The organism is Bacillus sp. V3-13 (genome assembly GCF_002860165.1).
In the GTDB taxonomy this organism is placed as follows: Bacteria; Bacillota; Bacilli; order Bacillales; family Cytobacillaceae; genus Bacillus_BJ.
The window spans coordinates 1-115,343 of the sequence record NZ_PGUZ01000044.1; the positions used below are offsets into that span (position 1 = coordinate 1).

Annotated in this window: 102 protein-coding genes, 8 pseudogenes and 1 riboswitch (1 of these 111 running past the window's edge); of the genes and pseudogenes, 43 read left to right on the forward strand and 67 right to left on the reverse strand. The window is 39.9% G+C overall.

The window, feature by feature from the left end; all coding sequences use genetic code 11:
- Positions 1 to 256: 256 nt before the first annotated feature.
- Entirely contained in the window at positions 257 to 826 is a 570-nt protein-coding gene (locus CU633_RS16195) for a GNAT family N-acetyltransferase (protein WP_101661633.1), read from the forward strand.
- A 172-nt stretch (positions 827 to 998) separates the two neighbouring features.
- Here the strand turns inward: CU633_RS16195 and CU633_RS16200 are convergent.
- Positions 999 to 1,280, reverse strand: a pseudogene (locus tag CU633_RS16200) (CorA family divalent cation transporter); the annotation flags it as partial.
- 191 nt (positions 1,281 to 1,471) lie between these two features.
- Positions 1,472 to 2,728, reverse strand: a complete 1,257-nt coding sequence (locus CU633_RS16205; protein WP_142383425.1) for a transposase — start codon at positions 2,726 to 2,728, stop codon at positions 1,472 to 1,474.
- 1,061 nt (positions 2,729 to 3,789) lie between these two features.
- Here CU633_RS16205 and CU633_RS16210 point away from each other — a divergent pair.
- Together CU633_RS16210 and CU633_RS16215 are read left to right on the forward strand one after the other, a co-directional pair.
- Positions 3,790 to 4,422: a hypothetical protein gene (locus tag CU633_RS16210; RefSeq protein ID WP_101661635.1), complete on the forward strand. Its 633-nt coding sequence runs from the start codon at positions 3,790 to 3,792 to the stop codon at positions 4,420 to 4,422.
- A gap of 246 nt (positions 4,423 to 4,668) precedes the next feature.
- Positions 4,669 to 4,872: pseudogene (locus CU633_RS16215) on the forward strand (GNAT family N-acetyltransferase); the annotation flags it as partial.
- Between the two features lie 329 nt (positions 4,873 to 5,201).
- Here the strand turns inward: CU633_RS16215 and corA are convergent.
- Both corA and CU633_RS16225 read right to left on the reverse strand, forming a co-directional pair.
- The gene (gene corA / locus CU633_RS16220) at positions 5,202 to 6,152 is read right to left on the reverse strand and encodes a magnesium/cobalt transporter CorA (RefSeq protein ID WP_101661636.1); all 951 of its coding nucleotides are present in this window, start codon (positions 6,150 to 6,152) and stop codon (positions 5,202 to 5,204) included.
- 53 nt (positions 6,153 to 6,205) lie between these two features.
- On the reverse strand, positions 6,206 to 6,820 hold the full coding sequence (locus tag CU633_RS16225) for a DedA family protein (RefSeq protein WP_101661637.1): 615 nt from the start codon (positions 6,818 to 6,820) through the stop codon (positions 6,206 to 6,208).
- Positions 6,821 to 7,619: 799 nt separating this feature from the next.
- Here CU633_RS16225 and qoxA point away from each other — a divergent pair.
- From qoxA to qoxD, 4 genes are read left to right on the forward strand one after another with little or no spacing between them, the layout of a single operon-like run.
- On the forward strand, positions 7,620 to 8,672 hold the full coding sequence (gene qoxA / locus CU633_RS16230; protein ID WP_180955000.1) for a cytochrome aa3 quinol oxidase subunit II: 1,053 nt from the start codon (positions 7,620 to 7,622) through the stop codon (positions 8,670 to 8,672).
- Positions 8,662 to 10,638, forward strand: coding sequence for a cytochrome aa3 quinol oxidase subunit I (gene qoxB, locus CU633_RS16235; protein ID WP_101661638.1), 1,977 nt, complete (start codon positions 8,662 to 8,664; stop codon positions 10,636 to 10,638). Before qoxA ends, qoxB begins: the two co-directional genes overlap by 11 nt.
- On the forward strand, positions 10,628 to 11,233 hold the full coding sequence (qoxC, locus tag CU633_RS16240) for a cytochrome aa3 quinol oxidase subunit III (RefSeq protein WP_101661639.1): 606 nt from the start codon (positions 10,628 to 10,630) through the stop codon (positions 11,231 to 11,233). Before qoxB ends, qoxC begins: the two co-directional genes overlap by 11 nt.
- Complete coding sequence (gene qoxD, locus CU633_RS16245) at positions 11,234 to 11,536, forward strand: cytochrome aa3 quinol oxidase subunit IV (protein WP_101661640.1); 303 nt, start codon at positions 11,234 to 11,236, stop codon at positions 11,534 to 11,536.
- Positions 11,537 to 11,598: 62 nt separating this feature from the next.
- On the opposite strand, the gene CU633_RS16250 is transcribed toward qoxD, so the two are convergent.
- The 13 genes from CU633_RS16250 to CU633_RS16310 all read right to left on the reverse strand — a co-directional run bounded on the left by CU633_RS16250 (position 11,599) and on the right by CU633_RS16310 (position 25,732).
- The gene (locus CU633_RS16250; RefSeq protein ID WP_101661641.1) at positions 11,599 to 12,594 is read right to left on the reverse strand and encodes a branched-chain amino acid ABC transporter permease; all 996 of its coding nucleotides are present in this window, start codon (positions 12,592 to 12,594) and stop codon (positions 11,599 to 11,601) included.
- On the reverse strand, positions 12,591 to 13,463 hold the full coding sequence (locus CU633_RS16255; protein WP_101661642.1) for a branched-chain amino acid ABC transporter permease: 873 nt from the start codon (positions 13,461 to 13,463) through the stop codon (positions 12,591 to 12,593). Before CU633_RS16255 ends, CU633_RS16250 begins: the two co-directional genes overlap by 4 nt.
- A 25-nt stretch (positions 13,464 to 13,488) precedes the next feature.
- Positions 13,489 to 14,193: a branched-chain amino acid ABC transporter ATP-binding protein gene (locus tag CU633_RS16260; RefSeq protein WP_101661643.1), complete on the reverse strand. Its 705-nt coding sequence runs from the start codon at positions 14,191 to 14,193 to the stop codon at positions 13,489 to 13,491.
- Positions 14,171 to 14,944: an ABC transporter ATP-binding protein gene (locus tag CU633_RS16265; protein WP_101661644.1), complete on the reverse strand. Its 774-nt coding sequence runs from the start codon at positions 14,942 to 14,944 to the stop codon at positions 14,171 to 14,173. Before CU633_RS16265 ends, CU633_RS16260 begins: the two co-directional genes overlap by 23 nt.
- A gap of 96 nt (positions 14,945 to 15,040) precedes the next feature.
- Positions 15,041 to 16,264, reverse strand: a complete 1,224-nt coding sequence (locus tag CU633_RS16270) for a substrate-binding domain-containing protein (protein ID WP_101661645.1) — start codon at positions 16,262 to 16,264, stop codon at positions 15,041 to 15,043.
- A gap of 15 nt (positions 16,265 to 16,279) precedes the next feature.
- Positions 16,280 to 18,082 carry a 6-bladed beta-propeller gene (locus CU633_RS16275; protein WP_374703382.1) on the reverse strand — a complete coding sequence of 601 codons (1,803 nt, stop codon included), beginning with the start codon at positions 18,080 to 18,082 and terminating at the stop codon, positions 16,280 to 16,282.
- Between the two features lie 38 nt (positions 18,083 to 18,120).
- Positions 18,121 to 19,131 (reverse strand): 3-oxoacyl-ACP synthase, encoded by a 1,011-nt coding sequence (locus tag CU633_RS16280; RefSeq protein ID WP_101661646.1) that lies wholly within the window; start codon positions 19,129 to 19,131, stop codon positions 18,121 to 18,123.
- Entirely contained in the window at positions 19,128 to 19,547 is a 420-nt protein-coding gene (locus CU633_RS16285) for a MaoC family dehydratase (RefSeq protein WP_101661647.1), read from the reverse strand. Before CU633_RS16285 ends, CU633_RS16280 begins: the two co-directional genes overlap by 4 nt.
- 18 nt (positions 19,548 to 19,565) lie before the next feature.
- Positions 19,566 to 21,044 carry an o-succinylbenzoate--CoA ligase gene (locus CU633_RS16290; protein ID WP_101661648.1) on the reverse strand — a complete coding sequence of 493 codons (1,479 nt, stop codon included), beginning with the start codon at positions 21,042 to 21,044 and terminating at the stop codon, positions 19,566 to 19,568.
- A 14-nt stretch (positions 21,045 to 21,058) separates the two neighbouring features.
- Positions 21,059 to 21,664, reverse strand: coding sequence for a TetR/AcrR family transcriptional regulator (locus tag CU633_RS16295; protein ID WP_142383427.1), 606 nt, complete (start codon positions 21,662 to 21,664; stop codon positions 21,059 to 21,061).
- A 162-nt stretch (positions 21,665 to 21,826) separates the two neighbouring features.
- A complete protein-coding gene (locus tag CU633_RS16300) occupies positions 21,827 to 22,111 on the reverse strand; it encodes a hypothetical protein (RefSeq protein ID WP_101661649.1) in 285 nt (94 codons plus the stop codon).
- 458 nt (positions 22,112 to 22,569) lie between these two features.
- On the reverse strand, positions 22,570 to 25,056 hold the full coding sequence (locus CU633_RS16305; protein WP_101661650.1) for an FtsX-like permease family protein: 2,487 nt from the start codon (positions 25,054 to 25,056) through the stop codon (positions 22,570 to 22,572).
- Positions 25,049 to 25,732 (reverse strand): ABC transporter ATP-binding protein, encoded by a 684-nt coding sequence (locus CU633_RS16310; protein ID WP_180955001.1) that lies wholly within the window; start codon positions 25,730 to 25,732, stop codon positions 25,049 to 25,051. Before CU633_RS16310 ends, CU633_RS16305 begins: the two co-directional genes overlap by 8 nt.
- A gap of 155 nt (positions 25,733 to 25,887) precedes the next feature.
- Here CU633_RS16310 and CU633_RS16315 point away from each other — a divergent pair, with 155 nt between their 5' ends.
- A complete protein-coding gene (locus CU633_RS16315) occupies positions 25,888 to 26,292 on the forward strand; it encodes a hypothetical protein (RefSeq protein WP_101661652.1) in 405 nt (134 codons plus the stop codon).
- Between the two features lie 84 nt (positions 26,293 to 26,376).
- Positions 26,377 to 26,922 carry a VanZ family protein gene (locus CU633_RS16320; RefSeq protein ID WP_101661653.1) on the forward strand — a complete coding sequence of 182 codons (546 nt, stop codon included), beginning with the start codon at positions 26,377 to 26,379 and terminating at the stop codon, positions 26,920 to 26,922.
- Positions 26,923 to 27,694: 772 nt separating this feature from the next.
- Here CU633_RS16320 and CU633_RS16325 read toward each other — a convergent pair.
- Positions 27,695 to 29,002, reverse strand: coding sequence for an APC family permease (locus CU633_RS16325; RefSeq protein WP_101661654.1), 1,308 nt, complete (start codon positions 29,000 to 29,002; stop codon positions 27,695 to 27,697).
- Between the two features lie 157 nt (positions 29,003 to 29,159).
- Between CU633_RS16325 and pdxR the strand changes: the two genes are divergently transcribed.
- Positions 29,160 to 30,557 (forward strand): MocR-like pyridoxine biosynthesis transcription factor PdxR, encoded by a 1,398-nt coding sequence (gene pdxR, locus CU633_RS16330; protein ID WP_101661655.1) that lies wholly within the window; start codon positions 29,160 to 29,162, stop codon positions 30,555 to 30,557.
- 196 nt (positions 30,558 to 30,753) lie between these two features.
- Here the strand turns inward: pdxR and CU633_RS23560 are convergent, their stop codons facing one another.
- The 3 genes from CU633_RS23560 to CU633_RS16345 form a co-directional block, all read right to left on the reverse strand.
- A complete protein-coding gene (locus CU633_RS23560) occupies positions 30,754 to 31,479 on the reverse strand; it encodes a D-Ala-D-Ala carboxypeptidase family metallohydrolase (protein WP_101661656.1) in 726 nt (241 codons plus the stop codon).
- Positions 31,480 to 31,948: 469 nt separating this feature from the next.
- Complete coding sequence (locus CU633_RS16340; protein ID WP_101661657.1) at positions 31,949 to 32,821, reverse strand: esterase/lipase family protein; 873 nt, start codon at positions 32,819 to 32,821, stop codon at positions 31,949 to 31,951.
- Between the two features lie 246 nt (positions 32,822 to 33,067).
- Positions 33,068 to 33,703, reverse strand: a complete 636-nt coding sequence (locus CU633_RS16345; protein WP_101661658.1) for a superoxide dismutase family protein — start codon at positions 33,701 to 33,703, stop codon at positions 33,068 to 33,070.
- A 191-nt stretch (positions 33,704 to 33,894) separates the two neighbouring features.
- On the opposite strand from CU633_RS16345, the gene CU633_RS16350 reads away from it, so the two are divergent.
- Together CU633_RS16350 and psiE are read left to right on the forward strand one after the other, a co-directional pair.
- Complete coding sequence (locus CU633_RS16350; RefSeq protein ID WP_101661659.1) at positions 33,895 to 35,751, forward strand: PhoX family protein; 1,857 nt, start codon at positions 33,895 to 33,897, stop codon at positions 35,749 to 35,751.
- Positions 35,752 to 35,967: 216 nt separating this feature from the next.
- Positions 35,968 to 36,390, forward strand: coding sequence for a phosphate-starvation-inducible protein PsiE (psiE, locus tag CU633_RS16355; RefSeq protein WP_101661660.1), 423 nt, complete (start codon positions 35,968 to 35,970; stop codon positions 36,388 to 36,390).
- 45 nt (positions 36,391 to 36,435) lie between these two features.
- Here the strand turns inward: psiE and CU633_RS22940 are convergent, their stop codons facing one another.
- Positions 36,436 to 36,585 (reverse strand): hypothetical protein, encoded by a 150-nt coding sequence (locus tag CU633_RS22940; RefSeq protein ID WP_180955002.1) that lies wholly within the window; start codon positions 36,583 to 36,585, stop codon positions 36,436 to 36,438.
- 616 nt (positions 36,586 to 37,201) lie between these two features.
- On the opposite strand from CU633_RS22940, the gene CU633_RS16360 reads away from it, so the two are divergent.
- From CU633_RS16360 to CU633_RS16385, 5 genes are all read left to right on the forward strand, one after another.
- On the forward strand, positions 37,202 to 37,948 hold the full coding sequence (locus CU633_RS16360) for a MerR family transcriptional regulator (protein WP_101661661.1): 747 nt from the start codon (positions 37,202 to 37,204) through the stop codon (positions 37,946 to 37,948).
- Positions 37,949 to 38,095: 147 nt separating this feature from the next.
- Entirely contained in the window at positions 38,096 to 38,941 is an 846-nt protein-coding gene (locus tag CU633_RS16365) for an MBL fold metallo-hydrolase (protein WP_101661662.1), read from the forward strand.
- A 1,289-nt stretch (positions 38,942 to 40,230) separates the two neighbouring features.
- On the forward strand, positions 40,231 to 41,436 hold the full coding sequence (locus tag CU633_RS16375) for a quaternary amine ABC transporter ATP-binding protein (protein WP_101661664.1): 1,206 nt from the start codon (positions 40,231 to 40,233) through the stop codon (positions 41,434 to 41,436).
- Positions 41,437 to 43,167, forward strand: coding sequence for a glycine betaine ABC transporter substrate-binding protein (locus tag CU633_RS23565; protein WP_101661665.1), 1,731 nt, complete (start codon positions 41,437 to 41,439; stop codon positions 43,165 to 43,167).
- Positions 43,168 to 43,523: 356 nt separating this feature from the next.
- Complete coding sequence (locus CU633_RS16385; RefSeq protein ID WP_180955003.1) at positions 43,524 to 45,785, forward strand: YhgE/Pip domain-containing protein; 2,262 nt, start codon at positions 43,524 to 43,526, stop codon at positions 45,783 to 45,785.
- A gap of 194 nt (positions 45,786 to 45,979) precedes the next feature.
- Here the strand turns inward: CU633_RS16385 and CU633_RS16390 are convergent, their stop codons facing one another.
- From CU633_RS16390 to CU633_RS16415, 6 genes are all read right to left on the reverse strand, one after another.
- Positions 45,980 to 46,435 carry a DUF986 family protein gene (locus CU633_RS16390; protein ID WP_101661667.1) on the reverse strand — a complete coding sequence of 152 codons (456 nt, stop codon included), beginning with the start codon at positions 46,433 to 46,435 and terminating at the stop codon, positions 45,980 to 45,982.
- A gap of 110 nt (positions 46,436 to 46,545) precedes the next feature.
- Positions 46,546 to 47,412: a PTS mannose transporter subunit IID gene (manZ, locus tag CU633_RS16395; protein WP_101661668.1), complete on the reverse strand. Its 867-nt coding sequence runs from the start codon at positions 47,410 to 47,412 to the stop codon at positions 46,546 to 46,548.
- An 18-nt stretch (positions 47,413 to 47,430) separates the two neighbouring features.
- A complete protein-coding gene (locus CU633_RS16400) occupies positions 47,431 to 48,240 on the reverse strand; it encodes a PTS mannose/fructose/sorbose transporter subunit IIC (RefSeq protein ID WP_101661669.1) in 810 nt (269 codons plus the stop codon).
- A 267-nt stretch (positions 48,241 to 48,507) separates the two neighbouring features.
- Positions 48,508 to 49,002 carry a mannose/fructose/sorbose PTS transporter subunit IIB gene (locus tag CU633_RS23120; RefSeq protein WP_219620968.1) on the reverse strand — a complete coding sequence of 165 codons (495 nt, stop codon included), beginning with the start codon at positions 49,000 to 49,002 and terminating at the stop codon, positions 48,508 to 48,510.
- Complete coding sequence (locus tag CU633_RS23125) at positions 49,003 to 49,431, reverse strand: mannose/fructose/sorbose PTS transporter subunit IIA (protein WP_219620969.1); 429 nt, start codon at positions 49,429 to 49,431, stop codon at positions 49,003 to 49,005.
- A 379-nt stretch (positions 49,432 to 49,810) separates the two neighbouring features.
- Positions 49,811 to 52,654 carry a sigma-54-dependent transcriptional regulator gene (locus CU633_RS16415; protein ID WP_101661671.1) on the reverse strand — a complete coding sequence of 948 codons (2,844 nt, stop codon included), beginning with the start codon at positions 52,652 to 52,654 and terminating at the stop codon, positions 49,811 to 49,813.
- Between the two features lie 365 nt (positions 52,655 to 53,019).
- Between CU633_RS16415 and CU633_RS16420 the strand changes: the two genes are divergently transcribed.
- Positions 53,020 to 53,241, forward strand: coding sequence for a hypothetical protein (locus tag CU633_RS16420; RefSeq protein ID WP_101661672.1), 222 nt, complete (start codon positions 53,020 to 53,022; stop codon positions 53,239 to 53,241).
- Between the two features lie 236 nt (positions 53,242 to 53,477).
- Positions 53,478 to 54,386 carry an SDR family oxidoreductase gene (locus CU633_RS16425; RefSeq protein ID WP_101661673.1) on the forward strand — a complete coding sequence of 303 codons (909 nt, stop codon included), beginning with the start codon at positions 53,478 to 53,480 and terminating at the stop codon, positions 54,384 to 54,386.
- Positions 54,387 to 54,547: 161 nt separating this feature from the next.
- On the opposite strand, the gene CU633_RS16430 is transcribed toward CU633_RS16425, so the two are convergent.
- From CU633_RS16430 to CU633_RS16465, 8 genes are all read right to left on the reverse strand, one after another.
- A complete protein-coding gene (locus CU633_RS16430; RefSeq protein ID WP_101661674.1) occupies positions 54,548 to 57,196 on the reverse strand; it encodes a polysaccharide lyase 8 family protein in 2,649 nt (882 codons plus the stop codon).
- A 64-nt stretch (positions 57,197 to 57,260) separates the two neighbouring features.
- A complete protein-coding gene (gene kduD, locus CU633_RS16435) occupies positions 57,261 to 58,043 on the reverse strand; it encodes a 2-dehydro-3-deoxy-D-gluconate 5-dehydrogenase KduD (RefSeq protein ID WP_101661675.1) in 783 nt (260 codons plus the stop codon).
- Positions 58,044 to 58,102: 59 nt separating this feature from the next.
- Complete coding sequence (kduI, locus tag CU633_RS16440; RefSeq protein WP_101661676.1) at positions 58,103 to 58,933, reverse strand: 5-dehydro-4-deoxy-D-glucuronate isomerase; 831 nt, start codon at positions 58,931 to 58,933, stop codon at positions 58,103 to 58,105.
- Between the two features lie 59 nt (positions 58,934 to 58,992).
- Complete coding sequence (locus tag CU633_RS16445; RefSeq protein ID WP_101661677.1) at positions 58,993 to 59,646, reverse strand: YesL family protein; 654 nt, start codon at positions 59,644 to 59,646, stop codon at positions 58,993 to 58,995.
- Positions 59,647 to 59,729: 83 nt separating this feature from the next.
- Positions 59,730 to 60,929 carry a glycoside hydrolase family 88 protein gene (locus CU633_RS16450; protein WP_101661678.1) on the reverse strand — a complete coding sequence of 400 codons (1,200 nt, stop codon included), beginning with the start codon at positions 60,927 to 60,929 and terminating at the stop codon, positions 59,730 to 59,732.
- 198 nt (positions 60,930 to 61,127) lie between these two features.
- The gene (locus CU633_RS16455) at positions 61,128 to 61,997 is read right to left on the reverse strand and encodes a carbohydrate ABC transporter permease (protein ID WP_101661679.1); all 870 of its coding nucleotides are present in this window, start codon (positions 61,995 to 61,997) and stop codon (positions 61,128 to 61,130) included.
- A 48-nt stretch (positions 61,998 to 62,045) separates the two neighbouring features.
- Positions 62,046 to 62,945 carry a carbohydrate ABC transporter permease gene (locus tag CU633_RS16460; RefSeq protein WP_101661680.1) on the reverse strand — a complete coding sequence of 300 codons (900 nt, stop codon included), beginning with the start codon at positions 62,943 to 62,945 and terminating at the stop codon, positions 62,046 to 62,048.
- 73 nt (positions 62,946 to 63,018) lie between these two features.
- Complete coding sequence (locus CU633_RS16465) at positions 63,019 to 64,326, reverse strand: ABC transporter substrate-binding protein (protein ID WP_101661681.1); 1,308 nt, start codon at positions 64,324 to 64,326, stop codon at positions 63,019 to 63,021.
- 118 nt (positions 64,327 to 64,444) lie between these two features.
- Here CU633_RS16465 and CU633_RS16470 point away from each other — a divergent pair, with 118 nt between their 5' ends.
- Positions 64,445 to 65,941, forward strand: a complete 1,497-nt coding sequence (locus CU633_RS16470; protein ID WP_101661682.1) for a sensor histidine kinase — start codon at positions 64,445 to 64,447, stop codon at positions 65,939 to 65,941.
- Positions 65,942 to 65,983: 42 nt separating this feature from the next.
- On the forward strand, positions 65,984 to 66,667 hold the full coding sequence (locus CU633_RS16475) for a response regulator transcription factor (protein ID WP_101661683.1): 684 nt from the start codon (positions 65,984 to 65,986) through the stop codon (positions 66,665 to 66,667).
- A gap of 221 nt (positions 66,668 to 66,888) precedes the next feature.
- Here CU633_RS16475 and CU633_RS16480 read toward each other — a convergent pair.
- From CU633_RS16480 to CU633_RS16490, 3 genes and pseudogenes are all read right to left on the reverse strand, one after another.
- Positions 66,889 to 66,999, reverse strand: a pseudogene (locus CU633_RS16480) (DsrE/DsrF/DrsH-like family protein); the annotation flags it as partial.
- Between the two features lie 133 nt (positions 67,000 to 67,132).
- Positions 67,133 to 67,393: a metal-sensitive transcriptional regulator gene (locus CU633_RS16485; RefSeq protein WP_101661684.1), complete on the reverse strand. Its 261-nt coding sequence runs from the start codon at positions 67,391 to 67,393 to the stop codon at positions 67,133 to 67,135.
- A gap of 17 nt (positions 67,394 to 67,410) precedes the next feature.
- Positions 67,411 to 67,764 (reverse strand): sulfurtransferase, encoded by a 354-nt coding sequence (locus CU633_RS16490; RefSeq protein WP_101661685.1) that lies wholly within the window; start codon positions 67,762 to 67,764, stop codon positions 67,411 to 67,413.
- A gap of 192 nt (positions 67,765 to 67,956) precedes the next feature.
- Between CU633_RS16490 and CU633_RS16495 the strand changes: the two genes are divergently transcribed.
- From CU633_RS16495 to CU633_RS16530, 8 genes are all read left to right on the forward strand, one after another.
- Positions 67,957 to 68,145 carry a hypothetical protein gene (locus CU633_RS16495; RefSeq protein WP_101661686.1) on the forward strand — a complete coding sequence of 63 codons (189 nt, stop codon included), beginning with the start codon at positions 67,957 to 67,959 and terminating at the stop codon, positions 68,143 to 68,145.
- Positions 68,146 to 68,161: 16 nt separating this feature from the next.
- The gene (locus tag CU633_RS16500; RefSeq protein WP_101661687.1) at positions 68,162 to 68,446 is read left to right on the forward strand and encodes a spore coat protein; all 285 of its coding nucleotides are present in this window, start codon (positions 68,162 to 68,164) and stop codon (positions 68,444 to 68,446) included.
- Between the two features lie 66 nt (positions 68,447 to 68,512).
- Positions 68,513 to 68,707, forward strand: coding sequence for a hypothetical protein (locus CU633_RS16505; protein ID WP_101661728.1), 195 nt, complete (start codon positions 68,513 to 68,515; stop codon positions 68,705 to 68,707).
- On the forward strand, positions 68,704 to 69,009 hold the full coding sequence (locus tag CU633_RS16510; protein ID WP_101661688.1) for a spore coat protein: 306 nt from the start codon (positions 68,704 to 68,706) through the stop codon (positions 69,007 to 69,009). The genes CU633_RS16505 and CU633_RS16510 overlap by 4 nt, the downstream gene beginning before the upstream one ends.
- A 299-nt stretch (positions 69,010 to 69,308) precedes the next feature.
- Positions 69,309 to 70,229: a phosphatidylinositol-specific phospholipase C/glycerophosphodiester phosphodiesterase family protein gene (locus tag CU633_RS16515; protein WP_219620970.1), complete on the forward strand. Its 921-nt coding sequence runs from the start codon at positions 69,309 to 69,311 to the stop codon at positions 70,227 to 70,229.
- A 321-nt stretch (positions 70,230 to 70,550) separates the two neighbouring features.
- The gene (locus tag CU633_RS16520; protein ID WP_101661689.1) at positions 70,551 to 71,282 is read left to right on the forward strand and encodes an MBL fold metallo-hydrolase; all 732 of its coding nucleotides are present in this window, start codon (positions 70,551 to 70,553) and stop codon (positions 71,280 to 71,282) included.
- Position 71,283: 1 nt separating this feature from the next.
- A complete protein-coding gene (locus tag CU633_RS16525) occupies positions 71,284 to 71,868 on the forward strand; it encodes a TetR/AcrR family transcriptional regulator (RefSeq protein WP_101661690.1) in 585 nt (194 codons plus the stop codon).
- Positions 71,869 to 71,985: 117 nt separating this feature from the next.
- A complete protein-coding gene (locus tag CU633_RS16530; RefSeq protein ID WP_101661691.1) occupies positions 71,986 to 72,558 on the forward strand; it encodes a permease in 573 nt (190 codons plus the stop codon).
- 70 nt (positions 72,559 to 72,628) lie between these two features.
- Here the strand turns inward: CU633_RS16530 and CU633_RS16535 are convergent, their stop codons facing one another.
- Positions 72,629 to 73,090 carry a hypothetical protein gene (locus CU633_RS16535; protein ID WP_101661692.1) on the reverse strand — a complete coding sequence of 154 codons (462 nt, stop codon included), beginning with the start codon at positions 73,088 to 73,090 and terminating at the stop codon, positions 72,629 to 72,631.
- Positions 73,091 to 73,292: 202 nt separating this feature from the next.
- On the opposite strand from CU633_RS16535, the gene CU633_RS16540 reads away from it, so the two are divergent.
- A complete protein-coding gene (locus CU633_RS16540) occupies positions 73,293 to 74,630 on the forward strand; it encodes a S8 family serine peptidase (protein ID WP_101661693.1) in 1,338 nt (445 codons plus the stop codon).
- Between the two features lie 212 nt (positions 74,631 to 74,842).
- Complete coding sequence (locus tag CU633_RS16545) at positions 74,843 to 75,133, forward strand: hypothetical protein (protein WP_101661694.1); 291 nt, start codon at positions 74,843 to 74,845, stop codon at positions 75,131 to 75,133.
- Between the two features lie 62 nt (positions 75,134 to 75,195).
- Here CU633_RS16545 and CU633_RS22945 read toward each other — a convergent pair whose 3' ends face one another.
- Entirely contained in the window at positions 75,196 to 75,363 is a 168-nt protein-coding gene (locus CU633_RS22945) for a hypothetical protein (protein ID WP_180955004.1), read from the reverse strand.
- 221 nt (positions 75,364 to 75,584) lie between these two features.
- Between CU633_RS22945 and CU633_RS23405 the strand changes: the two genes are divergently transcribed.
- Positions 75,585 to 75,710, forward strand: coding sequence for a hypothetical protein (locus CU633_RS23405; protein ID WP_257958905.1), 126 nt, complete (start codon positions 75,585 to 75,587; stop codon positions 75,708 to 75,710).
- Between the two features lie 109 nt (positions 75,711 to 75,819).
- On the opposite strand, the gene CU633_RS16550 is transcribed toward CU633_RS23405, so the two are convergent.
- The 8 genes and pseudogenes from CU633_RS16550 to CU633_RS23410 form a co-directional block, all read right to left on the reverse strand.
- Positions 75,820 to 76,788 carry a bile acid:sodium symporter family protein gene (locus tag CU633_RS16550; protein ID WP_101661695.1) on the reverse strand — a complete coding sequence of 323 codons (969 nt, stop codon included), beginning with the start codon at positions 76,786 to 76,788 and terminating at the stop codon, positions 75,820 to 75,822.
- 150 nt (positions 76,789 to 76,938) lie between these two features.
- Positions 76,939 to 77,865, reverse strand: a complete 927-nt coding sequence (locus tag CU633_RS16555; protein ID WP_101661696.1) for a manganese-dependent inorganic pyrophosphatase — start codon at positions 77,863 to 77,865, stop codon at positions 76,939 to 76,941.
- A gap of 94 nt (positions 77,866 to 77,959) precedes the next feature.
- On the reverse strand, positions 77,960 to 78,115 hold the full coding sequence (locus CU633_RS22950) for a hypothetical protein (protein ID WP_180955005.1): 156 nt from the start codon (positions 78,113 to 78,115) through the stop codon (positions 77,960 to 77,962).
- Positions 78,116 to 78,446: 331 nt separating this feature from the next.
- Complete coding sequence (locus CU633_RS16560; protein ID WP_101661697.1) at positions 78,447 to 78,914, reverse strand: chemotaxis protein CheW; 468 nt, start codon at positions 78,912 to 78,914, stop codon at positions 78,447 to 78,449.
- Between the two features lie 84 nt (positions 78,915 to 78,998).
- The gene (locus CU633_RS16565) at positions 78,999 to 80,972 is read right to left on the reverse strand and encodes a methyl-accepting chemotaxis protein (protein ID WP_101661698.1); all 1,974 of its coding nucleotides are present in this window, start codon (positions 80,970 to 80,972) and stop codon (positions 78,999 to 79,001) included.
- Between the two features lie 150 nt (positions 80,973 to 81,122).
- Entirely contained in the window at positions 81,123 to 82,967 is a 1,845-nt protein-coding gene (locus tag CU633_RS16570; RefSeq protein ID WP_257958906.1) for a nitrilase-related carbon-nitrogen hydrolase, read from the reverse strand.
- Positions 82,968 to 83,231: 264 nt separating this feature from the next.
- A riboswitch (cyclic di-GMP riboswitch) is annotated at positions 83,232 to 83,321 on the reverse strand.
- Between the two features lie 225 nt (positions 83,322 to 83,546).
- Positions 83,547 to 83,801 (reverse strand): annotated as a pseudogene (locus CU633_RS16575) (VOC family protein); the annotation flags it as partial.
- Positions 83,801 to 84,063: pseudogene (locus CU633_RS23410) on the reverse strand (FusB/FusC family EF-G-binding protein); the annotation flags it as partial. The pseudogenes CU633_RS23410 and CU633_RS16575, both read right to left, overlap by 1 nt.
- Before the next feature lie 180 nt (positions 84,064 to 84,243).
- On the opposite strand from CU633_RS23410, the gene CU633_RS16580 reads away from it, so the two are divergent.
- The 3 genes from CU633_RS16580 to CU633_RS16590 all read left to right on the forward strand — a co-directional run bounded on the left by CU633_RS16580 (position 84,244) and on the right by CU633_RS16590 (position 86,448).
- Positions 84,244 to 84,639, forward strand: coding sequence for a hypothetical protein (locus CU633_RS16580; RefSeq protein ID WP_101661699.1), 396 nt, complete (start codon positions 84,244 to 84,246; stop codon positions 84,637 to 84,639).
- Positions 84,623 to 85,000, forward strand: a complete 378-nt coding sequence (locus tag CU633_RS16585) for a hypothetical protein (protein ID WP_101661700.1) — start codon at positions 84,623 to 84,625, stop codon at positions 84,998 to 85,000. The genes CU633_RS16580 and CU633_RS16585 overlap by 17 nt, the downstream gene beginning before the upstream one ends.
- A gap of 248 nt (positions 85,001 to 85,248) precedes the next feature.
- Positions 85,249 to 86,448 carry a right-handed parallel beta-helix repeat-containing protein gene (locus CU633_RS16590; protein ID WP_101661701.1) on the forward strand — a complete coding sequence of 400 codons (1,200 nt, stop codon included), beginning with the start codon at positions 85,249 to 85,251 and terminating at the stop codon, positions 86,446 to 86,448.
- Positions 86,449 to 86,501: 53 nt separating this feature from the next.
- Here the strand turns inward: CU633_RS16590 and CU633_RS16595 are convergent, their stop codons facing one another.
- Both CU633_RS16595 and CU633_RS16600 read right to left on the reverse strand, forming a co-directional pair.
- Positions 86,502 to 87,071 carry a DUF6944 family repetitive protein gene (locus CU633_RS16595; protein ID WP_101661702.1) on the reverse strand — a complete coding sequence of 190 codons (570 nt, stop codon included), beginning with the start codon at positions 87,069 to 87,071 and terminating at the stop codon, positions 86,502 to 86,504.
- Positions 87,072 to 87,293: 222 nt separating this feature from the next.
- Positions 87,294 to 88,013 (reverse strand): YebC/PmpR family DNA-binding transcriptional regulator, encoded by a 720-nt coding sequence (locus tag CU633_RS16600; protein ID WP_101661703.1) that lies wholly within the window; start codon positions 88,011 to 88,013, stop codon positions 87,294 to 87,296.
- A 405-nt stretch (positions 88,014 to 88,418) separates the two neighbouring features.
- Between CU633_RS16600 and CU633_RS16605 the strand changes: the two genes are divergently transcribed.
- The gene (locus CU633_RS16605; protein ID WP_101661704.1) at positions 88,419 to 88,697 is read left to right on the forward strand and encodes a DUF2188 domain-containing protein; all 279 of its coding nucleotides are present in this window, start codon (positions 88,419 to 88,421) and stop codon (positions 88,695 to 88,697) included.
- 173 nt (positions 88,698 to 88,870) lie between these two features.
- Here CU633_RS16605 and CU633_RS16610 read toward each other — a convergent pair.
- The 8 genes and pseudogenes from CU633_RS16610 to nikA form a co-directional block, all read right to left on the reverse strand.
- Positions 88,871 to 89,494: pseudogene (locus tag CU633_RS16610) on the reverse strand (GMC family oxidoreductase); the annotation flags it as partial.
- 239 nt (positions 89,495 to 89,733) lie between these two features.
- On the reverse strand, positions 89,734 to 90,555 hold the full coding sequence (locus CU633_RS16620) for a nicotianamine synthase family protein (protein WP_101661705.1): 822 nt from the start codon (positions 90,553 to 90,555) through the stop codon (positions 89,734 to 89,736).
- Between the two features lies 1 nt (position 90,556).
- Positions 90,557 to 91,870: an MATE family efflux transporter gene (locus tag CU633_RS16625; protein ID WP_101661706.1), complete on the reverse strand. Its 1,314-nt coding sequence runs from the start codon at positions 91,868 to 91,870 to the stop codon at positions 90,557 to 90,559.
- 12 nt (positions 91,871 to 91,882) lie between these two features.
- Positions 91,883 to 92,683, reverse strand: coding sequence for an ABC transporter ATP-binding protein (locus CU633_RS16630; RefSeq protein ID WP_257958909.1), 801 nt, complete (start codon positions 92,681 to 92,683; stop codon positions 91,883 to 91,885).
- Positions 92,683 to 93,504 carry an ABC transporter ATP-binding protein gene (locus CU633_RS16635; RefSeq protein ID WP_101661707.1) on the reverse strand — a complete coding sequence of 274 codons (822 nt, stop codon included), beginning with the start codon at positions 93,502 to 93,504 and terminating at the stop codon, positions 92,683 to 92,685. The genes CU633_RS16630 and CU633_RS16635 overlap by 1 nt, the downstream gene beginning before the upstream one ends.
- Positions 93,501 to 94,292, reverse strand: coding sequence for a nickel transporter permease (gene nikC, locus CU633_RS16640; protein ID WP_101661731.1), 792 nt, complete (start codon positions 94,290 to 94,292; stop codon positions 93,501 to 93,503). The genes CU633_RS16635 and nikC overlap by 4 nt, the downstream gene beginning before the upstream one ends.
- Before the next feature lie 41 nt (positions 94,293 to 94,333).
- The gene (gene nikB / locus CU633_RS16645) at positions 94,334 to 95,275 is read right to left on the reverse strand and encodes a nickel ABC transporter permease (protein WP_101661708.1); all 942 of its coding nucleotides are present in this window, start codon (positions 95,273 to 95,275) and stop codon (positions 94,334 to 94,336) included.
- Positions 95,272 to 96,810, reverse strand: coding sequence for a nickel ABC transporter substrate-binding protein (gene nikA / locus CU633_RS16650; RefSeq protein WP_101661709.1), 1,539 nt, complete (start codon positions 96,808 to 96,810; stop codon positions 95,272 to 95,274). Before nikA ends, nikB begins: the two co-directional genes overlap by 4 nt.
- A gap of 423 nt (positions 96,811 to 97,233) precedes the next feature.
- Here nikA and CU633_RS16655 point away from each other — a divergent pair, with 423 nt between their 5' ends.
- Entirely contained in the window at positions 97,234 to 97,443 is a 210-nt protein-coding gene (locus CU633_RS16655; RefSeq protein ID WP_101661710.1) for a hypothetical protein, read from the forward strand.
- Between the two features lie 85 nt (positions 97,444 to 97,528).
- Here CU633_RS16655 and CU633_RS16660 read toward each other — a convergent pair whose 3' ends face one another.
- The 4 genes from CU633_RS16660 to CU633_RS16675 all read right to left on the reverse strand — a co-directional run bounded on the left by CU633_RS16660 (position 97,529) and on the right by CU633_RS16675 (position 102,045).
- Positions 97,529 to 98,647 (reverse strand): mandelate racemase/muconate lactonizing enzyme family protein, encoded by a 1,119-nt coding sequence (locus CU633_RS16660; protein WP_101661711.1) that lies wholly within the window; start codon positions 98,645 to 98,647, stop codon positions 97,529 to 97,531.
- Positions 98,648 to 99,040: 393 nt separating this feature from the next.
- Positions 99,041 to 99,664 carry an AmiS/UreI family transporter gene (locus CU633_RS16665; protein ID WP_101661712.1) on the reverse strand — a complete coding sequence of 208 codons (624 nt, stop codon included), beginning with the start codon at positions 99,662 to 99,664 and terminating at the stop codon, positions 99,041 to 99,043.
- 150 nt (positions 99,665 to 99,814) lie between these two features.
- Entirely contained in the window at positions 99,815 to 100,921 is a 1,107-nt protein-coding gene (locus tag CU633_RS16670) for an AAA family ATPase (RefSeq protein ID WP_101661713.1), read from the reverse strand.
- A gap of 74 nt (positions 100,922 to 100,995) precedes the next feature.
- On the reverse strand, positions 100,996 to 102,045 hold the full coding sequence (locus CU633_RS16675; protein WP_101661714.1) for an aliphatic amidase: 1,050 nt from the start codon (positions 102,043 to 102,045) through the stop codon (positions 100,996 to 100,998).
- A 380-nt stretch (positions 102,046 to 102,425) separates the two neighbouring features.
- On the opposite strand from CU633_RS16675, the pseudogene CU633_RS23740 reads away from it, so the two are divergent.
- Together CU633_RS23740 and CU633_RS23745 are read left to right on the forward strand one after the other, a co-directional pair.
- Positions 102,426 to 103,361: pseudogene (locus CU633_RS23740) on the forward strand (transporter substrate-binding protein); the annotation flags it as partial.
- A gap of 315 nt (positions 103,362 to 103,676) precedes the next feature.
- Positions 103,677 to 104,624 carry a sigma-54 interaction domain-containing protein gene (locus CU633_RS23745; RefSeq protein ID WP_441296857.1) on the forward strand — a complete coding sequence of 316 codons (948 nt, stop codon included), beginning with the start codon at positions 103,677 to 103,679 and terminating at the stop codon, positions 104,622 to 104,624.
- A 597-nt stretch (positions 104,625 to 105,221) separates the two neighbouring features.
- Here CU633_RS23745 and CU633_RS16685 read toward each other — a convergent pair.
- From CU633_RS16685 to CU633_RS16695, 3 genes are read right to left on the reverse strand one after another with little or no spacing between them, the layout of a single operon-like run.
- Complete coding sequence (locus tag CU633_RS16685) at positions 105,222 to 105,848, reverse strand: hypothetical protein (protein WP_101661716.1); 627 nt, start codon at positions 105,846 to 105,848, stop codon at positions 105,222 to 105,224.
- Positions 105,841 to 106,707, reverse strand: a complete 867-nt coding sequence (locus CU633_RS16690; RefSeq protein ID WP_101661717.1) for an ATP-binding cassette domain-containing protein — start codon at positions 106,705 to 106,707, stop codon at positions 105,841 to 105,843. Before CU633_RS16690 ends, CU633_RS16685 begins: the two co-directional genes overlap by 8 nt.
- Before the next feature lies 1 nt (position 106,708).
- Positions 106,709 to 108,688 carry an ABC transporter permease gene (locus CU633_RS16695; protein ID WP_101661718.1) on the reverse strand — a complete coding sequence of 660 codons (1,980 nt, stop codon included), beginning with the start codon at positions 108,686 to 108,688 and terminating at the stop codon, positions 106,709 to 106,711.
- A 371-nt stretch (positions 108,689 to 109,059) separates the two neighbouring features.
- Between CU633_RS16695 and CU633_RS16700 the strand changes: the two are divergent.
- From CU633_RS16700 to CU633_RS16720, 4 genes and pseudogenes are all read left to right on the forward strand, one after another.
- Positions 109,060 to 110,401: pseudogene (locus CU633_RS16700) on the forward strand (IS4 family transposase).
- 169 nt (positions 110,402 to 110,570) lie between these two features.
- Positions 110,571 to 111,917, forward strand: coding sequence for a polysaccharide deacetylase family protein (locus tag CU633_RS16705; RefSeq protein WP_101661719.1), 1,347 nt, complete (start codon positions 110,571 to 110,573; stop codon positions 111,915 to 111,917).
- 1,312 nt (positions 111,918 to 113,229) lie between these two features.
- A complete protein-coding gene (locus tag CU633_RS16715) occupies positions 113,230 to 113,973 on the forward strand; it encodes a hypothetical protein (RefSeq protein ID WP_101661721.1) in 744 nt (247 codons plus the stop codon).
- A 319-nt stretch (positions 113,974 to 114,292) separates the two neighbouring features.
- Positions 114,293 to 114,862 carry an ATP-binding cassette domain-containing protein gene (locus CU633_RS16720; protein ID WP_257958913.1) on the forward strand — a complete coding sequence of 190 codons (570 nt, stop codon included), beginning with the start codon at positions 114,293 to 114,295 and terminating at the stop codon, positions 114,860 to 114,862.
- A gap of 304 nt (positions 114,863 to 115,166) precedes the next feature.
- On the opposite strand, the gene CU633_RS16725 is transcribed toward CU633_RS16720, so the two are convergent.
- Positions 115,167 to 115,343: the 3' end of a DUF1801 domain-containing protein gene (locus CU633_RS16725; RefSeq protein WP_101661723.1), read on the reverse strand. It continues 246 nt past the right edge of the window; only the last 177 of its 423 coding nucleotides appear in the window; the start codon falls outside the window, past its right edge; the stop codon is at positions 115,167 to 115,169.

Consider the following 115,343-nt stretch of genomic DNA (forward strand, 5'->3'; position numbering starts at 1 on the left):
AGTAATTTTTGAAGATTGTTAGTATTTCAAATCATCTGATTTAATTAGTGCAACGCTAGTGAATAAAAATAAAAAAATAATTAGCGGATAAACAATATTAAGAACCAATTTTTTCACCTCCAGATAATTTTATTCTAGCAGGAGAAAAGTGTCTTCATATAGTAATATTTTTTCTAATAATTTTTCTATAAAAGCCTGTCTTAAAAAAATGATTTCATATATAATGGAAATTACTAACATATACTGGGGTGATTTTATGGAGATTGAAGATATTTATGGGGATTTGCCTGTTCTGGAGACAGAACGACTTGTCTTAAGAAAATTAACCTTGGAAGATTTAGAAGATATTCATTCTTATGGATCAGATGAAGAAGTTTCAAAATATGTAACCTGGGATACTCATCGTTCTCTCGCAGATACTAGAGAATTCCTCGACTTTGTTTTACAACAATATGAAAACAAGAAAGTTGCTCCTTGGGGAATAGAATATAAAGAAAACAAGAGATTGATCGGAACCATTGATTTTGTGTGGTGGAAGCCTGCGCATAACAGCGCTGAAATTGGTTATGTCCTGGCTCCGCAGTACTGGGGTAAAGGCATTGCGACTGAAGCAGCAATAACAATTATTCAATTTGGATTTACTAACATGGATTTAGTTCGAATACAAGCACGATGCTTTGTTGAAAACAAAGCATCAGCAAGGGTGATGGAAAAGGCAGGAATGTCGTTTGAAGGCGTGTTGAGGAAATCAATGTTAGTAAAAGGCAGGCATCAGGATATAATGATGTATTCAGTTTTAAAAGAAGAGTTTTCGGCGCGGTATTAATGACAAGTGTCTTGAAATGATTGCTCCCAAAAGAGAATGTGCGACCATTATATTCAAATAACAAACATAAATCTCATGTCATCATAAAATATATTTCTTTAATATACAAGCGGAGCAAAGCCAGCTCCAGCCCAACTCAAAAAGAAATCTGTTCTTTCCAAGTTGGGCCTTATTATTTAAACCAGCCTTTCTTTTTAAACCATATCGCCATCCCAATCCCGACAACAAACATGACAAATAACGTGGCAAAGTACCCATATTTCCAGGTTAGTTCCGGCATGTTTTCAAAGTTCATTCCGTAAACCCCTGCAATAAACGTCAGCGGCATAAAAATGGTGGTGATAACCGTTAAAACCTTCATGACCCGGTTTGTTTGATTCGCATTTAAAGAAAGGTAGCTATCGCGGATATCCATTGTAATTTCTCTATTGGTGTCAATCATTTCCGATAATTTTCAGAGATCTCGGATCGATTTTCCATTTTCAGCTGGTTAGTATTAACCATACACGATTCGGCAAAGTCTTTTCATTTTCGACTTGTATCAACCTTGAAAAGCCCATAAAAGGCTAGGGGAGTAGCATGTTTCGACATTCTCTCCCCCTTTAACGATCATTCTAACTCGAATGACGGTGGTGAGTCATTTATTTATCCAGATAATAATGGAGGGATCATCGAATCGATTTCACATTCTATCCTCATTCTTTCAGCTACCGCCACTTGAGGGTGCTTTTTTTGGTCATACTGCCGCAAATAACGAAAAAGATATAACTGCCATAAATTAAAGGCGACCATTTGCAGGTAAATGCATGCAGTAATCGCGTGAAGTCCATCCACAAAACGATGATCCATGTGGCAGTGGGTTTTTAATTGGTGAAATAAGCAGTTTTCAATGTCCCATCGTTTATGGATCATTTTCCATATTGATTCTGCTTTCACTTCTTCCTGACAGGTTGTGACCAACAAGATCTCTTTCGTCTCCGTCTTTATCACTTTTCCGCGGCGTAAAATCTGGGTATGCTCGACAAAGCGTACAAATCTGATGCCTACCAGCACATTGGCCATCTCCATATCATAGGCTTCCCAGGCTTCCACTCGGATCACTTGATTTTTTTCCTTTGTTGTCCACACACGGTCTGGTTTTCTCTTCGAGAATAGACCGAGTGCATCCTTGACGATATCAAGGCGCATATCCTTCATTCGGATGATCAAATCGATATTGAAACTGGTGACTAGATTAATAAATGGAGCTTTCGCATACAGTGCATCACAAACGAGAATATCTGTAAAATGATGAAACCTTTCGTATAACTGTTTGACAAGCCGTTTGGCGGCAGTAATTTCGCCCTCATCCTTTTGGCAGCTATCGCCTTCCCTGACTTTTAAAGGTTCCATTCCCCATACGATTCGCGGCTCCATCCCGATTGTCATACAGCCGACAAAACGATAGTAATAATGTGTGACCCCATCTATTACGCGAGTGAGGGCCTCCTGACTGCTTTTTTTCACACTCTCAAACAGCTCGACTCCATCAATGGCTGATACAACCCATCCATCAATCGTGCCCCCGCGGAGGACTTTATTGCGACGCGCTTTTTTAATAATTTGTTCGTTCATGAGCTGAAGCTGGCTCAAATCCGCCCCGCGCAGTGACTCCCGAATCGTGTCCACAGTAGGCAGTTGTTGTCCTTTCGCCAATCTCCGGAACACCCCACAACGGATCCAGTATTCAAGCCTTTCAAGGCTTGGCATTCGAAACAGATAGCCAAATAGCATGCACAATCCAATGACCTCTGGTTTAATCCGGGGATAGATTCTTGAATCCTCATACAACTTGATCAATTGCTTCAAATCGTATATTTTAGAAGTACAACTGATCAGTTGCCTGAGCCACTGTCTAGCCACAGTGAGCTCACCTCTTAAGTTTTTCGTCTTACTTAGGAGGTTTCTTTTTTTTGACAAAAATTCCTTCCAAGTCACATCAATTTCCAGCAAAAATGGGAAAATCCTCACAAAGGCTAGATTCCTGAAACCCTTTGTTATTCCAAGGTTTATGACCGGTTATTTATTTGAATTCCGAGATTTCTGTGTAAACATGTGACGGTTTACCTGTATAAAAAAACAAAAAACAAGCTGTAAAGATGAATAGCTTGTTTCGTTGCTGTAACAAAAGATATTCAATTTCGGTTGTTTCTCATATTCTGAATCAGTTTAAAAACAAAAATGCCACAAACTATAATACTAAAATACTAATGCCGGGAATCATAATGTTAAGAAGCAATTTTTTTCACCCCCAAGGATCATTTTACTATCGAACCATAGAGTACCTTATGCGTAAAATACGTTCCATTACACTTCTAAAAATATTATCTTCATGTCAATACTAGCATGTGCATTTCATTTTTCCACCAAACGTATAAGTGTCATTACAACAATTTAATGAACAATATCGAGAGCTCCCTACTCCACATCACAATAATCAAGACAACTCCGATAATCATCTGTAACCCTGGAAATAAGGTATTTTAGTAAAAACCTCAAAGTGATGAACGCAATTGGTACCTGCACACGGATCACAGTGATATAATTTGGCACGAGATTAGAAAGGGCTGCTGTAACTTCACAAGAATTAGTGACTATAGACACAATTTTAGTATTTCAAGTTCAATTATGAGTGCTTGTATTAGATTCATCAATAATTCATCAATAACTGACAAGACAGGAAATTAGATTTCCTCTGATGAATTCTATACAATTTTTATAATGCTATTGAAAAAATTCTGAGAAATGTTAGATTTATATATATTGGTAATTAACCTAATATAAAACAAATATGAATATAAGGAGTGGTAAAGTGAAAGGTATTAACTTGTTCATGATTCCTATAATTCTATTGTCATTGTTATTTCCAAATGGATTTACTGCGGAAGCTACTGGCCCCTATTTCAGAAAAAGAATTCTTGAAAATGATCAAAAAAACAGATTCCTTTAAGGAATATAAGAAATTATTAGATGAACCATTATTACATGAAACTGTGCAAGAAGCAGTTCCTATAGGTAGAGTTGCAAGGTTTGAGTTTGATTTTAAAAATGATGAAGATGAAATAGTAAAAGTAAATTCCTATTTAACATATGTAATTGATTATGAAAAGGGAACTCTAGAAGAGTATATTGTTGATTATAGTGAACTATATACTAGCAAACGCATAGCACTACATAACCTCATTGAAGAAACGGTTGAGTACCATGATGTTTCTCAAGTCGAAGGTTTTCAAGAATATATTTCTGAAATAGAGAATAACTTAGAACAAGAACTAAATGAGGCAAAAGAGGAAGAAGCATTGCAGGCTTCTGATGGTTCTGGAGCAGCTATTCAAGCTGCTGGTACTGTATGTTGGCAATGCTCAAAGTATGAAACGTCTAAAAGCAATAGAAGTTCTTGGTGCGATTACTTCTTTTCAGTTGGTTGTGGAGCTATAGGAATGAAGACGACTATAGCAGGATGGTTATTATGTTCAGGAGTTCAAGGAGTTGCTTGTTGGATACCTTCTTATAGAATATGTGTTCAAGGAAAATGGACATCAATATGTCCAATGTAGATATCAATTAAATAATAAAAAAAGGTTTGGATAATATCCAAACCTTTTTTAAACAATAAAATGACAATTATGCGGAGGGGAAAATGAATAAAAAATTAATAACTTTTATCCTTCAAATCCTAGGAATAATGATTATATTATTATCCATTATTTACCCATTAGGATTGGGATTAACACGACAAGCTTTCTACAGTATGTTAATTATCGGATCAGTACTAATATTAGCTGGAAAAATTATACGAGCTAAAAGCGATTATTGAATTTGGATTTAAAAATATGGAATTAATTCGGATTCAAGCAAGATGCTTTGTTGAAAACAAAGCATCAGCAAGGGTGATGGAAAAGGCAGGAATGTCGTTTGAAGGTGTTTTAAGGAAAGGCATATTTGTAAAAGGCAGCCATTGGGATTTAAAGATGTATTCAGTTTTAAAAGAAGAGTTTTCATCTTAAGTTATCTTTGAGAGAAAATATACCGATGTAATGTCTAGCTCAAGAGTAGTCTAATAAAATTAATCAATCGTTTGATTAAGATAATAGCGTACATGAAATGTTGGATTTTATGATAAAAATAGTAATTCGAATTTGATTAATATAAATCAGCGGAGCTTCAACAGCAGCTCCGCTGATCTTTTACTATTAACTAATTCAAATGCTTTTAATCTTATCCGCGAAAACCTGAATTTATCTGCGAATCGGGAATAATTGGCGCCGATTTTTCATTACAATAAAAAATTAAGCCCAACTCAAAAAGAAATCTGTTCTTTCCAAGTTGGGCCTTATTATTTAAACCAGCCTTTCTTTTTAAACCATATCGCCATCCCAATCCCGACAACAAACATGACAAATAACGTGGCAAAGTACCCATATTTCCAGGTTAGTTCCGGCATGTTTTCAAAGTTCATTCCGTAAACCCCTGCAATAAACGTCAGCGGCATAAAAATGGTGGTGATAACCGTTAAGACCTTCATGACCCGGTTTGTTTGATTCGCATTTAAAGAAAGGTAGCTATCGCGAATATCCATTGTAATTTCTCTATTGGTGTCAATCATTTCCGACAATTTCAGTAAATGATCATGAATGTCAGTGAAGTATTCTTTTCTGTGTTGAAGATTTGTAAGCCGATGTGAATTTAACATTCGATATAGCAAATCCTTCATCGGAGAAACGGTATGCCTAAATGCCAGCAGATCATGCCTTGTTTCAAATAATCCTTCGAGCAGCTCTTCTATACTCTTATCAGCAGAATTGTCTTCAATTTCATTAAGAGTATCTTCTATTTTATAAATAATTGGGAAATAATTATCGACTAACTTGTCGATTACATGATATAAAACAAGATTTTGATCCCATTGCTCCAGTTTACTTGATTCGTGAAGCCGGTTCCATACCTCTTCAATTTCATTTGATTTATGCTGATGAAACGTAACGATATAATGTTCACCGAGAAACATATTTACTTCTTCTTTCTCGAACGTGTCAGGATTTACACTATGAGTTACAAAAAAAACTTGTTCCTCATAATAGTCCAGCTTCGGCCGTTGCAGCCTGACCGTACAATCTTCAATCGCAAGCGGATGGAAATGAAGAGGATCATGTAATGAATGAATTTCTTCAGCTGTCGGTTCTGAATAATCAATCCAGTACCACAGATAGTTATTTGAAATAAGCTCCTCAATAGTTATGTCACTTACCAATTTGTGCGAATGAGTAATGGCACATGTTTTGATCATTTCAGCCTCTCCTAATAGGAACAAAAAATATTTCCTTTTACAATATAATGAACTTATTTCTTATTAAGTAAGCGATTTTTTATAAAGAGAGCGGCGAATAAAATAAGTAGAACTGCCAAAATAGCGTAGACCACATTTGAATAAATATCCATATAACCGACAATGGTTTCCCAGGAAGATCCAACCGCAGCTCCGATATTGACGAGGATAATATTCCAGATGAGTGTCCCGGCTGTTGTAAAAATGAGGAAAAACCCAAAGTTCATCCGGGCCATACCCGCCGGCACAGAAATAAGGCTTCTGATCAAAGGGATCAGCCGGCAGAAGAAAACCGTCCAAACCCCGTACTTGTCAAACCATTCATTTGCTTTATGGACATCCTTTTTTGTCAGACGAAGGATATGGCCCCATCTATCGACGATCTTTTCGATTCGTTCCATATTAATCAGCAAGCCAACCCAATAAAGAACGCCTGCCCCGGCAACGGACCCAAGTGTAGAAACGGCGACAACTCCCGCTATGCTCATAGTTGATGTCGTTGTCATAAAACCGCCAAATGTTAAAATGACCTCTGACGGGATTGGCGGAAAAATATTTTCCAGCGCAATAAGCAAAAATATCCCCAAATATCCGTAATCATTCATAATTTCTGTGATCCAGTTTTCCATTTTGATATTCTCCCTAAAATAGTTATTTTATTTCTCGAATCATTATCTTCTTATTCTATACTTCCCTCTCGTAACATCGCTCCTGAATGTTAAGGTCGAGGATAATATCATAATTATCATTATAACAAGAGGATAAACGTGAATGAAACACATACCTTAAAACTGGCCGAATTAACAGATTCCGTACCAGTTCAATCTTCATGGTTAGTTGATATTTTAACTTCACCTGGACACACCATCCTGTCCACTATATTTTATTCGAAAGTATGAAACTAATTTCCATTCTAACAAATTTTGCTGATACAAAAATAACATACTCTTTATCGTGAATTTAAAAATAAGCTTTTCGCCAATCCATGTGGACGCATGTACACACAAAAGCCTCGATAGCCTCTTCCATATGCGTACTTTATACTAAAGTCAATTTATTAGACATTATCGTAATAAAATATTATTCTACCTTTGAGGCAGTCTTTTTTTAAAACGCCATTTTAAAGGCCTCCAGCTTCCGGTTGCCTCCTTAATACCTTTTAATAGTATGGAGATTCATATACTTGGAAACTATCATTTGAGTCTATTTCCATATTCGGGTAACTATCAACCTCTATAGCGATAAAGCTTTATAATGCAACAAAAATGCTCGAGCAAAATAAAATTGTAAGTTAATTCCTTCCCGTTTTTGTCACAATTTTTTTAGTATAATTATGTTAACATCATATGTATAGTGTTAATGAAAAATACTTTGGTCAGCCGTTTATGCTTATGATTGTGTGAACAGTTGAGCATTTTTTGTGATGTAATGAACAATAATTTTTTCCTAAAAGGAGTGAACATAGTGAAGCCAATCAAAAAACTGGTTTCTCTTCTTGCCATCATTCCAGTCATTTTATTAAGTGGCTGTGCACCTGACATGGTTGTATTTGAACCGCAGGGTCCTGCAGCGAGATCCATTATGGAATTAATCAATTGGTCCTTATGGTGGATGCTGCTCGTAGTGGTGGTTGTATTTGCATTATTTGGTTATATCGTCTGGAAATACAGAGAAAGAAAAGAAAACATGGATTACGAGCCACCAGAAGAACACGGGAGTACTCTTCTTGAAATTATTTGGACCGGCATTCCGATTCTTATTGTGCTTGCCTTGACAATTCCAACAGTTAAAACGCTTTACGCATTGGAAGATGTGCCTAAAGGCTATGAGGATAAGGAACCGATTACGATTCATGTAACCTCTGCCGATTGGAAGTGGATCTTCAGCTATCCAGAACAAGGAATTGAAACTGTAAACTATGTGAACATTCCTGAGGATACTCCAGTCAGATTTAAGCTTACTTCCGCCAGTACGATGCAATCTTTCTGGGTTCCTGCTTTGGGCGGCCAGAAGTACACAATGGGTAAAATGGAAACGCAAATGTATCTTGTTGCCGACAATCCGGGATCGTATGAAGGCAGAAACACAAACTTTAACGGAAAAGGTTATGCGGAAATGCAGTTTGAAGTTCTTGCCCAGACCCAGGATGAATTTGACAAGTGGGTGGATGAGGTTCAAGCAACAGCTCCAAAGCTAACCGAAAAAGAGTATGAGAAAATGCTCGAACCAACGCACTTGGGCCGGATGACTTTTTCAAACACGCATTTAGCATGGGTTGACCACGCTGACATGGATTCGAAGACGTATACAAACCCGGATCTTTATAAGACTCATGGTTACCGGGGCAGAACGTTTGAGGAAGAAGACAACTATAAAAACAAAAATGATAATAAACAAGAAGATCATCATGAAGAACATGAGCATCATGAAAATCATGTAGATACTGAACAAGCCGATGGAGGTGACCATCATGGGCATTAAATGGGATGAGATTTTATTAACTGGAGACCCATTATTACTAGGTTCACAGATTGCCATTCTTTTAACGATGATTGGTATCGTTGCTGGACTTACTTATTTGAAGAAGTGGAAATGGCTGTGGACGGAATGGCTGACCACTGTAGATCACAAACGAATTGGAATTATGTATATTATTTCAGCAGTGTTGATGTTTTTCCGTGGCGGCATGGATGGATTGTTGATGAAAGCACAGACATCCCGTCCTGAAATGCAGCTTTTGGACGCACAGCATTACAATGAAATTTTTACAACGCACGGAGTTATTATGATTTTGTTCATGGCGATGCCTTTCCTGATCGGTTTAATGAACGTCGTAATTCCGCTGCAAATCGGTGCAAGAGACGTGGCTTTCCCGCAACTGAATGCCTTAAGCTTCTGGCTGTTCTTCAGCGGGGCGATGCTATTCAATATTTCGTTTGTCGTCGGTGGCTCACCTGATGCAGGCTGGACATCCTATTTTCCTCTCGCAGGAAAAGAATTCAGTCCGGGAATCGGCAATAACTATTATGCGATTGCCCTTCAGATTGCCGGGATAGGTACATTGATGACAGGGATTAACTTCATTGTTACGATTCTCAAAATGCGGACTAAAGGCATGACATTGATGAAAATGCCAATGTTCACATGGACGACATTAGTAACGTCTGTCATTATCGTAGCCGCTTTCCCAATTTTCACAGTCGCGCTTGCGTTAATGACATTTGACCGCCTCTATGGAACTCATTTCTTTACACTTTCCGGCGGCGGGATGGATATGCTCTGGGCCAACCTTTTCTGGTTATGGGCCCATCCGGAAGTATATATTGTCGCTTTACCTGCTTTCGGTATTTTTTCAGAGATTATTGCAACATTTTCGCGTAAATCTCTATTCGGCTATAAATCAATGGTCGGCTCGATTGTCGGTATTGCCGTGTTAAGTATGGTTGTTTGGGTCCACCACTTCTATACGATGGGTGCAGGACCTGGTGTAAACTCATTTTTCTCGATTACAACAATGGCAATTGCCGTGCCGACTGGTGTGAAAGTCTTCAACTGGCTGTTCACAATGCGAAAGGGCCGGATTAAAATGGCTACCCCAATGCTTTGGGCGCTCGCCTTCGTTCCATGTTTTGTTATTGGAGGCGTAACAGGTGTCATGCTTGGGATGGGTGCAGCTGACTACCAGTACCATAACACACTGTTCCTGGTCGCTCACTTCCATTACGTGCTTATTCCTGGTGTTGTATTTGCCGTATTTGGCGCACTTTACTACTGGTGGCCAAAAATGTTTGGCCATATGCTGAACGAAAGACTTGGAAAGTGGCATTTCTGGCTGTTTGTCATTGGTTTCAACGTTACATTCATGCCGATGTTCTTCCTTGGCTTAAACGGGGCCGTTCGCCGTGCCTACACATATTCAGCTGAATCAGGATTTGCCCCATTGTTTGGCTTATCGGCTATCGGTTCAGTCATACTGGCGGCAGGCTTCGCCGTCTTCTGCTATAACATCTATTGGAGCATCCGCTATGCCGACCGCAATATTTCGAGCGATCCTTGGGATGCAAGAACATTGGAATGGGCTACAGCATCACCTGTTCAGCACTACAATTTTGCAAAATTGCATGCAGTAGAAACTCAGGATGCTTTCTGGCACATGAAGAAAACGAAAAAAGGTTTAACACTTTCAGATAAAGAAATCGAAGAAATTCACATGCCAAGCAACTCCGGCCTGCCTTTCATTATGTGCGTTGCATTCGGTATTGCAGGATTCTTCCTCGTATTTGAATGGCATATTGCTGCAGCCATTGCCGGTCTTGGTATTATTGCAGGATTAATTGTTCGTTCATTTGATTATAACGATGGATACCACATTCCAGTGGACGAAATCAAAGAAACAGAACACGCTTGGAGAAACGTTGAAGGAGAGGTGAATAATCATGTCAGCTAATGTCAATACGTCATTGCCTTTGGAATACCAAACAGAACAAAGCCGCCTGAACATTCTCGGGTTCTGGATTTTCCTTGGCGCTGAAATTGTTTTATTTGCCACGCTTTTCGGTGTTTATGCAGTACTTTATCAACGTTATGCAGGCGGTCCAACCCATCAGGATATTATTATGATCAAAGAAGTCATGATCCAGACGATCCTGCTTTTAACAAGCAGCTTTACGATGGGACTCGCAATCTTTGAAATGCGGCGCAGCAACCTGAAGGGACTGCTAACCTGGCTCGTCATTACCTTATTGCTCGGTGCAGGGTTCCTTTTCATGGAAATAAATGAATTCACGCATTACGTCCATAACGGCGCAACGATGCAAACCAGCGCCTTCCTGTCAAGCTTTTTCGTATTGCTTGGAACGCACGGGGCACACGTGACGCTCGGGATTGGCTGGGCGATTATGATTATCATCCAGCTTGTTAAACGGGGATTAACACCGGTAACAGCGCGTAAAACGTTCATTATCGGTTTGTACTGGCACTTCCTTGATGTTGTCTGGATTTTCATTTTCACATTTGTTTATTTAAAAGGGATGGTGGCCTAGATGGATAAGAAAACAAAAGCTTTTCCAATCTGCCATGTCGCAGGATTTGTTATATCATTGGTGCTAACCTTTGCCGCTGCTGGCATAGCACTGAAAACCAGTTTATCCTTCAAAATGATCATGATGATCATCGGCACATTAGCTGTGCTGCAGGCTGCCCTTCAGCTGACGATGTTCATGCACATGAATGAAGGCGAAGATGGCAAAACACAAACGATCAACGTGATTTATGGCATCTTCACTGCTATTATCATTGTGGCAGGTTCTGTATGGGTGATGTCATTTGGGATGCACTCCCATTAATTTGATAGTTTTATAGAAAAAATTCCGGCTTGAGTCAAGCCGGAATTTTTTTATTACACGATTTATGCTGCTTGTTTGAGCTTTCCTGCTTTCTCTTTCTTCCTTTTTCCCGCAGTTATTCTCTTTACCCCTCCCGCCAGGCCAGATGGAAACGCCAATAAAACAATGATGTATAAGAGCCCAAGGAAGATCGTCCACCTTTCAAATATCGGGTAGTCTGCCGCAAGCTCTGATAGGAAATGCTGGATAAATTCCACCACTCCGGCGCCGGCAATCGCCCCCACTAATGTTCCCAGTCCGCCAATCATCGTCATCAATAATGCATCCAAAGTGGTTTCAATCGAAAATACTGACGTATTGACAAACCGGAGAGTTACCACATATAATGCCCCGCTAAAGGCTGCCACCGTTCCGGCTACAATACTGGCAATTACTTTATAATGCAGGATTTTAAAACCGAGCGCTTCGGCACGCTGCTCATTTTGGGAAATCGCTTTTAATACTTTTCCTAAAGATGATGCCGTAAAAAGCCGCAGCAATACGAAAAGGACAACAAGACTAATTAACGAGATATAGTAAAATGAGAACCGGTCCCGAAAAATATCGGGTACACGGAAAGTGAAGCCGTCGCTTCCATGGGTCAACGTCCGCCATTTTTCCGCAAGCACAAGAAATAGCTGGGAAACAGCAAGTGTGAGCATCGCATAAAAATGGCTTTTTAATCGCAGTGACAGCATGCCAATGATATAACTAACCAGCGCCGCCAGAGCAACCGCAACACATACACCAATGAAAAAGTTCATTAACGTTGCCTCATAACGATCGAGCATGAGCGCAATGCTATACGAACCTATCCCAAAAAACATACAATGCCCAAATGAAACAATTCCCGTATAACCCAGGAGGATATCAAAACTCATCGCAAAAATGGCGAAAATAAATATTTGCGTAAACAAAATCAGCATGCTCCGGGAGTCATTTATGACCGGAAACAGCATTAAAAAGAAAAGAACGGCTATCCCCCACGGTAGTTGAATCCGTTTCGACAATTCGGTCATGACGAACTCACCCCTTTTTCACCAAAAAGTCCTGTCGGCTTGACCAATAAGACGAACAAAAGCAGCAACATATTCATGGCAAGTGATAAATCAGGAAGATAATACGCCATAAAGGCTCCTGCTATCCCGACGATAAGGGAAGCAACAGCAGAACCCTGGACGCTCCCCATCCCGCCAATAATGACGACGATAAAAGCCAAAACAGCATACTGCATGCCCATTTCTGCAAAAACAACACCGGAATACGGCGCGAGCAATGAACCGCCCAATGCAGCCATCCCGGCTCCCATTAAAAATACAAAGGAGAAAATGGCTTTGATGTTTATGCCCAGTGCCTGGACCATCTCCTTGTCAATGACGCCGGCACGGATCATCAGCCCTATTTTTGTTTTCTTCAACAGCAGCAATAAGCCGGCGTAGAGAACCAGGCCAATCACAATGACAAACAACCGGTATTTAATCAGGATAATTCCGTCCAACACCAGGCTTCCTTGCAGCCAGGCCGGCAATGAAGCGCGAATCGGGTTGGGTCCCCAAAACACTTTTAAGCATTCAGATAATACAAGCATGCCGCCAAGTGTAACAAGAAGCTGAAGGACATGGTTTCCATATACAGGGCTGATCAAAAATTTCTCCAATATCCAGCCGAGGATCATTCCGATCGCAACGGCACCGGTTATCGCCAAAATAAAGCTTCCGGTTTCATTAAATATCCATACACCCATATAAGCTCCCCAGGCGAACAAGCCGCCATGAGCAAAATTCAGGACACTCATGAGCCCAAAAATGAGCGTAAGCCCTGATGCCAATAAAAAAATCAGCATTCCCGTTGAAACACCGTTTACAAATAAATTCACCACCACTTCCACTTCCGCCTGCACCTCCCTTTAACGGTCAAGCAATCCCCAAATATTTTCGGCATGTTTCTTTATCATCTTTCAGTTCACTCATCAAGCCATTGTGGACAATCTTGCCGTCATCCATAATGTAAAAATACTCGCCGATTTGGCTTGCCATCAAAAAATTTTGCTCGACAAGCAGCACGGTTGTTTTTTCTTTCATTTTTAAAATCGATTCCTTGAGCTTTTCAACCATAATCGGTGACAATCCTTTACTCGGCTCGTCAATTAACATTAGCCCGTCACTGTTTATATAAGCCCGCGAAATGGCAAGCATCTGTTTTTGCCCTCCGCTTAACAGGCCGCTTTTTTTATGCCAAAATTTTTTTAAGTCTGGAAACAACTCCAGCATCCAGTCAACTTTTTCTTCCGTATCGGCACTTTTTTTCGTTTGGGCGAGGGCAAATGTTTCTTCCACCGTTAAGTCGTGGAATATTCCCTGGTTTTCCGGCACATAGCCGATTCCTTTTTGTGAAATCAAATGGGTCGGCAATCCGCTCACTTTCTCTTCGCCATAATAAACAGCTCCATTGGCAATCGTATGAAAGCCCATAATCGAACGGAGCGTTGTTGTTTTCCCGGCACCATTTCTGCCAAATAAAACAGTTATCGCCCCCCGGTCGACACTAAACGAGACCCCTTGTAAAATATGGAACTGATCCAAATAAGTTTCTATATTAACCACCTTTAAAAGCGTCATTATACAAGCCCCCTAAATAAGCAGATTGCACACGTTCATCTTTAATAATCTCGTCCGGTAAGCCTTCTGCCAGTAATTCCCCGTGAAACAGCACCACAAGATGGTCTGACAGATGAAGGATCATTTCCATTTTGTGCTCGATTAGCACAATGGTTTTGTCGCTTTCTTTTTTAATATTCTCGATTACTTGTAAAATGGCCGGAACCTCTTCTATCGATATGCCGGCTGTTGGTTCATCAAGCAGCAATAAATCTGTCTTAAGTGCCAACAGCATCGCCAGTTCCAGTTTCCGCTTCTCTCCATGCGCCAGGTCTTTTGCAAGGACTTCTTCTTTTCCCTCAAGCAAGACCATTTCAAGAAGATGCTTTGCTTGTTTTTGCTGTTGCCGGAACCCGGATGGTTTCGGAAATAGGCGATAGTAATCCTTGGCAAATGACTGCACGCCAAGCCGGACATTTTCAAGCACTGTCAAGTCAGGAAAAATATTCATAAGCTGAAAAGAACGCCCGATGCCGAGCCGGGTCCTGTTAGCAATCGATAACCGGGTAATATTCCGCTCCTTAAAGTAAATCTCTCCTTTTGTCGGGGAAAGCTGGCCGCTTAACAGATTAAACAAAGTCGTTTTACCTGCACCGTTCGGCCCAATAATCGACGTCAGCTTTCCTTTTGGAATATTTAGATGAACGTCTTTAATGACTTGATGGTCTCCAAAAGACACAGAGAGATTGCGGGCTTCCAATAAATTCTCCAAGCCTTAAGCCTCCTTTTCTGTTTAAGCTTTGCAAGCAAGAAGGAGATGCGTGATCCATCCCCTTCTGTTTGATTATTCTGAAATTAATTTCTGCAGTTATTTATTCCGGATAGGCGGCTCTGTTTCTTCCATGCTTAATTCTTTCACCAGGACAGGAACGGGATGGTCGACACCGTCTTGTTTTTCCAGTGTGATCGCATAAAGCGCCTGCAGTGCTTGGTGGTCTTCAGCCCGGAATTTCATCGGTCCCTTCGGTGTCTCAAATTCCATGCCTTCCATCGTCTCAATGAGAGTATCAACATCGGTATCTCCCTCAGTCTGTTTTAATGCTTCGACGATCGAAATGGCCGCTGACATGCCACCAGCAGTGAACAAGTCCGGAATTGCCCCATTATTCCGTTTTTTATGTTCCTCCACCAGCCAATCATTCACTTTATTGTCTGGAAGTGTATGATAATAAATCGAGAAGCCTTCCATTCCAACAAGGGCGTCCATCGTTTTTAGTGATGCGATATCCTGTGCAGCCGTTGAAATTTTGATTCCCTGGTCTTCAAGCTTCATGTCCTTTAATTGCTTCCACGGAGCGTTCGAACCAGCCCAAACGATGAACAAATAATCGGGCTTTGAGCTAATAATATTTTGAATGTTCGCCGTAAAATCGGTTGAGGCTGCATCGGCATATTGTTCATTGATAATCTCTGCACCCAGTTTTTCTGCTCCCTCTTTAAATGCAGCGACTCCCTCCCGGCCGTATGCATTATCTTGAGCGAATGTAGCGATTTTAACCCCTTTTTTAGCGATTGCTGCCGCACCGGCAACTGCATCCTGGGAAGAATTTCGCCCCGTTCTGAAAATGTATCGGTTCCAGTTCTCCCCTGTGATACTGTCAGCAACGGCCGGCTCAACAACCATCACTTTTTCATATTCCTCCGCAAGCGGCAATACTGCCAATGTGTCACTTGAACTTGACGATCCAACCAGGAAGTCAACTTCGTCTTCCTCCAGCAATTTCGTCGCTTTTTTAACAGCAACATCCGGTTTTGTCTCCGTGTCTTCTACGATAAATTCAATCTTTTTGCCGGCTACTTCACGTTTTCCTTCTGTTGCATAGTCGAGACCGAGCTCAAATCCCTCTACTGTTTGTTTCCCATACGATTCAAGGGCGCCTGTTAACGAAGCGAGAACACCTACCTTAATGGTGCCTTTACTTGCTTCACTTGAACTTGCTTTTCCTCCGGAGCACGCAGACGTTATGAATAGTAAACCAATTATCGATACCGAAATCAGCGTTTTAAGCCAATGACGCTTTTTTTCTTTCATCATAGATTCCCCCATTTAGTTTGCTTTCTTAAAGAATTGAATGCGTTGAAGCAGGCCATCCGCAATGATGATATTTCCGTTCTTATCAATATCAAGCCCCTGTGGTGAAAAGAAATTTCCCGCGGTTCCACTGAAGCTGCCAAACTGTTCGATAAATCTGCCGTTTTCATCGTAAATATTCATGCGATTGTTCGATGTGTCCGTCACGTAAACACGGTCATTGCTATCAATGGAAATGCCTGTTGGCAAAAAGAGATCGCCCGGGCCTTCACGCCAATTTTCCAATGGATCAAGGTTTCCTGCTCCGTTGTTCGTACCCCATTTCGCAAGAAAGTTTCCATTGTTATCAAATTTTTGGATTCTGTTATTAATTCGGTCAACAACGTATACGTTATCCTTTGAGTCAATCGCCAGCTGCATCGGTTGGGAAAATTGTCCTTCCCCGCTCCCCTTTGTTCCCCATTCCTTCACGTAATAGAAAAATGAGTTGAATTTCTGAATTCGGTTGTTTTCGGAATCAGCAACAAAAATATTGCCTTTACTGTCTACAGCCACTCCACACGGGAATTGAAAATATCCGCTTAACGTACCGAGAGAACCGTAAGATGCGAGGAACACTCCGGAATTCGAAAATTTCTGAATCCGGTGGTTAACAGAGTCGGCAACATAAACATTGTCATATCGATCGGTCGCAATCTGTCTTGGGACAAAAAATTGGCCGGCATAGCTTCCATAGCCTAATGGTCCTCCGTACCCGTACATGCTTCCCCATTTGCCAACAATTTCGCCGCTGGCATTATATTTTAAGATGCGGTGGTTAAAGGAATCGGACACGAATATATTTCCGTATGAATCACTTTCGACATCGAAAGGGCCGGCATACTGTTTATCCCCGTTCCGTGCATTGCCAACTGACATGTGATACGAAGCTGACAAGCCATATTCCTTGTAAACAAGCAGGCGGTTATTACCGGTGTCTGTAATATATAAATTCCCGAGGCCATCAGGCAAAATTTGATTCGGATAAACAAATTGCGGAAAGCTGCCTGTTGTATATAAAAATTGGTCCTGGGCATTGAACTTCATAATCCGGTTGTTATACGTATCGGCTACATATAAAGCTCCCGTTTGCCGGTCAAAATTGATACCCCGCGGATGGTAAAATTGGTATGGACCAGTTCCATTGCCAAGGCTGCCAATTTTTCGTTTATAACTCCCGGTTGCGCTAAAAACCTGAATGCGATTATTGTACGTATCAGCAATATAAATCTCGTTTTGCGCGTTTATCGCAATTCCCTGGGGCAGGGCCAATTGGCCGTTGCCTTTACCATAGCTCCCAATTGTTAGTAAATATTGACCGTCCGGGCTGTATTTCTGGATGCGATGATTGAATTCATCGGTAATGTAATAATTGTTATTCCCGTCAACAGCGATCTCTCTCGGGAAACCAAACTGGCCATTTGCTGTTCCTTTCGTTCCCCAGCTTTTAATAAATTGAAATTGTGAATTAAACTTTTGAATCCGGTAATTCCCTGTGTCCGCGACCAATATATTTCCAACCTTGTCAATGGCGATTCCAAACGGCATGTTAAACTGTCCAGGACCACTCCCCAACCGGCCAAATGTATTGATAACCTTTCCGGCAGAATCCAGCTTGACAATCCGGTGATTGCCCATATCGACCATATAAATATACCCACTGGCATCCCGTGCCATCGCGACAGGTGTCCGGAACAGATTGGCGCTGTCTGGCTCATTGCCCCACGATTTTTCATATGTAACAGTCGAGGCACTTACACCTGTCACAAACAGGCCCATCATCATGACAATCATGATCGAAAATCGCGCAATATGTTTCATACCGTTTCCCCTTTCCATTCAATTACAGTCGCGGCCCACGTATATCCCGTACCAGCGCTGACTGTGACAGCAATATCGCCGGGATTTAACTTTCCCTGTTCACTGGCAAAATGGAGGCCTATACAAGGATCAAGTGCTGACATATGCCCATGGTGATCCAAGTACATTGCTTTGTCTTCGGGTAAGTTTAAGGATTGCAACAATTCCCTGAACATGGAACGTTTTGTATGCAGCGGCAGAAGTATTTTTATATCCTCTGGCGTTAACCCGCTCTTTTTTAGTGATTGGCGAATGACTTGTGTGAAATACGGAATCGATAGCGGATCGAGCCGCGCTTTCATGCTGGCAGGATCGACGACATCGATATAATGCTGACGTTTTTCAACGGTCTCAAAACTGGCAAAATGTTTTGACCCGCCTGCTGGAATTCGGACATCGTCATGAAAAGAACCATCGGTTATGATAGCGCTTTCCAAAATACCGCTCATTGTTGCTCCCCGTTTAACTAAAGCAGCAGTCCCGCCATCAGCGAAATTAAACATAAATCGCGAGCGCGGATTATCGTAATCAACGATTTGCGATTCCTTGCATCCACCGACTAGTAAAATGTTGTGAATCGAGTGATCGGATTTCAGCATGTCCTTGGCGACTTTTAAGGCGATTGGAAAACAGGAGCTGACATTCATCATTTCAAAGGCATAGGCATTTTTCGTTCCAAGCTCATATTGAATTTTCGGGGCACTCGACCAAACATGGTAGTCTTTATGCGGGCTGCCAAAATAGATGACCACATCTATTGACAGCGGATCTGCTTTTGCCAAAATCGGCCGGGCCGCTGCAATCGCCAGATCGGAAGCATGCATCGTATCATCGGCTACATGCTTTTCGTACAAGCCAAACTTTTCAATAATGATATTTTCGGGTATCCCTGTCTTTTCGGCCAGGACGGCTGCTGTTTCGATCCCTTTTGGAAAATACGTGCTTGTCGCTTCAATCCCGATGTTCACGATATTACCTCATCCTCCTTCGGAACCATCATTACAGCTGACCCTGTCAGTACAAGCTCCTCCTTTTGATTATGGCATTCGGTTAACAGCTTTAAGATGTTCTTTTCTTTGATGAATTCTTCGACAGTGGCTGTTGCGGTGATCGTATCACCGATAAAAACGGGGGCTTTGAAACGGATCGTTTGTTCCATATACACGGAGCCTTTTCCCGGCAAATGCATACCGAGAAGCTGTGACAATAAACTTGAAGTTAGTAAACCATGCGCAATCCGCTGATTGAACCTTGTTTTCTTCGCATATTCACGATCGATATGGATCGGGTTAAAATCGCCGCTTATACCGGCAAATAAAACAAAATCGGTTTCTGTGATTGTTTTGCTGCACGACGCCTGCTGTCCTACTGTAAATCGGGCCATTTTCTTTTCACCTGCTTCTTAATTAGTTACGAGACGGTTTTTTTGGATTTTCCCGGTTGAATTTTTCGGCAGTTCATCTAAAAAGACCACTTCTTTTGGAACTTTATATTTGGCCAATAATCTGCGGCAATGGTCGATGATATCATCCTCTGTTAACCGGCTTCCCTCACTTTTCACGACATAAGCGGCCGGTACTTCTCCCCAGATCGAATCAGCAACTCCAACTACCGCTACTTCGTCTATGTCCGGAAGCTGGCTGATTGCTTGTTCTACTTCAAGCGGATAAATATTTTCCCCGCCCGAAATAATCATTTCTTTTCTTCTTCCGACAATGTACAGGAATCCTTCATCATCGACTCTTGCTAAATCCCCTGTATAAAGCCAGCCATCCCGGATCGCGTCGCTTGTTGCTTCCGGCCTTTTCCAGTATTCTTTCATCACATTCGGTCCCCGTACGATTAACTCACCCACCTCTCCCGTTCCAACTTCATTTCCTTGTCGGTCGACAAGCATGTAGTCACAAAAAAGAACAGGCTTGCCAATTGACCCTATTTTCCGGCTTGCATCTTCCTTTGATAGCATGAAGACAGTCGGCGATGTTTCCGTCATCCCAAACCCTTGCCCGAAAAGAAAGCCTTTATCGACAAACGCTTTAATCAGTTCGTGCGGACAGGGGGCGCCGCCATTATAAAACCAGCGGACAGAGTGCAACTTTGTCGTCTGGAATGACGGGCATTTTAACAGGGCTTGATGGATGGCAGGTACGCCCATCACGACCGTCGCCTGATGTTCTTCGACCATCGACAGCGCTTTAGCCGGCTCAAACTTGCCTGGTATAATAATCGTTCCTCCGGTAAATAAAGTCGGAAGTGCGAATAAACCAATTCCTCCGATATGGAAGAGCGGAAGCAAGACAATCGAACGATCTTTTGAGGTTAAATCGATTGCGAGTATATTATTAATCGCATTCCAGAACATATTTTTTTGTGTTAAAACCGCACCCTTTGGCTTACCGGTCGTACCGGATGTGTAACAAATAATAAAGGAAGCGTTTTCATTTATTTCACCGAAAGCATGCTGCGGCAGCTCTTCAAGATCTCTTAAAGTCTCTAACGCCACTACTTGTTCAATCCCCGCTTCTTTTTTCAATGATTGTGCCATCTGTTGAAATGCTTCTTCGACAAATAAAACAGCCGTTTCACTGTCGTTTAGCTGAAAGACAAGCTCGTTGACAGTTAAGCGAATATTAAGAGGCACTGCAATGCACTCAATTTTCGCAATGGCAAAAAGCAAGACGACATATTCCAAACGGTTTTGTGACAAAATCGCAATCCGATCCCCCCTTTTTACACCAAGTCCCCGCTTCAGGTAAGATGCGGCCCTGCTTATTTTCGCGTCCAATTCTTTGTAGGTGATCTTTTCTTGTTCGGTGATGATGGCAATGCGATCTGGATGTATGCTTGCGTGTTTTTCAATCCAATAGGCAATACCTTCCATAAACTCCACCTCACTTATTGTTTTTTCAACCCCTCAAAAATTAAAGTCATCGCTGCATCAAATGCTTCCCCGGGTACATCTTGCTTTTCCCAGTACACCCAGCGCATTCCGAGAAACTGGCCAATCGACATTAAGCAGTACGCCACCGTTTCCCGGTCAATCTCTTTAAACTCCCCTGCATTGATCCCAGCTGACAGGCTTTTTAAAAAACCAGCGGCAAGCTTGTCGTAATACCAGCGATACAGCTCTTCATCGACAACTACCGCCTGCTGGACAATACTGTATAAATTGCGGCGATTTTTTACCCAGTTAAAAAACGCCTGGAAACCCTTTCGCTGTGCATCTTCATAATTCACAGCTTTAGACATGCCTTCTTTAATCGTTAAACGCAAATCGCGGCTAAACTGGCGGATTAGTTCATCAAAAATATCTTTTTTCGATGGAAAGTAGTTATAAAAAGTTCCCTGGGCCACTTTTGCTTCCTGGCAAATATTAACGATCGAAGCTTCATAGTAGCCTTTTTTCCCAAACACCTCTTCCGCCGCAGCCAAAAGCTTTTCTCTCGTTTCCATTCCTTTTTGCGTCAAAATCCTCTCATCATAAACAGCTTTTTCTGACACCTGAATCACCTCTCAGTTTTTATTATATAGACTTTTCTGAATTTTACAACATGTTTTTTAATAAAATGTATTAAATCTACGACCAACAAAAAGACTTGAGAATAGTCCGGCCATTGCCCGGGATTCTCAAGTCTTTTTTGAAGATAAAAAGTTACGTAGAAATTAATATAATTGCGGTGATTTTTTATAGACAAAGGTTGAAGCTTGTCTCTGCTGAAATTGGGCAGCCCGCCTTTTTTGGCTTGCTTCTTCCATGATCTTAATGAATATGCAAAAACCAAAGGTCAATATAGATGACACCATAATACTTAAACTAATCGAAAAAAGATAGCCTTGTTTGATACCGCTTACAAATAAACTAAATAAAAACAGCGAAAAACCTGATAACCAAAACATAGTCGTTACATTCTTAATCATCTTCAACGATTTGACCTGCTGTTCACTCATGATTTTCATCTCCTTTTACAGAATATTTTATATTTGTTCACAAATTTGTCAAACTTTTTTCGCGAACAATATTTCTTTCTCATTCTCTTTCTGCTTATAGATTTATAAACCAGGCATTAGCCCAAAGCCATTTTCCTTGGCTAAACATACTAAAATTCGTGATAGAATACGGTATAACTAGCCAGGAAGGACAGTGATTTTATAATGCTGGATTCATTCAAATATAATTGGCAGGTACGGGAAGAATGGTTTGTTCATAGTAATCCAATTAAGTACAGTTAAGATAATAGACGACAAAGACTTGAATGAATACCTCATTCAAGTCTTGCGATGAAGTCTATACCGCTAACTAAATTTTGCAACTCCCATTCATTTTCATCTTCAACAACAATCTTTAACAGAGTCTTTGTTTTAAATTTAATTTCCTGCAGACAAGTTTATTTTGTATCAAAGTTAAATTAATCGGCCACACGTAATAAATCTAATATCGTTTTCTTATCGATATTTTTCTTAAGGACTAACCCATTTAACAATATCGTCATTAAAATAATTGTGACTGCCAGGAAAAAGTGCGCTAGATAATAGCTAATAGGGTGAACAAAGCCAAAGAACACTACCGACACAGAAATAACTAAAGTACTTATCAGCAGGGCAACACTAAAATAAACTATTCCCTCATAGTTTAAGAAATATAGAACCTTCTTTTTACTCATTCCAAGTGAAAGATAAACTCCCCATTGCCATTTTTGAATTAAAAACTTCCCAAAAATAATTAGAAAGATACTAATAGAAGAAAATAGTATGGAAATAAGAAAGGTTAACTTACCTAATACACCTACAAGAGAAGAAATTTTTGTATCATCTTTCTTAAATTCAGATATATTTTGATAAAGGCTGCCAGGGATTGGAGCAACCAGCTCTTTCGTTAATAAATCGACTTTTTCTAAATCTTGATTGGATATAGATTCATCTAAATAGACAATGATATCTTTATACCCTGTTAACATGTTATTTTTTATTGCGGTTCTTTCATCAAGAAGGATTGTAATTTCTCCATTGTTCTCCAAGGTTAAACTATCATCAATATACCTCCTATATGGTTCTGTGATGATATTATCAATTTCGAATTGCCATTCCTTTACAGTAAGACTTTTAACACTTTGGGATAATTTGATAAATGTTAGATTGTCATTAACGAGCTCATTAAACTGTTTATCATTTATTTCATTGGGAATAAACATTAATACTTTATTTTCAAAGTTGTTATAATCTGCTCTATCTTTAAAGTAGGAATTTACAATACTATCATATTCCTCTTTATTAACTAATACATACTTAACGTTTGGTAGGGGCTTAGCACCAGGTTTAGCTTTTTCAAAAGATAAAGGTCTTTTTTCCGTTTCAATAGGTTGGAACTCTTCTATCCAAGAATTAAAAAATGGAGTGAGTTGTTCAGGGTTTAATACGGGATGCACGTCATCCATAAATGGTACTTTCTCTATATACTTGACTCCTGGTGCAGCTGCTAACCCAGCAACCTCCTTTGGCGAAAAAGCTAACTCTTTTTCTTTTAATACATTAAAATTGTTAATGGTTTTATATGCATAAGCTTTTTGAGAGACAAGATGATAATCATTCTGAGCATCCCAAATTCCAACCGATTCCTTCTCTAAAAAGTTTGAGAAAAAAATGGTTAAAATTGCAAGGCATAAAGAAAGTATACTCCGCAGCATTCCAGCAGGTGACTTAAATAATTGAATTAAGAGTTGTTTTACATAAAAAGAACGACTGTTAGATATTAATTTATCATACTGTGGTTGCGAGAACTTGAAGCCTCGAACCAGACCTATTACAGAATTTCCTCTATTTCTCAGTATAGGGCGACAAGCCTCAATATAAACAAGTATAAATAATGCCAATAACCAAACCATGCAAATAATGAAAAAAGGTAGCATATCTGAATAGTTTAGTAAGCCTTGATCATATGTAAATTCAATAATCAAAAAATGTGAACCTATAATCATGGGAAGGGATAATATTATGCCACAAATGAAAGTGAGAAAACATTGTATGAAGGCCATTTTTAACAAAGCTACATTGGTAAATCCAATAGCTTTATATATACCAACTTTTTTCTGCTGGTCAATATAAAAATACGAAAATAGACTATTTATACAAATAAAGGACAGGGCGAAAATGATTATTTGAAAAATGGTTGAGACAACAGATATAGTATCATAATCAATTAAACCTATATAAAATAGCCTGTCGTTTATGAATCCTCTATAGTTATTTTCATAAACTAGGTCATTCATTTTCTCTTCGGCTTTTTCAATATTACCTGATAACTTAACTAAGTAATTATTGCTTGTTTGATTATTCTGCTGTCTTACAAAAATGTTTGGAAAGTCATTTATCCCCTTTTTTACACCAATAGGAGCACTCCATTGGGCTGAATAATCATGAATTATGCCTACTAAGGTATACTCCATCGGTTTATCAAGGATAGTTAAAGTTCTTTTTTCTCCAATTTCCCATTCTTTATCTATTTTTGATAGATAATATGCTTCTATGGCAAGTTCATTGTTTTTAGCTGGCAATCTTCCTTTTATCAAATCTAAATGTCCTAGCTTTAAAGCTGTTTCATCCATCCAACCAACAGTTGCTATTTGATTATTTCCTTCGAGCGGTAAAGAAGCAGTAATGGCAAATTCCCCAACTAGAGCAGAACCAGTTTTTAGTTGATCTTTAGCTTTATCTACTTCTAATAATACTCCTGAATGTTCACCATACTTTTGATATGATTCAAACAGTAAACTACTTTTTATTGAATGAGTGGCTGAAAAAATAGAAATGATGGCCGTAAGAGATAGTGCAATTACTAGCACTATTATAAAGAACCATTTCTTTCTATGTATGAGAGTGTCAATAGTTAATTTAATCATTCTTTTTGTCCGCCTTTAGTAAACCATCGGCCATAGTATAAAGGTTATGAGGCTGTTTTATGAGCTGCTTTTCATGAGTAACGATGACGAGCGCAGTATTATTTAGATAGCTATAATTTATTAATAGGTTGACTATTTGTTGACTAGTATCTTCATCTAGGTTTCCAGTAGGTTCGTCTGCAAAAAGAATAGAAGGTTTAGAAACGAGTGCTCTTGCTATTGCAACTCTTTGTTGCTCACCTCCTGATAAATAAGAAGGTTTTTTGCTAAGATGGGGCACAATGCCTACCTGTTCAGCTAATTCTTCAACCACAACATCTTTATTTTTCTGCTTCGAAAAATGAAGAGGAAGGCCAATATTCTCACGAATTGTAAGCTCAGGTATTAAGTGGAACGACTGAAATACAAAACCGAAATACTGGCCTCTAATCATAGCTTGCTCTGAATCAGCTAAATCATATATTGAGCGATTCTCAAAAAAGACCTTGCCGGAACTGGGAAATTCCATACCACCCAATATACTTAGCAAGGTCGATTTTCCAGAACCACTTTTTCCTTCAATGACATGAATACTTCCTTTATTAATAGATATTGAAGTTGGTTTTAAAACGCTTTTATTTCCATTCCCTTCATAAACTTTATGAACACTTTCTGCTCTTAATATCTTGCTATTCAAAAATTGCACCTTCTTTTATATTATTTTAGTATAATCCAATTATATTTAAAAAATTTTTGTTATTCAATAAATTTAGAAAAATACTTGAAATTATTTACCAGAGATGGTAGTATATGGATTGGTAATATATTTACAAAAAGAGAGGAAGATGATGGATGAAAAAATCTATTAAAAACACAACAATAGCTGCAGCTGTTTTAATTCCAACTTTAACTGTAGCTATTAGTGCAAGTGCTTACAGCAAGGGATACACTTTTGATATGGCAGCTGCAGTCTATGGATCTACTAATTTTGCTTTAGAGAATAAGACTACTAAAACAACAGCTAACGCAAATACATATTGGGCCAGCGGGGATGTAAAATCTACTAAGTCCCAGTATCAGGTTCATCTTGCTAGGCCATTAAAAACTTATGTAGCTCCGAAAATGACTGCTAATGGATTCACCTACACAGAATCATTTGGCACAGTAACTAAAAACGATTATAATGTAAATGTTTATAAGTCTTCTGCAGGCGATCAAGGCGATAGAGTAAAGGGTAGTGGAACAATTAATCAATAATTCATAAAAAACAAGTCCAATTAGGACTTGTTTTTTTGAGAAATCTAAAAGTATGATAATTTAATTTCTTCTGGGAGGCTCTTAATGAAGTTTATTTTCGATATTTCGCTTTTTCTTGTACTTCCTTCTATAGTGGTTTACTGTTTCCTTCGAGTCATATTTCTTAAGAAGTATCCATTAGATTTTTTTAAAGAAATAATTAGAGTATTGTTCATTTCTTATATTATATTTTTAGTATATTTCGTTTGGCTTATGCCTACTGCAATCTTTGAAACAATACGATATAATTTTGTTCCATTTTCAACCATATTGATGTATGTTAACGAAATATTGAATGGAAATATAGGGATTGGAGCTAGAAATTTATTTGGTAACATACTATTAACCTTCCCTTTTGGAGTATTTATTTATTTAACTTTTGGAAGGTGTCGTCGCATTTATATCTTTTGCGTTGCCTTATGTATTCCGATTGTAATAGAACTTGGCCAGTTAATTTTCCATTTAGCAGGTAAAGGGACAAGATCCATTGATATTGATGATATAATATTAAATGCTTTAGGTATCTTTATAGGTTATATCACAATGATGGTAGGATTACGGTTACTTAATATTCATAACAATAGAGTATAAGCTACAGGGTTTATTATCTATTATTTATTTCTTGCTCATCATTGGCCCACTTAACAAGAATAAAGGGGAATGATAAACGTATCCCATTATTCTTTGTTTATTTGATTTCTTCTCCATTCCTAATTGTTTAGCAGCTTGCTGAGGCTTTTCTTGTCCGGGTTGGAATACAATGCTGCAGTAGTTGTAGAAGAAGTGTCCCAGCTGTCTCATGGGGCTGTCCAGAAAGTCAGTTTTCACTGACTTTCTGGACAGCCCCTTCGTTCATTTCGTGTTTTTACCTTTTATAAAAACAAGGGCCAAACCAATAATAACTACTAAAACTAATATAATTATAGTAAATATAGGGAGTTCGTCGCTCCAAGATAACGTTCCTTCTTTTAAAGTCATATACGATACTGATTTCTTTATAGTGTTTGATACATCATGTATAGTATATACGTATGATTCCCGTTAAAATGGCCTGCACTAAAATAAAAATTCCGACTAGTCGATTCAAATTCATCAGCTTCTCTCCCTGTTTGTTTGCATTTATGGCAAATCATGCACTTTAAAATTATCATATATTTCAAAAAGATCTATTGCTTTTTTCTCAATTTATGAAACAACAGAGTTGGGAGAAACTGTTTTTCGAGAGTTTTCCTTATATTTCGCCATTATGCTGACCGGGAGAAAGAGATTAAAAATACCGCAGTATTATGGACTGCGGTTAGAGTTAAGTCTTATAAAAAATCTTTTTCATGACAATTATTTATTCAAATATAAATCTTGTACCTTAAAGGCGCAATACTGTCTTCAATTTTATTATTTTCGAAGCTGATTTCAATGATTTATAGCGCAGCAAGTAAATTCCAAATCCAATCAATAACCAGACAGTTCCCGTAAGAAACCCGGAACGGCCAATTGGCAGCAGTAAACTCAGACTAATCATCAGTGCCAATCCAGGAATGACTGGATAGAAAGGTACTAAAAATTGATTTTCCCGTTGTTCCCTGGTTGTTTTTCTCCGTGAGATAAAAAAAGCGATCATGGTAAAGATAAACGTAAGTAAGTATAAAAATCCGGTAGCGTTTACCGCAATATTTACCGAACTTATGAGTGTAAACAAAACTTGAATAGCAACTCCCAATAAGATAGCCCAAACCGGAGTCTGAAAGCGGGGATGGATATAGCTGATTTGCTTCGGCAAGAGACCATTGCGGCCCATCGCAAAGGCGGTTCTTGAAATTGAAATGATGAAGGCGTTCGCTGTTGCCGGCAATGCAATGACAATAATGATACTGACCAACTTCGGTCCGAAGTCTCCTAAAAATTGTTGTCCTGCTAACGCGGCCGGCACTTTTGACAATCCGAGCTCCTGCCACGGTACGACTCCAATTGAAACGAACAACAGACCGGAATACAGAATAAGCACGATGACAATTGATGAAAAAATAGCCTTTGGAATCGTTTTGCGAGGATCCTTCATCTCTTCACCTGCATCGACGATCACATCCCATCCGACCATCGACAGAAAACCGACGAGAGAAGCAGTCAGGATTCCCTCAAACCCGGTTGGTGCGAACGGCGTATACAACGAATAATCTACATGCCCAACACCGAGTGCAAAGAATGCGATCAGTATAACAATTTCAACCAAGACAATGCCAATCTGCACCATACCACTGAACTTAATTCCTAATATATTTAGGATCCCTAAACCAAGCAGCAGTACGATTGCACTTACTGATGGCGGGAATCCCGTTAAGGAATGCAAATAGTTTCCGAAACCGAGAGAAACAAAGCTGCTTGCGGCAAGCCATGCCCCCCAATAAGCCCAGCCAATTATCGTACCAACGAAGTCCCCCATCGTTTCTCTGACATATACATAAGCCCCGCCTGCTCTTGGGTATCTTGATGCCAACTCGGCATAACATAATCCAAGCAGTATTTCGAGGACTGCAGCCACAACAAATGAAATCATCACGGCCGGCCCTGCTTTTCCGGCTGCTACCCCGCTGAGAATAAAAATGCCTGCACCTACCATCGCCCCTATTCCAAGCGAAGTTGCTTCTTTCCATCCCAATTCTCTTTTTAACTTCATCGCTCTTTCCCTCCGTTTCCCTTAGCCCGCACGTATTCTAAAACCAGTTCTGTATTATTCTTTTATCCTGTATTAATTTAGCATGGTAAAATGGTAGGGATAAGGGCCAATTATCGGCGATTTTTATGGAACCAATTTTTCAAAAAGGGGAATAAGCATGGTTTGGATACCGATCGACCGCTCATTAGATATACCTTTAATACGGCAGATTTACGAACAAATTCGCACAAGAATCTTAAATGGGGAGCTTACCGCCGGGGATTGCCTTCCCTCTACCCGTGAACTATCTGCCAATCTGGGGACATCCCGGAATGTGGTAGTCGAAGCATATGAGCAATTGTTGGCGGAAGGATTCATTGAAGGACGCCAGGGCTCCGGCACATATGTCGCCCAAGGGGCATTTTTAGCTCAAAACCGGCAAAGCGAATTTTTTGAAAGTCAACAAACAAAAGAAGAAACGAATGATTACATTGATTTTCGGTCAGGTCTCCCTGCTTTGGATATGTTTCCAAGACATGTATGGGGCCAACTCGCTAAACAAGTCTCTTTAGAAACACCGCCAGCAATATTCGGTTATGGATATCCCGAAGGCCGTTCCGAGCTGCGTAATATTCTGTCCCTTTACCTTCAGAGAACAAGAGGGGTTCATTGTCGTCCGGAGCAATTAGTCATTACTTCCGGAGCAACACAAGCTTTGTCGCTTATCGCCAACCTGCTTCTGTCAACGGGCGATGAAGTGATCATTGAAGACCCAATTACACATGAAATCCAAACGATATTTTCTTCCCCGGGATCTGTACTCTATCCAATTCCTGTTGACGAACAAGGGATGAAAACAGACTTAATTCCCATAACCAAAAAACCTAAATTCGTTTTTGTCACGCCATCCCACCAATTTCCGCTTGGCGGGACATTATCTATTCAACGCCGGATTCAGTTAATTCAGTTTGCCAGAATGGCTGATTGCTATATTGTTGAAGATGATTATGACAGCGAATTTCGTTACCATGGGGCACCGATTAAGTCCCTTCAAGGCCTTGACCCGGAAAGGGTTGTTTATATTGGAACATTCAGCAAGATACTGTCACCAGCCCTTAGATTGGGATATTTAATCCTTCCGCCTGCTTTAACAGAACGAGTCAAAGATTTGAAGTGGTTCACCGACCTGCATACCCCTTCATTAGATCAGCTAACCCTGGCACGCTTCATAGATGAAAGGCATTTGGAACGACATATAAGAAAAATGAAAAAGGTCTATAAAAAACGTCACGATCATCTAAAAAAATGTTTGGTAAAAGAATTCGGCACTCAAGTAAAGGTTTCCGGTGATTCAACAGGCCTCCATTTAATTGCTGAATTTCCGAATATCGAGTTTTCAAGTCAGAAGGTGAACGAAATAATGAAAGAGTATAAGGTTAAAATCTATCCAGTCGAACTCCACACGATTCGAAAAAGCACCCATCAAAATAAAGTAATCTTAGGTTATGGCAATTTAACGCTGGAGGAAATTGAAGAAGGCATCGACAGGCTAAGCAAAGCAATATTTAATGTTTAAACTATACATCCCGAACTCAGCCTCCCTCCAATTCAACTTGTTCAAGCTAAGCGAAGACAAGTCTTTATTTTATTAATCAAACGTTTGTTTAAATTAGACATGCAACGATAAGCTGATAACACGCTTTTAAAATATAATTCCTGGATTTAAAGAGGGTGTCCCAAACTTTCGGGACACCCTCTCACTATATGCTATATTATTGCCACCACCAAGATTGGGCACCATATGGATACTCAACGCGGCTGTCCAAATGAGCAAAGCTGCTTTCATTATAAATACCGCTGAATCCACACGTTTTAGCAATATTTTTCACTGTTGTGCTCGATACACCAGAAATAGCGACGTCCGCAGCAATGCCATACATATGCTGGCTATTGGACGCTCCGCCCACATTGCTATTATGCGAAATACTGCGGAATCCAGAATTAATCGTGACCGGCTTATTCCCAGCCTTCACGCGAAGAGCTTCAAGCTTGTACATCAAGCGGCGAACATTTTCCTTTACCGTCGCTGCCGATACTTTTCCGCCATTAAAACCACTTCCGTCCTTTGAATAAAACTCACTATAGTTAAAATTCTTAGTGCCTGTTGAACTTTCAAGCGCATTTAGCTTCGCCTGGGTGCTCGGTCCGACAATACCATCTGCAGTCAACCCGTAAGCCCGTTGAAATCTTTTCACAGCTGCGGTTGTACCGGGGCCAAACTGACCGTCGACAGCAACATAGGTTTGTGATGCGGAATCTGCTGCCCAACCGGCAACGCGGATTTGCAGCTCCTTAACGTCTTCACCACTGGACCCTTCTCTCAGAGTCCGGTCCCAAGAATAAGCCTCGGCATCGGGTGCTGCCAGCAAGGATAAACCCAACCCAAGGAAAAGAGTAAACCAAAATACTTGAAAGAATCTTGCGTGGTTTTTAGTCATTTCTATCAATCTCCTATCTACTATTATTTTTCAGATCAATCCAAATCTCTAACAGATCAAAGGCTGATGAAATAGGATAACAGGGAGATATCCAGCTGTTGAACTTTTCTGTTCACAAAGACTTAATTCACCGACAAGAGTTTCAGAGGATACTAAGCATTGACTTTTCAACTTAGCTCACTTTTCGGTACGTTTTACCACCCCTCAAATTTATTGTTTTTCCATTTATGTATTTTTCATCTAGAAGTATTTTAAATATTAACAATATTCCCTTAATTTGTATACGAGTCGAAATTCCTCTTTTTTTATCGTAAAATTTTTAAAAAAGTTATTTTTTGGTACTTTAGCCGCATTAAAGCAACAAAAAAAGACAACCTAACGGGCGGTTGTCTTCTTCGTTCTAGTCATTAAAAAAGATAAGCTAAGTTACCACTGGAATGGTATCCGCTTATCTTTTTAATAAATATTTTTATTTATAGTCGGCAACGGCCCTTTCTGGATCAGCCGGCCCTTCATGTGCGAGTGCATCAAAAACAAACGTAAAGGCATTCGGGTCATAGGTGATGCCCTGGTGCTCAATTTGATCCAATGGATAGTAGTCTTGCAAGGTAATATTTTTCACTTGTTTCGATGGTCCGCTCAGAAACGATGAAGTATATGGGACAACGACCTCATCGTTACTGGTGGCAACTACAGTATAAGATACTGTGCCAGGCGTTTCATCACCTGCATTAAGTTTCCCAAGAAAGTCGGACCCAGTTTGCTGCTGGTTGCAGGCAGCACATGAAGCGAGCCCTGAACCTAACGATGTTAAGCCCGAAAGACCGGCAACCCCCGTTGTTCCATGATTGGATGGAACGAGTCCGATAAGGTCTTCAACTTTTTTGGAACCGCCAAGATATTTAATATAATAGCGCGGCATCATCCCGCCCTGGCTGTGCCCTACAATGGATACTTTTTTCGCACCAGTAAGCTTCAATACATTATCGATAAAGCTATCGAGCTCTGCTGCCGAATCCTCAATTGGACCCGATGCGGGGCCGGCGTTGCTGAATCCATAATTCAATGAATAAACGCAGTAGCCTTTTGCAGCTAATAATGGTGAAAGGTTGGCCCAATTTCTTTCCATCGTCTCAAACGTTCCCGGCACAAGGATGATCGGTTCAGGATGGTCAGCATCAGGACGGCATGTTGGGTCATTTGCCCCCGGAGGCGGCGGTCCCTGCTCGGCCAGGAATCCACCCGGAGGGAGAGTTGCCGCTTCCTTCGTAGTTCCACTGCTGGAGATAGGGATTGTAACCGCTACCAAAAATAAAAAAACAGACACTAAAAGTTTTTTCAATATGAACTCCTCCCGCTCTAATAGAAATTTTTTAATGGCTTTGCTTTATAGAAAAAAAGACGCACAAAAACACCCTAATTAAAATAGGAATTTTTCGTGAGTCTCCATTCTCTCCATCAGTTATTAACTTTTATTGATATAAATTTATGCGAACGTTATCATTTTTTGCGTACGAATAAAGGATGGTGTTTATTCTATATCCAAACTGGACTTGTCTTAAACCATCTGACCAGGGATAAGCAGTGCCTACCTTTCTCCTCCTTTACTGATAATAACTCCGCACGCTTGTCGTTTGCCTGCATCACCTGTTTTCATGGTTTCTTCATCTGGACCGGGCTGTCCCTCAACTTGATAACGGTCCGGGATATTGCCAAAGTTATCTGGTTTCTCGTGGATCATCACAGCTAGTTCGTTCTCCATCAATTGGTCCATCGTTAAACGGTCAAAAACCGCAGAATACTCGGCAGTACCGTCTTCATTGACATAAAGGGAAGGCATGTCCCCAGCATGGCCGGAATGCATTTTGTTATCTGGATTAAAGTGCCCTCCCGCTGTCGTGAAAGGGCCTTCTGCTGCATCAGGTTCACATACGCCTTTTTCGTGAATATGGAAACCATGATGACCGGGCTCTAACCCTTTCATGCTCGCTTCAATCAGAATATGATCATCATGCTCCGAAAAATGAACCGTGCCAACGGTTTTATTATTCACATCTTTCACTTCCGCTTTGGCTTCAGGTTCTTTCTGCTCAGCTGATCCTACATCCTGTTCAGTTGTTTCAGCTTTGCTTTTTTCATCATTTGAATTCTCCCCGGCGCCACACCCAATCAATAACAGAACTGCAAACACCGGCAAAAGCGATTTTATCCAGCATTTGATCATGATTCTGCTCCTCTCTGCTTGTTATATTTCCCCTATTATTACTTCCACCTATTTTAAGAGCTAAACCAATAAAATTAAGATATCGAAATAATCTAAATAATCTTTAACATTTCTAATAAATCTACTTAATATTTTTTTTCTATTATAAAAAGCGAGGTTCATCAATCATTCAAAAAACGGAGGTAGAAATGATGAAAAAAAGAAAAATAGTTGCTCCATTATTGAGTTTAGCTGTTTTATTTCCATCAGCCTCAAATGTATTTGCTCACCCTAACAAACCTGTTGCAGTACAAAAGGTGGAGTTTGTTGGAATGGAAGCTCCTGATACTGATCAAGAACGTTCAACGATGTACAGCGACGCATCTGTTCTCGTTACTTACAAAAATGGTGCTCAAAAGACTCTCCCGCTCGAATATAAATCATTGTTCCGGCCTGGAGAAATCATTAACGGCAAAACAGCAGGTGCAGCCTATGACGTAAACGGAAAGATGATTATGAGCCCGGAAGGTAAACCATATGTATCTACTTCACCAGACAGCAATACCCTCCTTAAAGTAAATGGAAAGTTATACTTGGTCAACCACTATGAAGGTATGCCATCAAATAATATCGGAAACATGCCCAAATCGATGGTTTTAAATACGGTTGAACAAAATAGGAAAACCGGAGAACTGACCGTAACAGATATGAAACCGATTGATTTTTCTGCTGACGGCGGAATTTGGACGCCTTGTGCCGGATCCCTGTCTCCATGGAACACCCATTTGGGCAGCGAAGAATATGAACCGGATGCAAGAGCCCACGAAGCAAATCCTGAAAAATCTTCGGTTACTCAATTTGCCCGTAATTATTATCAAGATAATACAATTATTGGAAACCCATACCTCTACGGTCACCTACCAGAGGTAAAAGTTAATCCAAACGGAACAGCGAAAGCCGTTAAACATTATAGTATGGGACGCCTTTCGTTCGAAAATGTAAAAGTGGCACCGGATAACCGTACGGTTTACTATGGCGATGACGGCGCATATACAATGTCATTTATGTATGTCGCAGACAAAGAACGAAATTTATCTTCAGGCACGCTGTATGCGGCAAAATGGATTCAAACAGGTGAACAAAACGGTGGTTCTGCTGATTTACAATGGATCAAATTAGGCCATGCAACCGACGCAGAAATCAAAAAATTAGCTCAAACAGTCAAGTTCAGCGACATCTTTGAAACCACTACCGATGTGGCCAACGCCAAAGCAAATGGATTTACAAGGGTGAAAGCTGGCGGAAGAGATGAATGGTTAAAATTAAAGCCCGGCATGGAAAAAGCAGCTGCATTTTTGGAATCCCGCCGTTATGGTGCGCTGTTAGGAGCAACCTCGGAATTTAACAAAATGGAAACAGTCGAACTTAACAAGGCCGATAACAAGATGTACATGACTATGTCAACAATCGCCGGTGGAATGACAGCCAACCCGAATGATCCTGTCGATGATATTCATGTTTCTAAAATCAATGCCGGCGGAATTTATGAGATGTCGTTGGCCAGAGGCCAAAAGGATCGCGATGGCAATAAGATTAACAGCAAATATGTAGCAAATAAAATCACCGGATTAGTACTGGGAGAAGATCTTCCTGCCAAGGATGCCGCCGGAAATTCAGCAAATCCTGAAAAAATTGCAAATCCTGACAATATTGTTTTCTCTGAAAAAATGAGAACATTATTTATTGCCGAAGATAGCGGCATGCATCACAACAATTACGGATGGGCTTATAATGTTGATACCAAGAAGCTTTCCCGTGTTGTCTCCGCTCCTGATGGGGGAGAAGTTACAGGTATACAAGCGATTGATAACTTAAATGGATTTGCGTACCTGATGGTCGGTTCACAAAATCCAGGAAATGTAGGTTATTTATCAGGCTTACCTTCCGTTGCAGGGAATGGAGACGATGATAGAGACGATGACGATGACAGAGATGATGATTACGGTGATAGAGATGACGACGATGATAATGATAATAACAATGACCAAAATGGGAACAATGATGACTAAGACGATAACAAATAACAAGAAAAGGATCGTTGGATAGTATCCAACGATCCTTTTCTTTGATAATATTAATTATTCAATCAACACAAAATAAAACCCTTTATCTCACGAATATAACCCAGTGAATGAAAATGATTTAAATCAGTTAATACTGATACTAGTGCGGGATAGGGTTTATTCGTTCTTTTTAAAAAAACATACGATCTTGGAGGGTAAACGGTGAGTCAACAAAATAAAAACAATTGGCAGGACCTCAGAATTAGCCTGCTTCAATTTGCCTTAAATATAGCATTAATTTTACTCGCCATTAGTTTATGCGCTTTGCTTGGAAAGGAAATTATCTTTTTCATTCAAGTTTCTATTTTTAATCCAGAGCTTAAGATTCATTATGAACTTCTCGAACGCATCTTGAACTTTTTTTTATACTTCGAATTCATTGCCATGATTGTTAAATATTTTAAAGAAGATTACCACTTTCCAATTCGGTATTTTCTTTATATTGGAATTACCGCGATGATACGCTTAATTATTGTCTATCATGAAAATCCCGTTAATACGCTTTTGTACTCTTTTTCCATCCTGGTGTTAATTATCAGTTTTTATATTATGAATTCTTCGACGGCGAGAAAGGGAAAATTATAATTTTTGATACTAATTAAAAACCCGGCGTGAACCGGGCTTCTTGCATTAATGTTCGTTTCCTCCAGTGTGAGGAGATGGAGGTTCCTCAATGGGTACATGTTGTGGCGGCTCCGGGTAATTCCGCTTCTCCGGGTCTTCGGGACCGGTGAAATCACCTCTTTGATTTGTATATTTCCGTTCAATTCTTTTTGGCATGGTTTTCACCCCCTTTTTATAGGATGGATGAAATTTCACGCCTCATAACAGGTAATTTCTAATTATGGAACCAACGAGATCAATAACCAGTTGATAAAGATCGATGATGATAATAATCCGAGAAGGTGAAAAATAAGCTCTAAAAAGCCCTTTTTGGAGAAATTAGAGCAAATTCGATCGAATAATCGGAATTGACATTACAAATAATTACAATTTCGACTGTTTATTTCCAAAATATTACTTATTTGAGAGTCGACTCAGAATAATTAAGCGGAAAACGAATGGATTTAAGCGAAAATTGCCTTGATTTAAGCGAAAAAATCAAGAATTAAGCGAAAACCAGCTTTATTTAAGCGAAACCATTATATGTATCGATCAGACCATATTTCAAGTACTGTTATGTGAATGTCTTGAAAAAAGGGACCTAACTTTAAGGCTCCTTTTTATTTCCACAGATTCTATAGGCTCCATTAATTCTAACAGATTACCCATTTATAGAACTAACTAAGATCATAAAAATTTTCAAATTGATAAATGAGAAAAGAATAATTAAAATGATAATTGACTCTCACGTTACGTGATACTTTATAGTGATGATTGAAGGGAGATCAATACGATGGCAATGCGGGTAAAAGAAGTTGCAGATTTGGTTGGCATCAGCGTGCGCACACTGCATCATTATGATGAAATTGGTTTGTTAACGCCTGCGGAGACAACTGAGGCAGGCTACCGCCTTTACTCCGATGATAATCTCCAAATGCTGCAACAAATTTTATTTTTTAAGGAACTCGGTTTCCCTTTAAAGAAAATTAAAGACATTATCAATAGTCCGTCATTTGACCGACAAGAAGCGCTGGAGTTACATCGAAAAATGTTGCTTGAGAAACGGGATCGGCTGAATAAAATGATTGCGACGATTGATAAAACCATTCAACACTCGAAAGGAGAGATCCAAATGACAAACGAGGAAAAATTTGAAGGCTTTGACTTTAGTCATAATCCGTATGAACAAGAAGCACGTGAACGCTGGGGAGACGCGGCGGTCGACAATGCAAACGCCAAACTGGGGAACATCTCAAAAGCTGAACAAGAAGCAATGTCGCAAAACATGTCTGCGATTTATACGAAGCTTGCAGCCCTTCGCAACGAATCACCTGCATCAGAGGAATCGCAAGCAGCGATTAAAGAATGGTATGATTTGTTGAATAAGATTGGAAATTACTCACTTGATGCTTTCAAGGGACTCGGGCAATTGTACGTTGATGATGAACGCTTTACGAAAAGTATCGATAAATTTGGTGAAGGCTTAGCGCAGTTTATGCGAGACGCGATGGCAGTCTATGCGGATAAAAACAGAAAATGATCCAACAATGCAGGGCATTGCCCTGCATTTATTTATGCCTCTTGCTTCTCCTCCATGTTTCATAGATGTCTCCAGATTAGCGTTAGAATACATCCTGGTTTAGAGCAAAGACTATACAGGTAAAGAATAACAAGGAGGCGATCATCTATGGATATGCAGCGCAGTTCTTCCACCGATAAATTTATCCCGATGAGTTCAATTACTCATGGAGTCGGCAAAGAGATAGCTGCTGATATTTTCAGTTATACAGTCCAAATCGTAAATGTATGTTTCATTGGTACTCCAGGTGAAAGTGATAATTGGGTTCTTATTGATGCTGGCATGCCACGATCGGCAAACATGATTATTTCAAAAGCGGAAGATCGGTTTGGCGCAGGCGCCCGTCCGAAAGCCATTGTTCTCACACATGCGCATTTTGATCATATCGGCGCCATTGTGGATTTGGTTGAAAAATGGAATGTTCCGGTCTATGCTCACCAGCTGGAGCTTCCATACTTAACCGGGAAAAAGAATTACCCGGAACCTGATGGGACTGTTGAAGGTGGCCTAATCGCAAAAATATCGCCATTTTTCCCAAACGAAGCGATTGATTTAGGTATTCATGTTCATGCCCTCCCAAACGATGGATCTATCCCGGAAATGCCAGGCTGGCGCTGGATCCACACGCCGGGGCATTCAGAAGGGCATATTTCATTATTCCGGGATTCTGACCGGGCTCTAATTGCAGGTGACGCTTTCGTTACCGTTAAACAGGAAGACCTCTATGACGTACTAACCCAGGATCTTGAAATGCATGGGCCGCCCCGGTATTTAACCACCGACTGGCAGGCTGCCTGGAAGTCGGTAAAACAGCTCGAAGCATTAAATCCGAAATTAGCTGTTACAGGGCACGGGCTTCCCGTCTCAGGTGAATGGCTGGCTGAAAACCTCGCAACACTTGCAAGAGATTTTGATAAAATCGCCATCCCTGACCATGGAAGATATACTGATTAAATTTGTCCCATAGAAAAGACACCTATTTTTATCAAATAGATGTCTTTTTTTATCTCATCATAAAAAGAGTTGCCGCAACCCCGAATTGTGCGGCTTCTGTCTATACTCAAACCAAGTAAAAATGTACCATTATCAATAAAAAATTTATGCTAACTTTAGTAACCATTTTATCAACACACCCTATCTAAAATAGAATATTGTGTATTCTCGTTACAATTTAAAGTTAACATAAATCTATTAAACTAATGTTAATGCAGCATAAATATTTCGTTAACATAACACTTTTCTATAAATTATGACTATATTATTATAGATTTCAGCAAGCAGATTATTACTATTCGCTTTCGAGTCACGCCGGTCAGTCGTCTTTTCTTATTTGGATATCATCTGTGATTTTATCATCGTGCTCGTTTTTCAAAGAAAGCACGGCGGCCTTTCCGTCACTCGGAGAACCATCAGAAAAATACATTGGAAACAAGGAAAAAAACAAAACATAAAAGGAAAAGTATATAAATTGGTCCCACAAAACTGAATCCTCTAAATGACCTGAATAAATTAGCCCATTAACGATTATGATACTTGTAAAATTAAAAATTGAGCCACCGAGATATATTAGCGTATTCGTTACACGATTATCATAGCGTAACGATTTAAATTCACAGGCTCCGTTCCAAAAATAATATTTCCTCACTTCAATTCTCCAAAAGGAAAACAAGTGTGTTCCACAGCCGATGACAATTTTCTTTTCAGTCCCTCCAAAAATAGACACAAAAAAAATATGGCCACTCAAATGGATAAAGGTAACAACCGGGAGAATTAAGAAAAACGAAACGAGAAATTTCAGCACCTCGAATATACTAAGCATGGAAAAATTCCTCCTTTAAAAACACGCATGGTTGCTGGTCTTTTATTAAAGGATGCTATTTTGATACCCGGGATGAATCAATTATAACTAGTAATATTTCTCAAACCTTGAGTCTTATTTTTTGAAAATTAAAACAATTATCAATGAGCCTTATCGGTTGAATCGTGCATTTCATTAATGTTAAGGTTGTCTTGTTGGCTTTTAATCCCAAGTGTACTGCTTTATCTGCTATTTCCCCGCAATGAATCCATTTGCTTATTTGTTCACCAGTTGAACAAGACTGCTGATTAAACACATATAGATATATGCAGATAGCCTTCTCTCAGGAATAAAACATTCCACTATAACCAATCATGTAATCAATAACCCAGGTTAATTTTTAATCGATATATGTATACCGGGTAAATAGAAACGGAGGATACGAATGAAACCTAACGTAGAAGTAAGGGATGTTTCGAAGATTTTTGGGAAATCCCCAAAGGCTGCGATCGACCTTTTAAACAAGGGTTTTTCTAAAAAGGAAATCTTACAAAAGACAGGCCAAACTGTCGGGGTAAATAAGGCGAATTTTGAGATCTATCCCGGAGAAATTTTTGTGATAATGGGATTGTCGGGGAGCGGGAAGTCGACATTAATCAGGATGTTTAACCGCTTAATCACACCGACTTCAGGTGAAATTCTGATTGACGGCGAGGACATTTTGAAGATGAACGCCGAGCGGTTACGGCAGACGAGAAGAGAGAAGATCAGTATGGTCTTTCAAAATTTTGCTCTTTTTCCTCACAAGACGATTCTCGAAAATACCGAATACGGGCTGGAAATTCAAAAAGTACCAGCGGCAGAACGGGCGGAAAAAGCATTAAAAGCTCTGGAAGTCGTCGGATTAAAAGGCTATGAGCACCAGTATCCCGCACAGCTTAGCGGCGGAATGCAGCAGCGCGTTGGATTAGCAAGGGCGCTTGCCAACGACCCGGAGATTCTGCTCATGGACGAAGCCTTCAGTGCCCTCGACCCGTTAATTCGCCGCGATATGCAGGATGAGCTTTTAGAACTGCAGGAAAATCTGAATAAAACGATTATATTTATTACCCATGATTTAGACGAAGCGTTAAGAATCGGTGATCGAATTGCCTTGATGAAAGACGGAAGTATCATTCAATTGGGTACTCCGGAAGAGATTATGATGAATCCGGCCAATGAATATGTAGAGCGATTTGTGGAAGATGTCGATTTATCAAATGTGCTCACCGCTGCACATGTAATGAAAAGAGCGGAAAGAATTTCGGTCGACAGAGGCCCCCGGGTTGCTCTGCAAATTATGAAGGAGCAAGGCTACTCAAGTATTTTCGTCGTCGATAGAAAGAAAAAATTGTTGGGGGCTATTACGGCTGAACAAGCTACACAGGCAATTAAAGAAAGCCTAACCATTCAGGATGTGATGACGAAGAATGTACCCTCAGTAGATGAAAATGTGATCATTTCTGAAATATTGGATCAGATCGCAACCTCAAGTTTACCTCTTGCGGTTGTAGATCATGAAAACAAATTAAAAGGAACCATCATTCGTGGCAGTGTCATTGGTGCACTTGCCGGTAATAGAGATTTCTTAAATGATATGGGAAGTGATTAAATGAATATACCAAAAATACCTTTGGGATCATGGATTGACCGGCTTGTTGATTGGATAACGGCTACCTTCGACGGGTTGTTTGACTTTTTAACAGAAGTCATCGAAGGGACACTGGCTATATTCATTAATGTGCTAAACACCGGTCCCTCAATTTTCTTAATACTAATCTTGACTTTTTTGGCATTATACACAAGCAGATGGGCACTTGGAGTTTTTACTTTGATCAGTTTGCTGCTTATTCAGAATCTCGGTTATTGGGACGCTACTGTTGATACTCTGGCACTTGTCCTTTCCTCAGGACTGATAACGATTTTGATTGGGATACCAATTGGAATCTGGGTATCGCAAAGCGATACAGCAAAAAACATCGTTACACCAATATTGGATTTTATGCAGACAATGCCAGCCTTCGTCTATTTAATTCCATCGATTTTATTTTTTGGAATTGGGATTGTGCCGGGTATTATCGCATCGGTTATCTTTGCAGTTGCTCCCACGATCCGATTGACGAATTTAGGCATTCGTGAAGTTCCACAGGACTTGATCGAAGCCACGGAAGCATTTGGATCAACAACTGGCCAAAGGCTGTTGAAAGTTCAGCTTCCATTGGCTGCACCTACGATTCTTGCCGGTATAAATCAGAGTATAATGCTCTCCCTTTCAATGGTTGTCATCGCTTCTTTAGTTGGAGCACCAGGACTGGGAGCAGAAGTATACCGGGCGGTGACCCAGATTCAAGTTGGTCAGGGTTTTGAAGCCGGATTATCGATCGTCATGATCGCGATTATTTTAGACCGGATTTCACAAAACCTTAGAAAGCCGGCTTTTTCGCACATCATCAATCCGAAGATTGTATTCGGAGTCACCGGGGCTGCTTTTTTAGTCATGTTTGCTTACTTTGGATTTTTAGAAGGAAATATGGATGAACAAGCCTCCGCTGACCATGCCGGGGCTCAAGTGGATTATCAAATTACCGGTATTGACCCAGGATCGGGACTAATGAAAGCGACGGAAAAAGCCATGGAAGATTATAATTTACAAGATTGGACGCTTCGAGAAGGTTCTTCTGCGGCAATGACGGCGGAGTTAAAGAAAGCCTATGAAAATGAGGAACCGATTATCATTACAGGTTGGACGCCGCACTGGATGTTTCAGAAGTACGATTTGAAATATCTGGATGATCCGAAAGGCTCTTACGGGGAAGGTGAATCGATCCATACGGTTGTAAGAAAAGGACTTGAAGAAGAGGCACCTGGAGCTTACCAAATACTTGACCAGTTTTATTGGAAACCTGGTGATATGGAAGAAGTTATGGTGGAGATTCAAGAAGGTGCTGACCCTAAAACGGCAGCTCAAAACTGGATTGATTCCCATAGCGACGTAGTCCAGAGATGGATAGAAGGCACTCAGCAAGGCAATGGGCAAGAAATCATTATAGTCTATGTTGCCTGGGAATCAGAAATTGCAAGTACCAATGTGATCAGTGAAGTTTTAGAACAGCAGGGATATAACGTCAACATGAAACAGGTTGAAGCAGGCCCAATGTTTGCCGGAATTGCCGATGGAAGTGCTGACGCAATGGTTGCAGCATGGTTGCCAACCACCCACGCTGATTATTTTACACGTTATGAAGATGCTTTGGTTGATCTCGGAGCGAACCTGGAAGGAACCAGGCTGGGGTTAACCGTTCCAGAATACATGGAAATAGATTCAATCGACGATTTAAAGTAATGATAGAGAAGGTATCCTTTTAAAGGATGCCTTTTTTATTTAAGTCCTCGCCTCGCATTAAATCTGGCACTGGATAAACCAAAAAGAATCGTTTTCTCCCCTCCATTTCCAAAAGAATGATTTAGAGCAATTTCACATCATTCCACTAGAATTACAAGTTATAACCTACACTAATGAGTTTAGTACTTTAGGTACTACAACTAACGGGATATCCAGCTAATACTTTATGTGTAAATTTCACTTTCGACAAAAAATCCCCTGGATTTGTATATAGTATTTGAAATATTATGATAAATACAAAAGTGAATGTATGTTCATTCATTTTCGGTACAAAACCATACTTGGGGGTATTATGGATGAATGTTTTCAACTTACTTTCTGTTGAGTTTGCAAAGCTGGCAGCAAACAAGGCGATTCTTTTTTCCATTATTGCCGCTTTACTTGTACCTGTTGCCTATGGAGGGATTCTCCTCTCTGCTGACTGGGGTCCTTATGACAATCTGTCAAACTTGCCGGTTGCCGTCGTCAATAATGATAAAGGAGCGATGTCGGAAGATGAACCGATCAACGTAGGAAGAGAATTGGTGGCGAATTTGAAAAAAGGAAAGCAGTTAGGCTGGAAATTCGTCGATTCGGCAAAAGCGATGAAAGGACTACAGAATAATGACTTCTATATGGTCATTGTGATACCCGAAGATTTTTCCCAGCGCGTGACAACCGTCCTTGATCCAAATCCCAAAAAGCTTGAACTAGAATACATCCAAAATGAAGGACTTAACTTCCTCGCCTCACAAGTTACCAGAACCGCTACTGAAAGAATTCGCGAGCAACTGGCAAATACAATCACCGAACAATACGTTACATCCGTCATGGGTGAGGTTGCCGATGGATTTGAGAAAGCAGCCGACGGATCGGCCCAGCTTGCTGACGGAACAACACAGCTTCATGACGGAACAACTGAATTACAGCAGTCCGTCACTGAAAAATCGCCAGACATCGCGAGGCTGGCCGATGGCGCGAATCAGCTTAAAGGAGGAACAGGACAGCTCGTAAATTCCCTTTCTTCCAAGCAAGCAGATATTACAAAGCTGGCAAATGGCACGAAAGAATTAAAAAATGGTACTTCCCGTCTGTTAAAAGGATTACACGATAAATCCGGTGATATTTCGCGGCTCGCTAATGGAGCAAAGGAGCTGCATAATGGTATGGTAAGCCTGAAAGGCGGAACCTCGCAAATATTAGCTGGATTGCAGCGGGCCGAGGCTGGCAGTACGAAGCTTAGAGCCGGCATCGAGGGCCGTTTAGTACCCGGCAGTGCGAAGGTAACAGATGGTGCTGTAAGGCTCGCAGATGGGGCCGCCCAATTGGAGGCAGGAATTAAGGAATATCAAAACTTTAATGTTACGACAAAACTGGATCCTAACTATCAAAAAATAGTAGAAGGGGCCGAAAAAATATTAGCAGGGGCAATTTCTGTAAGGGATGGCTCAACGCAAATCTCTAACGGACTCGCTTCTACGGCAGCTCCTGGAGCAGTAGATCTGAACGAAGGAATTAAAAAGCTGTTAGCCGGTCAAATACAGGTTGATGATGGAGCAGCGAAGCTGGAAGCAGGAGCAAAACAAATTGCTGACGGGAATGCCGCAGTTAACAATGGGTGGTCGGAACTGACAAATGGTGTGACTGCCCTGGACAAAGGGGCGGGCCAAATCTCCGATGGGAATGCTAAAGTAGACGAAGGTTGGAAAGCGCTTACAACCGGGGCGTCTAAAATCAATAACGGAATGGGCCAAGTAAGCAATGGTACCACCAGTGTGAATGAAGGCTGGGGAAAATTGGCTGATGGCACTACTAAGTTAAACGATGGAGCCGGAAAAGTGAATGATGGAACCCAGCAACTCGCTTCAGGGCTGAAAGATGGAGCAGAAAAAACGGGCAGATTGAAAACTGGAGAAGAAAATGCCGGCATGTTCGCAGCCCCGGTTGAACTGGTCAGCGATAAAATTAACGGATATCAATATTACCGTGATTCGACTGCTCCATATATACTGACACTTGGTTTGTTCGCCGGCATCTTGATCATGTCAATGTTTATTGATTTTAAAAGGCCGCCATTCGTATCAAGCGTCCGCTGGTTCGCAGTTAAATTTATGCACTTGGGCTCATTGGCCATCGTTCAAGCCATTTTGCTTCTCAGTGTTGTTCTTTTAGTCCTGAAATTGCATGTGACCAACCCGATTGGATTGATTGTATTTGCGCTCATAGCCAGCGTGACGTTTTCAGCAATTGTGCTCTTCCTGGCCGCTTTCGGTGGTAACATTGGCCGCTTTATCGCTTTGGTGTTTATTATCTTGCAGTTATCGATTACGGGAGCGAACCTGCCGATCGATATGCTGCCTGAAACGTATAGAAATGTAAGCGCATACCTTCCGTTCACCTATTCAATTGCCGGGTTTAAATCAGTGATCTCTTTAAATAGTTTCGGCTCGGCACTTGTAAACGCCGGAATGCTGCTTATATTCCTTGTCATTTTTGGTTTGTTGTCATGGGTCGCAATTTTTATAAAAAAGAAATATCAACAACAAAATTCTGACATGGCAGCAGAAACGGTAGTCTAAAAATAGGGACGGGCGCCAGATATGATGGCGCCGTCCCTTATATTTTTATAAATGGGCAATACTTAAATATTATTTTATTTTCTTATTTCACATATAAACTACAGTGAGTGGTGGAGGTTATCAAAAATAATGTATATGCAATGAATGCATTTACCAGGTTTTTTCAAAGGGATCCTGATAGAGCTTCATTTTTTTCAATGCTCGGTGTACACCTTTAAAACTTTCTCGAGATCTTCCATGTCGGCAACATGCAACAACTGCCGCTGCCGGTTCGTTTCAATCACCAAAATGCCGTCTTCTGACAGATTCATATTTTTAATGCGGTCGTAATTAGAATAAAAATTCCCATAAAAATATCCTTTTTCTTTAAATCTTGCTTTCGGAGTCCGCAGCAATACAAAATAAAGAATAATCGCCGCATAACCCGCCAACAAATACGTAACCATTTCATTACCGCCGCTCATGATGTTGGAGACAACCAGTATGACCAGCAATCCTGCAAAAATAAGCTGATCCGCCAAGTTGCGTTTTTTTAAAGGGACAGTAAGAATCGTCTTTCCTTTTAACATCGGAATGACGACGGAATCATATACAATATACACAAGGGATAATGCAATCAGAGCCATTAATATTCCTTCTGTGATAGACATCAGGTGTACCTCCTCACTTCACATTTTAAATTCAGAACGAGAATCGGAGCCATTTCCGATTCTCGTTCTTATGTTTGCCGGGCCAGGTTGGTACGGCATTTCCGTTCAACCTATTTAGCGAGGAATCCGCCCCAGTATCCGACGATTCCAAGTGCGAAAATACCAAGAATAATCCACAATGGATTGACTTTTTTCTTCAGCAGCCACATGCACACAAAAGTTAAAAGCAACGGTAAAAGCCCAGGCATTAATTGATCTAAAATACTTTGAACTGTTGTGGTTGTTACTTCACCCGTTTCAGGATTCTCAATCTCGGAAACAACTAATGGTATTTTCATAGATGTCCATTTATTGACAAGTGCTCCCATAACGAATAGACCGAGAATCGATGCACCTTCTGTCAACTTTTGAAGCAGGTTGCCTCCCATGTCGGAAACGACGTTGGAACCTTTATGGTAACCGTAAAAGACACCCCACCATCTAACGCCAAGACGAACAGCATTGAACAATACAAAGAACAAAAGCGGTCCTAAAATATTGCCGGACATTGCGATCGATGCACCAAGTGCCGCAAATATCGGACGCACCGTACCCCAAAAGATCGGGTCACCGACACCGGCAAGTGGTCCCATCAAACCTACTTTAATACCGTTGATCGCGGCATCTTCGATTTCTGCGCCATTTGCCCGCTGTTCCTCCATTGCGAGAGTTACACCTAAAATCGGGGCTGATGCAAATGGTTGGGTATTAAAGAATTCGTTATGCCTTTTCATTGCTTGCTTACGTTCTTCACTGCCTTCAGGATACAGGCGGCGAATCGCAGGCGCCATGGCGAAGGCATATCCTAAAGCTTGCATCCGCTCAAAGTTCCAGGAACCTTGAAGTAAGTTGGAGCGAATGAAAACCGCACGCAAATCACGCTTTGTCAGTTTCTTTTCACCTGCAGAAGGTGCCACCACATTCGTTTCATTACTCATTTTGCGTCCCTTCCCTTCCTAGTCTAACTCATCGTCAAGATCGTCGTCATACCCTGAAGCTACATTTCCGCTTGACGCGATTGCGACTTTATTGTATTTCGGGCTTAATTGAATATATATGATCGCCATAACTAAACCGAGTACGCCGAGGGCAACCAAGTTAAATTCGGTGTAAGCAGCTATAACAAATCCAACGAAGAAGAATGGCATTAAGTATGGCGCTTGCATCATATTGATTACCATTGCATACCCGACAACAACGATGATCCCGCCGGCGACATTCAATCCGCCTGTTACTACATCCGGAATCGCATCAAGCATATTCCTAACAGCAGAAGTTCCGACCGTAACAACAACGATAAGGGCAGGAATCGCAATACGCATCGCTTGCAAGAGCAACGCACCTATATGCAGTAAATCCATCCCCCGCAAATCACCTTTTTCTGACATTCTGTCAGCACCGTGCTGGAACCCAACAGTAATCGTACGGACGAGGATCGTCAATACCTGGCCAGCTGCAGCAAGCGGAATCGCCAGTGCAATACCTGCGCCGATATCTTGCCCCCCTGCAACGACAAGGATAGTTGAGATAATTGATGCTAAAGCAGCATCAGGTGCAACAGCTGCACCGATGTTCATCCAGCCGAGTGCAATCATTTCGAGTGTACCACCAATGATAACCCCGGTTGTTACATCTCCTAAAACCAGGCCGATTAACGTACATGCAATCAACGGACGGTGGGTCTGAAATTCATCAAGGATTGACCCCATCCCTGAAATACAAGATACGAGGAAGACTAGGATAATTTGTATTACAGAAACATCCACGATTTTCCCTCCTTAGAGTAAATAATGTGAAGAAGTGCAGATTTTTCCCATTGTTTAAGCAGTTGACTTCTCTGAAGTCAGGTAAAACGGTTACAAAAATTCACTCAGTGTTCTACTCGGTATGCCAGTAACCACCTCCTTTAATGTCTCAAGGCCGGCCAGAGCCTATCAGCCCTCACCGTCCCGGTCACGTCTTAAGGTGTGAAGGCAACAAGCAGCCGCTTTTGTCAAGTTTGGTTATTGCCCCGTTTACTTCTAATTGGTTTCTTATTTACCAGCTTGCAGCTTGTCTAAAAGCGGAATAATTGCTAATTTATTGTCCGCGGCCACTTTGCGAATTTCCAATTCGATATTGCGGGCAGCCAGTTCGCGAAATGCTTGAATGTCTTTTTCATCAACCGATACGGCATTGGTAATCATCGTTTTGCCTTCTTTGTAAGCAATCCCGCCAATGTTGACAGATTTAATGGCGACACCTGCATCAACCAGGCGCAGTACGTCGGTCGGGTTTGTGAACAGGAGCATAACGCGGTCATTGTCATATTTCGGGTTGTTGTACACGCGAATTGCTTTCTCAATGTCCACGACACTGGCTTTTATCCCTGGCGGTGCCACTTGGGTGAGCAAGGTCTTGCGGACCGTGTCTTTTGCCACTTCGTCACTGACCACAATAATCCGGCTAACGCGGGCCTCTTTCGTCCAAACAGTTGCCACCTGTCCGTGAATCAAACGGTCGTCAATACGTGCTAATGCAATAATCATTTATAATTCCTCCTCTGATTCTTCAGTTACAACCAAGCTTCTTCTTAGGGATTTAACACCCATACTCCCTGCCTTTAAAGCAGTGTCAACCAGTTCGTCAAATCCCATCCCTGATCGCAAGGCCAATGTTTCCAATAGCATTGGAATGTTAACTCCTGCGATTACATCATAATCTGGTTTCGGCAAAGCAATTTGGCTCGCAGCATTATACGGGCTGCCGCCGAATAAATCGACCATAAACAGGACGCCTGCAGCGGTATCAAGCTTAGACAGTTGTTCATTGAATTTTGTAATCAATGTATCTGTATTTTCACCAGGAACAAAATCGATAAAGGTAACGTTTTCTTGCGGGCCGATAATCATTTCTGTTGATCTTAGCAATTGTTCTGCTGATGCTCCGTGTGTTCCAATGATAATGGCAGTTGTCATTGTTCGACCTCCTTTTTCATCTTTCAACAATAATACATGCAAGATTCGTGCCAACTTTCTGTATTAAATTGCGCTGCCTATCATTCAAGCATTCTCTTTTTATTTTTAAAACACATTGATACACTATTAAAAAATCTTTAATACTAATACAGTGCTTTCGCTGCAGCGAAAAGAAAACTGTCTTATTAGCTGTACCAGGCCTATCATAGTTGGCCATATTGTTTTTCTCCCGACCTTTTCATGGGATCTTCTAATGAGTCCTTCAAATTTATTCAAAAATCGCCTTCCGGCTTCTCAACAAAATCGTCATTTTTGTGTACAAACAAAAATAAGACTGCTACAAGGTAAAAACCTTTTTAGCAGTCTTATGCCGGATACATTAAATTGCCTGCTGACCTTCGATCTGGTTATCTACTAAATCAACCAGAAAATACAGTTCATCATCCGTCAAAGAAAGTTTAAGCTTGTCCTGAAATATTTGTGCCTCTACTTTAAAAGCTTCTTTTTTCGCTTCTTGCTCATCTGTAACTTCCGAAGTATAACGGAGGTTGTCGCGTGTCACCGCCCGCTCCAGCGCACAGCCGATATGAAGGCTCAGATTGATTTTTGTGGCGTTACTAAAGGAAAAGGCTACAACTTTTTCGATATTTGATATAAATTGCAGGATTGTCCCAATCACTTTCTTTGGGTTTAAATAGGTTAAAAACTCATTTAAGCTTTCTTTGCTCATTTCCCGCACTATTACTTCCGGCCTTGGATTAGCGGGAACTAAATGCTGGTTTTGGATCAAGTTGATAAATTGGGCTTCCCCGTCCCCCACAAATAGCGATTCAATCGGAATAAACGGCACATGGATTTTCGGGTCTACTATTCCGACGGTCAAAAGAATCTCATATTTTTGCAAGTATTGATCGATTCTTTTTTCAATTTCGTTGATCGGCAGAGGGATGACCTTAATCTCGCTTTTGCCGATGTTGCGGAGCAATTGTTCAACAAATTGCTTCAACTTCTCCGCAGTTCCTTCCCCGGTCGAGCAGACAGACAATATAGCGAGGGGCTTTGTCGGCATACGGGTTTCCTGCTGTTCAACCTGGTAAGTTCCGTAACCTCTAAAATCTTTCAATGACTCGTAAATCTCATCCAAATCCATGTCCATGATCGTTGCTTTCCGGACCGCTTCAATCACAAGCGGGGTGGATACCATATCAAGCGTTCGAGTCTGGATACCGGTATCGTTCGTGATTACCTGGCCAAATCCGGTCAAAGAACCCATGTCAACGAGCAGCAAAACACCTTTTCCCATATCAATTTCTCTTACCCGCTCACGCATTTCTCCCAAAATTTCTTTTGGACTGAGATCAAGCGGCATATCAATACATTCTATATTCGTTTCCCCAAGCAGTTTTTTGACGACGTTGACCATGCTGCTTGCTGTACTGCTTCCATGCGCCGCAACGAGTATTGCAACATGCTCAACCGTTTGATCTTTTAAAAGCGAGGTAAATATGATCGTCAAGTACATTGCTTCCATCTCGGGAACACGGATATGGAAACGCTCCTCAATCAGGCGGCAAATTTCCAGCGAAAGCTGATACTCTTTTGGCCTGTCATTGATGACATTTTCGATATTCGTATAGCTCACGGATTTTTGATTTTTTGACCTTTTTAAAAATGAGGTGAGATGCAGGCTGAATGCGAGCAGGAAGCGATCCGTCACCTTTTGTCTCAATCTTTTTTCGACTGTTTCCTGGACTTCCTCACTGAAAGTCAAAATATTTTCGTCGACAATCTTTAAGATTTTCTTCCGATTTAGCGCATTGCTTGAAAATTTGTTATAAAATTTATTCAAATGAATATCAATATCCAGCTTTAAAAACCGGTTAATATCCTCATCCGATACCGACTGCTCCATCATAAACGCAACTTTATCTTCAATAATACTGTATAAATTAAAATCCGGTTCATACGGGTCTTCTTCAAACAGAGCTTTATTGTTCCCTTCCGGATATATCATCAAATTCGGCTCCAGCATCTGGGACAACTCCTGCATTTCCTGCCGGCGCCTGCTCAGATAAAAAAGGCCATTTTTGATTTCCGGAGGCAGCCGTTTAAATTCTATAGTGATAATTTCTTCATTCAAGCAACGGAGAAAGCCGTTGGCACAGACAAGCTGGATATTCGATTTTAGCTGTCCGACGTTTCCGAAAGAAGTGTTGCCAATCAATGCTTTGATCGCTTCAGCTTCAATTTTAATCGGTTTCTGCACGCGGTTTGCCTCATTGGCCAATAAAAATTTTAAAATATCAATCTTGTCTATTGGAAGGCGTTCTTCAAACGACGGAATGCTGATCAAAATCGGGATGCGGCGGACAAAGGTTTTAAGCAACGAAGATTCCGGGTCTTCCGTTGTTGCACCAATGATCAGCACATTGGCTTTATGCTTCCGCTCCGTTTCCCCGAGGCTGCTGTATGTCCCGGTATCCATAAAATAAAAGATCATTTCCTGGCCTTCAGGCGGAAGGCGGTGGATTTCATCGAGAAACAGGATGCCGCCATCTGCCTTGGCAACCAGCCCTTCTTTATGGCTATCCGCTCCCGTAAATGCCCCTTTCACATGACCGAATACATGTGAAAGCAAAAGCTGCGGGTTATTGTAATAATCTGCACAGTTGAACACGACAAACGGGGTGTCTTCCGTATATGGCCCGACATGTTTCGCATAGTTGAACATCATGTTGGCAAACAGCGTTTTCCCAACCCCGGTCTGCCCGACAATCAATGTATGCAGACCGTGGGGCGGATACAAAACGGCTGCTTTCGCTCTCTCCACTTGAATGCGCAAGCTCGTTTTTGACCCGATCAAATCATCAAATGGGCTCGGTTCCTCCTCTGTATCCATTTGCGATGATGGTTTCGATTGCCCATTTCGGTAGGCCAGGATGCTTGCCATGCTTTCATACTCGTAAATATCATTCGGCAACTGAGACTGTATCAACTTTTCAATACAGTCCTTCACGAGGTAACGGACCGGGCGGCCTTTAATCTTGATAATCATATTTTGGCGCAATAGTTTGTTTAATTCCGCGCTCACATTGTTTCTGAGAATATCTAAATGATCCGCGATATCTGAAGCAGTGAACCCCTCCATACGGATAAAATCATCGAGCTTTTTACCATCAGACTGTTCGACTAAATAAGCATAAATTTTATCGATACGCTTCATACAGAACCACCCCTTTTGTTGGGAATAAATCTACATTAATAGTATCACGAATGTATCAGCTATCAATATTAATTCATGACAAGCCTGCGAACTCTTTATGCAGAAATTCTTCGAGCTGGGGCAAAAGTCATCATCGATTTCGGCAATTTTTCGTAAAACTTCGACAAAACGAGTGAATTATCCTTATTAATAGAGGATCCGTTGTTTTTAGATTGAATTTTGCTCAGCAAGAAGGTTCCACTTTAGCATACTGAGTGGAAGAAATCATTTCATAACAAAAACCAAGATATGGATAAATTATTAAATTAAGGGGCAAGTTAATGATAAATCGTGAAAATTCATTAATTCAGGAGGGTTGTTTCATAATGGAGTTGTACAAAAACATGGAATTCGAAATGAAAAGCAGCTTTATGCCTAACCTCACCAACTCAGAGAGATTAAAAATTTTAGAAGTGACACAAGGAAGTATCGTGATTAAAATGGACAATTCGAATTACAGAGGGGTCTTTCCGAGGGACAGCTTTCAATACTGGATTAAAAAAGGTTCGTTAGTATATATAGATGACCATAAGGAAAAAACTTCGTAAACTATGGCACTGGTTAATACCAGTGTTTTTTTATGCCTTATACCCGTACTTTCGCCACGTTCAACCGTGAATAAGCTTGATTTTTATATCACCCCTTGACGTTCGTTTCAACGCTTCATTTCACCATCACCTGAGGCTAAGGGAATTTATCTTCCTGGCGGGGAATATACCTGTAATATGGTTTTTTTGAAGGACGTTCATCATAACTTTAAATTCAGCCCCGAAAGGTGATGCCGATGTATCCTGTTTATAAATACTTTGGAAAAGAAAAAAAGTGTGAAGAAGTTCCGACAGCCTTCCCTCCGCAGCATCAAGACCAGCATCCAGGATTGGAATATCTCATGTTTCCAAGACCGATTTCCGAAAATCCCAATTATATAGGCAGTGGTAAATTAAAAGGAAAAGTAGCGATCATTACAGGTGGCGATAGCGGGATTGGAAGAGCGGTCGCCTATGCATTTGCGAAGGAAGGGGCGGATGTGGCCATCTCTTATCTTTATGAGCATAAAGATGCGAAAGAAACTCAAAAAAGAATTAGTGAGCTTGGCAGACGCTGCTTATTAATTCCCGGAGATCTTCAAGAAGAGGCTATGTCACATGAGGTTGTAAACCAGACCGTTCATTTCTTTGGTAAAATTGATACGCTAGTCAATAACCATGCTGTCCAATATGTTCAAAAAAGCATCCTCGATATTACAGCAGAGCAATTGGACCGTACGTTTCGTACTAATATTTACTCCTTTTTCTTTATGACAAAAGCGGCCCTTCCTTTTCTGAAACGAGGCAGCGCCATCATAAACACCACATCGGTAACCGCCTATGAAGGAAATGAACAATTGATTGATTATTCCGCAACGAAAGGGGCGATCTTAACTTTTACCCGCTCCCTGTCTCTTTCTCTCATAAAAAAAGGGATCCGGGTCAATGGAGTAGCTCCAGGACCAATTTGGACCCCTTTAATTCCTTCATCTTTTTCAGCAGAAGACGTGAAAACGTTCGGCACCTACACGCCAAAAGTGCCTATGAACCGTGCTGGCCAGCCTTATGAAGTTGCCACAAGCTATGTGTTCCTGGCTTCCGATGATTCAAGCTATATGTCCGGTCAAATACTGCACCCAAACGGAGGGGTGATGTCAGGTTCTTGATAAATTTTAAGCTAAAAAAGGCAAAAAGTAATGCTCGGCAGCATCCAAAATATATTCCCGCACCCCTTGGCCCAGGCGTTTGATCAGCCATCCCTGCACTCACAATGAAGTTGTACCGGACTCCACTTGTCGGCAAAGTCAGTAGCTTTTGGAATTTGTGCTTATTCTTTTATTTTTAGCTTTATTTCATAGCTCTTACCATTTGAATTTTTGGAATCAATATGAATTAGAGCCTTTTCATTAGATACGGAGATTTTTACACCATCACTAGCTGCTACTGCCGTAGGATTCGGTACTTCAACTTTCAATTTCATTTTATCCAAGCTAAAGGTCGGGTCAGAAATGGCAATGGTGACCGTATCTCCATCCTTCTTTACTAGAATTGAAGCTTGATTATAGGATGTGAGATTACTAACCGTTTTCTTTTTATCACTGAAGAAATTAAATCCTTTGATTCCCAGCTTCGTATTTTCAACGGCATGAACATCTTCTGTATTGGATAATACCTTTACGTTCGGATTTGCCGCATATTGTTCTGTTTTCTTTTCATCAAAATTAGGTAAAATCACGTGGGCATATTTTGCTTTTTGTGGATTCTTTCCATGACCCATGTCCAATGTAAAGAAGTTCTTCGTTACTTTTGTATCTGGGTTTCCTGTGCGAATTTTTCTTAAGCTTTTGGAAACTGTTTCTTTCGTAACACCGATCCGAGAGGCATCTGGGAAATAATAGCCTACCTGAGTACCCTCGGCTTTCGTTTTGAAATGAATCCATTTTAAATTATACTCCCCGTTGGCTGGTTCTATTAATCTATCCTCATCATATGTTTCTCCAGAAATAGAACTTGTGTCCGTTCCATCAAACATGCGATTATCGATCGTGGAAATGACCTCTCTGCCCATTTTATCTTGGATACCAGATCCCATTAAGACAATCTCATCGTCAAACATAAAGGCTGACTTATTTGCTTCTGCATTTTTATATACTACAAAGTCTTCTGGCAATAACCCCTTTTGTTTATCTTTAAATCCAATTTCATCCCCAAGTTGGATACCTGAAACTCCATATTTTCCAAGCTTTACTCCACCTGAATAAGTATTTGTACCTACTGGAAAATACACATAATCATTTTGTGACTCAGAAGAAGCATAAAAGTTTAATGGATGATCCGTATTTTCGTAGAAGAGCTTCCCGCCATATAGTTCTGGAATCGTTTTTCTTTCTTCTACAGGTACAGTTGTACCCGGGAGTTTATAAGGATCGATGGTCGCAAAAAAGTTCGCTCCAAATGATTTCGTTTGATCACTTCCGGATAAATATAAATAATAGGCCCCATCCCCTTGGAACCATGGCATTAAATTTTCGCCGCTCATATATTCATATTTGCTGATTCTTTTGGAGCTTCTGGAAAAAGCAAAAGCATACGAATCTCTTACATGAACGGTTTTATCCATTAAGTTAAAGGCATAGTGGTTTGCTTCATCAATCCCATTTTTAGCCTCAATCTCAGGATCCGTCATTAGCTGATTAAAATTGAGAATCGAAGCATATGAGGTAAAAGATCCGGTAGAGATAGTCCCTTTAGTAGTGTCGGCGATATATTTTATATGTGATTTTAACTGTTTACTATCTTCTTTATCTAAGTAGTTCGTTAAATCTACCATCGCTTCTACGATGCTATTGACATCCTGATAACCTGTTCCAGTCCTTGAAACCGCTCTTCCTTTTACGATTTCCATCATATAACCTTCAAATATGACTGGTGAGAACCCTTTGTATATCCAATCCTTTACAGTCGGCACCAAAAGTTCTTCAGAGTTGTATTTACTGTCCGCTAGTATGTTCATGGTTTGGATCATTCTATTTAAGAGCACTTTTCCATAAGAGCCTGTATAGGCAACTCTATGATGCTGAATAAAAGAACCGTCCTCATAAAACCCATCCCTAATCCCATTAATGAGATTGTTGGGATCGACAGTTTTAAAAACAGTTAGAATATGATCTACTGCCTTCGAAACTCGTTCTTCGTCACCAACCAAAACCCCTTGTATAATTCGATTGGTTGCAATATCAGCCAGGTTTGCCCCAGTATGAAATCTGGAAGTTAAATCGATATCTCCATTTTTGCCGTTCCGTAAATACAAATCCATTGATTCTATATAGTCATCAATTAATTCTGGTTTATAATTTTTAATCTCATCCTCTAACAGCAGCAGTGTTTTCGTAATATTCATCGGCATACCGATTTCCCATGAATACCAATTTCCATAATAACCCTTTCCCTGATCTACGAAGAAGTTTGAGTAAAGCCACTCTAATCCATCAATTACTTTATAGATAAGTTCTTGATTTTCATATAAATTCACACCGCTTGAATCGAGTCTCTTGTAAGTTTTAGCTGCAAGTGCCATTTGGTATAAATATAAATAGGAGTTGCTTAAATTTGCATCCTTCTCTCCAAGGACCAGATTTTCAAAGAGGAATTTTTCTTCCCCTTTCACTCGATCTTCACTGGAGAGGAAGGAAGCAAGCCTTGTATTTGCCAAGTTATGGACTGTATTAATCTTGCTATCTAATAAGTAACTATTGTTCATACTCTCGTTACCGGCAAGGTACTCTCTAAAGTTCAGCTTTAATTGATCCAATTCATTTAATACATCCGTATTGCCAGTATGAACAGCCGCTTTTGCGGTAACTGGTGCGGGCTTTTCAGAGGCTTGAGCATTGTTGTTCGATTCTATAAATGGCACTGTTAAGAAGGTTGTTAATGTGAGTGAAGATGCTAAGATTCGCTTCAGATTTTTTTCCATTAAGACACCATCCTAAATTATATTTTTATGATATTGAAATCAAAAATCTTAAAATAGAATTCCTTTACCGTGCCAACCATCCTCCGTCGACCGCTAAAATATGACCGTTTATATAATCGGAAGCTCTGCTTGATAGAAATACGACAGCGCCCATCAAATCAGACGGATCTGCCCAGCGGCCGGCCGGGATGCGGGACAGGATTTCAGTGTTTCGCTTTTCATCCGCTCTAATTTGGGCTGTATTATCTGTTGCAATATAACCAGGGGCAATCGCATTGATTTGAATATTATATTCCGCTAATTCATTTGCAAATGCTTTTGTAAGACCTGCAACCGCATGTTTACTAGCTGTGTATGGCGGCACAAACTTACCGCCCTGGAATGAAAGCATGGAAGCAATATTAATAATTTTTCCGCTCTTCCGCTCAACCATCACTTTGGCCGCTTCCTGGCTCAGTAAGTATAAAGAATTTAAATTGACCTCCATAACTGCATCCCAGTCTTCTTCCTTATATTCTAATAATGGAGCACGAAGGATCGTACCAGCATTGTTTACTAAAATATCAATCTTTCCATATGTTTTTAGGCATTCTGCTGCTACTTGTTTTACGGCATCCCTATTACTTAAATCCGCTTGAAAAAACACAGCCCTCCGCCCTGTTTCTTCAATTATTCCCCTTGTCTCATCCCAATCTCCGCTCCTGGAGACAAGAAAAAGATCGGCACCAGCTTTGGCAAGCGCAGCAGCATACCCCTGCCCTAATCCTTTATTTGCTCCTGTAACGATCGCCACTTTACCGATTAGGCTAAAATAATCAAGTGAAAATGATGTAAGATCATTCGCCATTCCATTCATCCTCCTTATCTAACTAGATACTGTTATAGAACTTCGCCCTCGCTTAGTGGTTAGCGCAATTCTTCCATTTTCACATGGTCCATGTCGCTATAAGTGATATTTTCTCCGCACATCCCCCAAATAAAGGTGTAGTTGCTTGTTGCGGTTCCTGTATGGATCGACCAGCTTGGTGAAATGGCTGCTTGTTCATTTTTCATCACTAAATGTCTTGTTTCATCCGGCTTGCCCATAAAGTGGAAAACGCGAGTGTCAGGATTCATATCAAAATATAAATAAACTTCCATACGGCGCTCATGAGTATGACATGGCATCGTATTCCAGACACTTCCCGGTGCGAGCATTGTTAATCCCATTTGCAGCTGGCAGCTCTCACAAACATTTGGATGAACGTATTGATAGATTTTGCGCTCATTTAATGTTTCAGAAGCACCCATTTGTAACGGATCAATTTTGTTAATATCAATTTTCACTGTCGGATACGTATGATGTGCCGGAGCGGAATTAATATAAAATTTGGCTGGATTGCTGGCGTCCCTGGAAGAGAATAATACCTCCCTTGTACCTTTGCCAACATATAATCCGTCTCGCTGCTGCATGTCATATTCTGTTCCATCAAGCACGACAGAGCCTTCTCCGCCGATGTTGATAATTCCAAGTTCACGGCGTTCTAAGAAATACTCGACTCCTAATTCTTTATCAAGCTTAATCGTTAATTCCTGTTCAGCCGGAGTTACTCCGCCAAATATCATTCGGTCAACATGCGTATAAGTCAAGTGAACCTTGCCTGATTCAAAAAGAGTTTCAACGAGAAATTCTCTTCTCAGTTCATCTGTTGTGTATTTTTTCATATCCTCCGGATGGTGTGCGTAACGTGTCTCCATTATTTATCTCTCCTTTTTGATGGTATTGACCTTAAAAGGCTTAAGTTAAAATTTAAATACTAGCGAACAATTTTGCCGTGATCAGTGTTAGCAAACTGAAAAACCTCTTTACTTGAAAATACATTGCAGTCCTCATTTTCATTGGGAAATCCCCTGCTTACTAAGGAGTAGATTAGATAAGCGCCAATGCTGAAACTCATTAACATGGCTGCAGGGAAATAGAGACATAATACAACGGCCCCAGCAATGATCAGGATAGACAAGAAGGTATAATGCAAGCAGCTGATTGACAATAGCAATGCATTCTTAATAGCCTGTGCCAAAGATGCTTGGTAATGAACGATCACAGGGAAAATATAGATAGAAACAAACAAGTACAAAATTCCTAACAGAAAAAAGAATGAAAATAAGATGTATTTAACATCGGAATTTAGTTGATTGGTTATAATAAAATCCCCCAAAAGCAAGCCGGCAAAAGCCATCCACAAAATTCCAATCAAAAAGCTTTGTTTAAAATTATCTTTAAATAGACAGAAAAAAGAAGAAAAAATTTGAATATCTCTTCGATTTTTCCACTCTCGTACAACACCGAACATGGCGGCTGTCGCAGGAAAAATGGTCAGGATTGGGAGGCATGTCATCAGCCAGAGGGTATTCAACAAGAACGCATTCATAATGAATTCCATAGTTTTATAAATCTTGCCATCTATCATCCCTATCTCTTCCCCTTTCCCGAACTGAGTTTATGAAAATTCATTAAAAGACGGGCGTTTCCCAAGACGGCTTTATCTTTCCCTTACCAATACATTTTCCAGTCCTTAACGAGCCTGATCAAAGCTTCAAAATAATAATAGTCTCCCCAGATACAGCTCTCATCTACTCCGCGGCCACCGCCTTTATAATAGACAGCGTGCTTCAGAATACCATTAGCTTCACTATCAATTTCAGTTGTATAGTTTTCATATAATGATTGAATCATTAGAAGGGCCGCATTTTCATACGTTCTCCTTTCTGGATCGGTTAAAGGCAAATGCTTCGCCATCTCCAGCAGTCCGCAAACGGTAATGGCTGCCGCAGAACTGTCACGTTCTTCATCACCTTCTGTAAAAATTAAGTCCCAGTAGCAAATTTGATCTTCCGGCAGTCTATTTAAATAATAGTTTGCAAGCTTTTTCGCCAATTCGATTAAACTCCAATCATGAATATAATGGTAGCTTAAAGGAAATCCATAAATACCCCATGATTGCCCGCGTGCCCAACAGGAATCATCAGAATAACCCTGCCTTGTGTTTCCATACAATGGTTTACCTGTGTTTGGATCCATGTAATAAGTGTGGAAGGTTGAAGCATCCTGCCTGACTATATATTTAGCCGCCTGCTTGACATGCGTTTGACCAATTTCACGATAAACAGGTTTTCCTGTCACTTCGGAAGCCCAGTAAAGCAAAGGCAGATTCATATTGCAATCAATGATCATCCTCCCCCGTTCCTTTGGATCATTCAAGTCTCCCCACGCCTGGATAATGCCTGCTTTATCGAGATATCTGGTAATTAATAAATCTGCGGCTTTAATTGCAGTTTCCTTCGCCTCTTCATTTCCCGTTAACTTATATGCGCTTACACAGGACAAAGTGTACAAAAAACCCAGATCATGATGGTCTAGTTCAATCCGCTTATCAAGGCGCTCTATGAAGCTCTCCACTTGCTTTTCGGCCACTTTACGGTATTTTTCCTCCCCTGTGTATTCATAGGCAAGCCACAGCATCCCCGTCCAAAAGCTTGTTGTCCATTCCACGTTTTGGATTGGTTTATAGACAAGATTTTCACTATTTGAATCGGGAAACATATCTGTAAAAACATCTAAGCTTTGATCAATTTTAGCTAATACATGCTGGATTGCCTTTTCCACAAAAGCCCGGTTGACAGCAGGGGTTTTCTCAAACCGTTCTTTATCCTGGATTTTTTCTTCTCGAACTTCATCAACAAATACAGCCATTTCAGGATCACCTCAAAATATATAGTAGAAAAGGTTCTTTTAAGTCTTTAAGCCATGGACTTTGTCCTGCTCCAGTCCTTCTGCAATCGAATCTGAAAAGGATCTTCTATCTTTCATGAAATGGGAAAAGTAGTAAAGCAATCCTCTTTTTTTACCTGCTGCCTAGCGATGCCATTGATTCACAAACATTGCGCACCTTTATCCTTTTATACCAGTGTTAGCAACTCCCTTGATAAAATGGTCTTGAGCCAGGAAGTAAACAAGGATGGTTGGTACGATGGCGGAAACTGCCGCAGCCATTAGCAGTGAATATTCTGTATTGTATTGAGTTACAAAATGCTGGATTCCTAGCTGCAATGTGTATAAGTGATCAGACGTTAAGTAAATCAATGGACCAAGAAAATCGTTCCAAGAATGCATAAAGGTAAAAATCACTAAGGTTGCAATCACAGGTTTAGACAATGGCATTATAATCTTGCGATAGATGCCAAACTCGGATAGGCCATCAATTCTTGCAGCTTCCAATAATTCATCGGGTATCGATAAGAAAAACTGACGGAACAAGAAAACACCAAATGGATTGAATGAGCCGAGTAATATCAGTGCCCAGTGGGAATTGACGAGTCCAATCTCACTCATCAGCATAAATTGTGGAATCATCATGACCTGATAAGGAATCATCATCGTAGCGATATAGATGAAAAATAAGATATTGTTTTCAGGAAATTTAATTTTTGCAAAAGCATAGCCTGCGAGCGAGCTATTAATCACAAGCAAAATGGTGGTGATAACAGAAATCTTCAATGTATTTAAGTAATAAATATGAAACGGCACCCGTGTCCAAACTTCTTTGTAATTGCTCCAGTGAAATGTTTCTGGAATCCATTTAACAGGGAATCCGAAAATTTCCGATTCTGCTTTCAATGATGCTGAAAGCATCCAGATAAACGGAAGAATCATTATTAATGAAACCAATATCAAGGCAATATAGGTGATCATTTTTTTCACGACTATTTTCCGCGGTTTAGATGTATCTGTATAAACTGAAGGATTTGTGACAATCTCCATGAAAATTTCAGCTCCTTTCTTCTTGTTTAGACGTTGTAAAATGGCGAATTAATAGTTGACCCACTTTTTCTGGCCTTTAAATTGGAAAAATGTGAAGATAAGAATGATCAAGAACAGCACGTATGCCATCGCAGAAGCGTATCCGTATTCAAATTGCTTGAAGGCCGTATTGTAAATATCATATACAAGAACATGTGTTGACCTTCCAGGCCCTCCTCCAGTCAAAGTATAAATTAAATCAAAGACTTTAAATGAGTTAATTACACCGATAATCATCGTAAAGAATATGACAGATGACAGCATGGGTAATGTTACATTGAAAAATTTTGCGATTGGGCCTGCCCCATCTAAATCGGCAGCCTCATACAAATCGTCAGGTATATTTTGCAGTCCCGCCAAATAGAGAATCATATAATAACCAATTGAATGCCATATATACACAATAGAAACTGAAACCAACGCCCAGTTCGGAGAAGAAAGCCATCCAGGCAGATTCTCGACTCCAAACCTCATCAAGAAACCATTGACGGGCCCCATTGTAGGATTGAAGATTAATTGCCATACTGCTCCAACCGCAATGGTCGCTGTAACATAAGGCAAAAACACTGCGGTTCTAAAAAGTTTGAGAAAGCGGATGCCCCGATTTAAAGCAACTGCCACGAGAATCGACAAAAATAATGTAGCTGGTACTGAAATCAATGTGAAAAGAATGGTATTAACAAATGAAATTCGAAAATTAGGATCATATACTAAAGTCTTGTAGTTTTCTAGTCCGATAAACTCTATATTTCCGAAGCCATTCCATGAGGTAAAACTCATCAAAAAAGATGCAATAACAGGAATAAAGATAAATACAAGAAAACCGATGATATTTGGGAGTAGAAATGCATAGGCGATCAAGCGGTTTCGTCTAATCACAGTCGATTTGGGTCTTCTGTTTTTCTTCATCGTCTTCAGCCCTTTCCAGGAACAAACAGTGCACTGCCGCTTTATATCACTCCAGCAGCAGTGCGTCATTCCTTTATTTTTGTTGATCGCCGTACTTGCTTGCCCATTCACTTTGAACACGTTTTGTTATGTCTTTAATCGCATCATCAACAGATTTCTGGCCGATTAAAACAAGCTCTCCCTCTTGTTTAAATATCTGACTTACCACAATATTATTTACTCCCGGGATCATGGGGTATTCAGGATAATCTTTTGTTTCTAAGAAATAATGAAGATTTTTCGGTTTTTGCGATCCATCACCGAGATACGCCTTTTCAATATCTTCATCCATATAGCCTGTCAAATATCCTTCTGAAGCAAGCAGCATGGCACCATCCTTGCCTGTCATATATTTGAGGAATTCAAATGCTTCTTTTGGATGTTCCGTGTTTTTATTCATCATGATCGATACAGGCAATGCAAGTGATGTATTTTTTGCAACACCCTCTGGATGCGGAATTGGAGCTACATCCCAGTCAAATTTTAAAGTTCCTTCTTTTTCTGCCTGGCGCAGCTGGGCAACATGCCAGTCCCCAATTATGTTCATGGCAATATTTCCTTTTTGGAATGCCGCATTATAATGAGCACCAGTAGATACTTGTTCAGACCATTTCATAATGGAGCCGTCTTTTTCAAGGTCAACCCTTAACTGCAATGCATCCTTAAAAGGTGTTAAGTCTTTATCAATGATGGACGCGCCAGCTTGAACAGCACTCATATACCATGTTTGCGGCCACTGTTGTAAATAAGCACCATATATTTTATTATTCCCACTTCCACTGGTCATCTCTTTCGCCAATTCGCGGAATTCATTCCAGGTCATATCATCACTTGGATAGTCAATCCCTTTTTCATCAAACAGGGTTTTATTATAATAGAGCATCCAGTTGGATTTACGATAAGGCAGAGTCATAACCTTACCATCTACTTTATAGGCTTCATACATCGTTCCGTATCCAGATACATCCATTTTACTTTCCTGAATGTAATCATCCAGCGGTGCCAGCACTCCCGTGTCGATCATATTATCCATTTGCCCAGTAAATAAATCATAGCCTTCGCCACTTGAAAGCTGCATACGGAGCTTTTCATAATATTGCTCTTGCGGGAAGCTTTCAAATGTGATGTTAATATTCGGATGATCCTTTTTGAAATTTTCGTATGCTCTTTCAAAAACTTCCTGATCCGCCGGGAATACAGCCATTTTTAAATTGACTTTTTCATTTGAGCCATCCGACGTTTCTCCTTCGGCACTCCCTTCTTTTGTGCCGCCATTGGAGCATCCTGCAATCACGCCGATGAATAATATCAAGAAAGCTAATAAACTCATTACTTTTTTCATGCAAATTTCCCCCTTAATTTTTTAAATATTTTGTTATATACTGAGTGTAAGGGTTTTCATTTTTTGTCATAAGTAGAAAATTTTATTCCCCTTTTTAACCACACTGGGAGTGACTTCCGTGATTTTTCTATACCTGCTTTGTATTGTTCTTTTAGTACTATTTATCTATAAAAATTTAAATAGCTGGTCCATCTTCTTTTTAAGTACATTAACAATTGGCTGGATATTAGCCTATGTTTCTTTTACACTCTACCTGTCAAAATTCAATTACTATTATAGTGTTGTCAATCAATTTATAGATTTCAGTCCAGGCACCTGGAATAATCTTGTATTAATTAACTTTGATGCGAATACATTGATCCGCCTGTTTAATTTTGGGATCATCCTCTTTTATTTTTCTTTGTTAAGTTACTCTGTTTCGTTTGTGTGGAACCTTAAGTTTAATAAAAAATGGGGCTATTTTTTCGTGGCCATTGGCGGGATCGCCATCGTCCAATACCTTTTTTATGATCCAAGCATGAATCTCACGGTACAGGACTATGCTTTTAGAGGCGGATTATTGCATCAATACCAGGTATACAGCCGTGCAGGAGATATTGTGTTCCAGGTGGTAAATTTCGTTTATATTTTAATAAGCCTGGCTTTATTCGCATACCATTATTCCCGTTATTACAGGCTTAGATTTATCCGTGATTATACGCTCTATAATTTAATCAGCCTGGTGCCTTTGACATTTGTGCACCTCTTTATTTTTAATTGGGCACCAAGCAACTTTGTCAGAACAACATTCAGTAGTAGTTATATAAACTATTTGCAGCCGCCAATCAATTTGTTTTTAGTGGAGTATCGCTTTTTTCCCATTATTGCTCTCTTTGCAATCTCGTTTATGGTCTACAATGTTTTTAAATACAAATCGAATGAAGCCCGCTATTCAAGCATCAATTTTATTACAAAGAAAAAAATTGACACTGCTTCTTTGGGAGTTAGAGCGTTTACACATGCGATCAAGAACCACTTACTCGCCATTCGCTCGGAAACGGAATACTTACAGGAACGATTTGCTGATGATGAAGAGGCGTTATACAGTCTAAAGCTAATCATGGATTCTTGTGAAAAATCCTTTCAAAACATTAATGACGCAAATGATAAGCTTAAGCAGATTACGCTTAACATGAAAGTTGTCCCACTAAACATTCCCATCGAGAGAGCAATTGAACGATTCCATTTGACAGATGCAACTATCCATTATGAAAGACCTAATTTCAGCATTCTGGTTTATATTGATGAAGACCAAATCCATGAAGTAATTTACAATATCCTAAAAAATTCAGTAGAAGCTGTAGATAGAAATGGGGATATTTGGATCAAAATTAATGAAGTGGAACTATGGGGAACGATAACAATCATGGACAACGGTCCAGGAATTGATGCTGAAAACATCAATGAAATCTTCACACCATTTTTTTCTACAAAACCGACCATTACCAATTGGGGCATTGGGCTGTCATTTTGCCATAAAGTTATTACGGCTCATGAAGGAAAAATTGAAGTTTCAAGCGAGAAAGGGAAATTAACTCAATTTGACATTTTATTGCCGCTGGTAAAGAGGGTATAAAAATGTACCCCCTTATTCATTCTTTTATGGGAGAGGGTTCTAGTGGAAAACATTAAGATTTTAATTGCGGATGATATGGAAGCTAACAGGAGACGCCTTGATAGGATGATTCGCGGTGTTGGAAATCTTTCGTTAGTAGCTTCAGCTAAAAGCGGATATGAAGCGGTTGCCTATGCTGCGGTCAAGCGACCGGACATTATATTGATGGATATTGAAATGGAAAGCCAAATGGCAGGGATCAATGCAGCAGCAGAAATCCACAAAATATTGCCCGAAACAAAAGTCATTATGCTGACTGTCCATCAAGATAATAACATTGTCTTTGCCGCCTTTCAAACTGGTATCGTCGATTATGTAATTAAAACAGCACCGAAGGAAGAAATACTGGAAGCCATTTATTCCGCCTCCAACAACCAATCACCCATTCGCCCAATTATTGCTGAAAAAATCAGACAGGAGTTCGCACGGATCAAAAAATCAGAAGATCATTTAACCCATTTTTTTAAAATTATCGCCAGCCTAACACCATCCGAGCTGGAGGTATTAAAACTGCTTTGCAGCGGGTTAAAACGGAAGGAAATAGCCGAAGCACGCGCCGTAGAAATCGAAACAATTAAAAAGCAGATTGGCAGACTGTTACAAAAGTTTCATAAGAAAACGACCAGGGAAATTGTAGACGAAGTGAACGAGCTAAAACTATTCGATATATTAAAAGATATTTCTTAAGCTAGATAGTGGTTGAGCTGAAGTTTACCCTTTTCCTTCACCTAGGACAGACAGCCTAAAAAAATTATAAGCTGTAGCAATAAAAGAAACGGAAGATTCCCCCAGGTATCCTGTGTTTCTTTTTTTTTTTGTTATTTGTTATAATCCCTTTTTGATCTATGTGATAAAGGATCTAAATGTTGTGAAAGGTTTATTAATTTACGTTCTATACTAAATGTTGGGGTTAAAAGGTGTATACAAGCAGCAGCACCGTTTGCAATAATGTAAGCAGCCATCGCTTTATCATAATCGCCACTGAACAATACAATGGTTGTTTTTTTCTTTTCAGTCATTTTTATTCCTCCCGCATTTTTACCCTATGGGGTATTTTTATAATTAAAAAAATTCTTCTTTAGATTACAATACAAAATACCCCAGTGGGTATTATAATAATGAAAATAAAAGAGGGTGTCAACCCTTTTTATTCTATCTGCTCCTCACCAGTAAATTTACTGCTTCCTTCACTAATGCCTCCGTGTTTTCGCCGTTTTCATTAGCTTCCCGTACGCATTCTACAAGATTGGAGCTGACAATAACGCCTATTGTGCGGTCAATTGCCGACCTGGTGGCAGATAATTGCGTAATGACTTCTTTACAATCCTTATTTTCTTCCATCATTTTTAAAATACCCCTTAGCTGTCCTTCAATCCGCTTAACCCTATTTTTAGTCTGATTATCAAACTCCATATGTTGTGACCTCCTATTTACTTGTTATGATGACATCCGCAATCGGCTAACGCATACCCGATTACCTTGAATCCCTTTTGACGCAAAATCCGCACTCCAATATTCTTTTCCAGCTTATCGGAAGCGAGGATATGAACTTCCTTCCGGGGTACTTCCTGAAAAGATCTATTTAAATACGCAATGGGAATATTGAGCGCGCCATTCACGGGATCTTTTGCAGCAACATTATAATCCCTTAAATCTAATATTACCTCTATCTTGTTACCGTGTTCAATCTTAATATCTTTGCACGGTACGCCATATACCGGGAAATACCGACGATAAATAAAAAGAAATAGAATCGAAAATAAAGCGATTAATACATAAAGCATCATATCCACCTCTTGTTATGGAACAACCAGGATCACATTGCTCATATTATACCCCAATAGGTATATTGTCAAAATAAATGCTTCCAAAAATCGTTCCATTGCTCTTACGAAAAGTTTTCCCGACTGGATGCATAAGAACGCGGTGACTACAAATTATAAACAGGGGCTTAAGCACAGAAAGGAGTGAGACGGATGGCAAAGGACCTGGGGATTCATGAAACCCTTGAATTACATGAGTTGTTAGTATTTAAAAATACATGCTTGACCAAATCAACAACACTTGGCGGTATGGCTCAAGATAACGAGCTAAAGCAAATTTTATCGGCGGATGCAACGGCATCAAAATCAGAAATTCAGCAGCTACAACGCTTTCTATCTTAGAGAAGGAGGAAAAGTTATGAACGGACAAACGAACAAAACGACCGATCTTACCGTGGCAACAGAATTTTTGGTTACTGCAAAATCAGGCATTAAAGCATATGCGCAGGCGATCACAGAAACTGCTACACCTGAACTGAAAAATGCGCTTCGCGACCAGCTGATGAGAGCAATCCAAACCCACGAACAAATCAGCAGTTACATGATATCTCATGGATATTACCATCCACATGATGTCCAGGAACAAATAAGACTCGATTTAAATGCATCACAGGCAGCGATCAACATGACACAATCGCACTGACCACCAGTACTGCGAAAAATGATGCGGGACTTACCGCGAAAGGAGCAGATTTTTTTGGCCACATATATGGGAGTACATGAAAGTTTGGAACTTCATGAGTTACTGATGTTTAAAAATGTATGCTCAACCAAATCGTCAACGATGACTGGTTTAGTTGAGGACGAAAAGCTTAAAAACCTTTTATCGAAAGATGTATCAAAAACAAAAGAGCAGATCCAGCGTTTACAGGAATTTATAACAAACAGGAGTGAAAAGTCTTGAACGAATTCATGAAAAATATGACCGGGATGGACGCAATGAATGAGCAAGTCATTGCAACAGATTTCTTGTTCGCAACCAAAGCGGATATTAAAATGATTGCAAGAGCGATTACGGAGTCCGCCACCCCGGAAGTAAGGGAAACGCTAACACAATATTTAAACGACTCCATTGATAAACACCAGGAAATTACAGACTATATGGTTTCAAAAGGTTATTACCACCCTAATGATATGTCAAAGCAACTCAGCATTGATTTACAAGCTGCCCAAAAAGCTACCAACACGGCTCAATCAAATAAATAAAATTTCTTTTGAATGTAAAAAGCCCACGCAATACGCGTGGGTGATACACTATTACTCAGAAGGTGATTTTTAACAAATTCTCACTCAATAAGCGACCCATTTATTCCTCTTAATATTTCGGCTCAAATTGCGCTTCCTCTAATTACTTATTCAACCAATCCCCCGCTAAATATTAAGCTTTTACAAACTTTATTAAGTGTTTGTTGCTATATGTAAAAATTGAGGAATTCACGTTGAAAGCTGTCTTTTATGCTTTTAGAATGGGAGCTGAAATGATTTTTAAACGGAGGTAACAATCTATGAAAAAATGGCTGGTCTTGTTTATCCTTACTGTTTTTATGATCTCTATTTCAGGAATTCCTACCGCTGCTGAGGAGAATGACAGGCAATCAAAAAACCCGGAGAGTGTTTTACCTCTTGCAAGAGCCCACGCTCATAATGATTACGAGCATACCCGTCCACTACTTGATGCCCTCCAGCATGGTTTTACAAGTGTTGAAGCTGACGTCTGGCTTGTTGATGGGGAACTCCTTGTTGCACATGATAAGGAAGAAATTCGTGCCGGTCGCACATTAAAATCACTTTATCTTGATCCATTAAAGGCTATCGTTAGGCAGAATAATGGAGCGGTTTATAAGGACTATGAGCATGAGTTTATTCTTTGGATCGATATTAAATCAGAGGGTGAGGCTACTTATCGTGCTATCGACGAGCAGCTCCGCGCGTATAAGAGTATGCTTACAAAATTTGTCCCTGCAGGAGTAAAGCCAGGCGCAATCACTGTTTATATTTCTGGAAATCGTCCACGAACTTTGATGGAAAACCAGAAAGTTCGCTATGCTGCATATGATGGTCGAATGAGCGACCTTGGTTCAGATACTTCGAGTGATTTTATTCCAGTGATCAGCGATAACTGGACAAAGCATTTTACCTGGTTGGGTGATGGGCCAATGCCAAAAGAAGAACGCGAAAAATTAAATTCGATCGTCTCAACAGCACATGCTAACGGACAGAAGGTTCGCTTTTGGGCTACGCCAGATCTCTCATCGCCTGCACGTGAAGCTCTTTGGAAGGAGCTTTTAAAATCCAGGGTCGATTTCCTTAATACTGATGATTTGGCGGGTCTTGAGGAGTTTCTTAAGAAACATGATCCACAACCATCTGAACCTTACATTAGTTTTGAAAACAACAGTAATAACGAAGAACAAGGGGACAATTAAGGCTTCAGTGGGATTTCTAATTAAAAACAAGGCTTCCGGTATTGTGACCGGAAGCCTTGTTACATTCACACAAACTCATTCTTACCCAACAACTACCTATTCCTGAAAAAACTATTATCCGTTAACCAGCCCTGTGCCGGCAGTAGCCTTTAAAATAACATGCTTAAATGTATTAGGACCCTATCCATGGTATATATTTTCGTTGGAAGGATTGTTGAATCACTAAGCTTAATAGTTGATGCTTGCAAAAACTAATAATGTTAGTTATTATAAAACTAATCATATTAGTTTTCGAAAACATTCAGGGGAGAGGATCTAATAATGCGCATGACCCGAGCAAAAACTATTTACCAATTGACGTTTCTGCCGGATTTTTTTCCTGTTAATTGTTTTTTGATAGAGGAAGACGAAGGTTTGACTTTAATTGATGCTGCACTGCCATACAGTGGGAAGGGAATTCTGAAGGCAGCCGATAAAATTGGAAAACCGATTGTTCGAATTTTGCTTACACATGCACATGAAGACCATGTTGGTGCACTCGATGCTCTCAAAATAGAGCTTCCCGATGTGCCCGTGCATATTTCCAGCCGGGATGCCCGCTTGATGGCTGGAGACCGGACGATTGACCCGAACGAACCGGATGCCCCAATCCGTGGCGGAGTCCCAAAAAAACTAAAGACCCGGGCGGATGTATTGCTCCATGATGGTGAACAGATTGGTTCGTTGCTTGCCATAGCCGTTCCGGGACATACCCCGGGTTCAATGGCGTTCCTCGACACTCGGAATCACGCCTTAATTGCAGGCGATGCCTTTCAAACAAGGGGCGGTATTGCGGTATCGGGGCAGCTGCGGCCATTGTTTCCATTCCCTGCAATGGCAACATGGAATAAGCACGCAGCGCTGGAAAGTGCACGCAAGCTGCAAAGCTACTGGCCGTCCTTATTAGCCGTAGGGCACGGACAGATGCTGTTGCAACCGGGAACCGAAATAGACCATGCAATTGCTGCAGCCGAACAGAGTCTTGATTACCATCAACAGAAAAGGAGCGAATGACATGTCCCCAAGAATCGGACTCGATTTACAAATCATTTTACAAGCGGCAACACAGATAGCTGATACAGAGGGCATCGAAGCAGTAACACTGGCTTCCCTGGCCAAAAAACTAAAGATTCGCCCACCCTCATTGTACAACCATGTGGATGGATTGCACGGATTGAGGAAAAAACTTGCCATCTACGGTTTGGAGCAGCTTTACAACCGGCTGGTGCGGGAGGCAATCGGGAGGTCAGGAGATGACGCGGTGCGGGCGCTTGGCAAAGAATATGTAGCTTTTGCCCGCAGTCATCCCGGCTTATATGAAGCAACTCTTCTTGCCCCTGACCCGCGGGATCCGGAGGTTCAGCAGGCAGGAAGCAAAATTGTTGATTTAGCTGTTCGTTTAATGAATGCGTACGGTCTGGAAGATGAAGCGGCAATTCATGCCGTCCGCGGACTGAGGAGTATTTTACACGGATTCGCTTCCCTTGAGCAAAGAGGCGGATTTGGAATTCCGCTTGACCTGGATGTTAGCCTCCGTTTATTAATTGATACCTTTATTTCTGGTATTCATTCAATGAAACGGAATGGGGAACTTCATTAATCATTAGAATGGGAGAGGACCAACGTGAATTTTTTGGTGTTTTTAATTCTTTTTACCGCAGGCTGTGGCTGGTTGGATGCAAGGATTCGTTCTGCTAAAAGAAAGGGGATCAATTAAATGTTTGCAGGTCATTTTGGAGTTGCCGCTGCTGTTAAAGCGAAGTCGCCGGAGGTGCCGCTTTGGGCACTTATGCTCAGTACCCAATTACTTGATGTGATTTTTGTGCCCCTTTTCCTGTTCGGGGCAGAAACAATTGTCCCCGTAGCTGGAAACGGATACGGGGGAAGTATGATTCATGCTGAATACTCCCATTCATTAATAGGATCATTGGTGATATCCTTATTTTCAGGCCTTTTGGCCGCTCGTTTTTGGGGAAGGCGCGGGGGCCTTGTGATTGGATCTGTCGTGTTTAGCCATTGGCTCCTTGATTTATTGGTACATCGCCCGGACTTGCCGATTTTTCCCGGGAATGTTGGAAATCTCCCATTGTTAGGTTTTGGATTATGGAATTTCCCTGTCTTCAGTATCATTGCCGAATCGATCCTGATCTCATTGGGTATTATTTTCTATTTTCGATCCATCGTATCGGGTACGAAAGGAAGAAATAGGGTTTGGGCCATTTCGGCTGGAGCGATATTAAGTGTATTGCTGGTCCTGTCGCTTTTCACAGATGTGCTTGGTGCGGCATGAACATAAGAATAAATTAGCGAAGAGGAATTATCCCAAGCTCAATCAAAGGTTTGAATTATTTATCTATACGCTAATTGACTTGCAAAACAAAGGCATAAAAGGCATCACCATGAGATAAGTACGCTTCTTTCTCATCCATCCACCAAACACTATAAGCATAATAATAGATTCCTTTTTCTGCAGGCGCAGGGAACCGATTATCTTTAACAATGACTTCGGTCTCCTCGTTCTCATGTATCTGTGTGACATGGACCTCCGTTGGCTGCGGTTTGTAATTCATTACAAATTTCACTTCTTCACCAGCAGTTACATTTATAGGTTGTTTTCCTTTCAACAGTTCAATTGGCCCTGCTGTATCAACGCATATGCTTTTACCTTTTCCGTTCCAGCAATAACTCCCCAACGTCGTCTCATAAGTTTCCGTTCCAATTTCAATCATCGCTTTTGGCGGTTTGTCCCCGACCATTCCATCGTTTGAACAACCTGCCAGAGTAATTAAAGTAAAAAAGAATGAAACTATCCATTTATTCATTTAAAGCACCTCCCTTTTTATAAATAAGACGTTCTAAATTTATTTAAGTTGCTAAACCATTTTCGTTCTTGCCTGAGCAAGTTTATTAGGAATATTTTATCATTTTTTAGAAAAACAAGGTTTTTTTGCAGTTATCAGGTTTCTAAGTTGCTCGTAGTGGATATTTATATATGTCTGAATATTTTTATAATGGAGGTAATGTATGAAACAGATTCGTTTCCTTGCTGTTTGTGTTCTTCTAACCGTATTATTCCTCTCGTCTTTTTTTTCACAACCAAAGGCAGCACTTTCATTGACTGAGATTGACCCCGCTCTTCAGGAACTTCTTGAGAATCCTAAAAGCTCTGCACCCATTGAAGCTATCATCACTTATAAAAAAATGCCAGCCTTAACTGACCTTCAGCTTTTACAAACACTCGGCTTTCAAACAAAGGTTTTTGACAATTTGCCAATGATCGCGATAAAAGGGAATGTGAGTCTAGTCAACAAGCTGATCAATTTAGCGGGAAATAATATACTATCAATCTACGAAAATGAAAAATTACAATACTTTTTACGCGACAGCCGGGCACTGATCGGTGCAGAAGCTGTTTGGAATGACTTGGGTTTCACTGGTAAAGGAGTAACGGTAGCTGTTATTGACAGTGGAATCGACGCAACCCACCCGGACTTAAAATTCAGCGACAAAGTGATCCAGAATGTAAAATTTGCCGTTGGTGACCTGTTTGGAAATAAGCCGCTTTACATTGAGAATCTCAGCAATACAGATACATCATCCGGCCATGGAACACATGTAGCTGGAACCATTGCGGGAAGCGGAACTGCCAGTAACGGTCTTTACAAAGGAGTCGCACCTGACGCGAAGCTGGTCGGCCTTGGAGTCGGTGACGGCCTGAATATTCTCTGGTCGTTGGAAGCATTTGATTATGCGCTTGAAAATCAGCAAAAATACGGTATCGACGTCATCAGCAACAGTTGGGGCACTACCGGTGAATACAGCCCAAATGATCCAATTAACGTCGCGACAAAAAAAGCGCATGATGCCGGGATGACTGTTGTTTTTGCCGCGGGTAATGAAGGCCCGGACGACAACACTCTCAATCCATATTCAGCCGCACCATGGGTAATCAGTGTCGCTGCCGGCACAAAGGACAAACAACTAGCTGATTTCTCTTCAAGAGGAATCCCTGGTGATCAAATGATTCGCCCGGATATCACCGCACCTGGAGTAGACATAGTCGCTACCCGGGCAAAGACAGGCATCGTCATGAATGCATTAGGCACCGTCACAGATATTGGTTATATTGATCAGCAGCATTTGCCTTATTACACGACATCAAGCGGAACCAGTATGGCAACTCCTCATATTTCCGGGGTCATTGCATTAATGGAAGAAGCGCAGCCATCTCTGAGTCCAGATCTGGCCCTCGATCTGTTGACACAGACAGCTGATCCAATGCCGGGTTATCAGTTCCATGAGGTTGGTGCGGGTTATGTGAACGCCTACAGAGCGGTTGAAAAAGCTGCAGCTGCACAATAGGGTTTTGAAAACAATAGAAAAGTAACAGAGCGAAACCTTCCGGATCCTTTCGAGCATCCGGGGTTTTTTATTTTCCGGACCGGCGGGATATGATCGCGATTGCCAAAGGAGTATAAACATACACTATTCTCTTGAATTTTTTTTAGGCGAATAGGAACTCACCTACTCGGTCAAAATACTTGTTGATAAATTTTAGGAAGCGAGGGCAACCGATGAAGGAAGTTTTACAACAAGTTAAAGACGATTTGGAAAAGACATTCGATAATCCTGGATCAGCGAATTTAGACGATTCTATCAGGAAGCTTGAAGCAGCTAAACAGCAATATGGTGACAGAGGCACGATGATTGAAGATGTGATCCGCTCGCTCACACAGGCGAGGAATGCCCGGGCACAGCTGGAAAACGCCGGAGACATTTCTTCTACCGCCGCTTTTGGAGAAGCATTTGTGGCACTGGACCAGGCAATCGAGTCCTACACCAATCCAGACAATGACCCTGTATAATGATGAAAGCCCCGGGATCTTCCGGGGTTTTTCTATTAAAATTGGTTTCGTCTTCCCTGTTTTTATCGTCCCCTGGTATCTCCACCGCTGAGACCTGCAGGGTCAACCGCTTTTGTATCACCGGTATTATTGGCTCCCCGATTGCGTCCGCCATTAGGAGTTTTTCCGTATTCGACATCTCGATCCATATTCCTTGCGTTTTTTAAAAGCTCATCATTGCCATTGCTCATTCGTGTTCACCTCCACTCCTATTTTGTCCGGTTAATCGTATCTTATTTGTGTTTTTAAGTGACGGAAAACATGAATAAGAATCAGTGCACGCCTTACTATTCTTTTGTGTTTTACAGGGTTTCCGGCAGTTTGATTTTTTGTCAGTATTATGTTTATTTTTTCTTAAACGCGGGTAAATAATAAATGTACGTTCATTCTATACCATAAGGAGATGGTTTTCTTGAAAAGGAAACGTAACCAATGGAATAAAGAGAATGACGCAACGATCAATAGTCCAGGTGACAAGGTTGAGAAACATCCTGAAATTAGTTTGAATGGAACAGTTCTAAATCCGCATAACAAATGAAAAACCTTATTCAATCAAAATCCCCTATCGCAACTGGAGCAATAGGGGATTTTTTTGTTTCGGTGTAGACACATAATAGCCCAAAAAGCCGGGCCGGTTCAGTTTGTTGTTATCCGTTCAAAGAATTATTAGTTTCTAATGAGGAATCTTTCCCATCTCTCATTCGGCTAAAGATTGTTGCCAGGATAGGTCCCGAAATATTATGCCATACACTGAAAATCGCACTTGGAACAGCGGCCAGCGGGGAAAAGTGCGCTGTAGCGATGGCAGCACCCAAACCTGAATTTTGCATCCCGACTTCAATAGCAACAGCTTTTTTCTTAGATAGCTCCATTTTAAAAAGTTTGCCAAACAAATATCCTAATCCGTAACCAAGTACGTTATGAAGAACAACTACTGCAAATATGGTTAAACCTGTTTTGGCAATCTGTGGTTGGCTTACTGATACAACTGCCGTTACAATCGCCACAATGGCTATAACCGAGACAAGCGGAAGCGCTTTTGCACTTGCTGTTGCTTGCTTATTGAATAATTTCTTCACAATTAACCCTAACACAATCGGCACGATGACAATTTTGACAATTGAAAGGAAAAGTCCGTTTGGATCCACCGGCACCCATTGGCTGGCAAGCAATAAAATTAAGGCCGGGGTTACAATTGGGGCTAGAACTGTTGTAATTGATGTAATCGTAACGGACAATGGTACATCCCCTTTAGACAAAAAGGTCATAACATTTGATGCCGTTCCTCCCGGGCAGCAACCTACCAAAATGACACCCACTGCTATTTCCGGAGGAAGCTGTAATGCTTTCGCCAGGACAAAAGCTAGAAGCGGCATGATTAAAAATTGACCAAAAACGCCTATTAAAACATCTTTGGGCCGTTTGAATACTTCCTTAAAATCACTGCCAGAAAGGGTCAAACCCATGCCAAACATAATGATACCCAACAAAGGTACTATGTATGGAGCAATCCAGGTAAATCCGGATGGTGCAAAAAATGCCAGTGCCGCGAACAATATTACCCAGATCGCAAATGTGTTTCCTACAAATTGACTTATACGCTCTAAAGTTCTCATGTCAGACATCTCCTATGTGAAATAAACGATGCTACCGATTATAGAATAAAATCTAAATATATGCAATAATTAGAAAGTTTTTTATACTATGTAGGAAGGTCTTACAACAAAAAGGCAGTCTCTTCAGGTCGAGACTGCCTTTTTTCATCCTTACGCAAACAGCGATGTTAATACAGGGACAACTTGTTTTTTGCGTGAGACAACACCTTTTAAAAGGGCCGTATTGTTTTCTAATTTTATACCAAAAGCTTCTTCCACTTTTGCTGCTGCAGAACCCAATGCGATTGCTGTTGAATCACTATTTAAAATGTCTGTTACCACCAGAAGGAATAAATCCAAGCCTTTTTCTTCAATGGTTTTAGACATTAGATCTTCAATTTCAGTTTTGCGGACAAGAACATCATTCACGTCAATTGCGTTTACCTGCGCAATTTCGACTTTGCTTTCACCCATGTTAAATACTTTGGCATCGAGAGAGATGAGTTGGCCCGCTGTTTTATCGCTTAAATCAGCTCCGGCCTTTAACATTGCCAATCCATACTCTTCAATATCAACACCAGCAATTTCTGCAAGTTGGCGGGCTGCAGCAACGTCCTGATCGGTGCACGTTGGAGATTTGAATAATAATGAATCAGAGATGATAGCGGACAGCATGAGTCCGGCAATGCCCGGTTCTACCTCTACTCCGTTTTCTTTGTAAAGCTTATTTAAAATTGTCGCTGTGCAGCCTACTGGTTCAGCACGATAGTATAAAGGGTCCGCTGTTTCAAAATTAGCGATCCGGTGATGGTCAATTACTTCCAGGACACGCACTTGATCAATATCATCCGCGCTTTGTTGACGCTCGTTATGGTCGACTAAAATCACTTTTTTAGCTTCGCTGGCTACTTTATCAACAAGTCGCGGCGATTCAGCATTAAATTTTTCAAGGGCGAATCTGGTTTCGCCACTAATGTCACCCAGGCGTACTGCTTCAGCATTTACTCCAAGCTTATTTTTTAAATGGGCATATGCAATCGCAGAACAAATTGTGTCGGTATCTGGATTTTTATGACCAAAGACTAGAACTTTTTCCATATTATATATGCTCCTTTACATTGCGATTTCCTAAATAGAATTGTAAATTATCCGGATTGAAAATGATAGTGAAACCATTAAAGAATATTTGCGTTTAGCGCTCTAATATCCGTATATCCGTGAAGGGCTGATTAAATAACTCACTTCTTAACAACAAATTTCCGAGGACATCTCTCTCATCCTCAGCTCTTATGATTACTTCAAGAACAGTCGCATTTCTGTCCTTTACAACCACTTTATATTCGTTCATGCTGCCACCACCTTATTCACTAATTGTATTATAATCCATCTTGTTCTATAACCAAAGTTACAGCCCTCCTGCCTGAACCAAACAGCAGCCATTTAGTGCATAACAAAAACCATAGTTGAAGTATTGCCACCCGGTAGTTGAATAAGTTGCCTTTTTATAAATTTCTATAGAATCCTCAATGATTTAAAATAATTAATTTTAACGTAGATAATAATTCTCACTAAAATATCAATAGGCTCTCATACAACTTTTAAATAATCTAAAAAAAATAGCCACTTTCCAGTGGCTAAATCTAAATACTTATAATCAAATATCGTTGTAAAAGATCGGTCTAGGCTGTGATTTGTGCCATCTGCTCCCGAATTGTATCTACTTCTACTAAATTATGCAGTAACTCTACTGGGTTAAGTAATGTGACAAATCCTGTATCTGTCTTAATTACTCCTGATAGATAAGATACATTTTGAGTAGCCAAACCATTTACTTCTTTTATGTCTTCAAGAAGGACATCCAATATTTCTTTTGCTTCCTCAACAATCAATCCAACAGTGGACGCGTCAAGATTCACTAATATAATCTTATTGCTATCACTGGCTTTAAACTGTTGGTTAAATAGAATTTGAACCATATCTAAAACAGGTACTACCATTTCTCGAACATTAGTGATACCCAGCATATAACCTGGCACCTGAGGCATTTCGGTTATGTCTTGGATTTTTTCAATCGAACTCACACTAGAAACCGGGATGCCATATTGCTGTTTTCCTGCTTGAAACACTACATACTTCTCAGATTCCATTGTAAAGTCCCCTTTTCCAAATCTCCTGTTCCTTAGGATTCACAACATCCCCAATAGGGATGTTGTGAAAATGAATATATTCATTTACAGTTTAAATTGAGAAATAACTTCCTCCAGTTCTACTGCCATTTTTGCTAACTCTTGTGCTGCTAAAGATACATCTTCCATTGAAGCACTCATTTGCTCAGAAGATGCTGCTACATTCTGGGAATGTTCATTTACATCTAAAGTCGTTTTCGATACGTTTTCGATATGGTGAACAACTTCTATAATACGATTTTTCATTTTTTCCATCGCTAAACCTACCTCTGAAATATCGGTAGATACCGCCAAAACTGAATCTTTAATTTCTCCGAAGGCTATTCCACTTTCGTTCACAAGTAATAATCCTTCTTTTGCAGAATTGGACCCTTTATCTACGAGTTTCATAGATTCATTAATGCCATCCTGAATATCAACGATAATTTCGTTTATTTGCAATGCCGATTGGCTTGATTGCTCCGCAAGTTTTCGAACTTCATCTGCCACAACCGCAAAGCCCTTACCATGTTCTCCAGCTCGCGCAGCTTCTATGGCAGCATTCAAAGCTAATAAATTTGTTTGTTCCGAGATTGACTGAATCATCGAACTCATTTGGCTTATTTTGTTCGACTTTTCATTCAGTTCACTTATTTTTTCAGCAGAAGAGGATACATTCTTATCTATTTCACTCATTTGCTTAACTGTTCGGTTTACCACTTCACTGCCCTGTTTAGCAGTTTCTGCAGAAAGATTGATAGAATTACTAACATTTATCATACTTTGGGAAACATCATCCACATGCTTAGAAACTTCATTAATAATTCCTACAGCATCCTCCATGGCCAAGTTCTGTTCGTCAGTTCCAGCTGCCACACTCTGGATTGACTCCGATATTTGGTTAGATGCTTTTTGATTCTGGATTGAGCCTGCCGCAAGCTCTTCAGAGGTAGCCGATAATTGCTGGGATCCATCTGAAATTTTTGTAATTACTTCTTTTAAACTATTAGCCATGATATTGTAATTCTGGCCCATTTCTCCAATTTCATCATTTGCCTTAATTGTGACCCGTTGAGTTAAATCACCTTTTGACATAGCTAATGATAGATTACTAATTTTTTGGATATTACCTGTAATTCGCAAGCTCATGAAAATAGAAACCAACACTGCTGCAACAGCCACAATAGCACCTATTAAGAGAAGTACCCCACGAATGTCATCTGCTGTTGCAGACAGTTCACTCTGTTCAATCACAGCAATGTACTTCCAACCTTCATTATCCGAACTAACTGTGTTCAGCACATAATCTTTTCCATCAATTTCAGCTTCAAATATCCCATCTTTACTTAAATCCTTTAGTTGAGGAACATTTAACTCAGAGATTGGTTGGAAATTCAATTCAGGGTTTTTCGGATTGGCAAGTATCGTTCCATCACTTTGCGTCAAAATTACGTATCCATTTTCACCAATTTTTATGTCCTTTATTATGCTTGTTAATCCTTCCAGACTAACATCCAGCCCTAACACACCTTTTTGCTTCCCATCTTCTTCAATGGTAACTACGTTACTCACTATGATTCCTTCTTGTCCCGTTGCTGCATAGGCGCTTGTTAGTTTTACTTCTCCCGGTTCTTCAACAGCTGTTTTATACCAAGGTCGTTCTCTTGGATCGAATCCGGGTGTTGTAGGCCCTTCCGGATATTGGATATATCCCCCATCAGATGTTCCCATATAGACATATGCCGCATTTGGGTGTGTATTTCCAAATTGAGAAAACACTTCAAAAATTTCTTTCTCTTTCTGCCCGTTTTGTGAAGGTTTCATGTCAATAGAATCCCCGCTTGTTTGCTCTACATAGGATGTTATACTATTATCAGCGCTTATCACTGCGGGGTCAGTTGCTAATAGCTTTGCATTTTCTCTAATAGATTCAAAGTACATGGAAATCGCATTATCGACCTGATTTATTTCTCGTTCACTAAAATGGATATAATCTTTCTCGGTTGTCTTACTGACTGTATTATTAACAAAAAAAACCAATAAATACCATAGGCGCCAAAGAAAGTAGTAATGAATAAATCAACAATTTTGCTTTAAATGAGAACCTCATTTTTTTCATGATTTCTACCCTTTCACTATAAGCAAGAAAAGGCACTATCGATGCCTTTTCTCTGCTTTTTTCTGTTTGCTTTATTCTTGAACCAGTGGTTTAAAATATGCCGGCTGTCTTGAGAGAATCAACATTTCTTGGTTAAACCACGCATCAGATTGTAATGTTTCAAATTCGACAACCAATGCTTGTTCTGTGTCTTCTGAAGCAACAACAGGCTGGTCAAGTGCATACAGAGGGTCAAGTGTATATAAGCTGCTTCCACCTAAGTAATTCTTTTCGGTACCAACATAATTAGCTACAACTGTGTAAGCTTGAGCTCCAATTGCTACCGCATCCCATGTAACCATTGAACCTTCTGGATATTGATTGGCAGAAATCACTTTGTTGATCTCCATTTCTCCACCGTATTGCCCGTTCCAAGCAGACGGAATTGTAATAATATCTGCACGTTTAACGGACAATACTCCAGAAGCTTCCGGATATTCAGCATCTTCACCCAACAAAATACCAATCTTACCTAAATTTTCTGTTTCAAATACTGGTAATGATGAACCTGGTGTAGCCCATTTTTTATCATTTTCACTTAAATGTGTTTTTTGATATTTCCCCGCTGTTGAGCCATCTTGAGAAATAAGTAGGGCTGAATTATATAGGTTTTTATTATTTTGTTCGATAAAACCAAATACAATTGAAACCTGGAATTGCTTTGCCAGTTCTGCGATAAACTGGGCACTTTCTCCGTTTGAAGTTTCAGCAAAGGCTTTAATGTCTTTTTTCTTCATTCCATCAACAGGCCCAGTTAAAGATAATTCAGGAAGAACCACTAAATTTAAATCGGCGTTGTTATTCTTTGCTTGCTGGATCAAACTTACGATTTTCTCTTTGTTTTTTTCTTTATTGCCCGTTACAGGCTCATATTGAAGAGCTGCTGCTACAATTTCATGAGACGTTGTATTTTTTGTATAGTCCCATGGTGCGACAGTATGGATAAGCTCTTTGTATAATTCAGGTCTTCTTCCGTCTAAAGCTTCTTTATTCTCATTATCAAAAAGTTTCGGATCAATTGTTGCATAAGTAATGGTTGGTTCATCAATATCTTCACCAGGTGTCATGACAACAGGTGCCTCTGCAAGTTTCTTTCCTTCTGGTGACCAAATAGCACTGCCACCAATCATATGGAAGCCATTTTCAGTGTTTGAACGGTTGGCACTAACAACATACATTCCATTTTGCTGTGCTCTTGCCGGCAGAGCGGAGATGGCTTGGGCAGAAGAGTTCGTTGGAAATGCCAGAATTTCAGCTCCTTGAATACCAGCTAATCTAGCAGTCTCTGCATATGCTGAATCCATACAGATGTTTATGGCTATCTTCCCAATCTCAGTATCAAATACAGGTACACCCAAGTCTCCCCAAGCTGCCCAATGCATTTCCGTTTCCCACATTTGGGTTTTACGGTATTTCCCTACATAGCCTTCAGGTCCTACTAGAGCAGCAGAGTTATAGTAAAGGTCTGTTTCTTCATCTACCTCAGCCATTCCGAATACAATATATGAATCATATTCTTTAGCCAGTTTTTCAAAAGCGGCTGTGGTTTTTCCAGGAATCGTATCGACAAATGGCTTAATAGCCTCACGGTCAGCATAATAATAACCGGTTGTTGCCATCTCGGGAGCTACGACAAGCTTAGCCCCGTTCTTAAAAGCTTCTTCTGTAACCTTTAATAGTTCGTTAACGTTTTTATCTCTTTCATTTAAAATTGGATTAAATTGGATGGACGCTACTTTAAAAGCATCGGACACTTTCTCGGTATTCTTCTTCTCTTTAGCTAGGGCTGGTGTATTATCTTGGTTCCAGTAATAACCACCTAAAGATACCATTGAGATTACTATTATGAGCATAATTATCCATTTTCTCGATTGCATGTTTTTCTCCTTTAGTAACCAAGCTTTATATCGACATCTGATCTACTGCAGCTATACTGCGACAGATCGATAAATAAAGCTTCCGTTTTTTCTTGTGACCTTGTCTCTAATGAATACAGTAACTCGTTGGTCACTTAATTACCATTAACTTCATGAATCCTTATTAATAAAATTTAAATAATATCTCTGGCCTCCTTTTATAAAGCAAACCAAAAAATGGCTACTTCCAATTGAATGGAATAGCCATTTTTATACTTAGGGCTATTCGGCAACCTGGCAATCATAGTTCCATATCAGAACCTTAGACCCACGGCTTTGCGTCCTTACCTTTCAATAAGTTTGCCTTTATCGTAATTAACAGGTATATATTCACATGAAATAATACCCATCCAAGAAGCCTCTATATCATATAAAATTTTGGTTAATTATTCAAGGAATTTTTCAAACTTTACAAAGAATGCAAGCAATATTTACAATGACTATGGCTTGAATTGGTGCTCGTTCAAATCCCGTTTTTCATAATTCTGGCTCGTAGAGTTAAATTTATAACATTAGCGTACACCTGTGTGAAAAGCTCATTTACTTGGAGGTAATTCTTAAGAAATAACCGTCAGGGTCTGCTATTTTGAATCCTCTCATATCCCAAGGGTACTTTTCGATCTCTTCTTCAATCGGATAATTTTTTTCGTGACAGCGTCGATACACATCTTCCAATTTATCTACGACAATGATTAACTCAAAACCATTTCCTTTTACTTCACTTCTCGCCCTGTTATTAAAATAATGATTTTCACCTAAAACGGTATCAGAGTTAAGCAATAAAGAGAAACAATCACTTCTTCATGGCAATTACAGATTGAACAAATTCCTTTCTGATTAATACTTCTAAATGTACCTTGTAAACCTATTAGCTTATGATTGTTCTGAGCTATGATATACATTTTATTTGAGCCCTTATCAATCCAACTCAGATAAGATAGATCTTTCAGGTCTATGTTCTCCATCAACGGAAGCTTTAGCTCTTTGCTTTTGGAAATAGCTTTTTGACCGTTTGTTCTGTTACTTCTTTAAATGGAATTACATACGGCTTCATTTTTATAATGTAAATTTGGGTCTTGTTATAGCCTATTAGTTATTTCTACGTGTAAAGATAAGAAAAAGAGGTAAAAATATAAAACATAATTAAACGCGAGTTAAAATATATATATTTATACACAATTAATACACAATTAATTTTACCATCGAATAAATATAATGATATAATGGAGGTGAGGAAATGAAAAAGAAAGGACTGAAAAATATGTCTCCCCAAATGATTAAAGATGTGGAGAAGATTCGCAAGGGATTCCAACTTGGCAGTCGTGTAGGTGTTACTCAGTTAGGACGTTCTACAAAATGGCGTGAGGAACTTGAACGGTTCGGAATAATGGAAGTGGTTGAGAGAAATCAGACGGCAGCTATATTATTAGACACCGACGTATTTAAGGCTCTTTTAACATACTTGGAACAATCTGACGAAGAACTTGAGCAAGCACAAGTTGAATCTTTGTTTGGACATCGCAGACATACGGACAACTTTTCATCTGGAGAGGAGTTGGCGACAAAGGCAAAAGAAAGTCTGAGAGCAAGAAGAGAAGATATCCGGGGATTATTAGATGGCGATCAGCGATGAATTAATTGAACAAGCCATTGACATTATCGCTTCAATAAATGGAATAGAAATGAATCATGATGAACTTGTCGATGACGTCATACTAATCGCCTATGCTTTCGATCAGGAACCCACATTCATGGCAGCAATATCTCAGATTACACATTCGCTTCATCTAATTGTTAAAACCAGAAATATCGGACAACAGCTTTCTGGTAATTTAAAAGATTGGATGTCATTTCATTTCCAAAGTCAACGTACTCAAAAGTATCCTGCTGATCTTCGCATTGTGTATCAGGATGTTGGAAACAAAATCCGAGTTCGCGGATTTGGGCACAGGCGAATACCTAAGGACTTCTACAGTCGACTGTATGGACGATAACTCGAATTTTATAATAAATTATTTTGACGCCGAAAGTCTCAAGCTGGGCGTCTTTATTTGTTTGCTTTGAAGTATATTTTGTTTCCCCCTGGCCAAATGTCATAACATCTCTAATTGAACATCTTTTATTCCATAGCTATATTCATAATTTATTACGCAATGTAAAAATAGTACACATGTACAGGCACCAACCGTTACGTTTTTGGATAAGCTTAATACAATGAGTATAAAAAGGAGGTGAAAATCGTATGGCACAACAATTTATTGTCGCGCCTGGCCAGTCGATACAAGATGCCATTGATAATGCCAACCCCTTTGATACGATTCGAGTATTACCGGGTACGTATACAGAAACGATCAATATTAATAAAACCATTCAATTATTAGGTGCCCAAGCCGGGGTTGATGCCAGAACACGTACAGGTGCACCAGGAACAGAGTCAATTATCACTGGCTCAACCGCCTCAGGTGGCATCGTTCAGTTAACTGCTGACAATGCAGTTCTTGACGGTTTTACGATCCAGGGCAATACCCTGACAGCAGGTGTCGCCACATCCAGTACCGCCTCGGGTTATTGGGTTTTGAATAATATCGTTCTGGATAATGTAATTGGTATATCTGTCGGTTCTACTGGCGTGACAGAATCACAAATAAGGCAAAATGTAATCTTTAATAATAATCGACCAGGAGCTGCCACCGGAACCGGGATCTATTCTGATACTGGAGCCTCAAATGTTTTGATAGAAAGCAATCGCTTTGCCGGTCCTCATCAAACATCCTCCATCACTTTAATATCCGCCTCAGATATCGTGATAACAAGAAATGAACTTCTTTCTGATAACTCATTAAGTTTATTTGGAACAACGAATATAGAAGTTGCGTGTAATACTATCACTAACTCCATCCAATCCGGGATTTTCTTTGGGGGCGGGACAAACCTGACCGAGGTTTACAACAATATCGTCCAGAATAGCGGATCGAGCGGGATAAACGTTTTCGATGTAGGATTTGGTCCCAACATGAATATTCGCGCTAAAAATAATAATATACAAAATAATGCGGGCGCAGGTCTGAATATTGAACCGGGCGCATACGTTGCAGCACCCAGAAGGCTCGATGCAACCAATAACTGGTGGGGTAGTCCGACAGGGCCTACAAGTCCCAACAATCCTGGAGGAACAGGAGATGAGGTAGTTGATCCGAATAATGTAGCTGAAATTATCCCTTTTTTACAAGTACCCCCCGCCCCATGCTCTGCAGATTTAGCATGCCTGCAGCAACTTGCAGCGACACAGCAGGCGTTAGCTGCTCTTCAACAGGCATTTGCTGGTTTACAGCAGGCACTTGCCCTTGCCAGACAACAATTGGCTGTTTGCCTGGGCCAATTCAAAAAGAAACCTGACTGTCCGAAGCGCAAAAAAAATAGATGTAAGAGATGCCAGAACTAAAGGAGTTAACGCAAATTGCATTTCTATATGTAGCTGTGAATATACCAATATAACTATTCCTCTTTAAATTGCCCAATTGCTGATAGTACAGCGCCAGTTGCTTGTATCCAACTTCCACTGACTTTTAATAATTGACCGTTGTCATGTTCTTTAAGATGTTTATACATCTTATTTTTCGTTTCCAGATCATATACTCCTCCTAAAGCCTGCAAAGAATTTCCTATAGATTGCAGCAAGTTGCCGAAAATGTTATATGATTGACCTGAAGCGCTACGATCTGCGAGCTCGTCTGACAGCGATACAGCGCCTCCCAAAGCTTGTATCCAGTTCCCTGTAATGATTAATTTTTGTTCTGTCACTTGTTCAAAATCAATAACCATACCAGCAATAACGGTAACATTCCCAATTGCCTGAATTTCATTTCCTACCTTTTCAAGGGATATTTCTTCTTGCCCGTCAGCTTGTAAGGCATTTCCCACTGCCTGCAAGACATTGCCGATTAAATCTAAATCGTTTTGCAAATCACTTTTTATAAAGTTCGATGGTGTACTTGCTATGGCGGAAATAATTGTTCCCACGGCTGCTATCACTGAACCAAAAATTTCTTTCGTTTGATTATCCATATTATTCCACCCACCAATAAGTGCTTGTAAAATTATATTCATATCGGGGTTCGAACGTTATTACTGGCTGGCATCTATAACATAGAAATTGAAGTTCAACAATAGGAACTATTAGCATGGTTCAGTTAGCCAAAAATAAAAAAAGACTTTGCGTGAGTACACAATAAGTCTTTTCAATAGATAATCTAAATAAGCAGACCTGCAAAGGTCTGCTTTCATGTATTATTCGCCAAGATCCACATTATGGTACACTTGTCGAACATCTTCTAAATCTTCTAATGCATCAATCATTTTCTCAAATTTGGCCTGTGCGTCTTCTGGAAGTGTTACGTCATTTTGTGCAAGCATCGTCAGCTCGGCCACTGTAAAATCAGTTATACCAACATTCTTGAATGCTTCTTGTACCGCATGGAATTGTTCAGGTTCAGCATAAACAATAACCGCGTCATCTTCTTCGATGATGTCACGTACGTCTACATCTGCTTCCATTAATATCTCAAGCACTTCATCAGCTGTTTTACCTTCAACACCGATGACAGCCGTTGCATCAAACATATATGCCACAGATCCGCTGACTCCCATATTACCGCCGTTTTTACCAAATGCGGCACGCACTTCTGATGCGGTACGGTTCACGTTATTCGTCAATGCATCTACGATGACCATTGATCCATTTGGTCCGAAGCCTTCATAGCGAAGCTCATCATAGCTTTCTTCTGAACCGCCTTTCGCTTTTTCAATCGCACGGTCAATAATCGTTTTGGGTACACTGTACGTTTTCGCGCGCTCAAGGACGACTTTTAAAGCCTGATTTGATTCCGGATCCGGTTCACCCTGCTTTGCCGCCACATATATTTCGCGCCCAAACTTTGCATATACACGACTCGTATTTGCATCTTTTGACGCCTTTTTTTCTTTAATATTGTTCCACTTACGGCCCATACTGAACACTCGCTTTCAACTTTTGAATCTGCATAAAATATAAGCTGCTCAATGCAACTCTTTTTCAGATAACTATAAGACGACATGTCACTACAAAACAAAAACGTTTAGAGAGCAGCACTGCAACTATACTATATTATACATTAACTGCATATTTTTTTTCGAGCTTAAAAAACAGATGGTTTCATGTATTTGTGCAATCCGCTTCTTTATTGTCCATTATACGGATGAAGCTGTCAGCAAACCGAATACGGCAGAAGTAATCATAATCTCTAAAAAAAGAACAATCACAGGTGGTTTCATAACCTTTCCTTCATTACTCCCAGGAATATCATGTTTTCGTGCTAGTTGAGCGGGTAAAGTTATAGTACGTATCTACAAATGAAAAAAAGAGGAGGTTTTCCCATGCCACAGAACGATAATCACAACTCCAAGGACATTAATAGTGAACGTAATCAGTATTTTAAAGACCGGGCTGGTACTGATGAAGCAAGATTCCATGTGGTGCCTGATGATGAGGGAGGTTGGGCTGTCAAAGCTGAGGGGCAGGACGAGCCTGACTATACTGCGGACTCAAAGTCGCAAGCCGTGAGGGAAGCCAAACAAATGGCAAAAGAAGCGGGTACAATGGCAATCATTCACGACGAAGACGGAAAGATCGAGGAACAACACAATTTTCAGTGAGAATATGAAAAAACAGGCTGAAAAAGCGGTAAATATCACCGCTTTTTGTTCTATTTTTTTATCTATACACCTGTTCGCAATATCATTCTAAGAATTTACTTGTATTGAGCTTCTTTTACTGCCCAAAAAGGTAATTCCTCATTCTCCGTTCGTTCCCTTCTCCCCTCTTATAAAGTTTCCGGCTCCGCTCCCATAATCACGCCACCGGTGTTATGTGTTGTTTGATATGGAACAATATCATAATGTTCCTTTGGACCGCGCGCATTCGTAATTTTTGCGCCCATTTCCTTCATTATATTTTCACATACTTCTCCTAAATGTTTGTAAAGATTATGGTCCTGCCGGGTAAAATCATACGTCAACAGCAAGAGTGGATTTCCATATGCATCTCTATAGGCAGGGTCAAGATCAAGATAGTTCATTTGCGTAGGCATTGAAGCGCCCTGGGTTCCGATATCCAGCGTTCTCGTATAATATTTGATCGATTGCTTCTTGAATTCTTTTCCCCAGCGCGGCGTATCCGCCGGAACCGGGTTGGTTTGTATCGGCCGTTTCCCTGATTGGTTTAGCGAAATGGAACCGCCGTGGATGAAATCCAAATTTGAGTGGTTAAAATTATCACCATTAAAATCATCAATTGTCGCACCCAGCGCCCCTGCCCCCATAAATGTGTTAAATTGCTCATCGAAAAAGCCCTGGGCACCCGGAAGGATCTGATAACAATAGTTCTTCCCAATAACACCCGTTCCGGTATTTGGGTCATATGGTATTCCAAGTTTTGAAGATTGAAGAAGGCGGCGGTGGAATGCCTGCCGATATCATTGAAGGTGACAAAGCAGAAAACGTAGCGGCATGGCTATCAGAGAAGAAATAGTGGAAGGCATGGCAAAGAGATATTTCTGAGCAATAGCGGAGTAGGCGCATGAATGTTCATGCGCTTTTTACCGTTTTGATTACTTTATTTTAAATAGCAAAGATTCCTCCAAAGAATTAAAGTATTGGTAAAGAAAGACTTGATAATAGGTATCATTACGTTTTATTTTTTATGTATATAGAATATTGTAGAATTTATGATGGAAGAGTTTGCAATAGTCCTGCCAACCTCTTGACAGTTTACAGTTTGAAATTTTGTTGCATCAACTGATTCATACAATAATTGATGTATACCATCTACTGAACGAATCGCCACTAGGGCATCTGGATTTGTATCATATACTCTTTTTAGAACCTTCTCTTTATTTGGAACGAGACTGGCAATCCAAACAAGATCATGGTGATTATAATCATATGAGGCTCCATCCCTTAAAATATAGCTTGACTCCCTGCCAGGATATAAATTTTGTACGATCCCCTTTCCTAATTTATATGCTTGTCTGTCAATATCTATACAAGTCATTTCTGCGTCCAACTCTTTTTCCAATAGTATCGGACTTAAAGGTAGAGGACCAGTTCCTACGAATGCGAACGAGTTAAACTGGGTTTTGATCTTTTTTAACTGTCTTATTTCAGTTTTAATGAGTTCTACATAGTTACTCCAATAAATGAATGAACTAAAATCAAGGACAGATTCTACCTTTCCACTAAATCTATTAGCATAATAATTTTCCATTAAGGTTTCAGCAATCATCAATTTTTCCAGCATTTGATTTCTAATGGATTTAATATCATCATGATTAAGGATTTCTTCTGCTACAGATTGTTGTAAAGGTTGAGAAACAGTAGCGACTAATTCAGATAAGGTCCGGTTAATTGTTTTATTATAGGGTGATAAATCCTGTTCCGCTATTAAAATACTAAATGCCTCTTTATACTGACTAATTATCTTTTCCTGTAGCTTAGCTAATTCTAATGTTTTCAACCTATGCACTCCTTTTTGAAAAAATTGTTTGATTTAGCTTTGGAATATACATTGCTAAACATAATGAACGGGCTAGACTGAATAATATAAAGGCGAACCATAAACCATGATTTAAAAGACTGGGTACCAGAACATATAAACTCAACAAAAAAACAATTAGTGAGTAAATCATTGAATTTCGAATTGGTGCTGCATTTGCTGCCCCAGTAAAGACACCATAAAGAATTAAACCAAGACCCGCGGTAAGTGGAAATAACATAACCCATAATTCATAGGATTTAGTTACCTCAAGGACGCTATCAATTTGAGTGAATAAGGGAAAAATGTAACCCTTCAATAACCAATACGTCCCCGAAATTAATATTGAAGAGATCGCGGCCCACTGGCATGAAAGTGAAAATGCTTTCTTATACAAAGACTCATTTTTTGAACCTACTGCTTGTCCTACAAAGATACTTGACGCATTTGCGAAGCCATCAAAGACATAAGCCAAAATATAATGCACTTGAATAAGAATTGCATTTGCTGCTAGCACCTCTGTTCCAAATGAAGCACTCTTAGCTGTAAATACATTAAAGACAATAAGCAGGCATACGGTTCGTATGAGCAAATCTCTATTTATCAACAGCATTTTCCTTAAAGGCACAGGGTCAATGATATCTTTTAGGGATGGAAAGGATATCTTATAAGGTGATGCTCTTAAAACAAGCAATATACCCAGACTAAAAGTTGATATTTCAGCAATCAATGTGGCTACGGCTACTCCAGATACCCCCCAATGAAAAACTTTTACAAAAATCACATCAAGCACTATATTTACCAGATTTAAAAAAATTTGAAGGTACAAAGACACTATTATTCGGGACAAGCCCATTAACCATCCTAAAATAACAAAATTCATTAAAGTAAAAGGGGCACCCCAGATTCTGATCGAAAAGTAATCGGATGCAAAGCTTCTTACATCTGCTGAAGGATTAATAAATGATAATGCCAATAACTCAATTGGCTGCTGTAATAACACAAACATTATTCCAACAATTAAAGCGACTGCAACTGGCCTTGTTAGAACGAGTACTCCTTCTTTTACATTATTCGCCCCAAATGCTTGAGCAGCAAATGCTGAAGTGCTTACACGCAAAAAGCCAAATAACCAATACATTGTATTAAATATGATTGTCCCTACAGCGACTCCACCTATATAAGCAGGATCTGGTAACTGTCCAACAACAGCCATGTCCACAAAACCCAATATCGGTGTAGTAATAGTCGAAATGACTAACGGAATGGCTAATGCTAGATAAGAACGGTGATTCACTAAACTTCCTCCTTATGAATCAAAGATGTTAAGTAATTCTTTCGTATAGAAATGTCTTTCATTTAAAAACAATTCCTCCTTCCGGCATTGATCGATAATGTTTCCTTGTTTCATTACCATAATATGTTGGCTCATAAAATTGACAGCAGCAAGATCGTGGGAAATGAACAAATAAGAAAGACCTAGTTTTTCTTGTAAATCTTTTAATAAATTTAAAATGTGTGCTTGTATTGATACATCTAAACTAGCTGTTGGCTCATCTAAAATAATAAGGGAAGGTTCTACACTTATAGCCCTTGCGATAATAACCCTCTGTTTTTGGCCTCCGCTTAACTCATGTGGGTAGTAAGATAAGTATTTGGATGGAATATTAACCATGTTCAAGAGATACTCCGCAACTTTCCTTCTGTTATTACGTATTCCTGTTAAAAAAGAAGGTTGAACTTCTCTTTGAAAATCCAAAGGCTCCATCAATGAGTCGATAATCTTTAATTTGGGATTTAAAGAGGCGGCAGGATTTTGAAAAACTGCCTGCATGTCTTTTCTAACTATTCTCATATGTTCTTTTTTTAATAGATGTAATGGTTTATCATTAAACCAAATCTCACCTTGATCTATGTTTTCCAGAATTAGCAGGCACCTAGCTAACGTACTTTTGCCGCTTCCGCTCTCCCCTGCCAACCCGATGCATTCCCCTCTGTTTATCTGTAAAGACACCTTATTCACTGCAGTAATCCCACTTGCAAATTGTTTAGTAATGTTTCGAGCTTTTAAAACCGTTTCCCCGGCTAAACCCATGACTCCACCGCCCATTAATAAGTTGCCTCCTGTTTTACATTATTCGGTAACAGACGGGCTGGCGTTTCCCTTAATGCAGGTACAGCGGAAAACAGCTGTTTTGTATACAAATGTTGCGGTTCTTTGATAATTGTCTTTTTATCTCCGAATTCAACAATTTCTCCCCGGAGGATAATCGCCAGATTACTGGCGTATTTACGTACATGCCGTAGATCATGTGTTATAAATAAAACAGCACTTTTTGTTTGTTTTGTTAAATCAGCAATGAGTTCAAGTACCTTTGCTGCAGTCAAACTATCCAGAGCAGTGGTTGGTTCGTCTGCAATCAATAATTTGGGTTTTAATATAGTGGCCATCGCAATGGCTGCTCTTTGGAGCTGTCCCCCACTCAGCTGAAAAGGATAGCTTTTGTATACCCGTTCTTCAGAAAGACGTACTTTTTGGAGTGATAGTAAGGAACATTGTTTTCTTTCATTCTTGGACATACCAGTGTGCGTCTTCAGCATTTCGTCAAATTGTTTGCCAATTGTCATAAAAGGTGTAAAAGCCCCTTGATAATCCTGAAAGATGTAGGCAATCTCCTTCCCCCGTATCTTTTGAAATTCTTTATCTGAAAATCTGGTAATCTCTTGATCATCCAAAAATATCCGCCCCGATAAAACCATTAATTCAGGTGGTAACAGACCGCCAATGGCGGACGCCATTACACTTTTCCCGCTTCCGCTCTCTCCCACCAAGGCCAGCCACTCTCCCTCTTGAACCGTAAGATTAACTTGGTCTAAAATCGTGCTATCCCGATGTTTTACCGACAGGTCTTTTATCGTCAAGATATTCATGAAACCTCTCCTTTTTGATATTTAACATCAAAATGGTCTCTTATATAATCTCCTATCAAATTTGCAATTAGGACTACAAACATAATGAACAGTCCCGGGATGATCATTAAATGAGGCGCATTATAAAAAAATGCTTTCCCTTCGTTCAGCATAGCCCCCCATTCAGGAGTCGGTGGTTGTGCGCCTAGACCAATATAGGAAAGCGATGCAATCATAAGAATGATTTTACCAATGTCCAGGGTGGCCAAAACCATCACATTTCCTATTACGTGTGGAATCATGTGTCTTCGAAAAATGTCAAAAGAGCCGAGTCCATTAATTTTTCCCATCGTAATATAATCTCTATGTTTTAGGGACAGGACTGTACTTCTAGCTAATCTAGCATAACCAACCCATTTTACAACTATAATTGCGAATACTAGATTTAACATTCCCGGTCCTAACAACCCACTTAATACTATAGCTGTAATATAGTCCGGAAAAGCCATAAAAGCATCAACCATTTTCATGAAGAACCGATCCATTTTTCCACCAACATAACCAGACAGAATCCCAATTGGTACTCCAATAGATAACGAGATTACACAAACAAGCATACTTGTTCCCACAGTTGTATGTACCCCTACTAAAATGCGAGAAAAGACATCTCTCCCCAGATGGTCCGTCCCTAATATATGTTCTAAACTAATTGGCTTCAATCTTTCGCCCGTATCGACATTTGTCGGGTCGTAGGGGGCTAAAAACGGTGCCAGAATTAAGAACGTTATAAACAGAGACAATAATATCATTCCAAATTTAAATGTAGGAAGGATAGATGTTGTTATTTGTTTCAACTGTGGTCTGCCTCCTTAAATCTAATTTCCGGATTAAGATATCGATAAGAAAGATCTACTATTAGGTTAATTATGACAACAAACATACCCATAAACAGAATGTAGCCCTGTATAATGGGATAATCTCTTCGAACAATGGCCTCCACTACTAACTCTCCAATTCCCGGGTAAGCGAACAAAACTTCAATAATTACTGTTCCTCCCAGCAAACTTCCCAGACTTACACCAAAAATCGTGATTACTGGAGCAAGACTGTGGCGAAGTGCATGAAAAAAAAGTATCCTTTTTCTGCTCAGCCCCCGAGCTTTCGCTGATCGTATGAAGTCTTGCCCTAAACTCTCCAATAAACTTGAACGTAATAATCTAACATACACCGCAGACATCCCGAGTCCTAATGTTAAGGAAGGAAGAATCAGGTGACTAAATGTCCCTCTCCCCATTGATGGAAAAATCCCGAACTTAACAGAAAATAGTTGGATAAAGAGCAGCCCTAACCAAAAGCTGGGTAGGGAAGCACCTAATAAAGCCAGTAACCTGCTGATATGATCTATCCATTTATTTTTATGTAATGCTGCAAAAATCCCTATCGGACCAGCGATTAGTACCATCACAATTAGAGAAGTGAAGGTGAGAGTAAGAGTTGCTGGAAACCTTTCCGCCAGTTCAACTAATACAGGCTGATTGGTCATATAGGAATAACCTAGATCGAATGTAAAGAAATTCTGTAGCCACCTCCAATATTGTATATATATTGGGTCATTAAATCCGAATTCATTGCGCAGTTCCTCTATTTGTTCTTCCGATATTGCAATATCATCTATGTTAAGTACGTACCTGACAGGATCACCCGGAGCCAGTTTCATAAAAACGAAGCTTATGAAAGAAAGCAACAATAGAAACAAGACGAGTTCTAGCAATCGTTTGCCTAAATGTTTCACTTTTTCCTCACACCTAACTCTTTAGTCAAGGCATAATATTCACTTTTACTTGTTGTCCAGCCGTCCACATAATCTTTGTATGCTACAAAATTGTTAGGATGAACGAGGAATGAATGAAGTGTTTCCTTATCAATAGAGATAATCGCTTTTTTGGCTATTTCGTTCCTTTTCTCTTCTTCCACTGTACGATTTAATTCAGTTATAAGGTTGATAAGCTTATCATTCTTAATTTGACCGGGATTAATGGCACCACCGGGCATATAAGCTGAATTAAGGAAGAAACTTGCATCCCCTCTAGGGGAAGTAATCATGCTGTAGGTAGCCAGATCCCAATTTTCATTTTTCGCTAAATATTCATCAATGTTATCTACTTGTTGAATATTGATGGTAATACCAAGTTTCTTTGCATTAGATTGCAGGAGTTGCGCTATTAAAGGAAGTTCTGGTCGGTATGAATAAGTTAGTAAGTTAAGCGAAAGAGGTTTACCATCCTTGTTTGCCTTTCCATTTTCAATTTCGTATCCTGCCGCTTCCAGATGCTTTTTTGCGATATGTAAGCCAAGCGGCTCTTCTTCAAAGACAGGGGCAAAAGGAAAATCTGACAAGAATGGTCCTGCTGCGATTGTCGCTTGACCTGCCATTATGCTTTCTACCACTTCTTTTCGATCAATCAACGCGTCAAAAGCTTTTCTAACATTCTGATCAGCTAATGATTCTTTGGAAGTGTTGTACATTAGGAGATGAGTTCGCAAGCTTGGAACCACATCCGTAACGATTGTTTTATCGCTTTTTAAAGATTCAATGCTCTCAATGGCTGGACGATAAACAATATCTGCATCCCCTGATTGCAGAGCCAATGTGCGGGCATTTGCATCTTCATTAAAAGTTAAAATTGCACGATCAAGCCTTGCTCGCCCATCCCAATATGCGTCATATCTCTCTAATTCCAATTTGCTATTTGGATCAAATGAAACAACCTGAAATGGTCCCGTTCCAATCGGTTTTTGGTCAAAATTAGATTCACTTATGTCAATGATAGCTGTATTGGGATGGACCAGTTCAGAAGGCAAATGTGGCAAGGGCTGTTCGGTTTTTATAGTTAAGATTTGTCCTTCAGCAGTTAATGACTTGATTTTTAGAGAATTCTTAATAGCTTCGCTAATTTTTATGTTTCTCTCTAAAGAGGCTTTAACAGCTTCTGCATCCACCTTTTTCCCATTTTGAAAAGTCACATTGTCTCTAATTCTAAACACCCATGATTGTCCGTTATCCTCAGTTTTCCATGCTTCTGCAAGCCACGGTTCTAATTCTAATTCCTCGTTTATCTTAACAAGGGTTTCTGTTACCCCTGCCCTGACTGGAGTGTAATTTAAATGCGGGTCTAATGTTTCACTCGGGAAGTTCGAGAGGAACGTTAATTCTTGCTTATTATTTTTAACTTTCTTTCCTTCCATCACACTTGCAGATGAACATGCAGATAGAACTATGACAAAAATATTCACCACTAATGCAATTCGCAATTTCTTTTTTGACATGAGGCCCCTCCGTAAATCAAAATGATTACGATTTAAATTGTATAAAACAGAATAATAATAAACATGTGTTTGACAATTGGATATAATAAAAAATTGTGTTAAGGCAGTCCCTTCTATTTCAGCTCCTTCCATTACTTTTTTAAATCGTAATAATTACGATTTATAACCACTACTCAACCATGATAAATCATTATAATTTAAATTTAAATGGGAAAAAAATATCATTTTTGACCGGTTCACTACACCTCTTTCATTTTTTTACCATTTGTTTTGATAATTAAGGAGAATTTTAGTTCGAAGGTGTCATAAATAATTTATGTTTACGAACAAAATCATGAAAGGATGACGAATTCAAAAAATTTTTGCCGCTATTTTTTTAAATCATTTACTTATTGGTTACATTATCCTTAGGAGGTGAAAAAAGTGGATAAAGAAAGAGATGACGTCCAGGAAAAAATCAATGTTGAATTGGGTGGCATGGGTTTGTACGGAACTACTTCCAATACAGAAATTGCCGGCTACGAAGCTTCAGGTGATATTGAAAATGCCGGGAGGCTGGATAAAGGTTTTAGAAAAGAAGAAGGACATCGGGGTGCAACAGCTTCACTAAAAGGCAAACATCAGCGGGATTGATCGCTAAACTGTGTAATCAAAATTTAGTGACGAAAAGAGTAATTCACCTGATCCAGTCATGGATAGGTGTTTTTTTATTTCAAACTTACCAGTAAGAGGATCCATCCCACAGATATCTGTTTATTAAGTCCTGATTGATGTTCACACCAATGCCTATTCCGCTGGGGATTTGTACCATTCCATGGATGGGCTGTATATTGATAAGTCCCGAAAATACATTTTCCATCACATCCCACTCTACGGGCTCAATATCTGTTTCATCCATTTTATTAGACGGAGATAAACATGCTTGACCGAATATAGCATACAGCCTTGATAACGCCCCGTCGTAGGCATGGGGAGACACCCTCATTCCAAAATTCCGGGCGAGCTGTAACGTATCGCGGAAATCATCGATTCCATTTGTGTGCATGATATCTGGTTGAATAATGTCTAACGCATTTTCACATAAAAAAGGCACAAATTGCTTCGCACCCTTCATATTTTCTCCACCGCCAACCGGCACTGAGAGGACTGTGCGCAGCAGTTTCAGCTCCTCCATGTTATCCAAAGGCAGTGGCTCTTCAAACCAAAGCACATTTAACCATTTGGAAAAATGACGCTCCCACTTACGCGCAGTTGCCACATCATAACTTTGGTTTGCATCCATGATGATCGGCAATTTTCCCTCAATCATGTCCTGCAGCGAATTAATATGAGATTCGTCTTCCTGTAGCGTCCTTCCACCTATCTTTACTTTTATTTTGTTAAAACCTTGTGCGATTGTTTTTTCAATATTTTTTAATGATTGATTGAGCCAATCCTTCCTGTCGGTATACGATTGGAAAGAGGCATAAACTGGTACACTGTCTCGATAGCTTCCTCCCCACAGCTCACACACAGATAGGTTTGCGCTTTTAGCTGCAATTTCCGTTAAAGCCATGCTGACGGCCGTTGCTGCCCGTTGATGCCACTTCTTTATCGTATTGACTAGCTGCAGACGATGATAAACAGACTTTCCGATTAAATAAGGAGTGATTCGCTCTTTAAATCCGAGATGCAATGCAGGCAGCCAATCAATGCATTCTCCCCAACCATCTATGCCTGACTCTGTAATGATCCGTATTAAATAGCAGGTTCTATAATTCTTATACCCGTTTGCATCGCCATATGGTTGAGAAACTTTGTAAAGCAACGGAAAAGTCTCGATTTTTTTAATTTGCATTGATGATCCACCTGCTTTGAATTTGTTATATCTTTTTAGATGATAACATTATGCCTTGCTGGCATATTTTCGGTTTTAGATGTTTCCTTAATTTTCGTATTAACTTTCTTAATATTTGTCTCCCATACCGGTTTCATTCTTTCAAAAAAAACAAAATCCCAAAGTTACACCATTCAGGCCATACATGGTTTTCTAATTATAATCAGTCCATACCTTTGTACACAAACAACTTTAAAGAAAAAGAGGGTGCTCCAACAGCCAGGTTTTGGGATACCCTCTTTTGATATAATTGTCGACCAATTAATTAAAAAACAAGCTCTAAAAATGGTGGAGTTAGTCCCGCATTTAAATAAGAACCGGCTGATAAATACCAGTCAGTTTTCACTCAATCTCTCAGGTCGCAGAAACATCAAGGGAAGCATGCTTTTTCTTAAAAGTCTTTGTTGAAAAGTACAATATGACAATGCTGGCAACAACTGCAGCTGTTGCAACAGCAATGACAATGGCACTCAGTTCAGTCCATACTCCGATTAAAGACAAAAATGCAGGAAGGGTAGCGGTGAACCAGGATTGAATCATAGTTACCCATCCTGTAAAGCGGCCAATGTCTTTATTCAGTGCAAGTAATCGAAAAAATAAAAACCAAAGGAATGACCACATTAGCCAGATGATTCCAAATTTGTAGTCATTAAAATGAATAAAGGTTACCATTGAATATCCGACAGCCATGATCGAAACCCATAACGAGTACCACCCGAAACCCGTTGCATTTAGATCGCATAAATTGTTAATACCAACATACAGGTATGTGAAGCCAAACAAAAAAGTTCCAGAAGCTTGCAAGATTGTCCATGAATCATGAGGATTGGAAATAATGACATACATCGGAGCAATCACCTGCAACGCGCCCACAAATAAGTTGAATACACCTGCACTTTTTCCTTCAACTTTCCCAAGCAACATCAAGCCATTAACAAAAAGTACCGCGCCGACATACAGCAAACCAACACTGGACATACTTCACACCTCTTTTTTATAGATGAAAGAAAAAGAGCGGAGCTACACAAAATGAATCGTACGTCTGCATTTTAAAAGAGATCATATACACCTCCTGTGACATAAATTTTTCATTTGCATTGCTCCACCGCTTTTTCCCTCAGCTGAATCCTAGCTACTGAAACCCTTTATCAGCTTCTTTTCTATTGTGAGCTGATCTGCTGATTTTCTAAGAATAAATTCAACTTCATTTTCTCCTAACGTTAGTGAATGCAGCTCCCTCGCTAATTGAATTTCTACTTGTTTTCTAAAGACACGTTTCAATTCCCGAGCTCCGTATTGGCGGTTAAATCCTTTTTTGATTAACCACTCCTTGGCTCCTTTCTCTAATCCAACCCGGCAACGGTGTTTTTGCAGCCGCTTATTTAAATCATTTATTAGCAGTTCAATCATTTTCCCCAATGCTTCTTTATCCAACCATTGATAAATAATCGTTTCATCAATTCGGTTCAAGAATTCCGGGGCAAAATGTTTTTCCAATTGTCGATTGACAACTTTCTTTAATGAATCAGAGCCGTACTTCATCGAATAAAACAGCCGCTTGACCCTGGCTTTAAAATTAGGCTCCCCAAACTCAAAAACTGTCCTTGAACCAATATTGCTTGTCATGAAAATGATCGAATTGCGAAAATTAATTTCAGTCTCACCTGATGTTAAACGTAAAATCCCGTTGTCAAAAACGTTTAATAAGGCTTGAACTACAGCCTGATCTGCTTTTTCCACCTCATCAAACAGGACAATCCCGGGCTTTCCAAAAGTTCCCTCGACTTTACTTTTATCAAAGATTGTTGCTCCTTCTTTACTGCCGGCATAGCCGGGTGGAGCTCCTGAAAAAGCGGCAGCGTAATGTTCTTGTGCCAGTGTATTCATATCGATTCTGTTATATTGGTCTTTGTCGCCGTGCATAACTTCAGCCAATAGTTCAACAATTGCTGTTTTGCCAACACCTGTAGGGCCAACCAACAACGAAATAAAACGAGGGCGGTTTTGTTCCGAAATGTCGGACCAGGTAATGCGCAAAATATTTTCCACGAGCGCTATCGCCTCATCTTGCCCGAATATTCTTTCCCTCAATGCGCTTACAATCTCATCTACATCAAAACGAAATCTGGTTTGAAGTTTTCGCTCGGGTGATACGGACAGATTATGAAGGGAATCTTCTTTCTTACTTCCCTCGGCACCGTTTAAAGATTGCAATCGATCAGTAATGTAAGGCATTCGTTGCACCTCCTAAAATCACTTTTAGTAGAGCCAGACAGCAAGTCCCATCTGGCTCGTAAAGTGGATGCCAGTTAACGAATGCCTGCTTCCTTTTCCTTTCCTTCATGTGGGATTCCCTCGATTGGGCATTGGGCTGTCCCAATCGTTTTTCGTGTGATTTGTTCGACATTTTCTTGTGCTTTCCTTGCATCCAAAACCCATGTCCGGTAGAAGTCAAATGGGCAATCAGCAATACCTTTATCTCCTTCACCTGATTGCAGGATTCCGGTGTACCCTCTGTGCAGCAACTTAAACAGATGGTTTTGAGATTGCCAGTTGGCTCTTGCGTCTCTAATTTGCGAGACGGACAATTCCGCATATTGTATCCCATTTTCTTCAGTTCCGCAGGCTCCAAGAGTGCCACCATCAAACCCAATAATTGAAGAGTGGCCAAAGTAGGAGTACACACCATCAAAACCGGTAGCATTTGCAACAGCTACATAAGATGTATTCATCCAAGCCATCGTTTTCGCTACCATTACTTGTTGTTCCTTCGATGGGTACATATAGCCCTGACAACGGACAATCAATTCGGCACCCTTCATCGCGCAGTCTCGCCATATTTCAGGGTAATTGCCGTCATCGCAGATAATTAAGCTGATGTTCAATCCTTTAGGACCTTCTACGACATGTGTTGAATTACCTGGGTACCATGGCTCGATTGGGTTCCAAGGCAAAATTTTACGGTACTTTTGAACAATTTCGCCTTTGTTATTCATCAGAATTAATGTGTTATATGGAGTTTTATTCGGGTGGTCTTCATGTTGTTCACCTGTTAAGGAAAAAACGCCCCATACATTAGATTTTCGACACGCTTGAGCGAAAATCTCTGTTTCTTCCCCAGGGATCGTAGTTGCGGTTGTGTACATTTCTTCCGGATCATACATGATGCCCATTGTACTGTATTCAGGGAAGACCACTAAATCCAAACCAGGTAGACCCATTTTCATACCGGCAATCATATCCGCAATGTTATGACAGTTGTTCAGCACCTCCGCTTTCGTGTGCAACCGGGGCATTTTGTAATTCACAACAGCTACACCCACAGTATCATTCGTACTTGTAATATCACCGTGTCTCATAAAAGATTCCCCTTTTCATAAAATTTTGTGTATATTCAACACACCAATATTAATGCAAGATCCATGCCAACTTGTATTACCCATGAAATATGCTTTTATAAGAGAGATTTGAAAGGCTTGTTTTATTCTGTTACAATTTATTCAGAAAATTCGGAGATTTATACAACCCATTTAGAATCCCATGTTATTTGAAGGCACTTGTTTCAATTTAGTACGGGTGATTCATTTTGAAACAAAAAAAGGAGGTAAATTGGTGATTGTACAAATCGGATTATTATTTTCTTTAACTGGTACTACTTCAATAACGGAAAAAGGCCAATACCAGATTGCAAAATTTGCTTTAGAAGAGTTTAAAAAAAAAGAGTGGTAACCGTGTTAAATTCGAGTTCGTAGCGAAAGACATCAAGTCAGATCCAAATATTGCTGTCCATGAAATTAAAAAGTTGATTGCAAGGGGGATCCGGATATTTGCCGGATGTTATTCATCCGCCTGCAGAAAAGCGATTCTGCCCCTGTTAAAACAACATGATTGTTTGTTAATGTACCCCGCACTTTATGAAGGAAAAGAAACCGATAAAAATGTACTTTATACCGGAGAAGTTCCGAATCAACAAATCGAAACGATGCTGAACTACATTATCCGTCACTTTGGAAAGAAGATCTTCTTGGTTGGCAGTGACTACATTTATCCTCATTATACAAATCAGCAAGTTCACCATCTTCTAAGTAAAAAGAATGGATTCGTCGTCGGAGAGCATCACCTCCCATTGGGCCATACAAATTTTTCATTTATTATTGATGAACTGAAGACAACCGCTCCGGATGTGGTATTATCCACGGTCGTCGGAGAAAGCCAGATTCCTTTTTATCGCGCCTTATATGAGGCGGGCTTTTCAGCGGAAAAAATGCCGGTTTTTAGTCCGATTACAAAAGAGTCGGAAATCAAAGCAATTGGAGAAACCTTTATGGCAGGCCATTATGCGTGTGGCGGTTACTTTCAATCCATCGATTCAGAGGATAACATTCGATTTGTGGATCAGTTCAAGAAATTTATTGGGTGCGACACTGTCATCTCCTCTGTTATGTTCAACACGTACATCGGCGTAAGGCTTTTGCTGGAGTCGATCACAGAAACGGGAAGCACATATTACCAAACACTTCTTGATTATTTATCAGGAAAAATGTATGAAACGCCAGAGGGTACTATCTGTATAGATGCGGACCATCATCATTTAAGCAGAAAAATCCGGATTGGCCGTATTAGCATAAATGGACAGTTTACAATTATATGGGACTCGAAAGACACCATTAAAGCCTGCCCATTTTTTCTAGAGGAAACAGACGGAATGAGCAAACAACCAACAAAAGTCGACTGGCAAGCAATGATTCTGGAGTGGGGGAAAATTTCAGACGAGCCGGTTCTTCTTATTTCCCAAACTGGACAAGTCGTCTATGCAAACCAAAAGGCTTGTGATCTTCTTAAGATCGAGCCTGGTGAAATAATAAATGACAATAAATTAAGCGAATTAAAATATTCTTTTACAATCATCAGAGAATATATTGAATCATGTTTCGAATTGATTGTACTTCGAAAAAAACAAAACGAAGGACGACAGGTTCAAGGTGAAAAAATGGCATTTTCCTCTGTTGTAACAAGAAATGCTGCGTTTCAAAAACAATTAAAGATAGCAGAGGTTGCTGCACGATGTAATGCAAATGTGCTTATTCTCGGTGAAACTGGCGTGGGGAAGGAAGTCCTTGCCTGTGCGATACATTCGCAAAGTTCCCGGGCGCAAAAACCGTTTGTTGCTGTCAACACAGCAGCATTACCGGAAAATTTGATTGCAAGTGAATTATTCGGCTATGTAGACGGAGCTTTTACAGGGGCAAGAAAGGGCGGAAAAATCGGAAAGTTTGAAATGGCACAGGGTGGCACATTATTCTTGGATGAAATTGGCGATATGCCAATCGAACAACAGGCTGCTTTGCTGCGAACGATTGAACAGCGTAAGATTACCAGAATCGGGGATACGAAAGAGCGGGCCATCGATGTCCGGATTATCGCTGCTACCAACAAAAGTTTGAAAGAAGAAATAGCTTTTAACGGATCGTTCCGCTCTGACTTATATTTTCGGCTGAATGTGCTGTCAATTCAAATTCCAGCGCTTCGTGACAGGCGGGAGGACATTTTAGAATTAGTACAAAAATTTCTTGCTCAATTCCAGGAAGAATATAAGAATGGACCAAAACGGATCAGTGATAAAGCCGCTGAGATACTTTTATCCTATTCCTGGCCCGGAAATGTTCGGGAGCTCCGAAACATGATGGAGCGCAGTTTCTTGCTGGCCTTTCCTGAAGATTCAATTGAACCTTGGCATCTCCCAGACGAACTGTCCGTACAAAATAGTTCTCATGCATCATCAACGGAGTTATCGCTGAGTGAATCGACGAAACAATCGATTATCACCGCCGTAAACCTTACATCAACCCTAACCGAAGCCTCTAAAAAACTCGGAATTTCAAGAAGTACACTCTACCGAAAACTAAAAGAGTTTGATATTAATACTAAATCCTCATGATAAAAACATAAAATCGCATACTGGCAGGCAGATTATAAGAGGGGGCAAAGACTCTTGTATAATATAGGAGTTTCATAAATGTCAACTACCAGACTGTATTTTAAAGCAGAGCATTTATAACTAATGTAACACCATGTTTGTTCGAGCGTGTTTGCCCCCTGTTCTTAGTATTTCATCAGTGGCTCACCTTGCGTTTTGTCTTGTTAAGAATTTTAACAAAGCACATTTTCATATGAGACGTTCATTTCGTTTTTCTCGCTAGATATCCAAAAAATTGTCACATACTTAGTCTGGTCCTTATTTTTATACATTCTTGCTTCTGAGACATGCTGGACTCTAGTGAAATGAGAATGGAGCTGCCTAAGCAACTCCAAATGATCTGCGAACTAAAACGTACTCCGTCACTGCCTTTATGATTTTGAGTTTTTTTGAGAAATCCTACAATTAATCCACTTTTTCCATACAAATGCATAAAAGCGACATCGTTCTGCTGAACAACACCTGTGGCTTAGTGCAGCTTTTGAAATGGGGCAATAAACATTTACTAAGAGTAAAGTAGACAACTGGACTGCGTCTAATAAAAGGTTATTTTCCTACTCATTTAAATTTTCGCCATAATTGGAATGCAGATAATAAAATGCCTGCTGTTAAGAAAAAGAAGGTAAGTTGAAGCCATATGTCACCGATGGGTTCTTTAAATAAAAACAAATGCGGCCATGGCATAAAGGTGCCCTGTGTCACTACTTCCATAAAAGTATAGGTCGCTATAATCGCTAACGTAATATCCAAACTATTTGCGGCACTTAAAATGGCGATGCCAACTATTTGATAGAAGATAAACAGCAGGATAAGATGAACAATGATAGTACTTGTGAAGAAATCTGGTCCATTCATCGTATAAGTTAGACGTACCAGCAGCGAAATAAATAACGCGTGTAATAAAGTGTAGCGCAAAATATCGATCATGAGTACCTTCCGATAATAAACGATTAAGGTCTCCTTTGCTCCTTCTTCATAAAGGCTGCTGTACAGGAAAACCAAATGCCAACCGGCCATCGGCACGGCAATGCCCTGTACAACGATATACGGCATAAAAGGATCGTCAGATCTTGCTTCAAAGAACAGCATTAGAAAGACGCATAGTGCGTAGGCCACAAACGGAAAACTGTATAAATAGCGGAGCAGTTTAATATCAAATGTGAATAAATGAATGAGCTTAGTCATAGGCAGCCTCTTTTAGAAGTGCTAAATACCCATCCATTAAGCGTGGTCTGACTGGGTGGCCGATTGGCTCATCGGATAGCACACGCACGACAATATGGGACAATTCCTCGTTCATCTGGACAACTTCTCTTGTGGCAATCACTTCATCTAACTCATCAATCGGAACGTTAATTTCATATGTGCAATGTGCAGCTTTTTGCTTTAACTCTTCAGGTCCACCTTCAAATAGCACCTCTCCATTTTTAATAATGCCGATTTTTGTGCAAAGAAATTCAATATCCTCGACAATATGAGAGGAGATGATAACGGTGTGGCGCTTCCCTAATTGCTTCAATAAGTTGCGAAAGCGTACACGTTCCTCAATATCCAGCCCCGCGGTTGGTTCGTCAAAAAGGAGGATAGAAGGCTCGCGCAGTAAAAGCTGCGCTATGCCTACACGCCGTCTCATTCCGCCGGATAATTCACGCATCTTTTTATATAGATGGTCGGATAAATTAACCTGGTCAACGACTTTTTTAATTTGGTCGTGGTACGAACTCAACGGCTTCCGCGCTTGAAGAATAGCGATGTGCTCAAGCACCTCGTACATCTTGAGCTCCGGATAAATCATAAAGTCCTGGGGCAGATACCCTATTTGATCTGTTCGTTTTACGTAAGTTGTTGTGCTTATCTGCTTATCGTCAATGTATACACTGCCTGCATTAAAGTCAGATAAACTCGCCAATATTTTCATTAAAGTCGTCTTGCCGGCGCCATTTGGTCCTAAAAGTCCGTAGACCCCTGATAAAGAAAGTGTCACATTGGATAAAATTCGTTGCTTTTTGATTATCTTTGTTAACCCCTGAACCTGAATCTCCAATCTAACTCCACCCCTTTACCAGTTCAAGCACTTGATCCCATGTCCATGTTTCGTCCATTTTCTCATACCAATCTCGTAGAAACTGTTGTTGTTGATCCTGGTTTAATTGATAAAAGTTATTGTAAATGAACTCAATTGTTTCCTGTTCTGCCTGTGGCAAGGCAAATGAATCCACGCTTCTTCCTGGGAGATCAATTGCCCAATCCAACTTTTGTCGAATATATTGATTACTCATATTTATCCATTCGTTGTGCATCTGATACGTTCCCTTTCTTTGCACGGTAAGCTGAAGAGTTTTTTCTTGGAAATCTTTTGTAACACCATGCGAATCTATAGCTTCCATATATCCCCCAGTGTTGTATATTAAGTGATCATTCACCATGAAGGAAGAGGGTCCGAAACTTGAGAACACAATTGCTGTAGGTAAAGACTGGATTGTCGCAGGCGCGAACAGTTGTATTTCTTTCAATGTAGTTTCTAGTTGCGATATCACCGTTGCTATTCTATCTTCCATTTTTGGCCAATCGGCTGGATATGTAATGTGGTAATTTCCATATGTTAGCTGATTCCCTTGCCCTTTTATAAGTGTTACAGCTTGTGCCTTCCCGCTGTACACATCTCCGTTCCTTGGCAAATTTGTGAACAACACCTTATTCACTTCCAGCGTGAATAAATAGCTTTCTTCGGGTAAGAATCGTTCAGTTAGATCAATCCACCGCTCTCTAAAGTCGTTCTTGACATACATGTGTGATGCTCGCTTTTTGGGATACCATGCTATATCTGCGAGCAATGCGGTCCTGCCATTTGTATACGGTACAAAGTTTGTATCAACTATTTCGTAATAAAAGGTGAGTGACGAAGTACGCGTTGGCAATCCAACCTTAACGATATCTCCACTACGCTCAAATTCAACCTTTTTATTTCCAGATTTAATCTGTTGAATGGGGTAAGCATGGTATAGTTGAAAGGTTGGATTCATAGTATCCATGCGGGAAAAATCCACCTTCACCGTTACCTGTTTTTCTTCCATTTTTATGGTATATGACTCAATCTCATAATTCAGATCTGCTTCAGTATCATCCATATTCATATAGTAATTTGTTTCAGTGATTTGGTCCGCTCTGCTAAAAGCTTTGGTACTTACTTCCACGACACCATAGGATGAAAAGACAGAGAGAAAGAACATCGCCAGCAGCACTTTGATAACGATATTTCGCTCCCTTTTTCTATGTGTCCAACGAAGTGAAACAAGCAAGATAATTGCGGCAATAATAAGAAACCACGTGATTAGCTTCAGCTCATTTCCCCAATGTACATCGAAGCCAATATAGGGTTTATATACATGCATGGGAGTATTCATCCCGATGAAAAGTAAAGACTGCCATTCATTCGCATGAACGGTACTAAAGAAATCAATAAATAATTCCGTAGTCATACCACCGGTTGCAATCCATACTAACAAAATGCCAAAAAAACTAATTTTTTTTGTTCCAAAGAGCATGGCCATAATCAAGCCAAAAAGCATGCTAATAATCAAGGGTGAAAACACATAGATCAATAAAAATCGAAACAATGAAAAATAAAATCCCGAAGGCTCAATTCCAACGATAAAATAAGTCACTGAATACATCATATATGTAACGATTACGATAATGCCTTGAAATAAAGAATGAGCCGCTAGCATTGCACTGATTTTTTCCAGCATAATTTGATAGCCATCAACAAAGAAAGACTGCACTCCGTAAAGAAGTTCATTTGACAGAATACGATAGAAGAAAACCATGTAAAACAGCGACACCATTTGTACAATCATTGCCAGTTCACTTGGGAGCTGCCCGTACGCTTCATAATCAAATGGACTTGAGAAGAACAAGATAAACCTGGTGATTAACAAAAGAAAGAACAGTACACTTGCCCCAATGTACAGTTTACTTTTACCCATCCTTTTAATATAAAAGAAAAAAAGGAATTTCCAGCGCAATTCACTTCACCCATTCCATTAAGTACTTCAAAAGACAAGATATCCCACCATATAATATTTGGAAATTTATATCCGTACATTTGTAAATTAGCTCTGTATTTATAGAAGTGTATAATCTATATGTTACTCGCCGCTGCTTGTATGTTCCAGATATGAAGCAGGGAAATGTCGTATGCTATTTACGCACTTCCCTGGCTCAATTTACATCGACCAGCAGTATGGTTAAATTAATAACTCAACTTTCGCACCTTCAATTACACTTTAAAACCTTGAAGTTACTGGGGAATTTTGCATAAAAGAAAACAAAAACACCCTTTCCTTTGGTAAAATGAAGTTACCACACCAAACTCTACCAAGGAAGGATATTTTTCATGTCTATCATATCAAATTCCTCGGATTCCGAACAGTTGACATCAAAAGTTGATCGTTTTTTCAAGGAACAGCGTATTGGGACGCTATTAAAGCAGTCGAATTTCTTTAAGGAATGCGGTTTCACCTGCCTTGAACTCTTCAAGTTTCTTTTTCTTCTGGTGTTTGGTAATAAAAATCTGTACCAGACTCTACAAAAAGAAGATACAACGGACCGTCCTGGAAAAGACACCGTGTATCGTTTTCTGAATTCCAGCCGCTACAACTGGCGTCGGTTTCTACTGCTTCTTAGCTGCGGTCTGATTCGGTCAAAAATGGATCCATTAACAGAGGAAGACCGTGTAAAGGTGCTGATTTTTGACGATTCACTCTATTCGCGTGCCCGCAGTAAGGCAGTTGAGCTTTTGGCGAATGTACATGATCATACGACTGGTAAATTTGTTCGTGGGTTCCGAATGCTCACATTAGGCTGGTCAGACGGTAATACGTTCGTTCCGCTTTGTTTTTCATTACTAGGTTCCCATAAGAAAAGCAATCGTTACGTTGAAATGCGTGAGGATATGGACAAACGGACTACCGGATATCAGCGGCGCAAAGAAGCTGTAAGAAAATCTTCGGAAACCCTGCTGGATCTCCTTAAACAAGCGTTAGGCGCAGGAGCCCAGGCTTCTTATGTCTTGTTTGACAGCTGGTTTAGCTTCCCGGCTACCATCATGAAAGTACTTCAACATGGAATGCACGTTATTTGTATGCTTAAAGCCATGCCAAAAGTGTACTACGTCTACAATGGACAAAAACTAAATTTGAATGCACTGTACAAAACGGTTCGCAAAAAGCGCGGCAAAGCTAAAATACTTGCTTCTGTCATCGTTACGTTGGGAACAAACGAACAAGGCGAAGAGTTAAGGCCAAGATCGTGTTTGTTCGGGATCGTAACCGCCGGAAGAAATCATTCGTATCTATGGTAAACGTTGGGATGTTGAAGTGTTTTTCAAAATGACAAAGTCATATCTCCGACTGGCTAAGGAATTTCAAGGTCGTTCCTACGATATGATGCTTGCGCATACGAGCATTGTATTTGCCCAATATATACTCTTGGCAATGGAATCCAGGGATAGTAAGGATTCTCGAAGCTTTGGTGATTTATTTTTCCTGTGTTACGACGAATTGGAGGATATTAGATTTGCCACCGCAATGTTTCTGATCATCGACCTGTTTAAATCTGCCGTTCAGGAAGTTCTTATCCTTACAGAAGAGAAGTTCAATGAGATTTTTGACAAGTTCTTCACTAGCTTGCTCAAGTATATCAAGGGTTTGTTAGGTATGTCCGTATGCGAAAGTTGAGATATTTAAGTAATTACTTTATTACTTAAATAGAATTAATCAACAAAAACTTAATTGCGTTATTGAATTAAACCTTTAAGGGGCAAATGCATATAAATTAATAATTGGCGGTGAAGGAAAAATCCTATATGTTATTTACAAAAGGATATTATCTAAAGGGTGATGGAATATGAAGCTTTTTAAAGTGACAATATATAGTTTTATAATTCTTCTTTGTGCAGGGTGTAACCAAAATCAGGATAATAGCAATGAACAAATACACCACCCGATAGAATCGAACCCCCCTTTTAAAATAACTCCAAATGAATCGGATCCAAATAAAACGATTCCATCTAAAAATGAACAAATTCAAGAACAAGCTGCGACTACAACAATCTCACAAATAGTTTCCGGCTCCAAAACAGGTAAAGCGCACAATATTCCTTTTGTTGCCTCTCATAACACAATTTCAGACGTAAAAAAGGATTGGGGTAATCCTGACCGTGTTGATAAGGCAGGAAACGGTTTATATGCCACCTATACAAAAAAACAGGCGGCTTTTGGCTATACAAAAGACGGTCGCATTTTTGATGTGCGCTCCTACGATCGAGCAATCCAAAAATTAACCCTATCCTCAATCGAACAAGTAATGGGCCCTCCCTTTAAAACCTCAGTTAATAATACCGACGATATTTATACTTATAAAGTTAATTCTCAGTTTCAATTAAAATGGATTATTCCAAAAGAAACAGGGAAAGCACATCATATTTCTGTATATAGCCCCAGTGATATTAATACCGGGACAGTGGGAGCCCCGAATAAATACCTCCTTGAAATTAAGGGCACATCCCAGAACATTTCGAAACCCGCCTGGCAACGAATGTTACAATGGCGAGATGATATCCTTGCCTTTCCAAATAATTATCCAAATGATGTATTTGTAAATGGACCGAATAAAAAGATGGTGGCTCTTACCTTTGATGATGGTCCAGATCGAATAGTAACCCCTGGCATCATTGCAGCCCTTAAAAAACATAATGTTAAAGGAACCTTCTTTTTTATAGGGGAGAAAGTTCAAAAGAATCCAGATGTAGTTAAATCTGCCTACGATAATGGAAATGTAATAGCCAGCCACAGTTTTTATCATCATGAACTGCCAAGAAAATCTGATGCAGAAATAGATCAAGACCTGGCGAAGACATCTGAAGCAATTCACCAAGTGATCGGGCAGTCACCGGTTTTATTCAGACCTCCTTATGGTGAAACAGATGTCAAGCTTGTAAAGGTTGCAGCAAAGAACGATTATAAAATCATTTTATGGTCTTTAGATACACTGGATTGGTCCCAGCGTGAGCAAGTGCACATACAGAAGAATGTATTCGATAATGTTCGAAATGGAGATATCATACTTATGCACAGTGATGAAGATAAAACAGAAACTGCTAAAGCTGTCCCTGTCATTATCGAAGAACTAAAAAGCAGAGGTTTTCAAATTGTTGATGTATCTACTTTATTAAATACAAAAGCATATAAATGATGGGATCAATGACAGAAAGTAAATTGTAGATTAGAGGGATCAATCTCTATTTTCTTTCTAAGCTTTCTGATTTGTACCATCACTGTATTATCATCTTCTATATATATTAGAGATTCGGTGGCATCGAATCTCCAAAACCCTGATTATTCCTATGAAGACAACAAGCGATGGATACCTTCTTTATTCAAAAGTGAACCGTACTATGGAACGGACCAATCTCTTGTTATGTTGGAAGTAGTGGATGTTCGTATGATTGGAATATTCCTATTCGCTATAGGCTTCACAATTTACTACGTTTTATTTACTGTCTGGGGATTAATTCAAGTGTATCATGCGGGCCGGTTAACATTAGTTTGGATACTGGGTTTAGTGCTTTTGAACGTTGTTGGCTATGCATTATTTCTGCTGAGAATCAGGAAAGACCTCGCTAAAATATCCTAGGCATGGAAAGCTTATGGACTTTCATACAATAGATCCTTTATATGTTCAAATCGATCGATATTTTATTAGGGGTGAAACGGATGCTTGGCAATCAATTAGTAGTTGAGCTGAAAAGAGCGTGCACGGTAAAAAATTTATTACTTTGAATAGCTATTATTATCCTCTTACCGGCTATAAGGTTTTATACGATAAAAGAGGGATACCCGTTTTTTGAACCTGTTGAAGTATTTCAGGAAATGGTATCATCATTGATTCCGTTACTTTTTCCCGCTCTTGTTATTATGATTTATTTACCATCTTTTCTACAAGAACAAAGAAATAATTTTATTCCATATGCCCGTACCAGAGTTCCATTGAATACTTATCTACTTAGTAAAGGACTTATAAACACTTGTTTAACAGGATTGGTTACATTTTTATTAATTTTTCTTTCGTTTGTTTTTGCCGTTTACATGGAACCGAATTTAGGTATGATTTCTTATTCCCCTATAAATGAGTATGCGGTTATACCACCTGGAGGCACTTTTTCGCAGCTCTTATATGTATGGAGATTTGACCTTATGGGTTGACTTATTCGCTGTGGGTTTCCATTAATGCAGTAGTCTATTCTACTATTGCCTTTGTGTTACTGCTTATTATAAACAATCCTTTTGTAGCTTTATCGGTGCCGTTTCTTTTTTATCATATCTTTAACTTTGTAACGGGTGTACTGACAGTACCACAATTTTCGCCACTAAGCACTATTTTTCCATTCAACATTGTAGAACAACCTTTCTGGACTGTACTGGTGCCATTTTCATTTCTGCTAATCGTTTTAATAGGGCTCTTTGTATTCGCTATCCGTAATCAAAAAGAATGGATGATATAAAGTATGAAACAAGGAAATCTTCGCATGAAAGAATTTCTTGAAGATTTGATAAGCATTAAATGGCTGGTGATAGGAGTCATTTTTTACTTTTACGGTTTTATGCTGAAGAAAGAAATCGTCAATGCAGCTCACGAAATCGGAATATCTTTTAATATTTGGGATATTATTTTGCGTTTGCTGAATGATATGTACCTTATTGTATATTTCATCATTCCTGTGGTGCTATTTTTTTCAATAAAGTCCGCTTTAGTAGATTTTGATTATCAGATTTTAATTCGTTTAGGATCATTCAAAAGATGGGTGTATCATTCTCTTGGGCATTTTTGGATGCGGAGCGCTCCATTAATGTTCCTATGGGTACTTGTATCCTTGTTTACGATGATTGGATTTCCTTATTCATGGGATTGGAGCCAGCTCAGTGGGACCGACCATATATTTAATACTCTTAACGATTTAGTAAGGTTCTTTGCAACACCTATATCTGCATTCGCAGGGCAGTTGCTTTTATTAATGTTAACACTTTCATTGTTACATCTAGTGTTTGCAACTGTCTATGTATTGACCAAAAACAAACTTTTCATGCTTTTAATCAGTATGATAATTTTCCTTGGAGGCAGTATTGGATTTAAAATATTGCCGAAGGAAATGGCTTTTCTATCTCCAACAACTTATTTTTCAATTGCCATGGGAGTAACATTTTTAACTTCTTTATCAATGGTTTCTTACAGATTGTTTTTTATATATTAGCTGTGTTTATTGTTTCTTGGATAAGCAAAGAATCAATACATGCTGTTCTGTTAATCAGCGTGTTCATGGTATTAATGCTGCCGGGTGTTAATGCGGCAGGTGTAATACCAGTTGGATTAAATAGTATTGTTTACTTAACTGATTATTCACCATATTATCTAACGTCCATTCTAATTGTCATGAACGTTCTTGCTTTTGCTGTAATGAATTACTTGTTTAAACGGAGTTTAAAAATATAGTAGACGGGGTGAAAGTATGTCGGTTATTTCATTAAAAAACGTATAAGGGGTTAACTCTGTTTGACGGTGTTGACTTAAATGTGGAAAAAGGAAAAATATATGGTATTATAGGCCCCAATGGTTCTGGTAAATCTGTTTTGTTTAAGATGATATGTGGCTTTGTATTCCCGGATAACGGTACGATTACTGTTGAAGGGGCAGAAATAGGAAAGAGCAAAAGGTTTCCAGATAATTTTGGTATTATTATAGATCGTCCCGGTTATATTGCAAATAAAACCGGATTTCAAAATCTTAAAGAATTGGCACTAATCAGAGGGAAAATTAGCGACGAAAAGATTGCTGAAACAATGGAGACCGTTGGGTTACAACCCCAAGCCAAGCAAAAAGTTAAGAATTATTCTTTAGGCATGAAGCAGAAATTAGCTATTGCTCAGGCAATTATGGAAGAGCAACAAGTGCTTATACTAGATGAAGCCTTTAATGCTTTGGATGCAGAAAGTGTAAATAAAATTCGAAATCTATTATTATCATTCAAGGATGAGGGGCGTACAATTTTAATTACAAGTCATAATCAGGAAGACATTGATATTCTTTGCGATCATGTATTTCGCATCAATCAATATAAACTGGAACCAATGGATCTGAAGTAAGTTACGCAAACCGGGTCAAAAACCGCCCGGTCCTTTTTTGTTTAGCGGATGTCCGATAATTTGTACTATTAATATTCTCTATTGCTTTAAATAACTTTTCTGAACATGTTATTTTGTTGCTAAGATAAATCCTGATTTTTGAACAAACGATTGATTAAAACCTCAGGATGGCCCGAAGAGTTGCATAAAAAAATCACCTCATCAGGAAGCAACATCCTGGGAGGTGATTCTTTACAATGGCAATCATATCAACAGTCGGATTCGAAATATCCAAATCTTAAGTCATCTACTCTGTCTACACGTCTTAATTGTTCGGATACGTTTTTTTCAAAAACGCCACAGATTGGTTGATTAACGCTTTTAAAACATCAACATCAATATCAGCTACTTTATTGATGTACACACACGCTTTTCCTGTCGTATGTTTTCCAAAGTCCTTTAACAATTCCTCTCGTTTAGTGTCACCCGTGGCAAAATACAA

Coding starts and splice junctions, on each gene's coding strand:
- CU633_RS16195 (WP_101661633.1), top strand. CDS start 257: ATGGAGATTGAAGATATTTATGGGGATTTGCCTGTTCTGGAGACAGAA.
- CU633_RS16210 (WP_101661635.1), top strand. CDS start 3,790: ATGATCAAAAAAACAGATTCCTTTAAGGAATATAAGAAATTATTAGAT.
- corA (WP_101661636.1), bottom strand. CDS start 6,152: ATGATCAAAACATGTGCCATTACTCATTCGCACAAATTGGTAAGTGAC.
- CU633_RS16225 (WP_101661637.1), bottom strand. CDS start 6,820: ATGGAAAACTGGATCACAGAAATTATGAATGATTACGGATATTTGGGG.
- qoxA (WP_180955000.1), top strand. CDS start 7,620: ATGAACAATAATTTTTTCCTAAAAGGAGTGAACATAGTGAAGCCAATC.
- qoxB (WP_101661638.1), top strand. CDS start 8,662: ATGGGCATTAAATGGGATGAGATTTTATTAACTGGAGACCCATTATTA.
- qoxC (WP_101661639.1), top strand. CDS start 10,628: ATGTCAGCTAATGTCAATACGTCATTGCCTTTGGAATACCAAACAGAA.
- qoxD (WP_101661640.1), top strand. CDS start 11,234: ATGGATAAGAAAACAAAAGCTTTTCCAATCTGCCATGTCGCAGGATTT.
- CU633_RS16250 (WP_101661641.1), bottom strand. CDS start 12,594: ATGACCGAATTGTCGAAACGGATTCAACTACCGTGGGGGATAGCCGTT.
- CU633_RS16260 (WP_101661643.1), bottom strand. CDS start 14,193: ATGACGCTTTTAAAGGTGGTTAATATAGAAACTTATTTGGATCAGTTC.
- CU633_RS16270 (WP_101661645.1), bottom strand. CDS start 16,264: ATGAAAGAAAAAAAGCGTCATTGGCTTAAAACGCTGATTTCGGTATCG.
- CU633_RS16275 (WP_374703382.1), bottom strand. CDS start 18,082: ATGGGCCTGTTTGTGACAGGTGTAAGTGCCTCGACTGTTACATATGAA.
- CU633_RS16285 (WP_101661647.1), bottom strand. CDS start 19,547: ATGGCCCGATTTACAGTAGGACAGCAGGCGTCGTGCAGCAAAACAATC.
- CU633_RS16290 (WP_101661648.1), bottom strand. CDS start 21,044: ATGGAAGGTATTGCCTATTGGATTGAAAAACACGCAAGCATACATCCA.
- CU633_RS16300 (WP_101661649.1), bottom strand. CDS start 22,111: ATGAGTGAACAGCAGGTCAAATCGTTGAAGATGATTAAGAATGTAACG.
- CU633_RS16305 (WP_101661650.1), bottom strand. CDS start 25,056: ATGATTAAATTAACTATTGACACTCTCATACATAGAAAGAAATGGTTC.
- CU633_RS16315 (WP_101661652.1), top strand. CDS start 25,888: ATGAAAAAATCTATTAAAAACACAACAATAGCTGCAGCTGTTTTAATT.
- CU633_RS16320 (WP_101661653.1), top strand. CDS start 26,377: ATGAAGTTTATTTTCGATATTTCGCTTTTTCTTGTACTTCCTTCTATA.
- CU633_RS16325 (WP_101661654.1), bottom strand. CDS start 29,002: ATGAAGTTAAAAAGAGAATTGGGATGGAAAGAAGCAACTTCGCTTGGA.
- pdxR (WP_101661655.1), top strand. CDS start 29,160: ATGGTTTGGATACCGATCGACCGCTCATTAGATATACCTTTAATACGG.
- CU633_RS23560 (WP_101661656.1), bottom strand. CDS start 31,479: ATGACTAAAAACCACGCAAGATTCTTTCAAGTATTTTGGTTTACTCTT.
- CU633_RS16345 (WP_101661658.1), bottom strand. CDS start 33,703: ATGATCAAATGCTGGATAAAATCGCTTTTGCCGGTGTTTGCAGTTCTG.
- CU633_RS16350 (WP_101661659.1), top strand. CDS start 33,895: ATGAAAAAAAGAAAAATAGTTGCTCCATTATTGAGTTTAGCTGTTTTA.
- CU633_RS22940 (WP_180955002.1), bottom strand. CDS start 36,585: ATGCCAAAAAGAATTGAACGGAAATATACAAATCAAAGAGGTGATTTC.
- CU633_RS16360 (WP_101661661.1), top strand. CDS start 37,202: ATGGCAATGCGGGTAAAAGAAGTTGCAGATTTGGTTGGCATCAGCGTG.
- CU633_RS16365 (WP_101661662.1), top strand. CDS start 38,096: ATGGATATGCAGCGCAGTTCTTCCACCGATAAATTTATCCCGATGAGT.
- CU633_RS16375 (WP_101661664.1), top strand. CDS start 40,231: ATGAAACCTAACGTAGAAGTAAGGGATGTTTCGAAGATTTTTGGGAAA.
- CU633_RS23565 (WP_101661665.1), top strand. CDS start 41,437: ATGAATATACCAAAAATACCTTTGGGATCATGGATTGACCGGCTTGTT.
- CU633_RS16385 (WP_180955003.1), top strand. CDS start 43,524: ATGAATGTTTTCAACTTACTTTCTGTTGAGTTTGCAAAGCTGGCAGCA.
- CU633_RS16390 (WP_101661667.1), bottom strand. CDS start 46,435: ATGTCTATCACAGAAGGAATATTAATGGCTCTGATTGCATTATCCCTT.
- manZ (WP_101661668.1), bottom strand. CDS start 47,412: ATGAGTAATGAAACGAATGTGGTGGCACCTTCTGCAGGTGAAAAGAAA.
- CU633_RS23120 (WP_219620968.1), bottom strand. CDS start 49,002: ATGATTATTGCATTAGCACGTATTGACGACCGTTTGATTCACGGACAG.
- CU633_RS23125 (WP_219620969.1), bottom strand. CDS start 49,431: ATGACAACTGCCATTATCATTGGAACACACGGAGCATCAGCAGAACAA.
- CU633_RS16415 (WP_101661671.1), bottom strand. CDS start 52,654: ATGAAGCGTATCGATAAAATTTATGCTTATTTAGTCGAACAGTCTGAT.
- CU633_RS16420 (WP_101661672.1), top strand. CDS start 53,020: ATGGAGTTGTACAAAAACATGGAATTCGAAATGAAAAGCAGCTTTATG.
- CU633_RS16425 (WP_101661673.1), top strand. CDS start 53,478: ATGTATCCTGTTTATAAATACTTTGGAAAAGAAAAAAAGTGTGAAGAA.
- CU633_RS16430 (WP_101661674.1), bottom strand. CDS start 57,196: ATGGAAAAAAATCTGAAGCGAATCTTAGCATCTTCACTCACATTAACA.
- kduD (WP_101661675.1), bottom strand. CDS start 58,043: ATGGCGAATGATCTTACATCATTTTCACTTGATTATTTTAGCCTAATC.
- kduI (WP_101661676.1), bottom strand. CDS start 58,933: ATGGAGACACGTTACGCACACCATCCGGAGGATATGAAAAAATACACA.
- CU633_RS16445 (WP_101661677.1), bottom strand. CDS start 59,646: ATGATAGATGGCAAGATTTATAAAACTATGGAATTCATTATGAATGCG.
- CU633_RS16450 (WP_101661678.1), bottom strand. CDS start 60,929: ATGGCTGTATTTGTTGATGAAGTTCGAGAAGAAAAAATCCAGGATAAA.
- CU633_RS16455 (WP_101661679.1), bottom strand. CDS start 61,997: ATGGAGATTGTCACAAATCCTTCAGTTTATACAGATACATCTAAACCG.
- CU633_RS16460 (WP_101661680.1), bottom strand. CDS start 62,945: ATGAAGAAAAACAGAAGACCCAAATCGACTGTGATTAGACGAAACCGC.
- CU633_RS16465 (WP_101661681.1), bottom strand. CDS start 64,326: ATGAAAAAAGTAATGAGTTTATTAGCTTTCTTGATATTATTCATCGGC.
- CU633_RS16485 (WP_101661684.1), bottom strand. CDS start 67,393: ATGGAGTTTGATAATCAGACTAAAAATAGGGTTAAGCGGATTGAAGGA.
- CU633_RS16490 (WP_101661685.1), bottom strand. CDS start 67,764: ATGCTTTATGTATTAATCGCTTTATTTTCGATTCTATTTCTTTTTATT.
- CU633_RS16495 (WP_101661686.1), top strand. CDS start 67,957: ATGGCAAAGGACCTGGGGATTCATGAAACCCTTGAATTACATGAGTTG.
- CU633_RS16500 (WP_101661687.1), top strand. CDS start 68,162: ATGAACGGACAAACGAACAAAACGACCGATCTTACCGTGGCAACAGAA.
- CU633_RS16505 (WP_101661728.1), top strand. CDS start 68,513: ATGGGAGTACATGAAAGTTTGGAACTTCATGAGTTACTGATGTTTAAA.
- CU633_RS16515 (WP_219620970.1), top strand. CDS start 69,309: ATGAAAAAATGGCTGGTCTTGTTTATCCTTACTGTTTTTATGATCTCT.
- CU633_RS16520 (WP_101661689.1), top strand. CDS start 70,551: ATGCGCATGACCCGAGCAAAAACTATTTACCAATTGACGTTTCTGCCG.
- CU633_RS16525 (WP_101661690.1), top strand. CDS start 71,284: ATGTCCCCAAGAATCGGACTCGATTTACAAATCATTTTACAAGCGGCA.
- CU633_RS16530 (WP_101661691.1), top strand. CDS start 71,986: ATGTTTGCAGGTCATTTTGGAGTTGCCGCTGCTGTTAAAGCGAAGTCG.
- CU633_RS16535 (WP_101661692.1), bottom strand. CDS start 73,090: ATGAATAAATGGATAGTTTCATTCTTTTTTACTTTAATTACTCTGGCA.
- CU633_RS16540 (WP_101661693.1), top strand. CDS start 73,293: ATGAAACAGATTCGTTTCCTTGCTGTTTGTGTTCTTCTAACCGTATTA.
- CU633_RS16545 (WP_101661694.1), top strand. CDS start 74,843: ATGAAGGAAGTTTTACAACAAGTTAAAGACGATTTGGAAAAGACATTC.
- CU633_RS22945 (WP_180955004.1), bottom strand. CDS start 75,363: ATGAGCAATGGCAATGATGAGCTTTTAAAAAACGCAAGGAATATGGAT.
- CU633_RS16550 (WP_101661695.1), bottom strand. CDS start 76,788: ATGAGAACTTTAGAGCGTATAAGTCAATTTGTAGGAAACACATTTGCG.
- CU633_RS16555 (WP_101661696.1), bottom strand. CDS start 77,865: ATGGAAAAAGTTCTAGTCTTTGGTCATAAAAATCCAGATACCGACACA.
- CU633_RS22950 (WP_180955005.1), bottom strand. CDS start 78,115: ATGAACGAATATAAAGTGGTTGTAAAGGACAGAAATGCGACTGTTCTT.
- CU633_RS16560 (WP_101661697.1), bottom strand. CDS start 78,914: ATGGAATCTGAGAAGTATGTAGTGTTTCAAGCAGGAAAACAGCAATAT.
- CU633_RS16570 (WP_257958906.1), bottom strand. CDS start 82,967: ATGCAATCGAGAAAATGGATAATTATGCTCATAATAGTAATCTCAATG.
- CU633_RS16580 (WP_101661699.1), top strand. CDS start 84,244: ATGAAAAAGAAAGGACTGAAAAATATGTCTCCCCAAATGATTAAAGAT.
- CU633_RS16585 (WP_101661700.1), top strand. CDS start 84,623: ATGGCGATCAGCGATGAATTAATTGAACAAGCCATTGACATTATCGCT.
- CU633_RS16590 (WP_101661701.1), top strand. CDS start 85,249: ATGGCACAACAATTTATTGTCGCGCCTGGCCAGTCGATACAAGATGCC.
- CU633_RS16595 (WP_101661702.1), bottom strand. CDS start 87,071: ATGGATAATCAAACGAAAGAAATTTTTGGTTCAGTGATAGCAGCCGTG.
- CU633_RS16600 (WP_101661703.1), bottom strand. CDS start 88,013: ATGGGCCGTAAGTGGAACAATATTAAAGAAAAAAAGGCGTCAAAAGAT.
- CU633_RS16605 (WP_101661704.1), top strand. CDS start 88,419: ATGCCACAGAACGATAATCACAACTCCAAGGACATTAATAGTGAACGT.
- CU633_RS16630 (WP_257958909.1), bottom strand. CDS start 92,683: ATGGGCGGTGGAGTCATGGGTTTAGCCGGGGAAACGGTTTTAAAAGCT.
- CU633_RS16635 (WP_101661707.1), bottom strand. CDS start 93,504: ATGAATATCTTGACGATAAAAGACCTGTCGGTAAAACATCGGGATAGC.
- nikC (WP_101661731.1), bottom strand. CDS start 94,292: ATGATATTATTGTCTCTGTTTATAACGTTCTTAATTCTGGCACCGTTT.
- nikA (WP_101661709.1), bottom strand. CDS start 96,810: ATGTCAAAAAAGAAATTGCGAATTGCATTAGTGGTGAATATTTTTGTC.
- CU633_RS16660 (WP_101661711.1), bottom strand. CDS start 98,647: ATGCAAATTAAAAAAATCGAGACTTTTCCGTTGCTTTACAAAGTTTCT.
- CU633_RS16665 (WP_101661712.1), bottom strand. CDS start 99,664: ATGTCCAGTGTTGGTTTGCTGTATGTCGGCGCGGTACTTTTTGTTAAT.
- CU633_RS16670 (WP_101661713.1), bottom strand. CDS start 100,921: ATGCCTTACATTACTGATCGATTGCAATCTTTAAACGGTGCCGAGGGA.
- CU633_RS16675 (WP_101661714.1), bottom strand. CDS start 102,045: ATGAGACACGGTGATATTACAAGTACGAATGATACTGTGGGTGTAGCT.
- CU633_RS23745 (WP_441296857.1), top strand. CDS start 103,677: ATGGCATTTTCCTCTGTTGTAACAAGAAATGCTGCGTTTCAAAAACAA.
- CU633_RS16685 (WP_101661716.1), bottom strand. CDS start 105,848: ATGACTAAGCTCATTCATTTATTCACATTTGATATTAAACTGCTCCGC.
- CU633_RS16705 (WP_101661719.1), top strand. CDS start 110,571: ATGAAGCTTTTTAAAGTGACAATATATAGTTTTATAATTCTTCTTTGT.
- CU633_RS16715 (WP_101661721.1), top strand. CDS start 113,230: ATGAAACAAGGAAATCTTCGCATGAAAGAATTTCTTGAAGATTTGATA.